Here is a 112307-nt window from a genome sequence, read left to right as displayed (position 1 = left end):
TCGGCCTGCTTGGGCACATAGACCTTGCCCTCCTTCAGCCGCTGGATCAGATCGTCGGGCGTGAGATCGATCAGCTCGATCGCGTCGGCGCGATCGAAGATCGAATCGGGCACGGTCTCGCGAACCCGGACATGGGTGATCTGGGCGACGACGTCGTTGAGGCTCTCGATGTGCTGGATGTTGACGGCGGTGTAGACGTCGATGCCGTGGGAGAGCAGCTCCTCGACGTCCATGTAGCGCTTGGGATGGCGGCTGCCGGCCGCATTGGTGTGGGCGAGCTCGTCGACCAGCGCGATTCTTGGCCGCCGCGCGATGACGGCATCGAGGTCCATCTCCTCGACGATCTGGCCGCGGTAGTCCAGCCTCTTGCGCGGGACCACTTCGAGGCCGCGCACCAGCGCCTCGGTCTCCGCCCGCCCATGAGTCTCGACGAACCCGACTACGACATCGACGCCCGCCTTGCGCTTGGCATGGGCGCTTTGCAGCATCTCGTAGGTCTTGCCGACGCCGGGGGCGGCGCCGACGAAGATCTTCAGCTTGCCGCTCGCGCTCTCCTCCCGCCGCGCTGCTTCGAGCAGTGCCTCGGGAGAGGGACGTTGTTCGGAATCGCGGCGCTCTCGGACCATGTTGCCAATATAGTCATCCTGATGCCGTGAGCCTAGACGGCTACTTGGCGGCCTTGCCGTCGAGCGCGAGGTTCAGCGCCAGAACGTTGACCCTGGGCTCGCCGAGCACGCCGAGCAGGCGGCCTTCCGTGTGGGCGGTCACGAGCTGCCTGACCTGATCCTCCGGCAGATTCCGCGCCTTGGCCACGCGCGGCACCTGAAATTGCGCCGCCTCCGGCGAAATATTCGGATCGAGGCCGCTCGCCGACGTCGTCACGAGGTCGACCGGGACCGCTTGGCTCGGATTCTCGGCCTTGAGCTTGTCCACATCCTCTTTCAGCCGGTCGGCCAGCGCCTTGCTGGTCGGGCCAAGATTGGAGCCGCCCGAGTTGGCGGCGTTGTAGGGTGCCGAGACCGTCTTGGTCGAATCATTCGGGTCCGGCGCCAACGTCGCCGAGGGGCGGCCGTGGAAATATTTGTCGTCCTTGAATTCCTGCCCGATCAGGGCGGAGCCGATCACCTTGCCGTCCTTCTCGATCAGGCTGCCTTGCGCCTGCGTCGGGAAGATCGCGCCGGCAATGGCCGTCATCGCCAGCGGATAGGCCAGGCCCGTGATGGCGGTGAGCACCAGCAAGAGGACGATGGCTGGGCGGATTTCTCTGAGCATGTGCTTTCTCCAATTTCTTCCGTCATTGCGAGGAGCGAAGCGACGAAGCAATCCAGACTGTCAACCGCGGAGGCATTTCTGGATTGCTTCGCTTCGCTCGCAATGACGAACTCAAGCCAAGTGCAAGGCGGTCACGACGAGGTCGATCGCCTTGATGCCGATGAAGGGAATGACGATGCCGCCGAGCCCGTAGATCAGGAGGTTACGCCGGAGCAGTGCGCCGGCACCGACGGCGCGGTAGGCGACGCCCTTCAGCGCCAGCGGAATCAGCGCGATGATGATCAGCGCATTGAAGATGATCGCGGACAGGATGGCGCTCTGCGGGCTCGACAGGTTCATGACGTTGAGCACGCCGAGCTGCGGGTAGAACGCCAGGAACAGCGCCGGGATGATCGCGAAATACTTCGCGACGTCGTTGGCGATCGAGAACGTCGTCAGCGCGCCGCGCGTCATCAGGAGCTGCTTGCCGATCTCGACCACCTCGATCAGCTTGGTCGGGTTGGAGTCGAGGTCTACCATGTTGCCGGCCTCGCGAGCGGCCTGGGTGCCGGTGTTCATGGCGACGCCGACGTCGGCCTGGGCGAGCGCCGGCGCGTCGTTGGTGCCGTCGCCGCACATCGCCACCAGCTTGCCCTTGGCCTGCTCGTCGCGGATCAGCTTGAGCTTGTCCTCGGGCGTTGCCTGCGCCAGGAAGTCATCGACGCCAGCCTCGGCCGCGATGGCCGCCGCCGTCATCGGGTTGTCGCCGGTGATCATGATGGTGCGGATACCCATGCGACGCAGTTCGGCAAAGCGTTCGCGAATGCCGCCCTTGACGATGTCCTTGAGCTGGACGATCCCGAGCAGCTTGCCATCCCTGGCGACGGCCAGCGGCGTGCCGCCGGACTTCGACACGTCGTCGGCAATGGCCTGGATCTCGCGGCCGAGATCGGAAAGCGCGGCAGGCTGCGTCGCCCTCGCCGTGTTGCCGGAAGCGACCGCAGTCGGAGCGCCGCCGCCGACATAATTCAGCATGGCGTCGACCGCGCCCTTGCGCACCGACGAGCCGCCGGCATCGACGCCGCTCATGCGGGTCTGCGCCGTGAACGGAACGAAGGTGGCGCCGAGCTCGGCCATGTCGCGGCCGCGGATGCCGTACTTCTCCTTCGCCAGCACGACGATGGAGCGGCCTTCCGGGGTCTCGTCGGCGAGGGAGGCGAGCTGGGCGGCGTCCGCCAGCTCCTGCTCGGTGACACCGCGCACGGGACGGAATGCGGTCGCCTGCCGGTTGCCGAGCGTGATGGTGCCGGTCTTGTCCAGCAGCAGCGTGTCGACGTCGCCGGCGGCCTCGACCGCGCGGCCCGACATCGCCAGCACGTTGAAGCGCACCAGGCGGTCCATGCCGGCGATGCCGATCGCCGAGAGCAGCGCACCGATCGTGGTCGGGATCAACGTCACGAACAGCGCTACAAGCACGATCACCGAGATCGAGCCGCCGGCATAGGCGGCATAGCTCGGGATCGTCACGGTGGCGAACACGAAGATGATGGTGAGGCCGGCGAGCAGGATGTTGAGCGCGATCTCGTTCGGCGTCTTCGCCCGCTCGGCGCCCTCGACCAGCTTGATCATGCGGTCGATGAAGGTCGAGCCCTGAGCTGCCGTGATGCGCACGCGGATCCAGTCCGACAGTACCTGCGTGCCGCCGGTCACCGCCGAACGGTCGCCGCCGGATTCGCGGATCACTGGCGCGGACTCGCCGGTGATGGCGGCCTCGTTGACGGAGGCAACGCCCTCGATGACTTCGCCGTCCGAGGGGATCGTGTCGCCCGCCTCGACCAGAACGAGGTCGCCGACCTTCAGGCTGGTGCCGGGCACGAGCTTGTAATCGCGGCCCGCGCCGCTCAGGAGCTTGGCCTGGCTCTCGGTGCGGGTCTTGCGCAGCGTCTCGGCCTGCGCCTTGCCGCGGCCTTCGGCCACCGCTTCGGCAAGGTTGGCGAACAGCACGGTGAACCACAGCCACAGAATGATCTGGAAAGTGAAGCCGAGATTCTCGCCGCCGGTGACGAGGTCGCGGAGGAAGATCACGGTGGTGAGCGCGGCCACGATCTCGACGACGAACATCACGGGGTTCTTGATCATGGCGCGCGGATCGAGCTTGGCGAAGGCCGCGCCGATCGCCGGCATCACGATCCTGGTATCCAGCATCGCCGACACCGGCATGCGCTTGTTGGGTTTATGGACGGGTTCCATGGCGGTCACTCCGAAAGAGCTGGATCAGAACAGGTTGCCGGCGTTCATCGCCAAATGCTCGACGATGGGACCGAGCGCGAGCGCCGGGAAGAAGGTCAGGCCGCCCATGATCAGGATGACGCCGACGACGAGGCCGACGAACAGGCCGCCGGTGGTCGGGAACGTGCCCATCGACGGCGGGATCGACTTCTTGGCCGCAAGCGAGCCCGCGATCGCCATGGCCGGGACGATCATGAAGAAGCGGCCGACGAACATCGCGCTGGCGAGCGTGAGATTGTAGAAGAAGGTGTTGCCGGTGAGGCCCGCGAAGGCCGAGCCGTTGTTGGCCGCCCCCGAGGTGAAGGCGTACAGCACTTCGGTGAAGCCGTGCGGTCCGGCATTCGCCATCGAGGCGACCGCCGCCGGATAGACCACGGCGACGGCGGTCCAGCCGAGAATCATCAGCGGCAGGACGAGAATGGCCAGCATCGCCATCTTGACCTCACGCGCCTCGATCTTCTTGCCGACATATTCCGGGGTGCGGCCCACCATGAGCCCTGCGACGAAGATCGCGAGGATGACGAACAGCAGCATGCCGTACATGCCGGCGCCGACGCCGCCGACGATGATCTCGCCGAGCTGCATGTTGATCAACGGGATCATGCCCCCGAGCGCGGTGAAGCTGTCATGCATGGCGTTGACGGCGCCGCAGGAGGCGGCCGTGGTGATCACGGCGAACAGCGAGGATGCGACGATGCCGAAGCGAACCTCCTTGCCTTCCATGTTGCCGCCGCTCAGGCCGAGCGCCTGCATGGTCGAGGTGCCGTTGGCTTCGGCCCAATAGCAGACGCCAACGCCTGCAACGAACAGAACGCCCATCACGGCGAGGATCGCCCAGCCCTGGCGCTGGTTGCCGACCATGCGGCCGAACACGTTGGTGAGGGCCGCGCCGAGCGCGAAGATCGACAGCATCTGCACGAAGTTCGACAGCGCGGTCGGGTTCTCGAAGGGGTGCGAGGCATTGGCGTTGAAGAAGCCGCCGCCGTTGGTGCCGAGCATCTTGATCGCGACCTGCGAGGCGACCGGGCCGACCGCGATGGTCTGCTTGGCGCCTTCGAGCGTGGTCGCCTCGACATAGGCCCCGAGCGTCTGCGGCATGCCCTGCGACACCAGGAACAGCGCGTAGACGACGCAGATCGGCAGCAGGATATAAAGGGTGCAACGTGTCACATCGACCCAGAAATTGCCGACGGTGCGCATCGAGGCGCGGGCAAAGCCACGGATCAGGGCAACGGCCAGCACGATGCCGGTTGCCGCCGACAGAAAATTCTGGTGCGTGAGCCCGACCATCTGGGTCAGGTAGGACAGCGTGCTCTCACCGCCGTAGTTCTGCCAGTTGGTGTTGGTGATGAAGGAGATCGCGGTGTTGAACGACAGGTCTTCCGCGACCGCCGACATGTCGGCCGGATTGAAGGGCAGCATGGACTGGAGCCGCATCAGGCCGTAGATGATGAGGAAGCCGCCGACATGAAACAACAGCATGGCGACCGTGTAGGTCATCCAGTGCTGCTCGCGCTTCTCATCGACACCGGAGATCCAGTAGATGCCGGCCTCGACCGGGCGCAGCACGGGCGACAGGAAGGTGCGCTCGCCGTTGAACACGCGCGTCATGTACCAGCCGAGTGGCTTGGTCAGCGCGACGATGATGGCGCAGTAAAGAATGATCTGGAACCAACCGATCACGGTCATAGCATCAACCCTTCAGGCTTTGGGTCCGGCGCAACAGCGGCAGGAGCAGCGCAAGCAGAGCCGCGACGAGCGCAGCGTCGGCCAGCAGCAATTGGACGAGCAGCAGCATGGGTCAGAACCGCTCGGGCCGCAGCAGCGCATAGGTGAGATAGACCAGGAGGCCGAACGAGACGGCGCCGGCAAGCGCGTAGTCGAAGATCATGATCCGCTCCTCAAAGCCGTTCGCAGGCGTAGGTGTAACCGATCGCGAGCGCGAAGAGGCCGAAGCCCAGCGCCAGCATGAGAATGTCCATCATGGGAAATCTCCTCGTTGCGCTCTGTCTTTAACGCAACCATGTCTCTGATTCCGGCAGGCAGCTTGCGATGGATCAACCACGGGACATGTCCCGCGGCGCCCGCCTGGAACTCTGCACTGAGGTGCCACTCGGGACATAGGTTTTCGAGATGAGGGCTATGGCAGAGTTATAGGAATCTCATAAAGGGCCGGCCCGTCCCGGCGCAGGGCTATCGCGACTGAGAGCGTTCCCGCGGCCATCCTTCGAGACGCCCGCTTGAGGCGGGCTCCTCAGGATGAGGGCGGCGTGCGCGGCCGCAGTTTCAACGGGCGCTGAAGCCGATGAGCCTCATCCTGAGGAGGCGCGTCAGCGCCGCCTCGAAGGACGAAGCGTACGCGCCGAAAGCCCCGCCCGTTTATGAAATCTCTATATCTCCCGCTTCCTTGTCATCTCGTTTTCAAATGCCGTTCCCGCCATCTTGGAGAGGCCGGCCGACTGACCGACGCCACCTCCAGGAGGCCTGACATGACCGCTGCTCTCCGACGCTTTGATCCGCCATCACTCGGCGATCGCCTGCGCAATGCGCCGGCGATGACGCGACCGTTGATGATCGAGATCATCGAAACGGCCTGCCGGCGCGTCCCCTCGCTCGGCCGGGACCGCCGCACCGAACGTCTCATGCGCCTGATCGACGCCGAGGCATGGGCCGACGCGGCGCTGGCGCTGATGGAGCTGGAGCTGCCGATGTGGCAGGTCCGCCGCATCGCCTACGATGACGGCGAGTGGCATTGCGCGCTGTCGCGCGAGCGCGAGCTGCCGGACTGGCTGGATGCCGCGGTCGAGGCCCGCCATGCCGACCTCGCACTCGCCCTGTTATCGGCATTCCTCGACGTGCGGGCGCTGGCTACGGATGTGTCGCGACCGAGCGTTCCTTCCGTTCGTCCCGTCCCGGCTCCGCTCTATGAGCCGGTCGTCTGCGACAATTTCGCCTAGACGCGCCCGACGGATCGACGCCATGCCGCAAGCTCCGGACATGCCGCGCATGCTGAACCCGGCGCGCGTGATCGCGCGATTCGCCGTCCGCCTCGTGCTGCTCATGGGCTTTGCCGCATTCGGCAGCGTCGGCTTCGGCCGGAGCCTTGCCGTCCTGCTCTGGATATCGATCGTCCTGTGCGCACTCGCCAGCCTCGTCAGGCGGGAGCCGCTGTTCGGCGCTGGGCTCAATCATTGGGACGAGGCTGTCGCGTTCGGCGCGCTGTTCGCGCTGGTCCACGTCGTCATTGATCCGGCCTGAACGGCACAGTTCCGGCTTTATGATCTTCCTATGAGATCGCGGCTCACCCGCCCTCGAAATCATATTCGCGACTGAGGATATTGAGCACACCGGCGAGGATCTCGTCCGAAGCCGGCGTCGTTCAGAAGGAATAATCCCGTGAAACTCGTCGAACCTCCCTCGTGCAGCTCGCCCTCGACCGTCGTCTTCATCGGCCGCAATCGCCGCGGACAATGGGTCGCCCAGGAGCAGAGCGGCCTCTATGGCGGCCTGTTCGTCAGCCGCGCCCAGGCGATCAAATATGCGCTGTTCGAGAACGGACAGCATCCGGAAACCATCGTCGAGCTGCCGCGCGAGATCGAGCTCGACATGAGCAAGCGCCCCGGCACCGTCGTCTCGCAGCGCGCCGCCTGAGCCGGCGCCGACAGGGGAAAACCATGCTCATCCCTCCCGCCGCCTGGTTCACCGGATTCATTCCGGACCTGCCGACCCCGTTCGACGCGGCAGATGCCATCGATCTCGAGGCTTTCGCCGCACTGTGCGAACGACAGGTCGCGGCGGGCGCTCCCGCCATCCTGGTCTGCGAGACGGCCGGCGAGGCACCGACGCTCTCGCCGGCCGAGCAGGAGCTCGTCATCCGCACCGCGGTCGATGTCGCGCGTGGCCGCGTGCGGATCATCGCCGGCGCGGTCTCAAACGCAACCAGCCGCGCCATCGAGCTGGCGCGGCGCGCGGAAGCGGCCGGCGCCGATGCCGTCATGTCGGTCGTGCCCGCCTACAACAAGCCGATGCAGGAGGGCATGCTGGCACATTTCCGGGCGGTTGCCGGCGCGATCGGCCTTCCCGTGATCCTGCACGACGTTCCCTCCCGCACGCTGCGCCCGCTCGCCGACGAGACGCTTTTGCGTCTGGTCGAGTCCCGCCAGTTCGTCGGCCTGCGCGACGGGAGCGGTGACATCACCCGTCCGATGCGGCTGTCCCGCAACTTGCCGGCAAGCTTTCGCTTTCTCTCCGGCGACGACACCACCGCGTTCGGCTTGATCGCGGACGGCGGCGACGGCGTGATCTCGGAGGTCGCCAACATCGCGCCGGATCTCTGCCGGACGATCTTCTCGCATGTCCGGCAGGGCCGGCTGCAATCGGCCCGTTATCTGCACAAGCGCCTGATCCCGCTCATCGCCTGCCTGTCCAGGGAGAGTCCGGCCGCGCTCAAATACGCCCTCAGCGTTCTCGGCCTGACGGCGGCCGCCACAAGGCTGCCGATCGTGCCGCTGGACGCAGCCGCGCAGAGAAGCGTGGTGCGCGCATTCGCTGCGATCGCCGATGAGGAATTGATTGACAGTGTCGGAGCCTGACGCGCCGGGGCCGTCCGGCTATTGCATGCGGAGCCGGGTCGACGAATCTCACAGGCTGCTCCACGCCTGGGAGCTGGCGCTGCTCCGCTTCGCCGTGACGCGGGATGAAGCCGACAGGCTCAACGTCGCCGCACTCGCCTCTGAGCTCGATCGCCTCAGGGGGCGCTCGGCCGGCGAGGAAACGTTCCACTTCTTCAGGCGAACCAGCGCGCAGCTCTGCGCGGCCATCAGCGGCCAGCTACAGAACGCGGCGGACATTCTGGCCGGCTTCTGCAAGCAGATCGAGGCGCCGCGGCTGCGCCACGCCTTTGCTGCCGCGGCGGGGATCGCGCATTCGGATCCCCCACCGTCGCGGGCCGCCCGGCCGAGGCGGACGCCCGATCTCTTCAGAGGGCTGCCGGCGCGAGGATCGGCATCCCTATGACATTCCTATGCGGGCATGCCGGCGCTCATCTCGCAATCTTACGCGGCGATCGACATCATGAACGACAGATTGGCGCGGGCCGTCTCGCCGCACCAGGAATGAGGACTCCAAAATGTCGATCCTGACACATGACCTTGGCCGGCCTCTCGCTGAACGCCCGGTGCGCATCTCCGATGCGCGCAAGGCCCAGCTCAAGCGTATCGCGCTCCAGGCGCTCGGCCTGCTCGCGATGGGCAGCGTGCTCACCGCGCTGATCGCGCTGAGAACCGCAATCCATATCTGGCATCTCCCGGCCTGACCGACGCGGGCAGACGTCATGACCTTGCAGATGTGTGAGGAGGCCGCCATGGCCGCGATCGCCCTTCAAGCCGCACACCGCATGCCGAAGTCGCGAAGGGCGACGGCTGAAATCGGCGCGGCGGCGAGACTCAAGCCGCTCGACCCTGACGTCGTCAGTGCCGCCATTCCCGCTTTCTTCATCGGACGCAACCGGGCCCGGCTCTGGGTCGCCCGCGAGTCGAGGGGGCGCGCCGGTGGGCTCTTTCTGTTCAGGAGTTCCGCGATCGAGTTCGCGCGACGGCAGAGCGCACCGGTACGATGCGCGCTGGTGTTTCCGACCCGAACCTTCGAGCTCGATGTCGCGAACCAGGGCAATCCGCTGGTCGCGCTGGCAGCACGATGGCTGGACGGGCTGAAGCGGCGTCTGGGAAGCCGTGTGAGATAACGGACATGGTCGAACTCAAGATCGTCATCCTGATCGCATTGATGGGCGCGTTGCTGCTCGGCATACGCGTCAGCGCGAGCCCAGCCTCTGACGGCTAGCCCGCCGCAGCGCGGCGTGAGGCCGGCTGTCCCGCGGAAAAAGCCCGTCCGATCTGGCGCAGTTTCACGGAACCGTGTAGAGCGATTTCATGAGCACTGGCAAAGTCAACGTCGTCGCCCACCCCCTGGTCCAGCACAAGCTCTCCCTGATGCGGGAGAAGGACCGCTCGACCAAGAGCTTTCGCGAGATCCTGAACGAGATCGGGATGCTGCTCGGCTACGAGGTGACGCGCGACCTGCCGCTGGAGCTGGTCGAGATCGAGACGCCGATTGCGGCCATGCAGGCCCCGAAGATCGCCGGCAAGAAGCTCACGCTGGCGCCGATCCTGCGCGCCGGCGTCGGCTTCCTCGACGGCATGCTGGCGCTGATGCCCTCGGCGCGCATCGCCCATATCGGGCTCTACCGCGACCCCGAAACGTTGCAGGCCGTGGAATATTACTTCAAGGCGCCGCAGGACCTGTCCGACCGCACCGTGATCCTGATGGACCCGATGCTGGCGACCGGCAATTCCGCCTGCGCCGGCGCCACCCTGCTCAAGGCGCGCGGCGCCCGGGACATCCGCTTCGTCTGCCTGCTGGCCGCCCCCGAGGGCATCGCCCAGTTCCAGAGCGAGCACCCCGACGTGCCGATCTGGACTGCCGCGATCGACGAGCGGCTCAACGACCACGGCTACATCGTGCCGGGCCTCGGCGATGCCGGCGACCGGATGTTCGGCACCAAGTAGACAGGTTGGCGCGACCGGGTTAGTCCGATGGCCATGAGTGCCAACGATTTTTCGCTGCAATCGCTGCTCCGGACCGAGACCGCCGCCGACCCTGCCCTGGTATTCGACGGCACGGCCGTCTCGCGCGCGGAATTCTCGCTAAAGGTCGAGCAGACCGCCGCCTGGCTTGCCGCGCAAGGCATCGGCAAAGGCGACGTCGTCGCGGTCTGGCTGGTCAACCGGGTTGAATGGCTGACGCTGCTGTTCGCCGCCGCACGGCTCGGTGCGGTCGTCGCCGCGGTCAATACGCGCTACCGCAGCGCGGACGTCGCGCACCTGCTCAAGCTGTCAGGCGCGAAGCTCATGGTGGTCGAGGCGGCATTCCGCGCCATCGATTTTGCCGCCATCCTCGCCGATGTCGCCGGGGCCGAGGTGCCCGCGCTGCAACGGCTTGCCGTGGTCGGCGCGAACGCGATCCCGGCACGCTGGCCCTGCGTGCGGTTCGATGCGTTCGAGACGCCTTACCCGCCAGCTCTGCCGTCCCAGGATGACGTCGACCTGCCCGTGCTGCTCTACACGACGTCGGGCACGACCAAGGGGCCGAAGCTGGTCGCGCATTCGCAAGCGACGCTGGCGACGCATGCCGCCTCCGTCGCCGACGCGCTCCAGCTCGATTCCCACCGTCATTCGCTGCTGGCCATGCTGCCGTTCTGCGGCACCTTCGGCATGACGAGCCTGCTCGGTTTCATCGCGAGCGGAGCGACCATTCATGTGCTCGATGCCTTCGACGCAGCGTCGGCGCTGCAGATCCTCAGCACGCGACGGATCACGCATTCCTTCGGCTCGGACGAGATGTTCCGGCGCATCCTCGCCATCACCGATGCGCCGCGCCCGTTTCCGCATCTCGAAATCTGCGGCTTCGCCGCGTTCCAGCCCGGCTGGCGCGAGCTGGCCGCGGAGGCCGAAGCGCGCGGCCTGAAGCTGTTCGGCCTCTACGGTTCGAGCGAGGTGCAGGCGCTGTTCTCGATCGGCCGCCCCAGTGATGCCTTCGCCGATCGGATCGAGGGTGGCGGCTGGCCGATGTCGCCGGAGGCGAAAGTCCGCGTGCGCGATGTCGAGACCGGAGAACTTGCGGCCAGCGGCGTCTCCGGCGAGATCGAGATCAGCGCGCCCTCGCGCTTCCTCGGCTATTTCAACAACCCGGAGGCGACGGCCGAGGCGATCACCGCCGACGGCTTCTTCCGCACCGGCGACATCGGCCGGCTGCGCGGCGACGGCTCCTTCGTCTACGAGACCCGCGCCGGCGATGCGATGCGGCTCGGCGGCTTCCTGGTCGCGCCCGGCGAGATCGAGGACGAGCTCAAATCCTGCACAGGTGTCGCCGACGCCCAGGTCGTCGCGGTCGATCTCAAGGGCCAGGCGCGCTGCGTCGCCTTCGTGATCCCGACAACGGAGCCGCCGATGCAGGAGACGCTGATCGCGCGTCTGCGCGAGCGGCTCGCCGGCTACAAGGTGCCGGCGCGGATCTATGTCGTGGACGCCTTCCCCGTCACCGACAGTGCCAACGGCGTGAAGATCCAGCGCGCCAGGCTTCGCGCCATGGCGATGGAGCGGATCGCCGCCGAATAGACCCGTTCAGTGCGACTTGTTCAGTACGATTTGGCGAGCCCCAGCACCTTTTCCGCGATGAAGCTGAGCGCGAGCTGCGGGCTGACCGGCGCGATGCGCGGGATCAGCACCTCGCGCAAATAGCGCTCGACGTGGAATTCCTTGGCGTAGCCGAAGCCGCCATGGGTCATCACCGCCTGCTCGCAGGCCGAGAAGCCCGCTTCCCCCGCAAGATACTTTGCCGCATTGGCCGCGGCGCCGCAGGGCATGCCCTTGTCGTATTGCCAGGCCGCCGACATCACCATCAACCAGGCCGCCTCGAGCTCGACCCAGTTCACCGCAAGCGGATGCTGAATGCCCTGGTTCTTGCCGATCGGGCGGTTGAACACGATTCGCGTCTTGGCGTATTCGGTCGCGCGCGACAGCGCGAGCTTGCCGAGGCCGACGGCTTCCGCCGCAATCAGGATGCGCTCCGGGTTCATGCCTTCGAGGATGTACTCGAAGCCTTTGCCCTCCTCGCCGATGCGGTCCTCCATCGGGATCTCGAAGTCCTCGAAGAACAGCTCGTTGGAATCGACGATCTTGCGGCCCATCTTCTCGATCTCGTGGACCTTGATTTTGTTGCGGTCGAAATCGGTGTAGAACAGGCTGAGCCCGTGGGTCGGCGAGCGTACCTCCTCCAGCGGCGTGGTGCGCGCCAGCAGCAGGATCTTGTGCGCGACCTGCGCGGTCGAGATCCACACCTTCTGGCCGTTGACGATGTAGCGGTCGTTCTTGGCGACCGCGCGGGTCTTGAGCTGGGTGGTGTTGAGGCCGGTGTTCGGCTCGGTGACGGCGAAGCACGCCTTCTCGCGGCCCTCGACCATCGGCGGCAGCATGCGCCTGCGCTGCTCCTCGGTCCCGAACACGACGACGGGGTTGAGCCCGAACACGTTGATATGCACCGCCGAGGCACCGGACATGCCGGCGCCCGACTCGGCGATGGTGCGCATCATGATCGCGGCTTCCGTGATGCCGAGGCCGGAGCCGCCATATTCCTCGGGCACGCAGATGCCGAGCCAGCCGGCATCCGCCAAGGCCTTGTGGAAGTCGTGCGGGAAGCCGCCGTCGTGGTCCTTCTTCAGCCAATAGGCGTCGGGAAAGCCTTCGCAGATCTTGGCGATGGCGTCGCGAATGGCTTCCTGCTGATCGGTGAGCGCGAAATCCATGGTCTTGATCTCCCTTCGCCAAGCGTTCTTTAGCTCGAAAAACCACAGGCAGATACGTGAATTTGCCTGCGAAGTGTGCCAACCATGCATGGCGTCATGCGGCGCGACGTGACGCGCGCGCCGTTATTTCGTGAGGAGGAAACCGCGATGGCCGGACTTTATTTCGAGGATTTTTCCGTGGGCCAGGAGTTCAGGCATCCCTTGACCCGGACCGTCACGGAGATGGACAACACCCTATTCAGCCTGCTGACGCTCAATCCGCAGCCGCTGCACATCGACGCGCATTTCGCCGAGAAGACCGAGTTCGGCCAACGCATTTTCAACAGCCTTTACACGCTCGGCATCATGATCGGCATGACGGTCTATGATACGACCCTGGGCACCACCGTCGCCAATCTCGGCATGACCGACGTCACCTTTCCAAAGCCGGTCTTCCATGGCGACACCTTGCGGGCCACGACAAAGGTGCTCTCTGTGCGGGACTCCAGATCGCGGCCCAAGGCCGGCATCGTCGAGTTCGAGCACCACGCGCTCAACCAGAACGACGAGATCGTCGGCAAATGCCGCCGCATGGCGATGATGCACAAGAGGCCGGTCTGATGCGTTCGATGCTGTTCGTGCCGGGGGATTCCCCGCGTAAATTCGAGAAGGCGAGCGAAGGCAAGGCCGACGCGCTGATCATCGATCTCGAGGATTCCGTCGTCACCGAGAAGAAGGCGGAGGCGCGTGAGCTGACGCTCTCGATGCTGAAGGGCCGCCCCGGCCCGCATCAGCTCTACGTCCGCGTCAACGCGCTCGACACCGGCACGACGCTGGCCGATCTCGCCGCGATCATGCCGGGCAGGCCCGACGGCATCGTGCTACCGAAATCGCAAGGCGGCGACGACGTGCGTCAGGTCGCGACCTGGCTCGAAGCTTTGGAAGCCGCCTCCGGCATCGCGATCGGCGCGACCCGCATCGTCTGCGTCGCGACGGAGACCGCCGGCTCGATCTTCGGACTCGGCAGCTACAAGGGCTGCTCCCCTCGCCTCGCCGGGTTGATGTGGGGCGCGGAAGACCTGTCGGCTTCGCTCGGTGCTACCGAGAAGGCGAGCGGCGGCGTGTTCCACAGCCCCTATCGCCTCGCGCGCGATCTCTGCCTGATGGCGGCGGCCGCCGCCGAGGTCGCCCCGATCGATACCGTTTACACCGACATCGACAATCTCGCCGGCCTCGAGCAGGAGACGCGCGCCGCGCGCCGCGACGGTTTTTCGGCCAAGGCCCTGATCCACCCCAAGCATGTCGACATCGTCAACGCGGCCTTCGCGCCGACGGAGGCCGAGCGCGGCTGGGCGGAGAAGGTGATCGCGGCGTTCGCGAGCAATCCCAATTCCGGCACGCTGCGGCTCGACGGTCAGATGATCGACAAGCCGCACCTTCGCGCGGCGATGAAGATTCTCGGCGAAGCCTCGAGCGGGACGCAAGCCGCGTCAGCTAAAGCGAAATGAGATTCAATGCTGCAAGGAGGAGGTGCGCTCCCTCTCCCGCTTGCGGGAGAGGTGACCGGCCCGCGGCAGTCGATTCAAACCAAAACCATCGCGCTATAGACTGCAGCCCGAAGCTGCCGGCCTCAGTCGAACCCCTGAACGGGCGGTGCCGGGGAATACGCCGGCGCGGCAGGGGCGGCTTGAACCGGCGGAGCCTGGACCGGCGGAGCCGGATTGCCGGCAGCTCTCATCTGGCCGTTGGCGGCCATCGCCTCGCGCGTGCGCGGCGGGCTGCCGGTCGCGGCGGCGCGACGCGGCGGCGGCCGGTGCCGTGCCGAGTGCGAGCCTCTCAGGCCCCAGGAACGCGCGATCGACGGTCCGGCCGTGTAGCCGATCAAGGCGCCGGCGACTGCACCGACCGGCCCCAGCACCACCGCACCCGAGACCGCGCCGAGCGCCGCATCGCCCGCGCGCTCCTGCGCGAGCGCGCCCGCGGGCACGCAGACGAGCATTGCGACAGCAGTGATCAGTGCCTTGGTCATCGGAGCGCCTCCCTTGGCGACAGATCACTCCTGCTCAAATATGGCCACACGAGGTTCGCTTGCCGGCCAACAAAAGGCAATCGCGCGGACATCTTGACACCGCTCATCCGCTGAATATTTTTTTCGCCGAGAAGAGACCTTCTCATCCTCGAAAAAACCAAAGGATCTAACGCGACCGTCTGGAGAGACGACGATGCTCGATGAGAATCTGGCCCGCATTCGTGCGCACCGCAACAACATCCACCGCTACCGGCGCCTGCTGAAGACCAGGCTGTCGCAGCTGGAGCGCCAGTTCATCGAGAGACGCCTCGCCGAAGAGCGATCGGCGCTCGATGGCCTGACCGCAGCGACCTTCCCCGTCGGATTCCGTGCCCCCGAAGTGTCTGCTGGCGCATTGGGGATGGCGCAATGAACAGCCAGCGCGACCTGCTCATCCGCGGCAGCGAGAAGGTCATCGGCCATTACGAGCTGCTTCTCGCCAGCGCCAAGAGCGAGCATGAGCGCGAGCTCTATCGCCAGCGCATCGAACGCGAGCGGCGGCTGATCCGGGACCTGCAAGGCGAATGGGATCACCGCGCGGCCTGAGTTGGGAGGTCACGCGCGCCGACACCCCAGGGCAATCGCATTGAGATGTGGCTCCGGGCACCGACTATCTCGACAACGTCATGGCCGGGCTTGTCCCGGCCATCCACGCCTTTCCACGCAGCACAAAGAACGTGGATGCCCGGGACAAGCCCGGGCATGACGACCTCTGCAAAATTCAAATACGATAGCCCCGCCATCACAGGACGAACCGCTTCCGCGGTTCGTCCCCGCATCCGTTTCAGCGCACGAGGCGATTGGGGCCTGCGAGCGCGCTGCTCGGCGCGGCTGCGGGCGCCACGCGCACCGTGGCGGTGAACGGCGCACCGTTGCGCAGCAGCGTGAGCTTCACGTCCTCGCCGATCCGTGCCAGGCCGATCGTGTTGCGGAGCTGGGCGGCAGTGCGGATCGGGCGGTCGTCGGCGCCGGTGACGATGTCGCCCTTGCGCAGGCCCGCCTTCTCTGCGGGCGAATCCGACGCGATCTCGGCGATGACGGCGCCCTGGTTCAATCCCTTGTTGACCGACGGATGCAGGTCCTTCAGCGAAATGCCGATGCGGCCGCGCTCGACGCGACCGCTCACGATGATCTGCTCCATCACCTTGCGCGCCATGTTGACCGGGATGGCAAAGCCGATGCCGACATTGCCGCCCGCCGGCGAGATGATCGCCGAGTTGATGCCGACGAGCTCGCCGCGCAGGCTGACCAGCGCGCCGCCGGAATTGCCGGGATTGATCGCCGCGTCGGTCTGGATGAAATCCTCATAACCCTGCTTGCCGAGCCCGGTGCGGCCCAGCGCGCTGACGAGCCCCGAGGTCACGGTCTGGCCGAGGCCGAAGGGATTGCCGATCGCGAGCACGAAGTCGCCGACATCGAGCCCATCGCTATCGCCGAAGGCAAGCGCCTTGAGCCCGACCGGGTTCTGGACCTGGAGCACCGCGACGTCCGTGGGCGGATCGCGGCCGATGACCTTGGCCGAGAACTGCCGGCCGTCCTTGGTGGTGATCTGAACGGCGGAGGTGCCCTCGACCACGTGATTGTTGGTCAGCACATAGCCGCGCTGGGCGTCGACGATGACCCCGGAGCCGGTCGCATTGACCTCCTTCTCGATCTGCCGGGGAACGTCGAAGAATTCGCGAAACAGCGGATCGCGATAGAGCGGGTTGTCCTCGCGCACGCGGCCGTGCACGGAGATGTTGACCACCGCGGGCGTCACCTGGCGCACCAGCGGCGCCAGGGTCGGCAGCGGGCCGCCCGTCTTCGGATCCGGAATCTGGCCGGCGGCAGGCTGCGACGCCGTCAGCGCCAGCATCAGCAAGGCCAGGAACAGCAGACGCACAGCATTCATCATCGTCACCCTGCCGCGTTGTGTTGGGGGATAGTCGAAACCTCGGTGCTTCAGCCTTCGTCGCCTGATGCGACGATCCAGCCGTGCAGAGCCAGAAGCGGGACGGTCCAGGCTGCCGTCGCCTGGCCGAGCAGCACGAGGGCGAGGACGGCCGGCGTGACCATCATGCCGCCTGCCCTTCGGCGGCGGCCCATGGCCGCCGCAACCGCATCGGCACGCCGCCGCCCCGCGGCGGGTCGTCATTGTCGTTGTCACCGTCGAGCTTGCGCAAGGCGGCCAGAATGTCGGCGAGCCGGACCGTGTGGCTCATGCCGGGAATCTCGCGCAAGGCGGGATGGGATTCGACCGCGTACATGTCCGATGCCCAGGACGACAGGATGATGCGCTTCTCGGGCGACGAGAGCTCCTCGGCATTCAGGACGTCGGCAGGCGAGTCGTAGTGGGCGGCAGGATGAAACAGCGGATTGAGAGTGCCGGAACTTCTGTTGACGTTGGTCATCGGTTAAGTCTCCCACATGCTCCTTTCCAGGGGGACGGCTCGTTGGCGATGAGACGGCGGCGCCAATCGCCGCCGTCCCGCTTGATGTTAATGCGTATTGATCGCGATGCGCTTGACGCCTTCGCGCGCCTTCTCCGATTTCGGCAGCGACACGGTCAGGACGCCGTTCTTGAACGACGCCTCGGCCTTGTCCTCCTCGACACCCTCCAGCGGAATCTGCCGTTCGAAGGCGCCGTAATAGCGCTCGGTGAAGAACCTGCCTTCGCCGCCGCGCTCGGCTTTCTTCTCGCCACGGACGGTGAGGACGCCATTGGCGATCTCGACCTGAACGTCCTTCTCGGTCAGGCCGGGGAGCTCGGCCGAAACGGCCAGCGTCTTGTCGGTCTCGCTGAGCTCGACCTTCGGCCAGCCGAAGCGGCCTTCCATCAGCGGCGACAGGCCGGTCGCCCCGAAGCCGCGGAAGACATCGTCGAACAGACGGTTCATCTCGCGGTGAAGCGTCAGGAACGGATCGAAAGTGTCGCGCGTCGGCGCAAGCTCCTGGTTTTTCGACCAGGGAATGAGATCACGAAAAGCCATGGTACCCTCCTTCATGCATCGGAAAGCGCGGCCCGCGCACGCGCGCGCCGCGTTCCGTTAACCGCTTCGATCGAGCGCTCAGGCTGCTTTCTTCTGCTCGATCTGCGATGCCGCAGGAGCGCCGCCCGCGATCGGAATGCGGCGCGGCTTCATGGCTTCCGGAACCTCGCGGACGAGGTCGATGATCAGGAGCCCGTCCTGGAACGAGGCCTGCTTCACCTGGACGTAATCGGCGAGGTTGAACACGCGCCGGAACGGACGCGCGGCGATGCCTTGATACAAATATTCCCGCGCGGCCGTCTCGGGCTTCCTGCCCTCGATGGTGAGCGCGTTCTGTTCGGCCGTCACGGTGATGTCGCTGGCGCCGAAGCCTGCCACCGCAAGGCTGATCCGGTAATGGTCTTCGCCGGAGCGCTCGATGTTGTAGGGCGGATAATTGTCCTCGGTCGCCTGGCGCAGCGTACTGTCGACGAGGTCGGCCAGGTGGTCGAAGCCGATGGTGGAACGCCACAGGGGCGCGAAGTCGAAACTGGTCCTCATAACCAAGTCCTCCAAAGAGCAAGATGGATACGAAGGAGCGCAAGGCGGGGATTTCAGACGGGTCTGAAACGACCTGCCCGGCGCCCGTGCCGGGCCCGATTTGGCACCCGGCACACCGCTCTCGCGGCGAAAAACGACTTAGAAGGCCGGAAACCGGTTTCAAGGGGCCGGCCCAAAAAATTTTTCGAGCCGCCAGGCCCCCGGCCCGCCGGGCTGATCCTCAGGATCTCAGCGCTCCCCGTGCCGTCTCCGGCGCCAGCAGCGTCGCGATGATCGTAATGACCGACAGCGCGACGATGTAGACCGACACCGCCCAGTACGAGCCGGCCCATGCCAGTAGCGCAGCCGCGATCAGCGGCGAGAAGCCGCCGCTGAGCGCTGCCGCGACGTTGGCGCCGAGCGAGGCGCCGCTGTAGCGCACCTGGGTGCGAAACAGCTCCGGCATGAACGCGGCCTTCGGCCCGAACAGCAGCGCATGGGTGAGCGTCATTGTGACGACGAGCGCGAGCGTGATCAGCGCCGGCTCCCTGGTGTCGAGGAACCAGAACAGCGGAAACGCCAGCGCCACCGAGAAGACGCCGCCGGCCAGATACAGCGCCTTGCGTCCGAAGATGTCGGACAGCCAGCCGGCCAGCGGCAGCGTCGCAAACTCGACGATCGCGGCATAGACCACGGCATCCAGGATCACCTGCCGGGGCAGGCCGAGCCTGGTTGTCGCGTAAACCACCGTGAACACGGTGAGGAGATAAGCGAGCCCGACCTCCGACACCGTGATGCCGATCGCCAGCAGAAAGCTGCGCCAGTCGCGGCGCAGCACTTCGAGGGCCGGCTGCGCCAGCACCTCCTTGCGCTCGACGATCTCCTTGAAGTGAGGTGTCTCCGCCAGCTTGAGCCGCACGAGGAAGCCGACGCCGACCAGCAGAATGCTGATCAGGAACGGCACGCGCCAGCCCCAGCTGAGGAAGTCCGCCTCGGGCAGCTTCGTCATCAGGGCGAAAATGCCGGTGGAGGCGGCGACGCCGACGGGAAAGCCGACCTGCACCAGGCTGCCGTAGAAGCCGCGGCGATTGCCGGCGTGCTCGATCACCATCACGACCGCGCCGCTCCACTCGCCCCCGAGCCCGATGCCCTGAACGAAACGCAGGATCACGAGGAGGATCGGCGCCCAGACGCCGATCTGATCGTAGGTCGGCAGGCACCCGATCAGGAAGGTGCCGAGCCCCATCGCGATCATGGTCGCAACCAGCATGGTCTTGCGGCCGAGCCGGTCGCCGTAATGCCCGATCATGGCGCCGCCGATCGGCCGCGCGACGAAGCCGACCGCATAGGTCGAGAATGCCGCGAGCGTGCCGACGACGGGATCGAAGCTCGGGAAGAACAGCTTGTTGAAGACCAGCGCCGCCGCCGTGCCGTAGATCAGGAAATCGTACCACTCGATCGCGGTGCCAAGCGCACTCGCCCATACCACATGCGCCGTCGTCGATCTCTCCGCGGAAGCGGAGACCCCCGTTGCTGCCGTCATGCCCTGCCCCAAAGGATTCCGGACGGCATCATGGCCAAACGTTGTGGTGGTTGCAATCTGTGGAGGTGTTGTCTCTCACAGGATAACGGGCGCGGGATTTTGTGCGCAGGTGCGCAACACCCGTCATTGCGAGGAGCCCTTGCGACGAAGCAATCCAGACCGCCTCCGCGGAAAGACTCTGGATTGCTTCGCTTCGCTCGCAATGACGGGTGTTGAGGCAGGAGCGCTCCTTACGCGGCATCACCCGGCCATCGTGGAACCGGCCCGACAGCCGTTGTTCGCCATTGACAAACTAATTTGCTATTATCTAATTTACCTCCATAACAACCCTGCCGCGCCAAGCGGCCAAGAAGAGAGGAAACGACGATGAGAGGGCTTCTGGCCTGCGCCGCGCTCGCGGCCATGACTTCGGCTGCCATGACCACAGGTGCCAGCGCGCAAGTGTCCGACGACGCGGTGCGGATCGGCGTGCTGACGGATCTGTCGAGCTGGGGCCGCGACAACTCTGGGCCGGGCTCGGTCGAGGCCGCCAAGATGGCCGTGGAGGAATTCGGGCCGACCGTGCTCGGCAAGCCGATCGAGATCATCAGCGCCGACCACCAGATGAAGACCGATGTCGGCGTGCAGATCGTCCGCGGCTGGTTCGACAACAGCAAGGTCGACGCTGTCGTCGACATTCCCAATTCCGGCATCGCCATCGCCGTGCACAACATGGTGCGCGAGCGCGGCAAGGTTGCCCTGCTCTCCGGCCCCGGCGCGAGCTCGCTGACCGACGAGCTGTGCAGCCCGAACACCGTGCATTTCACCTACGACACCTATGCGCTCTCCAAGGTGACGGCCTCCGCCGTGATCAAGGAAGGCGGCAAGTCCTGGTACTTCATCACGGCCGATTATGCTTTCGGCCAACAGCTCGAGAAGGATGCCACGCGTTTCATCAACGAGATGGGCGGCAAGGTGCTCGGCGGCGTCAAACATCCAACCAACACCGCCGATTTCTCCTCCTTCGCGCTGCAGGCGCAGAGCTCGAAATCCGACGTGGTCGCCTTCGCCAATGCCGGCCAGGACACCGACAACGCCATCAAGCAATCCGGCGAATTCGGCCTGGTCCAGGGCGGCCAGAAGCTGGTCGGCCTCTTGATGTTCGACACCGACGTGCACGCCATCGGCCTGAAGGCCGCGCAGGGCACCTATATGACCACGGCGTCCTACTGGGCCATGGACGAGGCCACCCGCGCCTGGTCGAAGAAGTTCTACGAGCGCACCAAGGTGATGCCGACCATGATCCAGACCGGGGTCTACGGCGCGGTGCTGCATTATCTCAAGGCGATCAAGGCCGCCGGCACCGACGATTCCGCCAAGGTGATGGCCAAGATGCGCGAGCTGCCGATCGAGGATACATTCGTCCATGGCGGCAAGTTGCGCGAGGACGGTCGTGTCATCCGCGATATGTATCTCGCCAAGGTGAAGACCCCCGAGCAGTCCAAGGAGCCGTGGGATTATCTGGACATCGTCAAGACCGTGAAGGGCGAGGACGCCTTCCGTCCGGTCTCCGAGTCCAAATGTCCGCTCCTGAAGAAGTGAGGCCCGATATGGCTGGCAACGAGCATGGCGCCACGGAGACCTACGAGTGCGACGTGCTTGTGGCCGGATCGGGTTGCTCCGGCATGTCGGCCGCGATCACCGCGCGTTATCGCGGGCTCAACGTGCTGATCGTCGAGAAGGAGCCGCGCTTCGGCGGCACCACGGCCCGCTCCGGCGGCTGGCTCTGGATCCCCGGCACCTCGCTGGCGAAAGCCTACGGCATCGAAGAGACGCCGGAGCAGGCCCGCACGTATTTGCGGCACGAGGCCGGCAACAATTACGACGCAGCACGCGTCGATGCCTTTCTGAGCGCCGGCCCTGAAGCTGTCGATTTCTTCACCACCAAGACCGCGCTGCGCTTCGACATGCCGCTGGTGTTTCCCGATTACCACGCCGAAGCGCCCGGCGGCGCCCAGGGCGGCCGCTCCATGGTGACGCGCCCGTTCGACGGCCGCGAGCTCGGCGATCTCATCAAATCGCTCGGCATGCCGCTGCCCGAGCTCACCGTGTTCGGCATGATGTTAGGCTCCGGCAAGGAGATCATCCACTTCATGCGCGTGACGAAGTCGCTGACCTCGGCGGTCTATGTCGCCAAGCGCCTGTCGCGGCATCTCATGGATGTGCTGCGCCATGGCCGCGGCATGACGCTCACCAATGGCAATGCCCTCGCCGGGCGCCTGGCAAAGTCCGCGCTCGACCTGAAGATTCCGATGTGGCTGTCCTCGCCGGTGCGGGAGCTGACGGTCGAGAACGGCACCGTGACCGGCGCCATCGTCTCGCGCGAGGGACGCGAGGTGCGCGTTCGTGCACGGCAGGGCGTCGTGCTCGCCTGCGGCGGCTTTCCGCATGACGTCGAGCGGCGCAAGCAGATGTTCCCGCACGCTCCGACCGGCGTTGAGCATTATTCGCCAGGGCCAACCGGCAACACCGGCGACGGCCTGCGCCTTGCGGAAGGCGCCGGCGGCCGTATCGAGGATCGCCTGCCGAACGCGGCGGCCTGGGTGCCGGTGTCGTTGACCACGCGCAAGGACGGCTCCAAAGGCGTGATGCCGCACTTCATCGACCGCGCCAAGCCCGGCGTGATCGCGGTGATGCGCGACGGCAGGCGTTTTGCCAATGAAGGCAATTCCTATCACGACTTCGTCCAGGCCATGATCAAGGCGGCCAAGCCCGGCGAGGAGATCGCCGCTTTCCTGGTCTGCGACCACAAGACGTTGCGGACATACGGCCTCGGATGCGTGCCGCCCTTCCCGATGCCGCTGGGTCGGCATTTGAAGACCGGCTATCTCATGCGCGGCGACACGCTGGAAGCGCTGGCGGCGAAAGCCGGCATTGACGCCAAGGCGTTCGTCGAGACGGTCAGGCAGTTCAACGTGACGGCGCCGCTGGGACAGGATGCCGCCTTCGGCAAGGGCTCGAAGGCCTATAACCGCTACCAGGGCGATGCGCTGCACGGCCCGAACCCCTGTGTCGCACCGATCGAGAACGGGCCGTTCTACGCCATCAAGATGGTGATCGGCGATCTCGGCACCTATGCCGGCATCGTCACCGACGCGAATGCGCGGGCGCTCGATGCCGAGGGCCGGGTGATTCCAGGCCTCTATGCCGCCGGCAACGACATGGCGAGCATCATGGGCGGCAACTATCCCGGCGCCGGCATCACGCTTGGGCCGGCGCTGACCTTCGGCTACATTGCCGGCCGACATCTTGCCGACAGCGCCGCCAAGCGCGACGCGGCTTAATCACGCCAGGAGGCGCATGAAGAGAGAGAGCCGCGGCATCCAGTCGATCGAGGTCGGCGGAGAATTGCTTCGCGCGCTCGCAAAGAGCGGCGAACCGATGATGCTGCGCGATCTCGCCCGCGAGGCCGGCATGTCGCCGGCCAAGGCGCATCCCTATCTCGCCAGCTTCTCCCGCATCGGGCTGATCGAGCAGGACGAGAGCACCGGCCGCTACGAGATCGGCGCGCTGGCGCTGGAGCTCGGCCTGATCAGCCTGCGCCGCCTCTCCGGCGTGCGCATCGCGCGTCCGAAGATCGCGGGCCTCGCGAGCCAGATCGGCCACGCCGTCTCGCTCGCGGTCTGGGGCACGCACGGGCCGACCGTGGTGCAGCTCGAAGAGCCGGCCCAGCCCGTGCACATCGTGATGCGCGTCGGCTCGGTGATGGCGCTGCTGGAGACCGCGACCGGCCGCGCCTTCGCGGCGTTCCTGCCGGAGAAGACGATCAGCGCCGCGCTCGACAGCGGCCTCGACCGCCATGGCGTCGGCTACAATCCGAAGCGCGCCGTGAAGGGGGCCAAGGTCGCCGAGATGCTGACCGAGGTGCGCAAGCACGGCCTCGCCCGTGCGCTCGGCGATCCCCTCCCCGGCGTCAACGCGTTCTCCGCGCCGGTGTTCGATCATTCCGGCCACGTCGCGCTGGTCATCACCGCGATGGGCCCGGAAGGCACCTTTGATGCCCGCTGGGACAGCCCGATCGCGCACGCGCTGCGCGACTGTGCGGGGGGCATCTCCAAGCGGCTGGGCCACGGGATAACGGTTGCGGCGGAGTGACCGCCCCCTACGTCTCCCTCACCGGCACCGTGTAGTTCAGGACCAACCGGCCGCCATCCGGATAGATCGTCTGCCCGGTGATGTAGGACGCATCGTCGCTGGCAAGGAACGCAACGACGGACGCCACCTCGCTCGGCTCGCCGCCGCGGCCCGCCGGCGTGCGTGACAGCACGGTCTTGCGGGCGTCTTCCGAGGTGTAGATCGACGAGGCCACCATGTCGGTCAGGATCGTGCCCGGCCCGACCGCGACGACGCGGATGTTGTGCGGGGCGAGCGCGACGGCGGCGACGGAGGTCAGCTGCTTCATGCCGCCCTTCGACATCGCGTAGGTCGCAAGCGAAGGGATCGCCAGCAGCGCGTTCACCGAGGACATGTTGATGACGACCCCGCCGCCGCCTTGCGCGATCATTTGCCTCGCCGCCGCCTGCACGCCGAAGAACGCGCCCTTCAGATTGATGCCGATGATCTCGTCGAATTCCTCTTCGGTGATGTCGAGGATGTCGCGGTTGCGGGCGACGCCGGCATTGTTGACCATGATGTCGAGCCCGCCGAACTCCTTCACGGCGGTCGCGACCAGCTGATCCACGTCCGCGCGCTTGGCGACGTTGCCCACGATCGTGCGCAGCGCATCCGGCCGGGCGAGCTCGGCGGCCGTCGCAGCGAGGCCCTCGGCATCGACATCCGAGATGACGACCTTAACGCCGTCGTCCAAAAATCTCTTCGCGCAGGCCTTGCCGATGCCGCGCGCCGCGCCGGTGATGGCCGCGACCTTGCCGGATAGTTTCATGGGTTCACTCCTGCAACTTGTGACGATCTCACGGACGCGTTCACGCAAAGACGCGCGGGCGCAAGCCCGCGTGAAACCAGGTGATCATGGAATAGATGTCGTAGACCGGCAGCCCGACCTCGGCCTGAAGCGCTGCGGCATAAGGCGGCATGTTGGTGCATTCGAGCACGATGGCGCCGACATCCGGATGCCTGGCGACGAGCTCCTTGCCTGCCTCGACCACGTCGCGCTCGGCTTGCGCGACGTCCATGTCGTCCTTCTCGGCCTTGATCAGGACGCGGAAGAACTCCTTGCCGTTCTCGGTGCCGACCAGCGGCGTGTCGAGCGGCACGCCGGCCCCTTCGAGATGGGCCGGCGTCAGGGTCGAGCCCGACACCGTGACGAGGCCGACGCGCTTGCCCGGCGGCAGGGTCGCCTGCACCCACGGCACCTGCATCAGCGAAGAGGTCGCGACGGGAACGCCCACCGCCGCCGCGATCTCCTTCTGGAACAGCGAGAGGAAGCCGCAATTGGTGGTGATGGCCTCCGCTCCGAGCCGCACCAAATCCTTGGCCGCATCGATGAAATCGGGCAACAGGCCGGCCGCGCCCTTCAGCACCACCTTCTCCGGCGAGGCGCCGCTCACCACGCGATAGAGCACCGGGAATGGCCAGGTCGTGCCGTTGCCCATGTCGCCGGGAATGCGGGGAAAGCGCGCTTCCAGCATCAGGATGCCGAGCGGCGCGCCGTAGATGGCCTTGCCGCCACGGGCGATGCGGGAGGAGTTGCCAGGATTGGTCATTGTGCGCTCTCAGAGGAAACGATCGGGCGCGAACGGCGCGAGTGGAATCTCCGGCGCCTTGCCGCTCACGAGCTGGGCGACGAGACGACCGGTGCGGGCCGAGCCGACCAGGCCGACATGGCCGTGGCCGAAAGCATAGACGATATCGCGCGAGGCGCGCGAATAGCCGATGCAGGGCCGTCCGTCCGGCATGCTCGGGCGATGGCCGAACCACGTCTTGACCCGCGAGGCCGGAATGTCCTTCGGCAATTTCGGGAACATGCTGACGAGGTGGTTGCGCAGGATCTCGGCGCGCTTCCAGTTCGGCGCGGCCTCGAGGCCGGCGATCTCGACCGTGCCGGCGGCACGCAGGCCCTTGTTAGTCCAGTTCACCACCATCTTGGCGTCGGAGGCCATCATCGAGCTGCGCGGACCTGCTTCCGGATTCTCGATCACGACATGATAGCCGCGCTCGGTCTCGAGCGGGAGGGGATCGCCGACCGATGCGGTGAGCTGTTTCGAGCGGGCACCGGCCGCGACCACCGCTGCATCGCAAGCGATCTCGCCCGTTTCGGTGACAACAGCGACGAGCTTGCCGCCCTCGACCTTCAACCCGGTCGCCTTGGCGCGCACGTGCTTGGCGCCGCTCGCAATCGCATGATTGGCGAGGGCTGCAACATACGCGCCGGGATCGCGGCAGCGCCCGGCCTCTTCCACCACCACGCCAAAGGTGTAGCGCGGATGCAGATCCGGCTCGCGCTGACGCATCTCGTCGGCATTGAGCTCCATCCATTCGACGCCGACCTTCCTGCGCAGGCGCCAGCCGAGATCATCGTCGAAATTGCCGCGCGAGGTGAACACGTGCATCACGCCGTTGCGCTCGATCAATTCAGGGACGCCGGCTTCTTCCGCGAGCTTCCTGTGCAGCAGCGGCGCGTCCTTTAACAGATCGCGCAGCGCGAACGCCGTGGTCTCGACCCGCGCCGCGGTCCAGCCCGAGAGCAGATATCTGATCAGCCAGGGCAGCGCCTTCGGCAAGTAAGACCAGCGGATCGCGAGCGGGCCGAGCGGGTCGATCAGATAGCCCGGCACCTTCCTCCAGACGCCCGGCTCCGCCGGTGGAATCACCGAATGCGACGACAGCCAGCCGGCATTGCCGTAGCTCGCCGCCTGTTCGCCGCCGGGCTCGCCCGGATCGATCAGCGTGACGCGGTGCCCCTCGCGCAGCGCCTCGATGGCGCTGATCACGCCGACCGCGCCGGCTCCGATGATGGCGACGTGGCGGCCGTCAGGCATCGCTTTAAGCCTTCACTGCGGGCGTAAAGTCCTTGCCGACCGAGATCGCCCTGGGATCGATGATGCAGTGGAGGATCGACGGCTTGCCCGAGGCGAGCGCGCGCTCGAACGCAGGTGCGAACTCTTCGGTCCGCTCGACGCGCTCGCCATGGCCGCCGAACGCCTTGGCATACATCGCAAAGTCCGGGTTCTTGAGCTGGGTGCCGACGACGCGGCCGGGATAGTCGCGCTCCTGGTGCATGCGGATGGTGCCGTATTGCGCATTGTCGATGATGATGACGATCAGCGGCGCGTCATATTGCACGGCGGTTGCGAATTCCTGGCCGTTCATCAGGAAGCAGCCGTCGCCCGCAAACGCGACCACGACGCGATCCGGATATTGCCGCTTGGCCAGCACACCCGCCGGCACGCCATAGCCCATCGAGCCCGAGGTCGGCGCGAGCTGGGCGGCGAAGCTGTGGAAGCGGTGATGGCGATGAATCCAGCCGGCATAATTGCCGGCGCCGTTGCAGACGATCGCGTCCTTCGGCAGGCGGTCGCGCAGCCAGGTCATCACCTCGCCGTACTGGAACCTGCCCGGCAGCTCGCGCGCCTTCCCGGTCCAGGCCAGATAATCGGCGTGCGCCTTGGCGGCCTCGCCCTTCCACGCCACCGTGCCTGACGGCTTCAGCGTCTCGACGGCGGCAGCGAAGGCGGCCGGCGTCGCCTGGATCGCCAGATCAGGCTGATAGATGCGGCCGAGCTCCTCGGAGCCCGGATGCACATGGATCAGCTTCTGCTTCGGATTGGGAATGTCGAGCAGCGTATAGGACGAGGACGGCATCTCCGACATGCGGCCGCCGATCAGCAGGAGGACGTCGGCATTGTCGATGCGCGCCTTCAGGCCCGGGCTCGGCCCGATGCCGAGGTCGCCGGCATAATGCGAATGGTCGGCGTCGATCAGCGAGGCCCGGCGGAACGAGGTCGCGACCGGCAGGTCGAACCGCTCGGCGAACCGCGCGATGCTCTTGGTCGCCTCGTCGGTCCAGCGCGAGCCGCCGAGAATGACGAGTGGCGCCTTGGCCCCGGCCAGCATGGCGCCGAGCCTCTCGATATCGGCCGGCGCCGGCCAGCTCACGGCGGGCTCGACCCTCATGGCGTCCGCCACCGCCGCGGTCTCGGTCAGCATGTTCTCCGGCAGCGCGATCACCACGGGACCGGGCCGGCCCTGCATGGCGACGCGGAAGGCGCGCGCCACCAGCTCCGGAATGCGGTCGGGACGATCGATCTCGACCGCCCATTTCGCCATCGAGCCGAACACCGCCTTGTAGTCGAGCTCCTGGAACGCCTCGCGCTCGCGCATGCCGGTATCGACCTGGCCGACGAACAGGATCATCGGCGTCGAATCCTGCATCGCGATGTGGACGCCGTGGCTGGCATTGGTCGCACCCGGGCCCCGGGTGACGAAGCAGATGCCGGGCCGGCCCGTGAGCTTGCCATAGGCCTCCGCCATCATCGCCGCCGCCTTCGGCGCGGCAGATCACGACGTCGATCGGGCTGTCATGCAGTGCATCGAGCGCCGCCAGATAGCTCTCACCCGGCACGCAGGTGACGCGCTCGACGCCCTGGGCGACGAGCTGATCGATCAGGATCTGGCCCCCGGTGCGGGTGTTGCGAATGGTCATGTCGGCTCCCTCGAAGCTCTGGCGATGCGCACTTGTTCGGGAACTGGCCTAAGACAGGCCGAGAGCGTGCGCAAGGTCGAAAGGCTTCTCGCAGCCTGCGCAGGGGTCATGCCCGTCCCTGCCGTTTGCACTACAGGCCTTGCCGCGGCCAAGATGGCGAGCTTCGCGTTCTTCGTCTACGATCCGGCCCGAACAATTCGTCTGGAGCACCGGAATGCAAACCATCGGCCTGATCGGAGGCATGAGCTGGGAGAGCACCGCGCTTTACTACAAGCTCATCAACGAGCGGGTCCGCGACCGCATCGGCAAGCTGCATTCGGCCCCGCTTCTGATGTACTCCTACGATTTCGAGGAGATCAAGCAGATGCAATATGCCGGCCGCTGGCAGGAGGCGGCGGCGAGTCTCGCTGAGGTCGCGCGGCTGCTCGAAAGCGCCGGCGCGCGGGCGATCGTGCTGTGCACGAACACGATGCATAAATTGGCGCCCGAGATCATATCGAGCGTGAGCGTTCCGTTCATCCACATCGGCGATGCGACGGCCGAGCGGATCCGGGCCAAGGGATATCGGCGGGTCGGATTGCTCGGCACCAAGTTCACGATGGAGGAGGACTTCTACATCGACCGATTGCGCGCGCACGGTCTCGACGTCTTGGTTCCTCCCGCGGACGAGCGCGCCGAGGTGAACCGCATCATCTACGACGAGCTGTGCCTCGGGAACGTCGCCGCACCCTCGCGCCGCCGCTACCAGGAAGTGATGGCGGCCCTCGTCGCCGACGGCGCCGAGTGCATCATCCTCGGCTGCACCGAGATCACCATGTTGGTCGGCCCGGACGACACGTCTGTCGAGACGTTCGACACGACCGCAATTCACGCGGAAACGGCCGCCGATTTCGCGATCGGGTGATTTGATCTCCTGGGGACGTGGGCTGTCCTCACCCGCTCCGCTTCTGTCGCGCGCTCGCCAGCAGCACCAGCATGAATGAGGCCGCCGTCATCAAGGTCGAGATCGCGGCGATGGTCGGATCGATCTCGTCCCGCAGCGCGGTGAACATGCGCTTGGTCAGCGGCTGGTACTGGCCGCCGGAGATGAACAGCGCGACGATGGTCTCGTCCATCGCCGAGATGAAGGCGAAGATGCCCCCGGCGACCACGCTGGACTTGATCTGCGGCAGCGTCACCGCGAAGAAGCTGCGCAGGCGGTTCATGCCGAGGCTGCGCGCCACCATCTCCTGCGCGGGATCGAAGCTCTGCAGGCCCGCGAGCACCGAAATCACGACATAGGGCAGGCCCAGCATCACGTTCGCCAGCACGAGGCCGGGCATGGTCGCAACCAGACCGACCTTGGCATAGACGAAGAAGATGCCGACGGCGGTGATGATGATCGGCACCACCAGCGGCAGCAGCAGCGCCATGTGGATTAGCCGCATGATCCGCAGCTTCGACTGGCTGATGGCATAGGCAGCAGCCACCCCGAACGGGGTCGCGATCACGACGGTGAGGAGCGCGACCGTCAGCGTCACCCGTGTCGCCTGCATCCAGGCGGGATTTGAGAAATATTGCTGGTACCAGCGCAGCGAGAAGGACGGCGGCGGGAAGGTCAGGAAGCGCGCGCTGGAGAACGAGATCGGCGCGATGATCAGAACGGGGAGGATCAGATAGATCAGCACCAGCGCGCTGATCACGTAGAGGGCGATCCGTGCGGGCGAGGCGCGCATCATTTCTGCCCCAGCACGCGGTCGAGCGAGATGAAGCGGCTGACGACGAAGAAGATCGCGAGCACGCATAGGAGCAGCACCACGGCGACCGCGCTCGCGGCGCCGAACTGGTTGTAGAGCTCGACATTGCGGCTTACCAGCATCGATACCATCACCGTGCGCCCGCCACCGAGCAGCTCCGGCGTGATGTAGAAGCCGAGGCAGAGCACGAACACCATGGTGCAGCCCGCGAGCACGCCCGGCAGCGACAGCGGCAGGAACACGCGCATGAAGGTCAGCGAGGGACTCGCGCCCAGGCTGGCGCCGGCCTGCATCAGATCGTTCGGAATCTTCTGCATGGTGGCGTAGAGCGGCAGCACCATGAACGGCAGCAGGATGTGCACGGTGGCAACCACCGTGCCGAACGTGTTGTGGACCAGCGCGAGCGGCTCGCTGATGACGTCGAGATAGCGCAGGAACTGGTTGATCACGCCGGTGCGCTGCAGCAGCGCCAGCCAGGCATAGGCGCGCACCAGCACGCTGGTCCAGAACGGCAGCACCACGAGCGAGAGGATGAGGATGCTCCACCCCTTCGGCACCGAATTGGCGAGATAGGCCACGGGATAGCCGAGCAGCAGCGCGATTGCCGTGACCGCGAGGCTGATCTCGAAGGTCAGCGCAAAGCTGCGCCAGTAAACGTCTTCGGTGAAGACGCGGCGATAGTTCTCCAGCGTGAAGCCGTCATGATAGATCGACTGCCAGGCGAGCCAACCGACCGGCAGCACGATCAAGGCAAGGATCACCAGCAGCGCCGGCGACACCAATGCCAGCATCAGGCCGTGCTCGCGGCGCTGATGCTTTTGGGAGGGATCTGGCACTGAGGTCGTCAACGCTGCCTCGCTCACTTCTGCATGAAGGACGCCCAGCGCTTCTCGGCGGCCTCTCCGGCCGGCGAGGACCACCAGGCGTAGGACATCAGCGCTTGCTTGGCCGCATTGGCCGGCTCGCTCGGCAACTGCGCCGCGCGCTCGGGCTTGATCACGCCCGTCTCGAACGCCTTCGGATTGCCCGGGCCGTAATCGATATGGAGCGGCAGGTTGGCCTGGTGCACGGGGTCAACGGCCTGGTTGAGGAACTTCACCGCGGTCTCGAGATTCGGCGCGCCCTTCAGGATGCAGAGCGAGGTGCTCTGCAAGATGCCCTGATTGTAGGTGAAGGCGACCTTCGCGCCTTCCTTGGCGACCGCGCTGACGCGGCCGTTCCAGGCCATCTCCATGTCGACCTCGCCGTCATTGAGCAGCTGCGCCGACTGCGCGCCCGAGGTCCACCACACCGTGATGTGCGGCTTGATCTCTTCCAGCTTCTTGAAGGCGCGGTCGACGTCGAGCGGGTAGAGCTTGTCGGGCGCGACGCCGTCGGCCATCAGCGCGGCCTCGAGCGTCGCGAACGGGTGGTTGCGCAGAGCGCGGCGGCCGGGGAATTTCTTGACGTCCCAGAAATCGGCCCAGCTGTTCGGCGCGTCCTTCGGGAAGGTCTTCTGGCTGTAGGACAGTACGCTGGAATAGAACTCGTAGGACACCGAATAGGGGCTGCGATAGGCCTCCGGCATCGCCGCGCCGTTTGGAATCTTCGAGAAGTCGAGCTTCTCGATCAGCCCCTGCTCGCCGCCGCGCAGGCAGTTGCCGGTCGGGGTGTCGACGACGTCCCAGATCGGCTTGCCGCTGCCGACTTGCGTCTTGATCGCGGGCCACGCGTCGGGAATGGAGTCCTGGTTGATGGTGATGCCGAGCTTCTTGGCGGAGGGATCGAGGATCGCCACCGTCTGCGCCTGCTGATAGGCGCCGCCCTGCGAGACGAATGTGATCTGCTCGGCGGCATCAGCCGCACTGGTCAATCCGATCGCGCCCAGCAGCGCGCAGCCCAATCCAAATTTCTGTGTCATCGTCATCCTCACCTCCTCCAAATGATCCTACTTGCCGATCGCATCGAGAAACTGGTACCAGCCAGCGACCATGCGCACGGCGGGCTCACGCAGCGGATAGAATGGAATCGCCTTCATGCGCCGCGCGTCGAGCAGGCCGACGTCGGGCGTCTCGCCGCGCACCAAGGCGGCGAGATAACGGCCCATCAGGCTCGACATCGCAACGCCGGCGCCGTTGTAGCCGACCGAAAACAGCGTGCGATCGTCGAGCCGGCCGATATGCGGCACCGAGTCCAGCGTCATCGCGACGAGGCCCGACCATTTGTATGCGAGCGGGACATCGGCGAGATCGGGGAAGATGCCGACCATCGCCTTGCACAAGGCATCGAACGCGGCTTGCGAATCCTGCTTGCCGAAGGCGCCGCGACCGCCGAAGAGGACGCGGTTGTCGACCATGCGGAACCAGCGCATCATGCGCTTGGTCTCGGTGTAGGTGCGCCCCGTCGGCATCAGCTTTCCCGCGAGATTGCCGGGGAGCCGCTCGGTTGCGACCATCGCGCTGCGGAACGGAATCAGCGTGCGCTGCAGATGCGCGGTGGCGCCGGTCAGGTCGGAATAGCTGTTGGTGGCGATGATCGCCTGCTTGGCGCGCACCTCGCCTTGCGGTGTCTCGGCAACGATGCCGTCCTTCTCGCGCCGAAGCTTGACGACCGGCGACTGCTGGAAGATGGGGACGCCGCGGCGCACCACGCCGTCGGCAAGGCCGCGCAGATAGTTCAGCGGATGGATGCCGCCCGAGCCGGGATTGAGCACGCCGCCGACGAAGATGTCGGAGCCGGTCTCCTCGCGGACGCCGTTCTTGTCGAGGATGCGGACCGCGGCGGAGCCCATCTCGCGCGTCATCCAGTTCGCTTCGTCGATCGCGGCCTTGAGCGTCGTCTCATTGTGCGCGGCCTTGACCTGGCCGGTGCGCACAAGGTTTGCGCTGGTGATGCCGAATTCGGAGACGAGCTCCTCGACCATGTCGGTCGATTCATGCGCGATCTCGTACATGCGCCGCGCCATGGCGCGGCCGTGCACAGCGTCGATCTCGCGGAACGACAGGCGGAATTTCGCGGTGATCACGCCTCCATTGCGCCCGCTCGCACCCCAGCCCGGACGGTTGGCCTCGAGCACGACGGGGCTGAGCCCGCTCGTGGCAATGTGGTGCGCGGCGGAGAGGCCCGTGTAGCCGGCGCCGATGATCACCACATCGGCTTGGCTCTCGCCCGACAGCACGGGATAGTCGCGCGCCGGCTCCGCCGTGGCTTCCCACAGCGAATTGACCGAAGGCAGCGCGCTAAAGTCCCGTGTCATGCCACAGCTCTCCGTTACGCCGCCGGCCCGATCGCGGCGTCCGCGAGCGCCTTCAGCGTCGGGAAATGGAAGTCCGGCTTGGTCAGCGTCTCCACCGCCGGCGTGCCACCGAAGCCGGCGATGCCCTGGCGGCGCTCGATCCAGCAAACCTTGTAGCCGAGCTTCCGCGCGATCCCGATGTCGTGATACTGGCTCTGCGCGACGTGCAGGATGTCGGATTGCTTGTAGCCGAACGCCGACTGGCGGCCCTTGTTGTAAGCGAAGAACTCCGGATTCGGCTTGGCCACGCCGGTGTCGTCGGCACACACCGTGTCGTCGAAGGGATCGCCGAGCGCGTGGGCGTAGCAGGACAGCGCGACGCGGTCCGCATTGGTCATCGCCACCAGGCGGAATTTCGTGCGCAGCCGCTTGAGCGCCTCGACGGAATCGGAGAACGGCCCCCAGCGCAGCACCGACAGCTGGAACACGTCGCAGGCCGCATCGTCGGCGGGCAGCCCAAGTTCCGTGGCGAGGTGGCGGTAGACGTGGAACATCGCCTCGCTGGAGCGCTCATAGTGCCTGTCGCGGCCGCGCTTGTAGGGCTCGAAGATCTGCTCGTCGCTGAGCTCGGCGGGCGTCTTGCCCGAGATCTTGCGCACCGCGTTGAGCACGCCGGTCTCGAAATCGATCAGGGTGCCGACGACGTCGAAGGTGAGGACCTTGAAATTGCTGAACGCGGCTTGGGTCGACATGTTCTTCTTCTCTCAGGTTGCAACAAGACTTCAGTCCACCCTGGGCACGACGATGGTGTCCTCGGGATGGAGGGTGACGGTGAGGCTGCCGCCGAGCGGCGGAATGCGGTGATAGGCCTGGTGGTAGCTCGGCTGACGCAGGCTGAGCGCGATGCCGCCTTCGAGCGCGAGAAAAATGCGCAGGCTCTCGCCCTGATAGACGATGTCGGTGACGGTCCCGGTCAGGCGGTTGCAGGCGGCATCCTGCGCGCCGTCGTCGATCAAGAGCTTCTCGCTGTGCACGGCCAGCATCAGGGCATCGCCATCGGGAATGGCGCGCGCGCTGCGCAGCAAGGCGTTGCCGAGCGCGACGCTGGAAGCATCGACGCGGCGGACCGGCAGCATCGTCGCTTCGCCGATGAAGCTGGCGACGAAGGAATCGGCGGGATGATCGTGCAGCCGCGCCGGCTCGTCGATCTGGATCAACCGGCCGTCCTTCATGACCGCGACGCGGTCGCTCATGGTCAGCGCCTCGCGCTGGTCATGGGTGACATAGATGATGGTCGCGCCGATGCGCCTGTGCAGCGCCCGCAGCTCGATCTGCATGGATTCGCGCAGCTGCTTGTCGAGCGCGGAGAGCGGCTCGTCCATCAGGATCAGGCGCGGCTCGAAGATCATGGCGCGCGCGAGCGCCACGCGCTGGCGCTGGCCGCCGGAGAGCTGCGCGATGCCGCGCTCTTCATAGCCGGCAAGGCCGACCATGCTGAGCGCTGCGCGCACCTTGTCCGGCCAGGAAGATTTCGGCAGGCGGCGCGCACGCAGTGGAAAGGCGACGTTCTCGCCGACGCTCATGTGCGGGAACAGCGCGTAGTTCTGGAAGACAACGCCGATATCGCGCTTGTGCGGCGGCATCCAGGTGACGTCGCGGCCGCCGAACAGAATCGTGCCTGAGGTCGGCAGGATGAAGCCGCCGAGAATGCCGAGCAACGTGGTCTTGCCGGAACCGGAAGGGCCGAGCAGCGAGACGAATTCACCGGCGCCGACGTTGAGCGAAACGTTATCGAGGGCGCGAACGGCGCCATAGGCCTTGCTGGCGGACCTGATCTCGACGCTTTCCGCTCGCTTGTCCAACGATCGTCCTCGCGATGTCCCTGCGCTGGCGTGCCTCACTGCGCGCCATAAGCCTGCTTTATAGACAGGGCTTTGGAGCACTCACGATCGAAGCGTGCGCCGCACCAAATCTTCTCTCGAAGGGCCTGTCTTTAAGCTGTCATGCTCATGACATCAGACTTGCCAAAACTCGGCAATTGCCAAATTCTCACCGCGCTCATAACATGACGTTATGCCCGAGCTTCGCCGCATGCTGCCGTCCGGTAACGCCCTGTTCGTCTTCGACGCAGCCGCGCGCAATGGCAGCTTCACGGCGGCGGCCGCCGAATTGAACGTAACGCAGCCGGCGGTGAGCCGGATGCTCGGTCAGTTCGAGGAGCATCTCGGCGTCCGCCTGTTCGATCGCAAGGCGGGCCGTGCGGTGCTCACCGAGGAAGGCGAGCTGCTGTATCGCCGCGTGCTCGAAGGCTTTCGCAGCATCGAAAGCGGGCTCGTCGAGATCGAGCGGCGCCGCAAGGGCACCGAGACGGTGACGCTGTCGGTCTCCTCCGCCTTCACCACGCACTGGCTGATGCCGCGCATCGACAAGCTGCAGAAGCAGTTTCCGCAAGTGGATCTGCGCTTCCAGCTGATCTCCGGCGCGCTGCGCGGGCCGGTGGAGAATGTCGATCTCGGCATGCGCTTCCGTGACCGCGACGAGCCGCCCTCCGGCGGCACGCTGGTGATGAAGGAAGTGATGCTGCCGATGTGCAGCCCTACCTATCTCGGCGAGACCGATCCCACTGAAGGCAACACCATCATTCGCCTCGCCGAAACGCCGGGCGACTGGGCCGCGGATTACGCATCGCTTCTCACCGGCCGCCGCGGCGCGGCGAAGGCGCTGAGCTTCACCGACTATGCCGTCGTGGTGCAGGCCGCCCTGCTCGGTCAGGGCATTGCGCTCGGCTGGCTGACGGTTGCCTCGCACTGGCTGCTCACCGGCGCGCTGGTGCCGGCCTCCGACACGCTCACCACGACGCGCCGCATCTGCGAATTCCTGCCGCCGCGCAACCGGATCATGCGTCCCATCGCCGCCGAGATCCGCGACTGGATCATCGCGCAGATGAAAAGCGAGATCGCCGCGATCGACCGGCTTTATCCGAAGCTCGGCGCGATGGCGGCGTGCTACTAGGCAGGCGGTGTTGGGGTGACGCTCCTCTCTCTCCACGTCATTGGATGGAGTTGTGGCCTCTACCGATGCTCGATCGCCCGGATCGCACCGCGGAGCTCTGCGAGGCCGCGCAGGCGGCCGATGGCGGTGTAGCCGGGATTGGTGCGCTTGGTGGCGGCGAGATCGTCGAGCATGCGGTGGCCGTGATCGGGGCGGAACACGATTCGCTTCTCGGGCGAACGCTGCGCGTTCTCCTTGAGCAGCGCCTTGAGCACCGCGATCATGTCGACGTCGCCGTCGAGATGGTCAGACTCGTAGAACGACAGCCCGTCGGCCTCGCGCTTGGTGGCGCGCAGATGGGCGAACGCGATGCGCGGGCCGAAGCGCTCGGCCATTTCTGGCAGATTGTTCTCCGCACGCACGCCGAGCGAGCCGGTGCAGAAGCAGATGCCGTTCGCCTTCGACGGCACCGCATCGAACAGCGCCTGATAATCGTCGGCGCTGGAGGCAATGCGCGGCAGGCCGAATAGCGGCCGCGGCGGATCGTCCGGGTGCAGCGTCAGCGAGACGCCGAGCTGCTCGGCGACCGGCGCGACGCGCGCGAGAAATTCCGCAAGGTGCTGCCGCAGGATTTTTGGCGTGATGTCGCGATAGGCCTCCAGCCGATCGCTGAATTGCGGGATGGTCATCGGCTCGGTGGTCGAGCCTGGCAGCGCGCTGGCAATCACCATAACGAGATAGTCGATATCCGCCTGGCTCATCTGCTCGAACAGCTTTTTCGCGCGCGCCTGCTGCTCGGGGCTATACTCCTGAGCAGCGGCCGGGCGCTTGAGGATGTGCAGCTCGAACGCGGCAAAGCGGTCCTGGTCGAAGCGCATGGCACGGGCGCCGTTCGGCAGCTCCCATTCCAGATCGGTGCGGCACCAGTCCACCACGGGCATGAAGTTATAGCAGATGATTTTGATGCCAGACGCGGCAACCGCCTCCAGGCTCGCGATCCACGCCTCGATCGACTTGGTCGCTTTTCCGCCGAGCCGCTTGACGTCGTCGGGGATCGGAATCGATTCCACCACCGACCAGGTCAGCTGCGAGCGGCCGGGCTGGCCGTTCTCGATGAAATTCTTGCGCTCCTCGACCCCCTTGTGCGTCCAGGCTTCCCCGATCGGCACCTGATGCAGCGCCGAGACGATCTGGCTCGCCCCGGCCTGCCTGACGTCATCGAGCGAGACGGGATCATCCGGCCCGTACCAGCGCCATCCCTCCAGCATCATGGGTCTCTCCCAAAGCGTTTTCGAGCGAAGTGGGTACCGGTTCGCGTGAAGAAAACGCGTCAAAACAAAAGTCAATTCGCGGTCAGCACGACCTTGACGCTCTGCGAGCGGTCGAGCGCCAGCCGCAGCGCGTCGGGTGCGGTGGAGAGCGGCCGCTCGGCGGTGACCAGCGACAGCACATCCACGCTGCCGTTGCCGATCAGTTCCACCGCAGTCATGAATTCGAAGCCGAAGCGGAACGAGCCGCGCAGGTCGATCTCCTTCGCCATCACCGCATTCGACGGCGTCGGGATCTGGCCGCCCGGCAGATTACCGATCTGCACCACGACACCGCCCCGCCTGACGATGCCGATCGCGCTGGCTAGGCCCGCGGCGGTGCCCGAGACCTCGAAGGCGACGTCGTAGGGACGCGAGCCAGCCTGTGCCTTCAGCCCCTCGTCACCGCCCGACACGTTCTCGACGTGGGAAGCGCCGAGCTTGGTCGCAAAGGCCAGAGGCGCCGGGGCGATGTCGGCGACGGTGACGTCAGCCATGCCGGCGCGATGCGCCGCGAGCATGGTCAAGAGCCCGATCGGGCCGGCGCCAAAGATGATGCCGCGCCTGCCCTCGATCTTGCCGGCGCGCGCCACCGCGTGCAGGCAGACCGCGAGCGGCTCGGCCAGCGCCGCGGCCTGGTAGGAGACGTGGTCCGGGATCTTCACGCACTGCGCCGGGACCGCATCGAAGTAATTGGCGAAGCCGCCCTGCATGTGCGGCGTCTTCGAGGCCGAGCCCATGAAATAGATGTTCTCGCACAGGTTCGGCCGCCCCTCGCGGCAGGCGACGCAATGGCCGCACCAGCGCGACGGGTTGACGGCGACGCGGTCGCCGACCTTCAGGTTCGCAGCCGCGCCGGAGATCTCGACGACCTCGCCGGAGATCTCATGGCCCAGCACCAGCGGCGACTTCACCACGAAGTCGCCGGTCCGGGCATGACGGAAATAGTGCATGTCCGAGCCGCAGATGCCGCCGGCACCGAAGCGGACGCGGACCATGCCGTCAGCGAGCTTGTCGAGCGGATGCTCGATCATGCGCAGATCTTCGGGGCCGAACAGGGTTGCGGCGAGAGCAGTCGAGGTCATTTGGAGAGTCCCATATATTTTGGCAGCCAGAGGGTCAGGTCGGGAATGAAGGTGATTGCGATCAGCGCCAGCATCAGCGGCACCAGCCAGGGCAGGATCGCCACCGTCGTGCGCTCGACGGAGAGCTTTGCCACGCGGGCGAGCACGAACAGCACCATGCCGAGCGGCGGATGCAGCAGGCCGATCATCAGGTTCAGCGTCATGATCAGGCCGAAATGAATGGGGTCGATGCCGAGCTTGAGCACGATCGGCAGCAGGATCGGCACCAGGATCGTGATCGCCGCCGTGGTGTCGATGAAGCATCCGACGAACAGGATCAGCACGTTGGCGAGCGCCAGGAACACCCATTTGTTCTGGGTGATGCTGAGCATCCAGTCCGAGAGCATCTGCGCCGCCTGCGACACCGTGAGCAGCCAGGCAAAGATCGAGGCCGCCGTGACGATGAACAGCACCGAGGCCGTGGTCTCGATGGTGTCGAAGGTGGCCTTGGCAACGGTCTGGAACGTCATGGTCCGATAGCGCACGAGGCCGAGGAACAGCGACCAGATCACCGCGGCGACCGCAGCTTCCGTCGGCGTGAACCAGCCCAGCGTCATGCCACCGATCAGGATCACCGGCGCCATCAGCGCCATCACCGCCGAGAAGTCGAAATACCAGTCGATCAGGAGCAGCGTGCCGAGGCCGATGACGACGGCCATGTTGACCGAGAGGCCGGCGAGCACCATCAGCCATATCGCCATCGGAAACGACAGCACGACCAGGATCTCGAGCCCGGCCGAGCCGAGCTGCGGCCAGGAGAATGGGGTGTCGCTGCCCCATTTGTTCTTGTGCGCGAAATAGCTGACGGTCACCATCATGAACAGCGTCAGCACGACGCCGGGAATGACGCCGCCGAGGAACAGCGCGCCGATCGAGACGTTCGCCATCATGCCGTAGATCACGAACGGCAGCGACGGCGGAATGATCGGCCCGAGCGTCGCCGAGGCCGCGGTGACGCCGACCGAGAACTCGGTGGAATAGCCGTGGTCCTTCATCGCCTTGATCTCGATGGTGCCGAGACCGGCGGCATCCGCGATCGCGGTGCCGGACATGCCGGAGAAGATCACCGAGCCGATGATGTTGACATGGCCGAGGCCGCCGCGCATCCACCCCACCAGCGCAACGGCGAATTTGTAGATGCGCCCGGTCACGCCGGCGATGTTCATGAGATTGCCGGCCAGGATGAAGAACGGCACGGCGAGCAAAGGAAAACTCTCGACGCCGGCGATCATGCGCTGCGCCAGCGTGACGTCGGGCGTCACGCCGCTGACCAGGATGTAGAGCAGCGACGACACGGCCATGGCGACCGCCACGGGAACGCCGAGCAGCATGAGGACGAGAAAGCCTCCGAGCAACAGCAGCATGGTCCTATCCTTCCGATCCGTCGTAGGCACCGGGACGTTCGAGGACCGAATAGCCCTGCCGCCAGTTCTGGAGCGCCACCTGTACGGAGCGTGCGAACATCAGCACGAAGCCGAGCAGCACGGCGTAATAGACGTAGTCCTTGGGAAGATTGATCGTGGTCATCTGCTCGTCGCCGATGATCTGGATGTAGACCCAGACCAGCTTGATGGCGTAGCCGAAGAAGGCGATCCGGATCAGATCGATCGCCGTCGACAGCACGCGCCCTACGGCTTGCGGCAGATAGCGATAGACGAGGTCGACCTGGATGTGCCGCGACAGCCGCACGCACATCGACGAACCGATGAAGACCACGCCGATCAGGCAATAGGTCGCGATCTCCTCGGTCCAGGCGTAGCTGTCGTTGAGCACGTAACGGGTGAAGAACTGCAGGAAGACGGCGAGCGCCATCACCCAGAAGATCGCCAGCGCCACCCAGTCCTCGAAGGCGTAGACGCCGAGATCGACCTTCGGCGTCGCCTCCTCCTCGAAGGTGTGCGCGATCTCGTCCGCGGTGATCTGCCGGTGGATTTCGGCGGTGGACATGGGCACCTCTCGAACCTCTCTCACGTCGTTCCGGGGCGACGCGTCAGCGTCGAACCCGGAACCTCGAGATCCCGGGCTCGGTCCTACGGACCGCCCCGGGATGACGACTACGTCGTCATTTCACCGCCTGGATCTTCTCCCAGTCGGCCTTGCGGTAGCCGAACGTCTCGAACGCGACGTTCTTCAGCACGGTGTCACGGAACTCGTTCTTGTCGACCTCGGTCACGGTCAGGCCCTTGTCCCTGAAGAAGGCGACCAGCTTGGCCTCGTTCTGCTTGATCTCTCCCGTGGCCTTGGCAGCCGCCTCCTGCGCCACGTCGGTGAAGATCTTCTTGTCCTCGTCGCTGAGCTTCTTCCACAGCGCGCCGGCGATCACGGTGTTGAGGTGGTCGACGATGTGGCCGGTCAGCACGATGTGCTTCTGCACCTCGTAGAACTTCTTGGCCTCGATCGTGGTCAGCGGATTTTCCTGCGCCTCGACGGTGCCGTTCTGGAGCGCGAGATAGACCTCGGCGAACGCGATCGGCGCGGTGTTGGCGCCGCAGGCCCGGGGCATCGCGAGATAGGCCGGAACGTCGGGCACGCGGATCTTCAGGCCTTTCATGTCCGCGCAGGTCTTGATCGGCTTGTTCGACGAAGTCTGGCGCACGCCATAATACGTCACCGCGGCGATGTGGTGGCCGCTCTTGTCCTCATAGCCCTTGGCGAGCTCCTTGAAGATATCGCTCTTGGTGTAGGCAAGCAGATGGTCGGCATCGCGGAAGGTGTAGGGATAATAGGTCACGCCGATCGGCGCGAAGCTCTTGGCGGCGAAGCTCGAGCCGGAGATGATGATGTCGACCGAACCGAGCGAGAGGCCCTGGTTGATGTCGGTTTCCTTGCCGAGCTGCGAGGCGGGATAGACCTCGATCGCATAGCGGCCGTTGGTGCGCTTATTGATCTCCTGCGCGGCCCAGACCGACGCGGTGTGGAACGGCTCCGAGGGCTCGTAGACATGGGCCCATTTGAGCTTGGTCTGCGCCATGCTGGCGCTGGTGGCCGCCAACAGCGCGGCGGCGGAGATCACTGCTGCAATCGTCATCTTCTTCAACATCGACTTTTCCTCCATCGTTCAAGTCTGCTTCTTGTCCGCCCGCCCCGGCATGGATGCGGGCCGCCCAATCTCATAGCCGCCGCGCGCCGCCGCTCTTGGCCTGTTTCTTCGACGGTCGTTTTGATTTCGCCGGCTGAACCCCTGATGGCGCCGCCTGCTTCCGTGCAGCCGGTGCCCCTGCTGATGCCTCGGCGCCAAAATTCTGTGCAAAGCGCTCCTGCGAATGCGCGAGGTGATCGCGCATGGCGTCATGGGCCGTCAGCGGCCGGCGCGCAGCGATGGCGTCGCGCACGGCCCGGTGCTCGTCGAGCGCGGTTCGCCACGTGGTGGGGTTCTCGAAATAATGCGCCAGCTGCGCGAAATAGGGATTGAGGCGCTGGTCGAACAACTCGCCGACGACCCGCACCAGCACGGCATTGCCGAGACATCCTGCGACGGCGATATGGAAGGCGCGGTCATGAACCATCGAGGCTTCGCCAGGATGATCGACATTCTCCATCGCGACGAGCGCGGCGTCGATGCGGTCGATGTCATCTTTGGTCGCCACGCGCGCGGCTTGCTCTGCGATGGCGCTTTCGAGGAATTCGCGGGCACGCAGCAGCTCGAACGGGCCTTCTATGACCGCTGATGGCGCCGGCGCGGCCACGGCGGCGGGCTCGATCACATAGATGCCGGATCCGACGCGGATGCGCAGCCGTCCTTCGACTTCGAGCGCGATCAACGCTTCGCGCACCGTCGGCCGCGACACCTTGAGCTGCTCGGCGAGGTCGCGCTCGGTCGGCAAGCGGCTGCCGACCGCGTACTCGCCGCTGTCGATCAGGCTTCGCAATTGATCGGCGACCTGGCGATAGAGCCGTCTCGCCTCCACAGCTTCCAGCGGCACGCTGGTCCTCCCGAAAGGGTCTCGCGCGGTCGTCCAGACCCGCGGCCCGCCAATTTTGGAAAATTGGTCTTACCAATTGACCGGAGCATTGACCTGATACGGAGGCCATGTCAAGCAGCGGCGAAGCAAAGGGGAGACGTCCATGCGCCAGAGCTCGATGCGCCTTGGTCGCGCCAATCTCGACCGGCTGGCACCTGCCATCCGCCGTCCGGCCTATGACCGATCGCGCGTCACGCCCGGCATCGTGCATCTCGGCCTCGGGGCGTTTCATCGCGCGCATCAGGCCGTCGTGATCGACGATTGCCTTGCTGGCGGCAGCATGTCCTGGGGCATCGTCGGCGCGAGCCTGCGCAGCCCGGACACGCGCGACGCCCTCGCCCCGCAGGACCATCTCTACACAATGGCCGTCCGCGCCGCCGAAGGGACCGAGCATCGCGTGATCGGCGCCCTGCTCGACAGCGTGGTGGCGCGCGAGAAGCCGGCAGGACTGGTCGAGCGGATGGCCGATCCCGCCATCCGCATCGTCTCGCTCACGGTCACCGAGAAGGGCTATTGCCACACGCCGCAGACCGGCGATCTCGACGAGCGCCATCCCGACATCGTGCATGATCTGAACAATTTCGACGCGCCGCGCTCGGCGCCGGGTTTCATCGTCGCCGCGCTGGCGCGGCGGCGGGCGCAGGGTCTTTCGCCCTTCACCGTGCTGTGCTGCGACAACCTTGCCGCCAACGGCCACACCGTGCAGCGGATCGTGACCCAGTTCGCCGCGCTGCGCTCAAAGGACCTCGGCAAGTGGATCGCCGATGCGGTCGCTTTCCCCTCGACCATGGTCGACCGCATCGTGCCGGAGACGACGGATCGCGACCGTGATGCGGTCGCATCAGCGCTCGGCATGCGCGACGCCTGGCCTGTCATGACCGAGCCGTTCACGCAATGGGTGGTCGAGGACCGCTTCACCGCCGGCCGGCCGGACCTTGCCGCAGCTGGTGTCGAGCTCGTCACTGACGTCAAGCCGTTCGAGCTGATGAAGCTGCGGCTGCTCAACGCCAGCCATTCCGCACTGGCCTATCTCGGCTATCTCTCCGGCTATGAGACCATCGCCGACACCATGCAGGATCCGCATTTTTCGCACCTTGCCGCGCAGGTCATGGAAGAGGCCGCGGTGACGCTGACCATGCCGGCGGGCACGGATCTCGCCGCCTACCGCGCCTCGCTGCTCAAGCGCTTCGCCAATCCGGCGCTGCACCACCGCACCTGGCAGATCGCGATGGACGGCTCGCAAAAGCTGCCGCAGCGGCTGCTCGGCGCGATGCAGGATCGTCTTGCGAAGGGCCTGCCGATCGCAACGCATGCGCTCGCGGTGGCCGGCTGGATGCGCTACGTCAGCGGCGTCGACGAACAGGGACGGCCGATCGACGTGCGCGACCCGCTCGCCGGCGAGTTCGCCGCGCTGGCGCGCGAGGCGGGGCCCGTTGCCGAGCGCCTCGCGCCAGCACTGCTCGGGGTGGCGAAGGTGTTCGGGCCGATCGGCGCCGAGCCGCGCCTGCGCGAGGCCGTCACCGCGGCGCTCGGCCGCCTCTATGCCGACGGCGCGCAGCGTGCCGTGGCAACGCACGTTTCGGCGTGACCACGACGCGGGCAGCATCATGAATGCTGCACTGCGGCCAAAGTCGACGGAAGTCGCGCTTGATTTTTGCCTGTCCTTGCCCCACCCGAGAGCAATGGGAAACGACACCAAGGTTATCGCCGCCAACGCGGCCTTTTACGCGGCGTTCTCGACCGGCGACTTCGCCGGCATGGAACGGATGTGGGCGGACGACGACGGCATCTCCTGCATCCATCCCGGCTGGCCGGCCATCATCGGCCGCGCCACCGTGATCGGAAGCTGGCGCGACATCCTGCAGAACCCGCAGCGGCCGCAGATCGTCTGCGCCGAGCCGCAGGCGATCGTCGACGGCGACAGCGCCCGCGTGCTCTGTATCGAGATCGTCGACGGCACCGCGCTGGCCGCGGCGAACCATTTTCGCCGCGTCGGCGACGACTGGCGCCTGGTGCATCACCAATCCAGCCCGATCGCGCAGATTGTCGAGCAGGTCGAGGACGATAGAGCCAGTCACCGCGTCCACTGAGCACGGCGATCACGGGCGCGTGATCTACTGTGCATGGGGTTGTTTTTCAGCTTTTGCTTGGCGGTCCGAAAGTTCCGACAGATCGTCGAGCACGACATGCGCGCCGGTGAAGTCGTCGTCGGCGAAAAACATGCTGCGGGTGATCAGAACCGGGATGCCGCCGCGCGAGGCCGCGATCAGGCCGTTGGCGGAATCCTCGATCGCAACGCAGTCGGAGGCCTCGAGCTTCAGCCGCACCAGGATCTCGAGATAGACGTCCGGCGCCGGCTTCTTGTGCCTGACGTCGTCGCCGGCGACGATTGCGTCGAAATCCGCAGCCCAGGATTTGCCCAACGCCCGCGACAGCAGCGCATCGATATTGCCGTGCGATGTTGTGGTCGCAATCGCAAGCCGCTGGCCCCTCGCCTTCGCGGCCCCGAGCAAATCCGTCACGCCCGGCCGTAAGGGGCAGCGGCCGGTCGCGACCAATTCGGCATAATGCACGGTCTTGATGCGGTGGAGTTCTGCGATATCCGTGTCCGACAAGGGCGGAGCGGTCACCAGCCTCTCGTGATAGGCGCGCATGCGTTCCTTGCCGCCCGTCACCCGCAGCAGGTCCTTGTAGACGGCGCGGTCCCACTGCCAGTCGAGACCGAGGCGGGCGAAGGCAAGGTTGAAGGCCTGCCGGTGCAGCTCCTCCGTTTCGGCCAGGGTGCCGTCGACGTCGAAGACCAGCGCGGCGGCGCGCCGGATCAAAAGGGCGGCATCCGCTGGCGACTGCACCAACGCTTCGGCCTGCATGCTCGATGCCTCCTGTCCCAGGTGAACATCGCCCGAAGCGACAGACGAGTAAAATCGCAATATCTTTTGCCGGACCCAAAAATCTCTTATGAGCCAAAGGCGCAACGGCGCGAACGGGAACTTTCGACCCTGCACAGGAGACGCATGCGGCTCTTCATCCTCGGCCTCGGCTACAGCGCCCGGCATTTCGTCCGTCAGCACGGCGGCAGCTTCTCGCATGTCGCCGGCACCGTGCGCGATCCCGCGCAGCGGAACGATCTCGCCGGCCTCGAGGTGCATGCGTTTTCCGGCAGCCGCCCCTCGCCCGAGACGGTTGAACGGGTTCGCGACGCCGACGTCCTCCTGGTGTCGATCCCGCCCGGCAACAGCGGTGATCCCGCGCTCGCAGCCTTCGCGGACGTGCTGGCAGGGCGGCAGCCCAAGGTCGTCTATCTCTCGACCATCGGGGTGTACGGCGATCACGCAGGCAGCTGGGTCGACGAGAGCACGCCGCCGCAGGCCATCCTCGACCGCACGCGGATGCGGATCGCCGCGGAGCAGGCCTGGACGGATGCGACCGGCGGCGATGCCGCGATCCTCCGGCTTGCGGGCATCTACGGTCCCGGCCGCAACGCTCTGGCGACGCTGCGCGCGGGAACGGCGAGGCGCATCATCAAACCGGGACAGGTCTTCAACCGCATCCACGTCGACGATATCGCGAGCGCGATCATGGCCGCCCTTCATCACCAGGGCGGAGGCACCTGGAACATCTGCGACGACGAGCCGGCGCCGCCGCAGGACGTGATCGCCTATGCCGCGCAGCTGATGGGCGTGGCGCCGCCGCCCGAAGAAGCATTCGCCACCGCCGAGATGTCGGCGATGGCGCGTAGCTTCTATGCCAGCAGCGCCCGCGTCTCCAATGCGAAGTTGAAACGCGAGCTCGGCGTGACGCTGGCCTGCCCTACCTATCGGCATGGCCTCGACGCGTTGTGGCTCGCAGGCGAAGGGCGCTAGGGTTCCTACACTCCGATGCCGCCCAGACATGCCGCGCCCGCGCTTGACTTCCTGCCGGCGGGATCGTGATCTAGCCTGCGAGCGAGCCACCGCACAACGAGCTCGCCTCTTGGCAGGATGCAATGAACAAGACGATCGCCATGATCGCTGCGACAGTTGCCGTCGTCACGCTCGGCGCCGCGCAGGCCGCGCCGCTGCCCGAAGCCAATCCGGACGATGTCGGATTTTCCAAACAAGGCCTTGCGCGCCTCGATGATTTCTTCGCACGCGAGATCGCGGCCAAGCGCGTGCCCGGCGCAGTGGTCGCCATCGCCCGCGACGGCAAGCTCGTCCAATACAAGGCCTATGGCCTGCTCGATCCGGCCAAGGGTACGCCGATGCCGGTCGACGCGATCTTCGCGCTGGCCTCGATGACCAAGCCGATGGCCGCGGTCGCCGGCCTGACACTGATGGAGCAGGGACGGCTGCCGCTCCAGGCCAAGCTGTCCGATTACTATCCGGGCTTCGCCGACATGAAGGTCGGCGTGCCCCAGGCCGACGGCTCCCTCAAGCTCGAGCCGCAGGCCTCTCCGATCTTCATCCACGATCTCTACCGGCATACGTCGGGGTTGATGTATGGCGGCCGCCCGGACTCATCGAGCCCGGTGGCGCGGCAGTATCCTGATGGCACTGCGCCGGCGATCGAAGGCGACACCCAGGCCTTCATCGATCGCATCACCAAGCTGCCGCTGGCGCAGCAGCCCTCGACCGCGTTCGAATACGGCTTCTCGATCGACGTGCTCGGCGCGGTCGTCGAGAAGGTGAGCGAGCAGAAGCTCGGCGACTATCTCACGGCCAATGTCTGGCAGCCGCTCGGCATGAAGGATGCGACCTTCCATCCGACCGAGGCGCAGCGCCCGCGCCTCGCCCGCCCCTTCCCGACCGATCCGCTGACGGGCAAGCCGCAGGCCATCAAGCTCCTGGACACCCCGACCAAGTTCGATTGCGGCGGCGCCTGCTCATTCGCGACGGTCGGCGACTACATCCGCTTCGGACAGATGCTGCTCAACGGCGGCGAGCTCGACGGGCAGCGCATCCTCGGTCCGAAGACCGTCCGTCACATGACGGCGAACCATCTCGGCCCCGAGATCAAGAACAACGTCGCCAATGTCGAGCCGCATCGCGGCGGCTTCGGCTTCGGCCTTTCGGTGGCGGTCCGGACCAGCGAAGGATTATCGTCCGTCCCCGGCAATCCCGGCGAGTTCACCTGGAACGGCGCCTACGGGACGCAGTTCTTCTGCGATCCCAAGGAGCGTCTCGTCGTCGTCGTGGGGACGGCGGCACCGGGTGAGCTCAGGAAGTATTACCGCGAGCAGGTCCAGGACATCGTCTACGGCGCGATGACGAAGTGAGATCGTCATGTCCTGAAAGGATAGGGCGGCCGCTTGGGCCGCCCTCTTGATTCACTGTCAGCTCAACACGCCGTATTTCTTGAACCAGGCCTCTGCCTGCTTCCAGGCATCTTCCGCAGCGTCCTTGCGGTAGCTGCCGCGATAGTCGGCATGGAAACCGTGCGGCGCTTCGGGGTAAATCTTGAACTCGGCCGTCTTCTTGCTCTGCTCGAGCGCGGCCTTCATCTGCTCGACCTGGGCGACGGGGATGCCGGTATCGGCGCCGCCATAGAGGCCGAGCACCGGCGCCTTCATCTCGGGCGCGAGCTGCAGCGGGCTCTTCGGCCACAGCGGGTTGGCAGGATCGACCAGGGTCCCGTAGAAGGCAACGCCCGCCTTGAGCGCACCGCTGTGAGCGGCATATTCCCAGACCATGCGGCCACCCCGGCAGAAGCCGATGATGCCGAGCCTCGTCGTGTCGCCGCCTTGCGATCCTGCCCAGGCGACGGTCGCGTCCAGATCCGACAACAGCTCCGCGTCCGGCTTCGCATTCACCACCGGCAGCAGCTCCTTGATATCCGTGACCTTGGTCAGGTCGATGCCCTTGCGGAAATAATAATCGGGCGCCACCGCGAACGCGCCGAGCTTGGCGAGGCGCCGCGTCACGTCCCGGATGTATTCGTGCAGGCCGAAGATTTCCATCGCCACGATGATCACCGGCGCCTTGGCGTTGCCGGCCGGGCGGGCGAAATAAGCGGGCATGTCCTCGGAGCCGACCTTGATCTTGGCATCGCCGGCCTGGAGGCCGCTTGTATCCGTCGTGACGATGTCGGCCCGGACCGGACCCGCCGCGAGCGTGTAGCCAGCGGCGACAGCCGCGGTGGCGCTCATGAATCCGCGGCGCGAGAGCGGGGCGACTTTCGTCAGCCCAACGACGTCGGATGTCATGGTGGTTTCAAAGCTCATCGATCTTCCCATTCCTGATTCCCATGCTGGTGCCCCCTCGGAGCGCCGCATTCGCCGATAATTGCCGGAGAAACGCAAGTCACCAGCCTGCGAGGATACGGCTCACCCCTTCATCCATCCGTTAGTCCGCCCGCCGGAGCTTGGATCGTGTGCCGGACTTAACCGTCTGTCCCCACTGCATCGCAACATCCATTAACCGAAAAGAATGGTTCTTTCCCTGCCCGCCAAGCCTTTTGGCGCTGCAGAGAATGCGCCTGTGCGCGCACCCGACGTGCCCTGCCGCAACAAATAGCAATCGCAGTGACGATGGTGACACATCATGTTGCTGGGCACCGTGCGGCATTCACGTGCGAACCGCCGTCATTTGATTGAAATTTTCAGAGGATCTCGGCCGCGCGATTTACCCGGTCTTTCTTTGTGACACCCTAGTTCCACGGCCGGAAGTTCCATCTTCGGAAACGCAGACGCTTCTTCCCGCGACGCGCGATGCTCGCCCGCAACGGACGACGGAGCGCAAATGGGTTTCGTTCTCGTCCGCCAAGATTGCGCTACCCAAGGCCCAATTGAACAAACGTTTATCCGATCTGGAACTGAAATGAATTTGGCTCGTGAATCGATTGAACTGCTGGAGCAGGCCGCACGCATCCTATGGTTCGAAGGCACCAAGCACGGTTTGCGCGACCGCGAATGGATGGCGTTGCGCTTCCTCTCCCGCGCCAACCGGTTTTCCCGAACCCCCTCGGCGCTGGCGAGCTACGTCGGCACCACGCGCGGCACCGCCTCGTTCATCATCGGCGAGCTCGAGCGGCTCGGTTATCTCGAGCGGAAGCGCTCGGCCACGGACAAGCGGTCGGTGACCTTGAGCGTAACCCTGCAGGGCAAGAAGTTTCTGGTGCGCGATCCCGTCAACGTCCTCATCGAAGCGATTGCCGTTCTGGACGACGAGGTCAAAATCCGCTTCCGCGACACGTTCCGGCACGTGCTTGACCACTCCGATGCCGCCGAGCAGCGGCACCACACCGACGTCTGCAAGCGATGCATCTTCCTGCGGGAGGATCGCGCCAGCGCCGACAGCAAGACGACGGCCGAGTTCAGCTGCCGCCTGTTTCGCGCACCGATCGCCGAGGCGGAGGTCGATCTGCTGTGCACCAGCTTCGAGCATCACCGCCAATAAAGCGGCTCGATCAGGGCGTCGCCTTGCGCGATGAATAGATGACGCCGCCGCTGGCCTCCACCACCAGACGCCCGTTCTCGTTCCTGATCTCTTCGATGCGGCCAAGGCCGGGCACCTGCTGTCCCAGCACGGCTTCGATGACGCCGTTCGGGCCTTGCAGGATCGCGATCCCCTCATAGGCCTGGCGGACCGCCCAGCCCTTGATCGCCTTGCGTGGCGCCGATGCACGCTCGGGTGCAGGCACCGATCCCGTGAACTCGGGCGCGGCGACCGCCGCAATCATTGGCCCTTGCGCTGACACCGGCTGCGTTTGCACCGGCGCTGGAGCCTGGGCTTGGGCTTGGGCTTGGGCTTGGACCTGCACCTGAGCGAGCTTGTCGAGCTTCACGGTGGAGGACGAGCTCACCCGCTCGATCCGGTCGAGATTCTCGGCGAACCTGCCGAAGCGATCGTTCGTGACCTTGCTGGATTGATCGACCGCGGTGCGCAAGCCGTCGAGATTTTCGGACACGCCCGACACTTGCTTGCGCAGTTGCGCGACGGTCTCCCGCAGATTCCTGATCTCCGCATTGGCCGCAGCGTTGTTCGGCGCGGGCTGGGTGGTGAGATAGGCGATCACGCCGGTGCAGGCGCAGACCACCAGCATGGCAGCGATCGCCAGAGTCGCGAGCGGCACGACCCATGTCGGACGGGGTGGCGGCGGCTTCGCCACGATCACGGCTGGCTTGATCGCGACCGGCGCGGGCTTCGGGATCGCCATCTTGTCGAGGCGGGCCTTGGCACGGATGCGCTTCAAGCCATCGAGTGCCTCCTTTGCGAGAGCCTCGTCGCTGGCCGCGGCCGATACACGCTTTGCGCTCGCGGCAGGCTTGGTCGTTCGCGCCGCGTTGTCCATTGCATCGCTCGCCTCTGGCGCCGGCTTCGCAGCCGCGGAAGCATCCGCGGTCACGTTGGGACGAGCTTGTCCATCGGACAACATATGAAAATGCTCCGTTCGGTTTCGGTCTGTCGAACGACGACGTTATTTGCCGAAGCTTGCCTGAAACGTGCGGGTCGAAAGTCCTTCATCGCGCGTTAAATGCGACGTCGCATGATTCGATCGCGTCATACACGTGGCGATAGTGCGACTCGAAAGACACACACACGCCAAGATTTCACCAAGTTGGAGTCGTGGCGCAGACGTGAGTCGAACTGCCGCATGTGGAAAAACGGATTCCAGAGTCAATCCGGGGTTGAAAACCCATCAATGTGCGTACTCCGGACCACCACCCGAAATGGCTGTAATTGTACGGGGATGCGGAACTATACAACCGCTATGGTGCAAAACTAGTTCGGCATCAAAATCAACTGATGCGTTCGGATGTATCAAGAAACAACCCGAAACAAATCAACAGCATCAAGTGCGTGTAGCAATCGCTTTCTTCCGCCCGCTTGATCGGGAATCGGCAATCGCTACGGTTCTACTCAAGTGATTCTCGCCAGTTGGCGAGGAGATCGACACGGTTCAGCAGTGTTCGGACGCGATGAGCAACTTGGCGCAACTGTTCTAGGTCGTTTCTCAATCTGCTCCGCGAGGTGATCCGTAAGACACCCGCCGAGCCTCACGCAGTAAGCGTCTCAGTATCGAGTTGAAGTAACAGGCCTGCGAACGCAGGCACTGAACGCGTAGGGCTGCCCGCGAATAGCGAAACCACAACAACGGTTCGCGGGATGGAATGTCGTCAAACAGCATCGTTGCCGAACCGGGGCATCACAACAACCAACCGGCCGCAACAAGTGCGAAACAGGGGCGAAAGACTGATGTATATTATCGTTGATGATCGTGAGAGCGTCGCGAACAGCTATGTCGGAGGGCTCGTTCGCGAAGGCGTATCGTCGATCGGCTTCTCCTCCGGAGAATTCTGGGACTGGCTGCAATCTGCGAGCGAGTCCGATCTGGCGGCAGTGGACGCTTTTCTCCTCGGGGATTGCGATGCCCGCGGAAGCCTGCCGCGGGCGATGCGCAAGCGCTCCTCGGCTCCCATCATCGCCATGAGCGGCCAGAAGATGCTCAAGAACACGCTGGAGCTGTTCGAATCGGGCGTGGACGACGTCGTGCACGTGCCGATCCACCTGCGCGAGATCCTCGCCCGAACGGCCGCGATCGCGCGCCGCCGGGTGGGCGAGCTGCCGAGGCCCTGCGAGAGCAGGATCCAGGTCTTCTTCAACGGCCGTGATCCCGAAATCGCGGGCCACGCCCTCACCCTGCCCCGCCGCGAACTGCGCATTCTCGAATATATGGTGGCCAACCACGGCAAGTGGATCACCAAGACGCAGATCTTCAACGCGGTCTACGGCATCTTCGAGTCCGCCTTCGACGAGAGCGTGATCGAGAGCCACATCAGCAAGCTGCGCAAGAAGCTCCGCGACCGCCTCGGCTTCGACGCTATCGTGGCAAGGCGTTACGTCGGCTACCGCCTCAACATCCCGGCAGGCGAAACTCTCGACGAGCCGGCGCAGGAGCTCGAGGACGTCGGCATCCTCCTGAACAGGACGCAGGCCGCCCCCGCGGCATACTCGGCCGGCAACTGACGCGGCAGGCATCGCCACGAAACCGGCAACGGCCTCTGCGAAGCACCTTCGCGGAGGCCGTTGCGCTTAAGGCGGGGAGCTGAGCGCACGCCTCATCCCTTCGAGACGGCGCTGACGCGCCTCCTCAGGATGAGGCTCATCGGCCCCGGTGCGCACTGGATTGAAGCCGCGCATTCGTCCTCTTCCTGAGAAGCCGCGTCGCGGCGTCTCGAAGGATGGCCGCAGCACAGAACTACGGCTTCTGCTGGAATTCCTCCTTGGAGACGTAGTTGAAGTCCTCGACCAGGACATCCTGGACGATGTCACCCTGCATCCGTTGGTTGACGCGCTGCTTGATGGCCGTCGTCAGGATGGTGAGGTCGTAACGGGCGAGCTTCCTGAAGTCGAGACGATCGTCGGCGTAGATCCTGCGGAAGGCCTCGTCGACGACGAACGGCTCCGGCGGAACGTTCAGCTGGTGCATGGTCCGCGCCTCCATGGTGTAAACGAAGCGCGCGACGATGTAGCCCTGGACATTGCCGTTCTCGACCATCGGCACGCTCAGCGCCCGGGTCTTGTGATATTGCAGCCCTTCGAGATATTCGTCCTTCGCCGGCAGCAGGCTGCCCTTCTCCTTCCAATAGGCGACGGCATAGCTCGTGCCCGCGGTGAGGATGCATACCCAGAGCCCGGCCAGCACCAGCCTGATCATTTTCCGTCCTGCGCTGTGCGACCGGTATAGGTGCCGTCGGACTCGGCGTCCTTGACCGCCTTGACGATGATGCTCGCGACCTCGCGGACCGCGTCGTAGTGCATTTCCAGAATGGACCGATTCCGCTCGAGCCTCTCGCGCAGCCGCTGAATCTCCTCGGTGATCTCGACCTCGCCGCCGAGGTGCATCCGCGCCCGCATCAGCCGGACGAACTCGAGCATGCTCCGGCTCTTCCGCGCGCTGAAATCGTCGAAATCGACCTTCTGGCCGGTCGCGAGCGCGGTCGTCTCCTCCTCGACGATAGCAGCGAGCCGGCGGATTGCGGCCAGCAGACCCCGCATCTCGTCCGATCTCGCCGTGTCCGCGGCGTCGACCATCGCCGCGCCGCCCCCGATCGGCAGCAGCGCGGGCAGCAGCGCATCGCTGGCTGCGGCTTCCGTCGTCATCACCTCGGTGTCCGCGACCGCCTGGTCCATCGCCACGGCCGCCGCGCCTTCTTGTGCCTGCATTGGAAATTCACCTCTCAACTTCTGTTACCCGTTCGCGGATCATGATCCGGCCTTCCCCGCAGCGTCCGGTCCGGCCGGATGCGCGGCGGCGAGCTGCCGGGCGATGCCGACGCCGTTGCCCTTTGCCAGCTGGCTGCCGAGCTGCTCTGCAAGCATCGACTTCCAGACGCCGCCGGCCGTGCCCTTGCCGAAGACCTCCTCCGACTCCTTCGGCAACATCGTCTCGACGAAGGTCTGGAGGATGAAGGCTTCGAACTTGCGGTAAACCTCACCGGATGCCGGCGCCTTGATCACCTGCACCGGTGCGCCACTTACGGCACCCGACTGCGCGACTTTCGCGGCTTGATCGGCAGCCGCCGCTTTGGCCTTGCCGGCTTCCGCCTCCATCGTGACGGCGAAATCGGCGTGCGACGATTTCAGCGCGTCGAGCTTCGCGGTCGCAGCGCGCTGCGTCGCGGGGTCAGCGGCTTCGAGGACGTCGAGGACAAGGTCGGGCGTTGCTGTCACGATCATGTCTTGTTCCGGTTGGCTGACTGTGGCGTCCAGGCGTGCACGGTAAGGCTCGTTCCCGTCATGTCCTCGAGCGAGCGCTTCTCGGCATCGCGCAGCTTGTCTGCGAGCGCGGCCCTGGCGGCCTCCTCGAGCTGTTTCATGCGGCGGGTCTCGCGGCGTACCTGGTCGAGCTGCTGCGCGGCCTGCGCCTGCAACGCACGGGCGCCGACACTCGTCCGGTTGAGACGCCGCGCGATCGATTCGTTCGACGATCCCGCCGGCGGCTTTCCATCGTTGAGGGCTCCGACCAGCCATTCCTGCTCGTCCTGCAGGCTGCGCTCCTGCTGCCGCAACTGCGCGAGCTGCCATTCCGAGAGCCGGAGCTGCAGCCTCACCAGCGAGACCATCCGGCCGAGCTTGTCCGCGCGCGACGTCATGACCCGCTCACTCCGCGAGCCACGACGAGACGCCCAGCATGAACTGCGTCAGCAGCTCGTCGCTGGTGAGGTAGAGCAGCAGGAAGCCGCCGAACAGCACGAAGGGCACAGAGATGAAATAGACCGGAATCGCCGGCGTCAGCTTGTTGATCAGGCCGACCGCCAGGTTGACGATGACCGAATAGACGATGAAGGGGCTCGAGATCCGCAGCGTCAGCACGAACGCTTCCGAAAGGCGGCCGACGAGCAGGTCGAGCGCGACGCTGCCGCCCAGCCTGCTGCCGGGCTTCCAGACCTCATAGGAGTTCATCAGCCCGCGCAGCACCTGCCAGTGCTGGTCGGTCATGAAGAAAAGCGTGGTGACGGCCGCCATGATCAGCGGCACCAGCGCGGGCGCCGGATCGGTGTCGGCGATCGGCGTGCCCGGGATGTTGCTCAGCCCGATTGCGCTCGCCATCATGGTCGCCATGGTCTGGAGAGCGAGGAAGAACACGCGCCCGCCGAGCCCGATGACGCTGCCGATCACGAGCTCGGAGCAGATCAGGAGCGCGAGCGTCAACGGAGCCGCGTTGTCCGTGAGCGGCTTCAGGACGGCGATCAGGATCGGCGTCAGCGCAAAGGTCGTGACCAGCGCGACGAACAGGCGCACCTGGGGCGGAACGTTGACGCTGGAATAGCCGGGCACCAGCATCAGGCAGGCGCCGATGCGGCAAAATACGATGAACGTGACCAGCACGCTGTCGGCGAGCCCTGAGATCACGATATGGCTCCCAGCGCCCTGATCTCGGCGCTACGCGCGACCTCGACATGCGACAGGATCGGCAATGTCGGGAACACCCGCTCCAGGATCATCCGGACATAGGGGCGCGCTTCCGGCGTCACCGCCAGCACCACGCTGGTGCCGCTCTCGGTGAATTTCCGGATCGTAGCGCTAGCTTCGGTCGCGAACTGCTCGATCAGGCGCGGATGGGCGTCGAACTCGACGACGTCGCCCTTGGCATCGCGCTTCAAGCTCTGGTGGAAAGCGAGATCCCAGCGGTTGCCGAGCCTGATAACGTTGAGCACGCCATTGTCGGAGAGATCGCCGCAGATCTGCTGGGCAAGCCTCGTCCGCACGTGCTCCGCCACCTGCTCGGAGCGCCGCACATGGGGCGCGATCTCGGCGATCGCCTCGAGGATCAGGTGAAGGTTGCGGATCGACACACGTTCGGCCAGCAGGATCTTCAGGATCGCCAGCAGGCCCGAATAGGAGATCTGCGACGGGCAGATATCCTCGACCAAGCGCTTGTATTCGGGATCGAGCCGGTCGAGCAGGGCACGCATGTCCTTGTAGGACAGCAGCTGGGCGAGGTTGGCCCTGATCACTTCGCTCAAATGCGTGAGCAGCACCGACAGATTGTCGACCGGCTTGCAGCCCTGCCGCTTGACTTCGTCGGTGAAGGCTTCCGTCACCCACAGCGCCTTCATGCCGAACGCAGGCTCGATCACCTCGTCGCCCGGCACGTCGGGCTTGCCGTCCTTGTCGACCAGCACCAGCACCTCGCCGAGCCTGAGCTCGCCATGGGCAACGCGCGTGTCGTGAATCCTTATCTGGTAGCTCTTGGGGTCGATCGACAGATTGTCGGTGAGCTTGATCTCGGGAATGACGAAGCCGTACTGCTTGGCGAATTTCTTGCGGATCTTGGCCACGCGGTGGGCAAGCTCGTTGCGCGAGCCCAGGAGATGGACCGAAAGGTGGCCGCCGAGCGCGAGCTCGATCTCGGCGGTCTTGAGCTGCTCCTTGACGGATTCCTTGGCCTCGGCCTGGGCGCGCTCGTCGGCCTTGCGGGCATCCTCCTTCTGCTTCAGCGCGGCCTGCCGCTTCGGCAGCGAATAGCCGACGAAGGCCATGACGCCACCAAGCAGCACGAACGGCGCCATCGGCAGCCCCGGCATCAAAGCGAGCACGAACATCATCAGCGCGGCGGCCGACACCGCGCGCGGATAGCCGCCGAGCTGCCGCAGCACCGCCTGCTCCGCCGAGCCCGTGGTGCCACCCTTGGAGACCAGGAGACCCGCCGACAGCGACACGATCAGCGCCGGCATCTGCGACACCAGACCATCGCCGACGGAGAGCTTGGTGTAGACGTCGGCGGCGCGGGACAGGGTCAATCCGTGGTGGGTGACGCCGATGACGATGCCGCCGAAGATGTTGATCGCGGTGATGATGAGGCCGGCGATGGCATCGCCCCGGACGAATTTCGAGGCGCCGTCCATGGCGCCGAAGAACGCGCTCTCCTCTTCGAGCTCCCGGCGCCGGCGCTGGGCCTCCTTGTCGTCGATCAAGCCGGCGGACAAATCGGCGTCGATCGCCATCTGCTTGCCGGGGATGGCGTCCAAGGTGAAACGGGCGCCGACTTCGGCGATACGCGTCGCGCCCTTGGTGATCACGACGAAATTCACCGTCACCAGGATCGCGAAGATGATGAGGCCGATGACGAAGTCGCCACCCATCACGAACTGCGAGAAGCCGGCGACGACGTGGCCGGCGGCATGTTCGCCCTCCCCGCCGCGCGACAGGATCAGGCGCGTCGTCGCGATGTTCAGCGCAAGGCGCAGGATCGTCGCGATCAGCAGCACGGTCGGGAAAGCCGAGAAGTCGAGCGGCCGTTGAATCCACAGCGCCACCATCAGGATCAGGGCCGACAGCGCGATCGAGAAGGCGAGGCCGAGGTCGATCAGGATCGGAGGAATCGGCAGGAACAGGATCGTGAGCATGGTCACGATGCCGGCGGCGAAGAAGGCGTCCGTTCCGAGGCGGCGCTGATCGGGCGGGCTAGCAGCTAACGTATCGGCCATGGGTCACCGGCAGAGGGGTCCGGTTCGCAATCTGCCGCGCAAAGCTTACGCGGGGATGGTGCCGGGCCGTCCGGATCAGAAGCCGCGCTCGATCCTGGAATAGACCATCTCGGTGAAGGTCGACAGATGCGCGCCGATGAAGGAGCCGGAGACGGCAACGACCAGGAGAATCACGATGATCTTCGGAACGAAGGTCAGCGTCACCTCCTGGATCTGGGTCAGAGCCTGGATCAGCGCGATGACGGTGCCGACCAGCATGGCGGCGCCGACCGCGGGTCCGGAGGCGACGATGATAGTCCAGATCGCGGCCTGGACGATGTCGAGGGCGTCCCGCTCGTTCATGACTGGCTGATCGTCAGTCCGGGGCCCACCGCGACCTTGGTGCCGTCCGCGAGAGTGGCGATGGAGCCGTCGCTGTTGATGGAGACCGAGACGACCTTGCCGCTGAAGGTGGCACCGGTCGAATCGGTGAAGCTGACCGTCTTGCCGATCAAGCCGTTGGCCTGCGACAAGGACTGCGACGACAGCAGTGCGTCCAGCTTCGAATTGGTCTGCATCGCCTGCTCCACTGTCGAGAGCTGGGCGAACTGGCTCATATACTCCGCGGTGTCCATCGGATTGGTCGGATCCTGGTTCTTCATCTGGGCGATGAGGAGCTGAAGAAACGTGTTGTAGTCGACGCTGTTGCTCGACGTCGTCGTGGTGGTGTCGGTCGCGTTGGACCTGCCGGTCGTGTCGGTCGCGCTGGTGACGTTCATGTGTCTCTCCGCTGTCAGGCAGCCTCGACGGGTGAAATGGGGGCGGCGCCGGCGAGGATCGCCTGCTCCACCGGGAACAGGGCGCGGATCCGCTTGAGCGCCTCGAAATAGCGGCTCGCCCCGACCAGCTCGTCGACAGCGCCAAGCCCGTCGAGCATCTCGCGGTTCTCGCAAACGGCACGCAGGGCGGCGTGATGCTGGGCGTAGAGCGCCGCAGCGTCGCGAACGTCGGTCGGGTTCATCAGCATGAGCTGGACCATGAAATAGAGCTGTCGCAGCGCCGTGGTGGCGTCGGACGCCTGCATGACCTGCCCTTCGAGCAGGAACATCACGTCGTTGACGAGCTCGACGGAGACCTTGCGGTCGACGCGCAGCACCGCGCCGTTGATGTAGATCCGTTCGCCCGCACGCAAGGAGATCTTCATTGAAGCGCGTCTCGGATCAGGCGGTTGATCTCGATGAGTTGCTTCACGTCGTTCGACCGCTGCTCGCGAAGACGATCGGCTTCCTTGACCACCCACAGACCGATCGAGATGATGTCGGCGCGCAGCTTTTCGGGAAGTCCGTTGTCGGGGTGCGCAAGATCCTCGATGAAGATCGTCCACAGCCGCCGCACATAGAGCAGGCTCTCGACCAGATCCTCGATACTAAAAGGCCCCTTCTGGAGCCGATCGAGCCGGTCGATGCCGAGGCTGAGCGCCTGCCGCTCGCGGCTGCGCGCCTCATAGCCACTATCGTCAGCGACTGCTTCATAGGCTTCAAACGTCATCAGGAACACTCTTGGCAGGAGACCGAACAGCCGGACAAAGGTTGCGAGCCCCGACTCAGAGATAATTGATGAGGCTGATCTTCTGGAGCTGCGAGGTGAGCGCCAGCGCCGTCTGGATCTGAGTCCGCAGGGTTTCGACCCGAACCGAGGCTTCGGTCGGGTCGACCGCTTCCATCCCGACGATCTGATTGTTCAGGATGTCCTGCTGCGTCTTGAGCTTGGCGGTCGCGGTGGTGACCCGCTGCTGGACCGTGCCGACGCTGCCGCCGAGCGCCGCGAGATCGTTGATGGCGTTGCCGACCAGCCCGATGGCCTTGTCCACCACGACCTGGAACGTCTCCTGGCTCAGGTTCACATTGCCGAGATCGGCCATCATGGTGTAGGCCTCGGCGAGCCTGCGGAAGCCGATCTCGTTGGCGCTCACCGACGTTTCCGCGATCTCGGTCGTGGAGATGCGGCTTTGCATGGTCTGGTCGGTGGCTGACGACCAGTTGGTGTTCCAGGCCGGGCTCGCAAACTCGGCATCGAAGGTGGTGTCGAGGAAGGTCTTCATCTGGGCCGGCGTGATCGTCGCCACGGCGGGCGAGGATTGCGGGAAGCCGAAGGCCGCGAGAAAATCCGCATCGACCCGGTTCTTGCTGGCCGAGCCCGCGGTGTAGGGCGTGATCGGCGCGTTCTGCGTGTTGATGCCTGAGAACAACGATGAGCCGTTGTAGGAGACATTCAACGCGCCGATCAGGTCCTGGAGATTGGAGGCTGCAGGCGGCAGGATGACTCGCCCGCCGCCATCGGTGCTGCGGGCCGCGATCAGGTCCTTGAGGAAGTCGGTGGCGGTCTTGTTGAGTTGCGTGATCCGGTTCTGCGTCACGTCCAGGCGTCCCGCGACGAGACCGTTGGTGTCGACCAGCTGGTCGGCGAAGCTGAAGTCCGCCCGCAGCGTGAGGTTGCTTCCCGTCGTAGCACCAAGCTCGAGGCCGATATCGTAGAAGCGGCCAGTGGTCGCCTCCGTCGTTGCCTTGCTCAGCGCCGCCTGATTGTTCGTGATCGAGAACCTCAAGGAGGAGGACAGCATCAAGGTCGAGACGTAGTTCGCGCTCATCATGGCTCAGTTCCCCACGGCAGCCAGCAGGCTCTGCAGCATTTCATCGACGGTCGAAATGATCTTTGACGAAGCCGAATAGGTGCGCTCGACCTGGAGCATCAACGCCATCTCGTCGTCCATGTTGACGCCGTTGACGTTCGACAACGCGGTGATGCTGCGGTTGAGCAGCGTGTTCTGGTACTCGGAGTTGGCGTCGGCGGTCTTGCGCTGGTTCTCGATCCAGCTCGTCGACGACGATGCGAAGTCGATCAGGCTACCGCTCGGCTTGCCTTGCGTCGTTGGATCGAACGGCTGCGCGGCATCCATGCCACCGATCAGCTGCTGCAGCCGGGTCGAGTAGCCGCCGTTGCCGGCGGTGTTGTATTGGTAGGCGGGATTGCCGCTGATCGCGCCGTCGCGCAGCAAATTCGGGTTGCCGCCCAGGGTCGGATCGACCGATGCGGCGACCGAGATCGTGCCGGCGAGGCCCACCGAGACGGTCGCGCTCGCCGGCATGGCCGGTGCGCCCGGATAGGTGAAAAGGCCGGGAACGTCGGGCAGCGCCGCGGCGGTCTGATCGCTTTCCCTGAACGTGTTGATCAGGCCCCGCGCGATTTCATCGAGCTGGCTCTGATAGGTGACGGCGTCCTGGTCGCGCAGCTGGGCCAGCCCTGCGAGCTTGCCCGACTTCAGCGGCATCACCGAATTGGTCCCGGTCACCGGGACGCCGTCGATGTAGACGGCGTTGCCCGTGGTGCCTGCGGTGTAGACATTCGTCGGCGCAAAGCTCACCGTCCGCGCGGTCTTGTCGAACAGCACGACGCCGCTGTCGGCGTAGAGCGCCGCGTCGCCGTTGGGGCGGATCGACATGGTGACGCCGACCTCCTGCGACAGCTGCGAGACGATGCTGTCGCGCTGGTCGAGGTAGTCGGTGATGTCGTCGCCGGAGATCGTGCCCTTCACGATCGCGGTGTTCACGGTCTCGAACCGGGAGAGCAGCTGATTGATGTTCTGGACCGATGTCTTCATGTCGGCATCGGCGCTTTCGCGGACCGACTGCACCGTCTCCGTCGCCTGGTTGAGCGCGATCGCCATGTCCTTGGCCGACGCGACGGCCGCCTGCGCCAGCGTGGTGTTGTCCGGGGCGTTGGCATATTTCTGCAACGCCTGCTTCAGGGCGTTGAGCTGAGCCGTCGGCGACTGGTCGAGCTCCGGATCGTCCACCGTCGCGGCGGCGATCTTCTGGAGACCGTCATAGATCGCGGTCTGCTTGGCGGACGACGAGGTCGCAATCAGGACGTTGTCGTAGAGGCCCGAGCTGGCGGCACGCTGAATCGCCGCGACATAGACGCCGGCGCCGGGCAGATTGTCCAGCACGGTGAGCTTGCGCGAATAGCCGGCGGCGCCGGCACCGGCGATGTTGCGCGAGATGGTCGAGGACTGGACGCTCGACGCCATGAGCGAGGAGCGGGCCGAGTTGAGAGCGGCGGTAAGCGACATGGCGTGCTCTTGCTCGAAACGAGTGCTGGAGAATTCAACGCTTCAGGTTGACGACGACGTCCAGCAGGTCCGATCCGGTCTGGAACGATTTCGAGTTCGCCGTGAAGCCGCGCTGGGCCTCGATCATGCCGGTGAGTTCGTCCGCAAGGTCGACGTTGGAGTCCTCCAGGGCGCTGGACTGGACTGTGCCGAGCCCACCCGTGCCGGCATTTCCGACCTGCGCGTTGCCGGAATTCATATTGGTCGAATAGACGTTGCCGGGCTCGGGCGTCAGATTGTCGGGGCTCGCGACGTCGGCAAGCATGATGGTGTAGAGCGTCAGCTGCTGCCCGTTCTTGAGGATCGCCGTCACATGGCCGGCATCGTCGATATCGACCTTGTCGATGGCCGAGGGAACGCTGCCATTGACGGTAGCCTTGAAGCTGAAATCGGTACCGACCTGGGTCAAGTTCGACAGGTCAAAGGTCATCGCCGCACCTCCGGGAACGGTGAAGGCGAGACCGGTCGGGCTCGCCGCGGCGAGCGCGCCCCTGCCGGCCGCCGTGGTGTCGAAGGTGAAAGTCGTGGCGGCGCCGAGCGAGGTGCCCGTCGCGGCGTCGTAGACCCCGATCTGCCAGGTATCCGAGCCGGCAGCCGTCGCCGTGTGGGACATATAGACGTCGAGCGTAACGGCCTGGCCGATATTGTTGTAGGCCACGATCGAGCTCTTCGATGAATACGACGCCGGGCCGGGCGGACCAGCAATGACAGCCGCCTTCGGATCCAAATTGCCGGTCGTGAGCGTGCCCGCCGTCGACGGCACCGGCACCTGCGAAACCTGGGCGATGTTGACGATCTCCATGCCGGATAGGCTGTTCTGCGAGAAGTTGGTCACGTTGCCGGGCTGGCCCAGAAGATAAAAGCCGGCCGCGTTGACCAGATTGCCCTGGCTGTCGGGCACGAACGAGCCGGCCCGCGTCAGATATTGCTGCGTGTTGTTGGCGTTCGACACCACGAAGAAGCCATTGCCCTGGACGCGGAGATCCGTGGTCGACGTGGTGTACTGCGTATTGCCGCCGTCGCTGATGGCATAGCGAACCTTGGTCTCGACCGCGCCGGAATCGTAATTGCCAGAGCCGCTCTTCAGGATCAGCGAGGAGAATTCCGTCGAAGCCCGCTTGTAGCCGGTCGTGTTGACGTTGGCGATGTTGTCCGAGACCGTCGACAGCTTGTTGGACTGCGCGTTCATCCCGGAAACGCCGGTGCGCATAACGCCATACAGGCTCATGAATGGGGCTCCTTTGGTAGGTTGCAGCTACAATGGGGGTTCTTGCTTGCGCGGGGCTGATGATTGGGCGCGATGCACAACTTGTCGTGGTCCGGTCAGCTCTGCTTCAGCCCGTCCTGGGCTGACAGAAGGAGCGTGCTTTGTCCGTCCACGCGCCGAAGCCGCTCGAGACGAGATGAGCGACGATGTGACAGACATAGCGCTTCTGCGCCGGCTGGTTGTTGGGACCTGCATTGTAGCGGGCGACCGCCATGGTCCAGCTGCCTTCGCGCTGCTTCAACTCCTTCAGGAAGCGCGCGGCGTATTCGACGTTCCCCGCGGGATCGAACATCGCCCGGACCGAAGCGAACTTTTCGCCGTGATAATAATGGTTGATCTGCATGCAGCCGAGATCGATCAGCTTGATGCCTTTGCTGCGCATCGCCTCGAAATTCGCGATTGCGTCGTTCATGTCCTTGGCGAACACGGTCTGGCCGTCGGCACCGAGGGCATAGGGATGAAGCGCCCCGCGCCGGCCGGTCTCCGTGAGCCCGACAGCATAGAGAATGCCGAGCGGAATCCCGTGCTGCCGGGCCGCGCGCGCCATCTCGCGCTCGCAGGGGCGCGCAGTTTCGGCGGCGGCTTCCGCAGCGCCCGCACTAAAGATAGACAGGGCCGCGACGATGATGCGGCGCCACATCCTGCTCATGACGCGTCTCCTGGTTGAACTGCCGCTCCTCGCGGGACTGCTTCGCGCCGCCGTCGGATTGCCCCGACGACGAGCCGGCCCCGCCGAACGCGCCTTGCGACTGCGGCGAGGATTGTTGCTGGCCCGAGAGCTGGGACTGCGACTGGCCGGAGCCGCTCTGGAATCCGTCCAGCGCGCCGTGCTGCACCGGGGCGACGTCCGCGACGTAGCCCGCCGACTGCATGAGATCGCGGATCTGGTCGCGCTGCTGGTCGAGCATCTGGCTCGTGTCCTTGCGCTCGGCCGCGAGCTGGACGGACACTTCGGTGCCGACGAGACGCAGGCGCACGGTGACGTTGCCGAGTGCGGGCGGTTCGAGATTGACGGTCAGGATCTTCAGTGGCTGATCCGGTGCGTTGGTCTGGGATGCTGCGAGATCGGGTGCCGCGGACGCAGCCGGTGCCGAGGGCTCCTTCAACTCGGCGACGACCGCATTGGCGACCTGCTGCGGGGCGTTGAACTGAGCCGGCGGCAGATGGGTTTCCTGCTGGACCACGGTCACCTTGGTCGTCTCGGGCAGCGCCGCGCGCGCCGAAGCCTTGGCAGCACGCTCGACATCGGCCGTGACGGCCTCGAAGCCGGGTGATGCTGGCCTTGCGCTCGAAGCCTCCGTACCTTGCATCAGCTCCGGCTGCGACGCGGCCATCGCTTGCGAAGTCGCAGCCTGCGAGCGTGCGGCGGTCGGGGCAAGTCCGGATGGGACGGTATCGGCGGTTGGCGCCTTCATCACGCCCGGAGCCTCGTGCTTCGCCGAGGTTGACCGCTCGTCGCGCGCGGGCGCGTCCTTGTCGGCGGAGGGCAATTGCATCTGCGGCTTGACGGCAGGCGCGGCAGCGATCTCCTGGCCGACCATCACAGCGATGCCGGATTGATCCTGGCGATCTGTCCCGGTGACATGATCGACCGGACGTTGTTTCTCCGCCAGCCCGTCGGACTTGGTCTCGGAAGCCTCGTCCATGGACTTTGGATCGGCGGTGGCCGCGACGGGTTCGCGCAGCGTCGCCTGCGTCGGCTTCTCCTGCTCGGTCGGATGGATCGGACGCGTGCGCGGCGTTCCGGTCTTCGCGGCCGCTTCGCTGCCGTCTTCGCTCAGTGCCTGCTTGGCGAGATTCGAGACGGTATGGAGCAGATCGTTGAAGGACGAACTCGCCTGCGGTTTCATCCCGGCGCCCTTTGCCGCGCGCGCCCCGCGCATGTTGAGACTCTCGGCGAGGCCGGAGAAGAGCTGTCCGGAGGTTCCACTGAGCTTGGTCAAGGACGGCGGTCCTTCGTCAGGAGTTCGAGCTCGCCGAGCTGCTTCTGCGCGCGTGCAAGCGTCGCGGTCGATGACGCCAGATCAAGTCGCGCCGGCGTTGCCGGGGGCTTGTCCGCTACGGATCCGCCCGCGAACGGCTTGCGGACGTCGAGCGCGAGCTGCACCGTGGCATTGAGAAGGGGGACGTCGCGCTCGGGCAGCTTCGACCGGTCGAGCGCCTTCAGTTCGGCGAGACCGCCGTCATATTCGTCCGTAAGCACGCGCGAGGCGCCGCGGAAGAAGTGGGCGCGCTCGCGCTCCGCCGATGCATCCGCGCTGAGGGTCAATGCCCGCTCGCCGGCCAACCGGGTCACCGTCAGCCTTCCGCGCACCATCGCGGCGCGGGCGATTACGAGATACAGCTTGACGCGGCTGGCGAGATCGATCTGCTCCAGCAGGGCTGAGATCCGCGCAAAGCGGCGCTCGTCGAGTGCGAGGCTCGATTGCGTCAGCCCCGCGGAGAAGCGCTGCCAGAAATCGCCGGCATAGATCGAGTTGCGGTAATGGCGGACATAGGCCAGCGTCAGGAACTCGAACTTCTCGAAATCCTCCGCCTGCCCCACCAGCAGGATCTCGCGCCGCAGCGCCGCTTCCTCGACCAGCGTGCCGGGTAGCAGCAGGCGCGCATCGTCCAGGCGCTCGATCGCGAGCGACGCCCCGGCGCGCGCGAACAGCGCGCCCTGAACCAGCGCGACCTGTCCGCCCAGTCCAGAGGGAATGGTCCGCGGCTTGATCTCCTTAAGCAGCTCCCGCGCCTCCTCCTGACGACCCTCGACATAGGCGAGCGCACCGTTGAACAGCCGCTCGTCAACGTTCATCTTGTCGCGCGGCAGCTTGCGAACGATTTGCGGCGCACCGCCGCTGAGCAGGTAGATGACGGCGGCCTGGCCGTTCTGCGGATTGCTCCACACCGCGGGATCGGCAGCGAGAAATTTCTCGCCGATGTGCCGGATCAAGGAGATATGATTGCCATGTGCTGCGGTGTTGCCGCGGGCGATGCCGTCCTGCACCGCTTGCAACGCGCGGACGAGCTCATAGGGTTCGCTGCCCTGGGGCGCAGGCTGGGCAAGCACATTTGCCGCCGTGAACGGCAGCAGCAGCAAGGCGGCGCGGCACAGCAGCCTGATCAAGGGCGCTTCTCCCGGATCAGGATCTCGATCCGGCGGTTCTGTGCGGCCGCCGGGTCGTTCGGAAGCTTCGGCCGCCGATCGGCGTAACCTTCGATATGCTCGATCCGCCGCGCATCCACGCCGGAGCGGACCAGCATGTAATAGGCCATCTGCGCACGAGCGGTCGACAGCCGCCAATTGTCGTAAGTTTCCGACCGGTACGGCCGATTGTCGGTATGGCCGCGGACGATGATCATGCCCTGGCGCTTCATCAGCAGCGGCCCGATCTTGTCGATCACGCGGATCAGCTCGGGCCGCGGCTCCGCCGAGCCGACCGCGAACATGCCGAAGCTCGCATCGTCGGTCAGGCTGACCAGGAGCCCTTCCTCGACCTGACGCACCTCGGCCGCCGGCCCCGCCCCCGCCTTGATGTCCGACAGCGCCTCCGCGATCGCGGACTGAAGCTGCTTGAGGGTCGGCTGCTGCGTTGGCGCCGTGTCGCGCGCTTCCGACTCCTTCGCCGTATCGTTGGGACGCGCCTGCGGGCCGGCGCTCGCCTGAACGCCGGCTTGGGCGCTGCCCTCGCGCGCTGACTGCGTCGGTGCGGCGCCCGGCGGCAGCAGGGGCGACGGGCTCGCGAAGGAGCTCTCCGGGCTCGGAGCCACGCTGCCGCCGGCATCATCCGTCCTGCTCCGGCGCGCCAGCAGCTCGCCCGGATTCGTTCCAGCTGCGCCGTCTCGCGCGGAAGCATTCGGCTTCGGCTCGTTCTCGATGAAGCGATCGGCGTCCTTGGACGCCTGCGGCGCCAGCTTCCAATAGCCGGGATCGAAGGGATCGCGATAGGCATCACCCCCCTTGAGGCCGTCCTCTTCGGCGGAGGTCAGAGCGCCGGCGCGCCGCTGGCCCGTGGACTGGTTCGCGCTGTTGGCGATCTCGGCGAGCGTCGCGTAGGGGTCGCGAAACAGGACCTTCTCCTCGAAAGAGGCCGGCTTCTCGGCCGTCGGAGAATCGCCGCGACGTTCCTCGTTCGGCCCGGCCGGCTGGCGCTTGCCGTCCTGGCCTTCGAACGACGACGGCTCCTTGTTGGCGAGATCCTTGAGACCCTTTGGGGCAGGTGCGTTCTCGGCGAGCTTGATCGGGTTGAAGTAACTCGCGACGACCTGCTTCTGATCCTGGTTGAGCGCGTTGAGCAGCCACATGACGAGGAAGAACGCCATCATCGCGGTCATGAAGTCCGCATAGGCGATCTTCCAGACGCCGCCATGATGCGCCTCCTCGGCGAAAGCGCTACGGCGGCGGACGATCACGATCTCATGCTTGACCTCCTCCATGGCGGACTACCGGCGCGCTTCCTTGAGGCGTTCACTCCAGGCGGAGATCTGCGTCTCGATCACGGTCTGGTCGGCCACGACGCGCACCTCGAGCGTCTCGGCAGCCTCGTATGCGATGCCCGTCCGCCGGGATGCCTCGAGCTCCGTCTTCACGAGGTCCAGCAGCTCGCTCGGGCCGGTGACCTTGAAGGCCGGCGCCGACGAGCTGCCGGTCAGCGCCGCGATCTGCTCGACCAGCGATCCGATCGCCCTGTCGCGCACCGCATCGGTGAGGAACGGCAGCAGGATCCGGGCTACGGAGCTTGCAATGTTGGTCTCGATCTCGCGGCAGGCCGCCTCGAAGCCGCTGACGATCGCGACCGCCTGCTGGTCGGACCATTTGGCCCGCTCTTCGCCGAGCCGGATCGCGCTGCGGACGCGCTCCTCGGCCAATTTGGCGTCGCCTTCCGCGACACCCGCGGCATGGCCGCGGCGATAGGCATCGTCCAGGAGATTGGCCGACGGCGCTTCCGGCGCGGGCGCCGGAGACGGCGCTTGAAGCTGCGTGTTGGCCTGCGGCTGCGATTGAGGCTGCGGATCGCGCCTCGCCTCCTTCGGCCTGGTCAGCACGTCCTGGATTTTCGGAGGCGGCGGCGGCGGCGACTTGATCCGGCCATTCGCATCGAACTGCGTCAGGAGCTTTCCGATTGCCGCGTTCATGCCGCCTCCTCGCGTCGCATCCAGTCCTTAAGGATCGCCGCCGCCTGCATCTGATCGAGCCGCACGATCTGCTCGAGGCGCTTCTGCGGCGTTCGCTGCATCTTGCCTTCGAGGTCTTCGACGAGGTTGAGCTCGGCTTCGTCGCCGTCGGGTAGCGCAAGGGCCGCCGAGGCTTCGAGCTGGGCGGCCTCGGCCGCCGCCTGCTCCTGCTCGGCGCGATGGGTCAGAATGCCGTTGACCGCCGGCCGCAGCCCGAACCAGACCAGCATCGACGCCACGGCCAGGATCGTGATCGCGTTGATGACGCTGCCGAGCTGCTTGTTGATCATCTCGACGAAGCTGATCGGCGGCACCGGCGCGAGCTCACGCGAGCCCTCGATGAAATCGACCGCCGTCACCTGGATCTGATCGCCGCGCGCCTTGTCCAATCCGCCCGCGGTCGCCGCGAGCTGGCTGATCTCGGCGAGCTTGCTGTCGATGATGGCCTGGTTGCTCTTGTCGCCGAGATCGGCGACCAGCCGCGCGCGGTTCACCAGGACCGCGATGAACAGCTTCTTGACCGAATAGCCGTCGCTGACCGTCGTCGTGGTCTTGGACGAGACCTCGAAATTGGTGACGTCCTCGCGGCGGGTCTTGTCCTCGCTGGAGTTCTTGCCGCCGCCCGCATTGACCTGCTGGTCGGGCAGATTCTGCTGCACCGTGGTCGGGGACGAGCGGTCGGCGTTCTGCGAGGATTCCTTCTCGCGTACGGCCCGCACCGAGCGCTCGGCGCGGTTCTCGGGATCGTAGACCGTCTCGTTGATCTGCCGCTTGTCGGTGGACAGCTGCGGAGCGACGCTGACCTCGAAATTGTCGAGGCCGAGATACGGCGTCAGCGCCTTGCGGATGCTCTCCTGCACCATGCCGCTGACCGTCTTCTGCAGGCTCGCCATCTTGGTCGGCGCGGCGCTGGCCTCGTCCTCTTCGGCGAGCAGCATCGAGCCGTCGGCGTCGAGCACCGTCACCTTGTCGCGGCTCATGCCGGGAATGGCGGCGGCGACGAGATGCCGGATCGACTGCGCCGTGCGCGCCTCGATCGCGCCGTCGGTACGCAGCACCACCGATGCCGAAGGCGGCTGCTGCGTCGCGCGGAACGAGCCGCGCACCGGCATCACGATATGCACGCGCGCCGCCTTCACGCCTTTCATCAGCTGGACGGTGCGGGCAATCTCGCCTTCGAGCGCGCGCAGCTTGGTGACCTCCTGCATGAACGAGGTCAGCCCGAGCGAGCCGATCTTGTCGAACAGCTCGTAGCCGGAATTGGCGCTGGTCGGCAGCCCCTTCTCGGCCAGCAGCATCCGTGCCTGCATGGTCTGGCTCGGACGCACCGAGACCGCATCGCCGGCGGAATTGACGTCGAAGGTGATGTTCTGCTCGCGCAGCGCCGCGCCGATGCGCGTCACGTCTTCGCGGCTGAGGCCGGTGTAGAGCGTCTCAAACTCGGGGCGGCTGAGATAATACGCGCCGCCGACGACAGTGACGAGAACCGCAAAGCCGATCAGTCCCAAGGCCATCAGGCGTCGCGGCCCAAGCTCCAGCAGATTGTTGAGCAGTTGCTGTACCTGCGCACGACTGAGCATATGACCTCGTACCAATGCGAATGGTGACGACACTCAGCTGCCAACCTTGTCTGAAGGTTGCGCGAAGCGCGAATGTTCGGGTTCGCGGGCGAGGCGTTGCAATTTTACAAGGCCGGGCGATGCAATCGGTTTGGCAGCCGCGAGCGAGCGCTCGGGCGCAGGGCAGCCCGACCGGCTGCGGCGTGTCGCAAGAAGTCTGACGAAGGTTCGATTGCCGGCACGTCGCGCGTCGGCGCCCACCATCACGGCGGGGACCGTGCTCCCTGAAGGAGCACGGTCGTTTTCGAAAGCGCCGCTTAGCCGCGGAACAGCGACAGGATGCTCTGGCTGTTCTGGTTGGCGATCGAGAGCGCCTGAACGCCGAGCTGCTGCTGGGTTTGCAGAGCCTGCAGGCGGGTCGATTCCGCGTTCATGTCGGCGTCGACGAGCTGACCGACACCGCGATCCACGGAGTCCATCAGGGTCTTGACGAATTCCGAGTTGGTCGAGATGCGGTTCTTGACCGCGCCGAGATCGGCAGCGGCCGAGGCCACCGAGTTGATCGCCGCTGTGACCTGCGCGATGTAGCCATCGAGCGTGGTCTGGTCGGCCGCCGAGTCGGTCAGTGCCGAGATGCTGATCGTGTCGACCGAGGCGCTGCCGGCCACGGTGTCCAGGATACCGGTCTGCGTCGTCGAGTAGAGCGTGTAGTTGGCGGTCGTCACCGTAATCGAGCCGATGGTGGGCGTACCACCGACGCGGGAGTAGGACGACACGAGGTTGAAGCTCGTCGGGGTGGTACCCGTCGTCGTGCTCAGCCAGTTGATGCCGTTGAAGGTGGCCGAATTGGCCTTGAGCTTCATGTCCTGCTGGATCTGGGTGATGTCGGCCTGGATCTTGGTACGATCGATACCGGCGGTCTTGGCTTCGACCAGCAGCGCCTGGAGCTTGGTCAGGCCGGACTCCTTGTCGCCGATCACCGAGGTCAGAGCGGTATATTCGGTATCGACGGTCGCAGCCGACAGGCCGAGCGAGTCGGAGACCGCGGACAGCGCGGCGTTGTCGGAGCGCATCGAAGTCGCAATCGACCAATAGGCAGCGTTGTCGGAAGCGGTGGACACGCGCTGACCGGTGGAGATCCGGTTCTGCGTGGTGGCGAGTTGCGTGCTGACAGACCGCAAGGTCTGGAGCGCGGTCATGGCGGAGGAGTTGGTGAGAAGACTAGAACCCATTTTGATGTCCCTTTGAAGATTGAATCGAGCTTGGGGGACATACCGGGCTTGCACCGGTACGACAGGGCGGCGTCATGCCTTTGGGCGTGCCGCAAACGCGGGTTCAGGGCCCAATCTGTCGTAGCGGTGAGGTTAGCGAGCGAAGCTTGTGCGGGGCTTGTGGCCCTGTGTTCCGGCCGCAACAGCCGGCCGGACTCGGGCGCACGTAGCCATGCCCAAGCGAAAGGGCCGCGCTTCGCGAGAAGCACGGCCCCTGCTCCGATGACGTGCGTATTAGCGGAACAGCGACAGGATGCTCTGGCTGTTGTTGTTGGCGATCGAGAGCGCCTGCACGCCGAGCTGCTGCTGGACCTGAAGCGCGGCAAGGCGGGTGGATTCCGCATTCATGTCGGCGTCGACGAGCTGGCCGACACCGCGATCAACCGAGTCCATCAGCGACTTCACGAAGTTGGTGTTGGTCGAGATACGGTTCTTGACCGCACCGAGATCGGCGGCGGCCGAGGCCACCGAGTTGATCGCAGAGGTGACCTGCGCGATGTAGCCATCGAGCGTGGTCTGGTCGGCCGCCGAGTCGGTCAGCGCGGAGATGTTGATCGTGTCGACCGAGGCGCTGCCGGCCACGGTGTCCAGAATGCCGGTCTGCGTGGTGGAGTAGAGCGTGTAGTTGGCCGTCGTCACCGTGATCGAGCCGATGGTGGGCGTGCCGCCGACGCGCGAGTAGGACGACACCAGGCTGAAGCTCGTCGGGGTGGTACCCGTCGTGGTGCTCAGCCAGTTGATGCCGTTGAAGGTCGCCGAGTTGGCCTTCAGCTTCATGTCCTGCTGGATCTGGGTGATGTCGGCCTGGATCTTGGTGCGGTCGATACCTGCAGTCTTGGACTGGACCAGCAGCGCCTGGAGCTTGGTCAGACCCGAATCCTTGTCGCCGATCACCGAGGTGAGAGCGGTATATTCGGTGTCGACGGTCGCGGCCGACAGGCCGAGCGAGTCGGAGACGGCGGAGAGCGCGGCGTTGTCGGAGCGCATCGAGGTGGCGATCGACCAATAGGCCGCGTTGTCCGAAGCCGTGGCCACGCGCTGGCCGGTCGAGATCCGGTTCTGCGTGGTGGAGAGTTGCGAACCCACAGACCGCAGGGTCTGGAGTGCGGTCATGGCAGTCGAGTTCGTAAGCAGGCTTGACATTGCGAATGTCCCTTTATGTACGCGTTACATTTTCACGAGGGGACATACCGGGCTTTCACCGGTACGGAAGGGCGGCATCATGCCTTTGGACTGATGTGGGTGGGTCCAACCCGCCGTACGGTGTTGCTAGCACGCCGAATCTTGCTTCCGGATTAAGACGCGCTTGAATTCCACAATGAAATCATATGGTTAAAATAACGCTCGGCTAACCATATCCGGCGCGTTTCGCTTAACCATAACCGGCCGGCGCTCGCCGCTCTCACGAGAACGAGCGGACCAGTCCGGAGGCCAGCAGATTCCAGCCGTCGATCAGCACGAAGAACAGCATCTTGAACGGCAGCGCGAGGATCGTCGGCGGCATCATCATCATGCCCATCGACATGGTCAGCGTCGCCACGATCATGTCGATCACCAGGAACGGCAGGATGATGAGGAATCCGATCTCGAACGAGCGCCGGAGCTCGGAGATCATGAAGGCCGGAATGATGACGCGCAGATCGACCCGCTTGTCGTCGAACTTCCTGCGGAAGCTTTCAGCGGCGAGCGCTTCGAAGGTCTGGAGATCCTTGTCGCGGACATGGGCCAGCATGAACTCGCGGAACGGATCGGTGATCTTCAGATAGGCTTCCTCCTCCGAGATCTCGTTCTTCATCAGCGGTTGGACGCCGGTCTCCCAGGCCCGGTCGAAGGTCGGCGCCATGACGTAGAAGGTCATGAACAGCGCGAGACTGATCAGCACCAGGTTCGCAGGCGTGGTCTGGAGGCCGAGACCGGCCCGCAGGAACGACAACGCCACCGCAAATCGCGTGAAGCTCGTCACCATGATGAGCAGCCCCGGCGCCACCGATAGCACGGTGATCAGCGCCATCAGCTGGATGATACGGCCGCTGGTCGAGCCGTTTCCGGGCGGCAGCAGGGAATTCAGGTCCAGAATCTGGGCCAGCGCCGCTTCGGGCAGCACGACCAGAACCAGCGCGAGCAGCAGGACTTTCACCCTCACTGGATCACCAGCGTCTCGATGATCAATTCGCGGACCTTGCCCGACGAGCGGATATTGGCGCGCTCGGTCAGGTCGTCGCGCAGATGCTGGAGCCCGCGCGATCCCTCGAACTGCGCCACCGTCGCCGACCGCAGATAGGTCACGATGTCCTCGCTGATATGGGCGGCCAGAATGCCGGCATCCTCGTCGCTCATGCTGTCGGTCACCATCGAGGCTTCAATGCGCGCCCAATTGTTGGCCGGCGCGGCGAGATTGGTCACGATCGGCGACAACTTCCTGAGCCGCGCGCTGCCGGCGTAGCTCGACGCCATCGGCGCCGGCGTGGCGCTCTTCTTGGCGTCGGCAACGCGCTCGGCGGTCGCGATCAGATGCAGACCGGCAATCGCGCCCGCGCCGATCGCGATCAGGGTCAGCACGACGATGGCGGCGATCAGGCGCATGGCGTCCCCTGGCATCGCAAAGCGCCCCTGCCGGCGCCGGTCTCAGAACGGTGCCACGGCGTCATAGATCCGGTGTCCCCATCCAGGCTGCTGCACGTCCGACAGATTTCCGCGGCCGCCATAGGACACGCGCGCCTCGGCGATCTTGTCGTAGGAGATGGTGTTGGCTCGCGAGATATCGCGCGGACGCACGATGCCTCCGACGTTGAGCACGCGCATCTCCGTGTTGACGCGAAACTCCTGCGAGCCGCTGATCATCATGTTGCCGTTCGGCAGCACGTCGGTGACGATGGCCGCGATCGACAGCTTGATGTCTTCGGTGCGGTCGATCTGGCCGTTACCCTTGATCTGGGTGTTGGTGCTGAGATTGGCGTTGGCCGAACCCGTGTCGGCCCATCCGGCCACGTCCATCAGCCAGTCGAGCCCGAACTTGACCTGCGAGTCGCGCGAGCGGCCGGTCTTGTTGTCGAGCTTGGCCTTGTCCTGCATCGAGATGATCACCGTCACGACGTCGCCGGTGCGGCGGGCGCGGGGATCGCGGTAGAGATCGGTGCCATCGTCCCAGGTGGAGCGGTAGCTGACGGGCGTGCGCATGCGCGGCGTCACCGGGATCGGATCGGCCTGCATCCGCAGGCCGCTGCCGACAGGCGACATCTGCGGACCGGTCAGGACTTCGGCCGGATGGTAGCACCCGGCCAGGAGCACCGATGCCGCGACAAGGGAGAGGATCGGCCTGTTCATCTATTTGCTCTTTCCGTCGTCCACGCGACGCATGCCGCCGAGCAGGTCGGCGAGGTGCGCCGCGCGTGCCGTGTCCATCTCGTTGAAGATCGCGCTCGAGCTGCGCGGGCTGAGCTTGGCGAGCACGGCGGCGGCGGTCTCGTCGGCCATGCCGGCGATCTGCGTCGCCGCAGCTTCGGGCTTCATGCGCGAATAGATCTCGACGACGCTGGCTTCGGCCTTCTTCAGGAAGTCGTCGCGCAGCGCCATCCACTTCTCGTATTCGGCGCGCTTGGCCTCGACTTCGGCGATGCGCTCGCGCAGCAGGCTCTCCGCCCTCTCGAGCTCCTTGAGCTGCCAGGCCAGCCTGGCGTCGACGGCGGGATCGGCGACGTTGCTGCAGAACAGGGCGATTTCGTTGTCGGGAGCCGGCGCAGCCTGCGGCGGTGCAGGCTTCGGCGGCGCCGTGACGCTGCCGGGCTTGGCCGGACGGGCCGGCGCGGGCGCAGGCGTCGGCGCTTCCGGCACCGCACCGGTGACGACCGCGCCCGAATCCTCGGCCGCCCATGCCGTGGCGCGGACCGCAGTATTGTCGCCAGGTGTCGCGGTGGCCGGCGGCTGCGGCTTCTGCGGCCCGCCCGCGCGGGCGCGGGCGAAGGAGAGCAGGTTGAGCGGTTTCGACGGCTTGGCCTCGTCCAGGGCGAGCACCGGCGAGGCGCTCGCGAGCATTGTTGCCGCGGCCAGCAGGAGGAGTTTGGCTTTGTGATCCAACTTCAGCATCGGGCCGCGTGCGATTCTCGCTTCAGACCTGAGCATTGAGCGACCAAGCTTGCACGACGCTTGCGCATCATTGCACGATGACGTCGGCCTGGAGTGCGCCTGCCGTCTTGATCGCCTGGAGGATCGCGATGATCCCCGATGGCTTCAGGCCGATCTGGTTCAGCCCGCGCACCAGGCGCTGGAGATCGACCCCGCTCAGGATCGCCACCTGCGATCCCGCCTCGTTGGCTTCGACGACCGTCTGCGGGACGACCACCGTCTGTCCCCGCGAGAACGGCGCCGGCTGCGACACCACCGGCATCTCCGTGACGCGAACCGTCAGATTGCCGTGGGTGACGGCAACGGTCGATATCCGCACGTCGCGCCCGATCACGACCGTGCCAGTGCGCTCGTTGATCACGACCCGCGCCGGCGTGTCCGGCTCGACCACCAACTCGCCGATCTCGGCGAGGAAGCGGACGGGGCCGACATGCCGCGGCTTCGACAGCACGATGGTGCGGTAGTCGCGCTCGAAGGCGATCTGCGCGCGGTAGCGACCGCCGGCGTAGCGGTTGACGGCGTCGAGGATGCGCGTTGCGGTGACGAAATCGGGGTTCTTCAGCTGAAGCACCAGGAACTCCATCTCGTGGAGGCTTCCCTGCACTTCGCGCTCGACCAGTGCACCGTTCGGGATGCGTCCGGCCGTCGGCGTGCCCTGGCTGACGTTCTGCGCCTGGCCTCCGACGCTGTAGCCGGCGACCGTGATCGCGCCCTGCGCCACCGCATAGACGGCGCCGTCCGCCGCGCGCAGCGACGTCATCACCAGCGTGCCACCGAGCAGCGACGTCGCATCGCCGAGCGAGGACACGGTGACGTCCATGCGCTCACCGGGCCCGATCGAAGGCGGCAGGTCCGCCGTCACCATCACCGCTGCGACGTTGCGCGTGCGCAGCGTGGTCGGCCGCGGGGGATTGTTGGTGCTCGTGGTCTCGTTCCTGACATTGATGCCCATGTTCTCGAGCATCGACTGCAGCGACTGTTCGGTGAACGGAGCGTTGCGCAGCGTGTCGCCGGTGCCGTTGAGGCCGATGACGAGGCCGTAGCCGACGATCTGATTCTCGCGCAGACCCTTGATGTCCGCGATGTCCTTGATGCGGACGGCGGCCTGGGCGCTGGCGGCCGACACCAGCAACATGAGCGCAAGCAGGAGCCTGATCATGATCCGTCCATGACCTTGACGGTGCCGTCCGGCTGGACGACGCCCCTGATGATCACGCCGGTGTCCGTATTGCGCACGGGGATCAGCGCGCCGGCTGAACCCGATTGCATCGCCGAGCCGTAAGTGACGATGGACAGGCCGCTGTCCTCGACCACGACCTTGACCATGGCGCCGCGCGCGACGGACCAGGGGTCCTCCACCGCATTGGTCGGAATAGGCTGGCCCGGCAACAGCGCGCGCCGCGCCATGCGACCGACCAGGACCTGACGTCCCTCGATGAACATGGCAACGCCGAGCAGGCTCGGCGCGAAGGCGCGCTCGGTGATCATCTCCTCGCGGATCATCTCGCCGGCGCGGATCGAGACGGCCGGCACCGGAAGCCGCTTCTCCTCGGCCGCGGCGACCCGCGCCGCGACGAGAACCAGCAGCACGGCGGCCAACCCGCGCACAATCAGGCCCACCCTGTTCAACATCGAGACACCGGAACTAGCGCATCCCCTTCGAGACCGTCTGGGCCATTTCGTCCGAGGCCTGGATGACCTTGGCATTCATTTCGTAGGCACGCTGTGCCGAGATCAATTCGGTGATTTCCTTGACCGGGTCGACGTTCGAGGCTTCCAGCCATTTCTGGTTGATCTTGCCGTAGCCGGCATCGCCCGGCAGACCGACGACCGGCGTGCCGGATGCCGTGGTCTCCTTGTAGAGATTGCTGCCCAGCGGCTCGAGACCGGCTTCGTTGGCGAAGTTGGCGAGGTTGAGCTGGCCGATCTGCCTCGGATTCACTTCCGTGTCGAGCTTGGCAAACACCTGGCCGGTCTGGTTGACCGTCACCTCGACCGTCCCCTGCGGGATGGTGATCGCGGGATCCAGCAGGTAGCCGTCGATCGTGACGAGCTGAGCGTTGGCGTTGACGTTGAACGAGCCCGCACGGGTGTATTGCACCTCGTTGTTCGGGCCGAGCACCTGAAACCAGCCGCGGCCGTTGATCGCGAGATCATAGGGATTGCCGGTCTGCGTCAGCGCGCCCTGGATGTGCAGCTTGCGGATCGCCGCCGACTTGACGCCGAGGCCGAGATTGGCGCCCTCCGGAATCGGCGAGGAACCGTTGGTGTTCGCCACGCCCTGCATGCGGTCCATCTGGTAGAACAGATCTGTGAACTCCGCGCGCGCCCGCTTGTAGGAGGTCGAGTTGATGTTGGCGATGTTGTTCGCGATGACTTCGATGTTGGTCTGCTGGGCGTTCATGCCCGTGGCCGCAATGGCGAGCGATTTCACTTACTTCATTCCTTCAGGTCAGATCGACATCCGAACGACTTCTTGATAGGCTTGCACGACCTTGTCGCGAACCGCGACCGCCGTCTGCAGAGCCTGCTCGGCCGACATCAGCGCCTCCACGACGCGGCGCGTCGACTCCTTGCCCTGCATTGCCGAGATCGATGCCGCCTCGCCCGCCTTCAGCGTCCCGATCGCATCGGACGTCACCTGCTTCATCACCGATTCGAAGCCGAGATCGTCGCCGGCCTGGACCGAATTTATTGCGGCGGGCGAGACGGCCTGCGTCTCGCTTGCGCGGCTCGCCGCTTGCCCTGCGGAAATCGCGGTGGATGAAATCGCCTCAAGCATGGTCAGCTCCTCAAGAGATCGATGGTCATGCCGAGCATGGATCTCACCTGTTTCACGACCTGGAGATTGGCCTCATAGGAACGGTTGACCTCCCGCATGTCGGCCATCTCGATCATCATGTTCACGTTCGGCAGCTTGACGTAGCCGGCCTTGTCGGCGGCGGGATGTCCCGGATCGTACTCCACGCGGTAGGGCGTGGTGTCGACCCCGATCTCCTTGACCTTCGCGAGCTGCGCGCCCGAGGCGCGGTCCATCGCGGCATCGAAGGTGATGGTCTTGCGCTGATACGGATCGGCGCCGGCGACGCGCCCGGTCGAGGTGGCGTTCGCGAGGTTCTCCGAGACGATGCGCATGCGCGTCGACTGCGCTTCGAGCCCGGAGCTTGCGACCGTCAGCGAGGCGCTCAATGAGTCCAGCATGTCAATTCACCTCAGGCCTTTGCACTCGACAGCACCATGCGGTGAAACGACCGCACGATCGCCGCGTTCATCGAATAGTCGCGGTTGATGTCGCTGCCCTTGATCATTTCCTGCTCGAGGCTGACGGAGTTGCCGGAGTGAACCACTTCCCAGCTGTCCTTCTTCGCGGTCGCCCGCGTGTCGGTCTCGGCTGCGGCCAGTTGCATGTGCGAGGGCGACGTCGTCGCGAGCCTCACCGGCACGCCGTCGAGCACCTTGTTGAACGGCTCGACGTCGCGCGCCCGGAAGCCCGGCGTGTTGGCGTTGGCGACGTTGGTGGCGATGGTCGACTGACGCAGCTCGAGATAGCGCGCCTGCGACGATGCGAGTTCGAAGAGATAAAGCGGTCCCACGACGGCCCCATTCTGATCCGTTCGGAACGAGCCTAAGGCGTTAAGCTTTCGTCAAGCTGTTGCGCGAAGCCCCATCCGCGGAATTCTATCGGACGTTCTCGGGCCGCGGCGCTTGCTTCGATTGGAGGAAGTAGATGATCTCGGCGACGGGCCGGAAGAACTCCGCCGGAATCACCTGATCGACCTGAACCGCCTCGTAGAGCGCGCGCGCCAGCGCCTTGTTTTCGATGACGGGGATTCGGTTCTGCTCGGCAATCTCGCGGATCTTCAGCGCGATCACGTCCATGCCCTTGGCCACGACGAGCGGCGCGGCGTTCTCCTCGCGCTTGTAGCGCAGCGCGATCGCGAAGTGCGTCGGATTGGCAATCACCAGCGTCGCACGTGAGGCCGAGGCGATCATGCGCTGGCGCGAACGGTCGCGCGCCAGCGAGCGCAGGCGCGCCTTGATCAGGGGATCGCCCTCCGCCTGCTTGTGCTCGTCCTTGATCTCCTGCTTGGTCATGCGCAGCTCGCGCCGCCAGTGGAAGCGCGCCCAGGCGAGATCGATCGCCACCAGCACGATGGTCGCGATGCAGATCGCCGAGACGATTCGCATCGCGATGCTGAGAATCATCTCCGGCAGCGCGACCGGATCGGTGTACATGGCCTCCAAGGCCCTCGCTTCGGAGGCGCGCAGCACGAAGGCGACGACGCAGCTCACCGCGCCGAGCTTGAACAGCGACTTGGCGAACTCGATCAAGCCCTGCGTTCCGAACAACCGTTTCCAGCCGCTGACGGGAGAGATCCGCGACAAGTCCGGCTTGATGCGCTCGAGCACCAGGCGCGGCGCGTTCTGCAGCAGCGAGGCGGCGAGCCCGAACACCACCAGGATGACGACCAGCGGGACCAGAAACCGCAGCGCCTGCAGGCCGACGACGGTGAGCAGGTTCTGCGCGTCCGCACCGTTGGAGAGCGGGAAGCCCTCGGGATCGTCGAGCAGGCTCTTCAGCGTCGGCGTCAATTGCTGCACGCCCTGGCCGATCAGGAACGCCTGGATCACCATCAGTGCGGCCATCGAGGCGAAGATGGAGGCCTCCCGAGAGACCGGAATCTTGCCCTGTTCGAGCGCATCGCGGACTTTCTTCTCGGTCGGCTCTTCTGTCTTGCTCTCCTGATCGGATGTTTCTGCCATGCCCGTTCAGCGGTCAGCGGAAGACCAGCTCATCCTCCTGCTCGGGGTTGAGCTCGATTTCGCCCTTCTCCGCCAGCTCGAGCGCAAGATCGGTGATCACGCGTCGTGCCTCCAGCACGTCGCGCTGGTTGGATGGCTCACCGATGGCGAGCTCGTGCTCGACGACACGGCGGACGCGCGAGGCCACCGAGGACAGGATCAGCTCGCGGAAATGCTTGTCGGTGCCCTTCAGCGCCACGACGATGCGATCGGTCGGCACCTGGTCGAAGATCATGGTGCGCGCCTTCGGCGTCAGGTTGACGACGTCGTCGAAGGTGAACAGCAGCTCCTTCAGCACTTCGGCCGACTTCGGCCGCTTCTCCGACAGGCTCTTCAGCATGTCCTCGATGTGGCCGCGTTCCATCTTGTTGATGATGTCGGCGACGCGGGCGTAGGTGTCGGCGCCGAGGTTGCGGGCGAAATTCAGCGTCAGGTCCTCGTGCAGGGTCTTCTCGATGATCCGCATCGCGTCGTCGACGATCGGCTTGAGACTCAGAACGCGCCGCATCAGCTCGTTGCGCAGGCTCGAGGGCAGCTGGCTCATGACCTTGGCGGCGCAGGCCGGCTTGACCTTGGACAGGATCAGCGCCGCCGTCTGCGGATGCTCCTTGGACAGGTAGCTCGCCAGCGAGTTTTCCGACACCGACGAGACGCGGTCCCACACCGACCGGCTCGAATTGCCGAGCAGATCGGACATGATCTGCGAGACCTGGTCGGCCGGCAGCACGTCGCCGAGCACGGCCTCCAGACCGCCGAGCGTGCCGAGGATGTTCGCACCCATCGAGAACTGTTGGGCGAACTCCTCGACGATTCCCTCGAGCTCCTGCGCGGTGATCGGCCGCAGCTCCGCCGCCGCCTTGGTGACGATGCGGATCTCCTGCGGCTCGAACTGCTGCAGCACGCTCGCCGCCGCCTGCCGGCCCATCGCCAGCAGGAGCGCGGCGACCTTTTCCGTGCCGCCCAGCGTGGTAACGCCTCGCTGCTTGACGGGAGCGATGCCGACCGGTGCCGCCATGGTCAGGTATCACCCTGCCCCAGCGGCCCCACGATCTCCGTGAGCGAGACGCCGAAGCGGGAATTGTCCTCTTCGACGACGACCACCTCGCCGCGGGCGACGATGCGGCCGTTGACGACGACGTCGACGGGCTCACCGACCCGATGATCGAGCGGAACCACCGCGCCGCGTCCGAGCTTCATCAAGTTCGCCACCGGGATGGTCGCCGATCCAAGCACCACCTGCATGGTGACGGGAATGCGCAAGATGGCGTCGACGTTGGCGAACTTTCCCGTCTCCTCGGCGGTGCGCTGGGCGATCTCGGCCAGGCGTTCCAGCGGTGAAGTCTCGGTCTCGGCCGATGCAGGTGCGGACTCATAGTCGTAGGATTGCGCCATTTGGTATCGCCTCTTGGTATTTCCGCTGCCGGAGCGCCGCGGCGTTCCGGCCGTATTGTTCTGCCGGTGCCGGCTTTCAGTGCTTGTTCAGGTCGGCGGTCGCCGTCGTCGCCGCGTGTACGAGCCCGTCACGTGCGTCGAGCGCTGCGATCGCCTCGTGGGCCTGATCGATCTTCGTGCTCAGCACGTTGGCGAGGCGCCCGAGATTCGCCGTGGAATCGTGCGCCGCAGTGATGACCGTGTCGAAGGCACCCGCGGTCTCGTGCATGATCGTGGAGAATTCGCCCTGATAGCTGCGTAGCCGCGCCAGCTCGCGGTGCATCCTGGTCACCCGCATGCTGGTGAAGGCGAGCGCAACCAGCAGCACCATGTCAACGAGATAGGATATCATCGACGAACTCCCGCTTCTGATCGACGGGATCTGCCACCTGCATGGCGTAATAGCCATCGAGCTGGCCGATCTGACACCAGAACAACACCTGATTGTTGCTTTCGAGACGGGCCAGCGTGCGCGGCGTGGCCTCGAGCTCGAGCACCTGCCCGACCTCGAACTTCACGACGTCGCCGAGCGTCACCATCTTCTCGTCGAGCACCGCGCTCAGCGTCACCTCGGTGCGGTGGACCTCGCTCTCCATCTGCTCGCGCCAGCGCGGGTCGGCGGCGCGACCATCGCTGACGACGACGTGAGCGAGCTTCTGGCGCAGCGGATTGAGCGCGGAGTGCGGAATGATGAGGAACATCTGGCCGCCGCGGTAGAGCGCCTGCAGCATGATGTTCGCGCAGATCGACATGTTGCCGCTCCGCCCGATCGCGAGCGAGGCCATCGCCGTCTCCACCCGCTCGACGCGAAAGGCGACGTTCGACGTGCCGGCGAAGGCGGATTGCAACGCCTTGGCGAATCGCTCGAACAGCGCCTGGACCAGGCGAAGCTCGATGTTCGAGAACGCGCGCTCGACGTCGAGCGGCGGCTCGGCGCCGTCGGAGCCGAACATCGCCTCGACCATCGTGAACACGAAATCACGGTCCAGCATGATGATGACGCGGGAGTCCCACTGCTCGGCATAGAGCACCGCCGCGACAGCGTTGGCCTCGTAGTCCTTGATGATATCGCCGACACGATCGTTGGAGATGCCGTTGACCGAGAAATAGCAGGGAGTCCCGGCCATCGGCTGCAGGCTGTCGGTGCACGATGCCGCCATGCGATCGAAGATCACATTGAGCATCGGCATACGCTCGATCGATATGCCGGCGGCGTCCAGCAGGTAGTTCGGCAGCTGCTTGCGCTGATCGATTTCGGCGTCTTCCATCATGCGCGCGCCGCCTTGGGCTCAGCGTCGGCAACGACGGCCTTGGGACCCGCGATCGTCTCGTTCTCGACGACGTCGATGGAAGGACGCTCGCTGCTCGCGATCATCTTGCGGCCGTGCTCGACCGCGATCTGCGGCATGGCACCGTTCATGAACGCCAGCAGCGTCTGCTTGACGATGATGTAGGGCCGGCACTTCTTCTCGCGTGTCATCTTGATCTTGATCGCGAAAGGCGAAAGCACGCCATAGGACAGGAAGATGCCGGCGAAGGTGCCTACCAGGGCAGCGCCGATAAAGCCGCCAAGCAGCTTCGGCGATTGGTCGAGCGCGCCCATCGCCTTGATGACGCCGAGCACGGCCGCGACGATGCCAAGCGCCGGCAGCGCCTCCGAGACCGTCACCAGCGCATGGTAAGGCGCCAGCTTGCTCTTGACGATGGTGTGGATCTCCTCGTCCATCAGCGCCTCGATCTCGTGGGTGCGCGCATTGCCCATGATGATGAGGCGGACATAGTCGCAGATGAACTGGAGCAGCGAGGGATCTCCGAGCACGCTGGGGAACGCCTTGAAGATTTCGGAGGAGGCGGGATCGTCGATATGCGCCTCGACTTCGTTGCGCCCCTTGCCACGCAGCTCGCGCATCAGAGCGTGGAGCGCGCCGAGCAGGTCGAGGTAGTAGCGCTGGCCGGGCACCGCGCCGGTGATGGCCTGCATGCAGGCGACGCCCGTGTCCACCACCGTCTTCCATGGATTGGCCACGATGAAGGTGCCGGCCGCGGTTCCCATGATGATCACGAACTCCCACGGCTGCATGAGCACGCCGAGGTGGCCGCCCATGGCGGCAAAGCCGCCGAGCAGCGCCGCTACCGTGATGAAAACCCCCACGAAACTGCCCAACGCGCCGCTCCATCGCCGATCCCACCGGGAATACCTAGTCCGCGACGCTTGCGCGAAGCTGGCTTCGAGGTCGCCAGCCCCGCGCAAGCAATCGGCGGCAGCTTGAAGCGGCGTCGAAATGGCGCCAGAGGGGCGCATGTCATGCTATCCACCATCGCGGACTACACCAGGTTGACCAGGGACATGGGCAAGTCGCTGACGCAGGTCGCGAAGCAGCCGGATGTCAGCCGCGAGACCGACTACTTCCTCAGCCATATCGGCAAGGTGAAGACCATCGACGATTTCCTGAAGGACTATCGTCTCTATTCCTATGCGATGAAGGCCTACGGCCTCAGTGACATGACCTATGCCAAGGCGTTCATGCGCAAGGTGCTGACCGAGGGCGTCGCAAGCAAGGACGCCTTCGCCAACAAGCTGACCGACACCCGCTACCGGCAATTCGCAACCGCCTTCAACTTCGCCGCACTCGGCGACAAGGCGACCCAGACCGCCGCGGCCACGACCGGAACGGCGACCCAATACGTCACGCAGACGATGGAGGAGAAGGCCGGCGATCAGAATGAAGGCCTGCGTTTGGCGCTGTATTTCACCCGCAAGGCGTCCACGATTACGACCGCCTACCAGATCCTCGCCGACAAGGCGCTGACGCAGGTGGTGCAGACCGCGCTCGGCCTGCCGTCGACAATCAGCGCGGCCAACATCGACGCCCAGGCCAAGATGATCGCGGACAAGATCAAGCTCACCGACTTCCAGGATCCGGCCAAGGTCACCAGGTTCGTGCAGCGCTTTGCGGCGATGTGGGATGCGACCCAGGCCCGGAACGACAGCTCGACCAATCCCGCGCTGGTCCTGATCGCCGGCGCCGCGACGTCGGGCAGCATGGATACCAACGTGCTCACCACGCTTCAGAACATCAAGTTCAACAGGTAAGTCATGCAATCGGCTCTCTATGTGGGATTGTCGGCGCAGGTCGCCCTCGAGAAGCGCCTCCAGACGATCGCCAACAACGTCGCCAACGTCAACACGGCTGCCTTCCGCACCGACGTGGTGAAGTTCGAGACCGTGCTGTCCAAGGCCGGTCCGACGCCCGTGGCGTTCTCCTCGCCCGGCGACAACATCATCTCGCGCGAGATGGGCAACATCACCGAGAGCGGCAACCCGCTCGACGTCGCCGTGGTCGGCCAGGGCTGGCTCGCCTTCGCCGGTCCGAACGGCACGGTCTACACGCGCGACGGCCGGCTCCAGATCGCCGCCAACGGCGATCTTCAGACCGTGAGCGGCTTTCCGATCGTGGATTCCGGCGGCGCGCAGATCACGCTCGACCCGAACGGCGGACCGATCTCGATCGCGCGCAGCGGTGCGATCATGCAGGACAACAACGAGATCGGCACCATCGGCCTGTTCAGCATTCCGGCCGACGCCAATCTCGAACGCTACGGTAATTCCGGCGTGACGCCCGACCGTCCCGCGACCGCCATCGCGGACTTCTCCCGGGACGGATTCAAGCAGGGCTATGTCGAAGGCTCCGGCGCCAATCCGATGCTGGAGCTGACGCGGCTGATCTCGGCCTCGCGCGCCTTCGACGGCACCAACTCCATGATCGAGGGCACCGAGAGCTCGCTGCAGAACGCGATCCGGACGCTCGGCGAACCCGGCAAGTAGATTGCGCGCCACGCGCGCAGGATGAGGTTGGACGGTTTCCTTGAACGCTCTTCGGCAACTCGAGTGGGCGCTGCTGGAGCTTCAGCAGAGCACTCCCTTGGCAAGCGTCAGCGGCGCGATCTCCGAGATCGCGCCGACGCATTTCCGCGTCTCCGGCCTGTCGCGCTTCGTCAGGCTCGGCGAGCTCATCGGCGTCGATTGCGGCGGCAAGCGCCAGATCGGCGAGGTGGTGCGGATCGACAGCGACGGCATCATTGCCAAGCCGTTCGACCGGCAGTTCGCAGGCGGGCTTGGCTCGGTCGCCTCGCGCATGCCGCCGCTGTCCTTCGCGCCCGATCCGAGCTGGAAGGGCCGCGTCATCAACGCCCTCGGCGCGCCGCTCGACGGACAGGGGCCGCTCATGCAAGGGTCGCAGGCGGTCTCGGCGGAGACGGAGGCGCCGTCGGCCATGAAGCGCGCACGCGTGCACAAGCCGCTGCGCACCGGCGTGCGCGTCATCGACCTGTTCGCGCCGATCTGCGCCGGCCAGCGCGTCGGCATCTTTGCCGGATCGGGCGTCGGCAAATCGACGCTGCTCGCGATGCTCGCCCGCAGCCAGGGCTTCGACACCGTCGTGCTGGCCCTGGTCGGCGAGCGCGGCCGCGAGGTGCGCGAGTTCATCGAGGACGTGCTCGGCAACGACCGTCATCGCGCCGTCACAATCGTGTCGACGGGCGACGAAAGCCCGATGATGCGGCGATTGGCGCCGAAGACGGCGATGGCGGTCGCCGAATATTTCCGCGACCGCGGCGAATCGGTCCTGCTGATGGTGGATTCGATCACCCGTTTTGCCCACGCCGCCCGCGAGGTCGCGCTCGCCGCCGGCGAGCCCGCGGTGGCGCGCGGCTACGCGCCGACGGTTTTCACCGATCTGCCGCGCCTGCTCGAGCGTGCCGGCCCGGGCGAAGAGGGATCCGGCACCATCACCGGGATCTTCTCCGTGCTGGTCGACGGCGACGATCACAACGAGCCGATCGCCGATACCATCCGCAGCACGCTCGATGGGCACATCGTGCTCTCGAGGCACATCGCCGACCAGGCGCGCTATCCGGCCGTCGACGTTCTGGCCTCGGTCTCCCGCCTCGCCCACAACGTCTGGGACCCCGAGGAGCGCGAATTGGTGAGCAAGCTGCGCGCCATGATCGCGAAATACGAGGACACGCGCGACCTTCGCCTGATGGGCGGCTATCAGCCGGGACGTGATTCGGGCCTCGACCAGGCGGTCGAGATGGTTCCGCGAATCTACAACGCGATGCGACAGGGCGCGTCGGCTCCGCCGAGCGCCGATCCGTTCCGCGAGCTTCGGGACATGCTCAAGGGCGACTGACGGGTGGGTGAGGCGCCTGCCGTCCGCCCTTCCCGTGGTTTTCGACAAGAGATTGCGCATGTCGCTACGCTTCCAGCGCATGCGCGTGCACACCCGTCACCGATTTTCCTCTTTAGCGGATTCGCCGTTCGGGTGTGCACGAGCCGGCAAGCGCGGTGCAAGCGATCAAGGGGTCGATTCTGCAAGCACGGCGGAAACAACCGCCACGTGTAATTCCAACGAGTTCCCTCGACAATTCCGCGGCAGAACGCACAAGTTGTGGATGACGTGCCGTCAAACGTCATCGTGATGCACAAGCTTCGATCAGTTTGCATCAACGCAAGACAACAACGTGCGTGCAATCAAACTCTCACAATATCGAGTGCATATTACTCGCCGTGCCATGTATTGCGTTCACCATCATGTGTCCCGAACATCGAGATTGCCCTTGAACGTTACATTCGCCTGCAACGACATCCAGCCTGTGAGAGGGTCTCTACTTGATTTTGTTGAGAAGCTCATCCATCGTTTTGGTTGAGTATAAGAAACGTCTGCTTGTAACTTGAACTTCTGGGGGCTTCGGTTGAGCTACTCCGATCCACCGTTTGCCGGCGACGGCAATCCGAGCTCCCGCGCGACGACGACCCTGTCGGCATGCCATCAGCGATACGGCTTCTCGCTGCGGACGATGCGACGCTCATCGGCCCAGCTCGGGCGCGTCGCGATCCGCGCCATCGTGCGAGAGTTCGACAGGGCATGCTCGTCTGACACTCAGGGCGCAAAGCGGCTTCGGAACGCCGCAGACGAAGTTCCGGGGACGAGGTAGATTCATGCCATTGGCGCGGGAAGCCGTCGAGCTGCTGGTTCAGGCGGCGCGGGCTTGGTATTTCGAGGGCAATCAGCATGGATTGCGCGATCGGGAATGGATGGCGCTGCGCTTTCTCGGGCGCGCCAACAGATTTTCGCGCACGCCCTCCGCACTGGCCGGCTTCATCGGCGCAACACGCGCGACGGCGTCGCAGATCGTGAAGACTCTGGAGAGCAAGTCGTTCCTGGTGCGCAAGCCGTCGCACGAGGACAAGCGTTCCGTCGTCCTGCACGTCACGCCGCAGGGCGAGAAATGCCTGAGCCAGCACGACCCGATCAATCACGTGGTGAACGCGGTCACGTCGCTCGGGACCGAGGAGTGCATCAGGCTGCGCGACTCTCTCCGCGAGATCCTCAATCACCTCGATGCGGCCCATCAGCGGCTCGAAGCGAGCATCTGCCGGGACTGCATGTTTCTCGCAGAGCGCGGCCCGGCTACCTCCAAGGGACGTGGAAACGCCGAATTCATGTGCCGGCTCTATCGTGCTCCGATCTCGCTCGAGGAGACCGAGCTGCTTTGCACCAGCTTCGAGCGCACGCGTGACCGCCCCAAGATCGAGCAGCATCTCGACCGCGACCGCATGGCGAGCCAGGGCTGAGGCCGCCAGGAAGCGGCGCTCCATCAATATCGTCGTTGCGAGCGAAGCGAAGCAATCCAGCGTCTCTCCGCGGTGGGATTCTGGATTGCTTCGCCGCGCTCGCAATGACGGAATATGAGGTCGCGTCGTCATTCACATCTCAACCCACTTGTAGGACGGGTAGAGCGAAGCCTAACCCATCACGCATCCTCCTCGCCGAGGCATGATGGGTTTCGCAAGTGCTCTACCCATCCTACGGCCTTGCGGACACGCCTTCCCGATCTCGCGGCTGATTTCGCCCGAGCTTTGCCTGGTCACTCCACCCTCTGAAAGCCAAGAGGGCACAGGGAAGGCCGGGTGCTGACATCGCACCCGCTGTCTGCTGCGCACAATGCACACGCAGGAAAACCGCACAGCAGCATACAGGTGGTGCCGATCACTCGGCCTTCCCTGCGCGATGGTCGGACGGCTTATACCGCGCTCTCCCGGGAGCCGAACTTTCCTTCTGGCCTCCCTCACCCCGCGAATTTGAATGATGCAGTCTGCCCGGTTGGGCTCGCTCGCACCTCCGCGACAGGCTTGACCGTAGCAACGACGGCCAGGACCACACGGTTTTGCCGTACGCACGGCCCGCCATTTCGCCGCAGTATTCCCGGCCCTGTCGACGGAGCCGGAAACTTACAAACGAGACGAAGCCTAGCAGCGCCGTCGTCCGCACGCGGCCGCGAGCTCACAGGGACTACCCGCCCTGCCCGCACCTTCCATGCCGACGCTGCCGCGTCCACCGCAAGCCCGGCTCGCGACAATGACGACCGCATGATCGCCCCTCAAGACTGAGCCGGGATGGGCGAGACATACGTCATTTCCGAATTTCGGTAAAGCGGAATATTTTTGCGCAACCGGGTTGACGGCAGGGCGAAACAGGCACGATCGCGCAGCTGAAAGGGCAACCCGGCACAGCGCGAAGCCTCTGGCAGGGCGGCGCCGGGGCCGTCACGGCCTTGTATGCATTATCCCAGTTGCCATACCCCCGCGGTTCGCTTTACATGCCGCCAACCCGCCCCGCAGACCACGGCCGGGGCCGAAAATCACACAATTTCCAAGGGGACGGAGCATGGCGCGCAACATATTGATTCTTGGGGCTTCTTACGGCTCCCTGCTGGGCACGAAGCTGCTGATGGCCGGGCACAACGTGACCCTGGTCTGCCGGGCCAAGACCGCGGAGCTGATCAACCGCGACGGTACCGAGGTGCGCATCAAGCTGCGCGACGAGGCGGTGCACCGGGCGATCTTCTCCCGCAACCTCCCCGGCAAGCTCGATGCGGTGACGCCGGCCAATGTCGACCTTTCCCGCTACGACCTGGTCGGCCTCGCGATGCAGGAGCCGCAATACACCAACCACACGGTGCGCGTCCTCATGGTCAAGATCGCCGCGGCGAAGCTGCCGTGCCTGTCGATCATGAACATGCCGCCGCTGCCCTATCTGAAGCGGATTCCGGCGCTGGCCGACATGGATCTCGAGGAGGCCTACACCAATGCGCAGGTGTGGGAGCGGTTCGAGCCCGGGCTGGTGACGCTGTGCTCGCCCGATCCGCAGGCGTTCCGTCCGCCGGAAGAAGCCGCCAACGTGCTGCATGTCGGCCTGCCCACCAACTTCAAGGCGTCGGTCTTCGCCGACGAGAAGCACAACAAGCTGCTGCGCGAGCTGGAGGCCGACATCGACGCGGTGACGCTCGACGGCCACGACGTGCCGGTGAAGCTGAAAGTGTTCGATTCCCTGTTCGTCCCGCTGGCAAAATGGTCGATGCTGCTGACCGGCAACTACCGCTGCATTACGCCAAGCGAACCGCAATCGATCCGCGACGCCGTGCACGGCGATCTCAAGCGTTCGCAGACGATCTACGAGCACGTCGATGCGATCGCCCGCCGCCTCGGCGCCGATCCGCAGGACCAGGTGCCGTTCGCGAAATATGCCAAGGCCGCGGAGAGCCTGCTCAAGCCGTCATCGGCGGCGCGCGCGGTCGCCAGCGGCGCGCCCTTCATCGAGCGCGTCGACCTCTTGGTGAAGCTGATCTCGCATCAACTCGGCGTGCCCAACGCCGAGATCGACCGCACCGTCGACACCGTGGACCAGAAGCTGAACGAGAAGATCGTGCAGGGCGGCTCCGGCGCGCAGTAGCGCGGCGCGCCCCCAACACCGGCACTCAGGCAATCAGGAACGATTGCAGCCAGATCAAGCCGGTCACGGCGACCAGCGTGACCGCGCCGGTGCGCGTGACGAGGTCAGGGCGGCCGAGGCGACGGGCGCCGCGTCCGAGTGTTGCGCCCAGAATGATCCAGGCTGCGCCGGCGGTGAGAATCTGAAGCGCGACCACGCCGAGCCACGGCAGCAGTTCGAGCGGCCCGGCCCCAAGCGGCAGCAGCAGGAACGCGAAGACCAGTGCTTTCGGGTTGAGCAGCGTCGTCAGCAGCACCTGGCCGAACGTCACGGCAGCGCCGTCGCGCAGCTCGCGCGTGTTGACGCGCCAGAGCATGACCGCAAGGCACAGGATGTAGATCGTCACGGCGACGCGGAGCAGCAGCGCCGCAATCGGGATGTCGCTGATGACCGGCCCGAGCGCCAGCCGCAGCACCGCGATCGCCAGCAGATAACCGCCCAGCTCCGCCGCGAGCAGATGAAGGGAGCGCGAGACTCCGGATCCGGCCCCCGATGTCGCGAGCAGGGTGTTGGTCGGCCCCGGTACCGCCAGCAGGAAATAGGTTGCCGTGAAGAAGGTCAGAAAGGTCATACAGCCGGATAGCAGGTCTCGGGCCCGCCGATCTTGATCTGCGTCATTCCCTCTCCCCGAGCCGATGCCGCTCCGGCACCGGGTTCCTGCCGCTCACGGCGAATACTTCCGGTTTTGGCGCGGGCAACACCGCCTGATTCGCGCTGGAGCACTCGACGCGCCGCGGCTGGATTGATAAGCCGCTGTCCGCGAATGATGGGACTTTGAGTCGGGGACATGACGGTTGCGATCGAGATGGGGCAGACCACGGCGGGCGCCGCGGCCGCCATGGACCTCGAGGAACTGCTCGCCACCCGTCTCCTGGTGCAGGGCAATTCGGGCTCCGGCAAGTCGCATCTCTTGCGGCGGCTGCTGGAGCAGAGCGCGCCTTGGGTGCAGCAAGCCATCATCGATCCCGAGGGCGACTTCGTCACGCTGGCCGAGCGCTTCGGCCATCTGGTGATCGAGGCCGAGGATCACACCGAGCGCGGCCTTCAGGTCGCGGGCGAGCGCGCGCGGCTGCATCGCGTCTCCACGGTGCTCAATCTCGAAGGGCTCGACGCCGAGAACCAGATGCGGCGTGCGGCGGCCTTCCTCGGCGGGATGTTCGACGTCGACCGCGATCATTGGTACCCGATGCTCGTCGTCGTCGACGAAGCGCAGTTGTTTGCGCCGGCGGTGGCGGGCGAAGTCTCGGACGAAGCACGAAAACTCTCGCTCGGCGCCATGACCAATCTGATGTGCCGCGGCCGCAAGCGCGGGCTTGCCGGCATCATCGCGACGCAACGTTTGGCCAAGCTCGCCAAGAACGTCGCGGCGGAAGCCTCCAACTTCCTGATGGGGCGCACCTTCCTCGACATCGACATGGCGCGCGCGGCCGACCTGCTCGGCATGGAGCGGCGGCAGGCCGAAGCCTTCCGCGATCTCGAGCGCGGCCAGTTCATGGCGCTGGGACCTGCGCTCTCGCGTCGTCCATTGCGCCTCAACATCGGCCCGACCGAGACCTCACCGCGCAATTCGACGCCGCGGCTGATGCCGCTGCCGGAGGCGACGCTCGAAGATGCCCGCGCGGTCATCCTCGCCGCTCCGCCGCCCGATGCCAGCCGACCGCAGCGACGGCCGGCGCCGGATCTGCTCGAGCAGCTTCGCGCGGCGAAGGCCGCAGCGGTGCCGGAGATTCGGCCAGAAGCGATCGAGGCTCCGATCAGCGCCGAAGAGCTCGCCGAGCGGCGCGAGCGCGTGGATCGCACGCTGCGTGCCGTGATGGCCGAGCCCGATGCCGGCTTCCGCGCCATCGGCGTGCTCTACCAGGAATTCGTGGTCCGCTGCCGCATCGAGGGCCTGGGGGCGGCGGTGCCCGATCTCAACGAATTCCGGCGCATGCTGACGCATGCGCGCGCTGGCCTCGGTGCCGACATCGCCGATGACGATGCCTGGCAGGACGTCGCGTTGCGCGCTTCCATTTTGCCCGACGACATGCAGGGCGTGTTCATGATGATCGCGCGCGCGGCGAAGGAAGGTTGGCCCTGTCCCGGCGACGCCGCCATCGCACGGGCTTACGGCTCGCACTCGTTGCGAAGGGCGCAGCGGCTGCTCGGCTACATGGAGGAGCAGGGTCTGATCGTCGTCCAGCTCGACGGCGGCGGGCGCCGGATCGTGACGCTGGTGGAGCTCGCCTGGGCGACCGCGCCGGGCGATCCCAACGGAGATGATCAGCCAGCGGAGCACGTCGCGAGCGCGGCGTCGGCGTGATTGGTATTACGAACGAGATGCGCTCCCTCTCCCGCTTGCGGGAGAGGGTTGGGGAGAGGGTCTCTCCGCAATGGGACAGCCCCCAAGAGGACAGAGCCCTCACCCGCGCCTTCGGCGCGACCTCTCCCGCAAGCGGGAGAGGTTGAGACGTCTACGCCGCCTCGGAGCCGCCGAGATAGGCGTCGCGGATGCGCGGGTCGTCCTTCAAGGCGCGCGCGGGGCCCGACAGCACGATCTTGCCGGTCTGCAGCACATAGGCCTCGTGCGCGATCTCGAGCGCGAGGCTGGCGTTCTGCTCGACCATGAAGACCGAGACGCGCTCCTGGTTGATGGTGCGGATCAGCTCCAGCACGCGGTCGACGTAAAGCGGTGACAGCCCCATGGTCGGCTCGTCCATCACGATCATGCGCGGACGGCTCATCAGCGCGCGCGCCATCGCCACCATCTGCTGCTCGCCGCCGGAGAGCGAGCCGGCGCGCTGCGACAGCCGCTGGCCGAGCTTCGGGAACAGCGTCAGCATCCTGTCGAGATCCTGCGCAATGGCGTCGCGGTCGTTGCGCACGAAAGCGCCCATCAGGATGTTCTCGCGCACGCTCATGTCGGCGAACAGCCGCCGCGCCTCCGGCACCGAGGCGATGCCGCGGCGGACGATCTGCGGCGTGGAAAGCCCGATCAGCGAGGCGCCGTCGAACCTCACTTCGCCCGAGCGCGGCTTCACCAACCCCAGGATGATCTTCATCGTGGTCGACTTGCCGCTGGCGTTGCCGCCGAGCAGGCAGACGATGTGGCCGCGCGCGACATTGATCGACAGGTCGAAATGCACCTGGGCCTGGCCGTAGAAGGTGTTGACATCAGACAAAGCCAGCAGTGCTTCGGGAGCAGAGTTCGTCATGCCGCGCTCTCCTGCTCCGCCGTCCGTGATAGCCCGTGGCCGAGATACGCCTCGATCACCTTGGGATCGGTCCGCACCTGTTCGCCCGGCCCTTCCGCGATCTTCTTGCCCTCGTCCATGACGATGACGCGGTCGGACAGGCGCATCACCATCTCAAGCTTGTGCTCGATCAGCAGGATGGTCAGCCCTTCGGCTTTCAGTTCGGCGACGAGCCCCTGCATCTCCGCGGTCTCGGTCGGGTTCATGCCGGCGGTGGGCTCGTCGAGCAGCAGCAGCCGCGGCTTCAGCGCGAGGGCGCGGGCGATCTCGATGCGGCGGCGGTTGGCATAAGACAGACTATAGGCGGGCTGGTCGATGCGCGGCAGCAGCCGTTCGCCGAAACGGGCGAGGATGGCCTTCACCTCCTCGCGCAGCCGTTCTTCCTCGGCCTTGACGCTCGAGGGACGCAGCAGGGCCAGGCCCAATTCCAGCAGCGGACCGATCACCGGCACGGCCGGCTTCACGGCGCGCAGCCGCGTGTGCGCGCCGATCAGGACATTGTCCATGACGCTGAGATTGCCGAACACGCGGCCGAGCTGGAAGGTGCGCGCGATGCCTTCGGCCGCGAGCAGCTCCGGGGACAGGCCGGTGATGTCCTGCCCTTCGAAGCGGACGGTGCCGGCATCGGGCCGGTCGAGCCCGGTCACGAGATTGAACAGCGTCGTCTTGCCGGCGCCGTTCGGGCCGATGATGCTGACCAGTTCGCCCTTGGCGAGGTCGAGGTCGATGGCGTCGACCGCGGTGAGGCCGCCGAAACGGCGCGTCAAGCCGCGCAGGGACAGCATGGAGTGGAGCTGCTTCTGCATCAGACCGTCCCCAACAGGCCCTGCGGCCTGAACCGCACCAGCAGCAAGAGAACGATGCCGTAGATCAGGATGCGATACTCCGCCGCGATCCGGAACATCTCGGGCAGGCCGACCAGCGCCACCGACCCGACGATGGCGCCGACGACGTTGCCGAGGCCGCCGAGGATGACGACGGTGAGCGCGAGGATGGATTGCTGCGTGTTGAAGGTCTCATGGTTGATGTAGGAGTAGAGATGCGCGGCGATGCCGCCGCTGATGCCGGCGGCGAAGCCGCCGAAGATGAAGGCGAGCGACTTGTAGCGGTTCAGGCTGAGACCATAGGCCCGCGCGGCGATGTCGTCGTCGCGAATGGCGCGAAAGCTGCGGCCGAGATGCGAGCCGAGCAGGCGGCCCTGGAGCAGCGCCAGCACGACCATGACCGCGAAGCTGAACCAATATATCGACGTCGGGCTGATCAGATCATAGCCGAACAGAGCCAGCGGTGGGATGCCGGAGATGCCGATCGGGCCGCGCGTCACGCTCTCCCAGTTCAGGATCACCAGCGCCACGATCTCGCCGATCGCGAGCGTCGCGATCGACACGTAGTGCCCGCGCAGGCGGAAGGACGGCGAGATCAGGAGCGTGCCGAGCGCGGCGCTCATCAGGCCACCGCCGATGACGGCAAGTCCGGCAGGGACGGCCAGCATCAGCGACAGCAATGCGGAGGTGTAGGCGCCGATCGCGAGCAGCGCCGCATGGCCGAGCGAGACCTGGCCCATCGTGCCCGCAACCAGCGTCAGGCTGAGCCCGAGCATGCCGAGCAGCCAGGCATTGACCAGGGTCTGGAGCACGTAGAAGGACACCGGGAACAGCGGCAGCACCGCAAAGCCGGCAACGGCGGCCAACAGCGCCCAGCGGGGAATATTCACCGGGCGGCTCGGCGCGATGAACGTGCCGGTGAGCGGCTCGGGCGGCGCCTGCCGTGCGCTGACGAACAGCCCGTTCGGCCGCAGCACGAGCACGACGACGAGCAGCAGGAACGCGAACAAATTGCGGTAGCTGGTGCCGAGCACGGCGACGCCGTAGCTCTCGACGAGGCCCAGCAGCAGGCTGCCGATCACCGCGCCCGGCACGTTGCCGGCGCCGCCGACGACTTCCGCGACGACGCCCTTGAGCGTCGCCTGAAGGCTCATCGCCGTATCGATCTGGTTGTAGTACATGCCGACCAGCATGCCGGAGACGCCGCCCAGCGCCGCCGCGATACCGAACACGGCTTGATTGACCCGGTTGACGTCGACGCCCATCTGCATGGCGGCGTCGCGGTCCTGCGCGGTGGCACGCACGGCCCAGCCGAGCTTGGTGTAACGCAGGAACACGAACAGCAGCAGCGCACTGGTGAGGCCGACGCCGGCAATGAGCAGATCAAGCGGCCCGATCGTCCCGCCACCGACCTGGAAACGGACATCGGGCAACTGGCTCGGCAGCGCGCGCGGATTGGGCGAGAAGATCAGCATCACCAGCTGGTCGAGCACGAAGCTGATGCCGATGGTCGCGAGCAGCGGCGCGATCCGCACCGAGTTCTGCAGCGGCCGCAGACCGAACCGCTCGATGATCAGACCGACGACCGCGGCGGCCACGGCGACCACGATGATGGTGAGAGGCAGCGGCGTGTGCAGCTGCACCACCGCGATCCAGCCGATATAGGCGCCGACCAGATAGATCGAGCCTTGCGCGAAGTTGATCAGCCGGCTGACGCCGAAGATCAACGCGAGCCCGACTGCAACGAGCGCGTAGACATTGCCGACGATCAGCCCGTTGATGGTGTGGTCGAGCCAGGAGGACACGCAGCATTCCTAATCAGGGAGAAAGCGGCCGGAGCGATCGCATCGGCCATCACATCAGGTCGGCTTGCCGTCCCACAGCGCGAACTGGCCCTTGCGCACCACGAGCTCGGCATTCATCGCGCCTTTGACCCGGCGGCTCTCGACGTCGAACGTCGCCTGACCGAAGATGACGCTGGAGACGTCCTTCACCTTGGCGAAGGCATCGCGGATGGCGCGGCGGTCGGTGCCGCCGATCTTCACCACGGCAGCGGCCATGTTCATCGCGTCATAGGAATAGGCATTGAAGGCGTCGGGCTCCTGCCCGTTGTACTTGGCCTTGAAGCCGTCGATGAACTTCCTCACCTCGGGCCGCGGATCTTGCGGGAAATAGCGCGTGCCGAGATGGACGTCCTCGACCGCCTCGCCCCCGAGCTCGATGAATTTCGGCGAGTACACCGAGCTGGCCGCGCAGATCGTCTGCTTCAGGCCGACCTGGCGCGCCTGGCGCGCGATCAGCGCGCCGTCGGAATAATAGGAGATCAGGATCAGCCCATCCGGGCTGGCGTCGCGCACGCGCACCAGAGTCGAGCGGAAGTCGCGTTCCTCGGCGATGTAGCCCTCGGTGATCGCGACCTCGGCGCCGTATTCCTTGGCCGCCTTGACGAAATGATCGCGGCTGGTGCGGCCCCAATCGGTGTTGAGGTGCAGCACCGCAAGCTTCTTCAGGCCGAGCCGCCTGACGGCGTAGGAGGCCAGCAGCGGCTGCTCGTCGGCCTGGCTCACCGACGTGCTCCACATGAAGTCGCCGCCCTTGGTGAAGTCGGGGTGCGAATTGGTGAAGCCGAACTGCACGAGGCCGCCGCGCTGATAGATCGGGGAGGCCGCCATCGAGGCGGGGCTCGAGAAATCGCCGAGCTCCATGACGATGCGGGGATCGGAGACGAATTTCTGGGCGATCGCCACCGACTGGCGCGGATCGCTCTGGCTGTCCTCGAACTGGTAGGCGAGCTTGCGGCCGTTGATGCCGCCGGCGGCGTGAATCTCGTCGAGCGCGAGATCAAAGCCCTGCTTCCACTGCGCGCCATATTGCGCGTTCGGTCCCGTGAGGGGGCCGCTGACCCCGAGCAGGATCGGCTCGGCGGATTGCGCCAGCGCGGCGCGCGAGAAGGCCGTGCCAGCCATCATGGCGGCGAGCGAGCCTTTGACCAGGGTACGGCGATCGATGTTGCTCATTCACGGCTCCATCCATTCAATGTTGATACAGCAGCAATTCTCGTGCCGGTGAGATTGCCTATTTCGAGGGCTCGCCGAGCGACAGCATCAGCCGGTTCGCCCAGTTGAAGAACGAGGCGCCGTTGATGACGTCGACGATCTCGGCGTCGTCGAGACCGGCGCGGCGCAGCTCGGCGATATTGTCGGGCCCGAATGCGATCGGCGTCGCGGCCAGCGCCACCGAGGCGTTGACCACCGCATTCCAGCGCTCGCCGAGATCGGCCTTGATGCCCTCGTCGAGCAGGCGCTGCACGTCGTCGCGGCGCTTGGAATAGGTGCTGGCGAAGCGCGCATGCACGGAGGCGCAATAGATGCAGCCGTTGGTGCGAGAGGTGGCCGCCGCCGCGAGCTCGCGCTCGGCGCGCGGCAGGCCGTCGGCAACGTTGTAGAAGATGTCCTTGTCGGTCTTGGTGCGGGCTTCCAGCACTTCGGGATCGCGCACCAGGAGGCGAAAATAGTCCGACTTGGCGCGGGCGCGGTCGACGAGGCCGGCATAGTGCCGCTCGGTCAGCTCGGCCTCGGGCAGCGGGTCGATCCACGAGACCCAGCCGAGCTCGTCCTGGGTGAAGACGACGGGCGGATTGACGGTGCTCATGATCGGGCCTCCTTACGCGCTTGCCGCGGCGAGCGTGCGCAAGCCGCTGACGACGCGCACCTGGAACGACAGGAATGCAACGAGCTGGGACAACGTGACGATGCCGGTGGCCGACCAGCCGGCAGCCAGCAGCGCCTTCATGTCGGCGGACGCGGCATCGCGCGGGTGGAAGACAAGGAGATGCGCGTGCTCCAATGCTGCGACCAGCCTGGGACCGAGGACAGGCTTGCGCTCCGCGCTGACGCGATAGATCAGCCCGGCCTTGTTCTCGATCGACAGCGGACCGGCCGGATAGGCGCCATATGGACCCGAGGTCTTGCCGCGTTCGATCTCGGCGTTGATCGCGTCAAGCAGCGGCGCGCCTTCCACAGTCGCGGTGAGCTTATCGCGATAGAAGGCGGCGACGGGGGACTCGCCATGGAGCCCGGTCACGAAGGCCGCGACCGCGGCGCGTTCGGCCAGCGAAAAATCACCGGCGTCGACCGGCTCGAACAAAGCGAGATAGCTCTTCTGCGCATTCTCGCGCGCCTGCAGGCGGCGCGCGCGGATGGCGTCGAGCGTGGAGCCGGGCTCGATGCCGGCGAGCGTGTCGATGATGTCTGTTGTTCCCATCATTCAGCCTCGTGCAACGCGATTCTGTTCGTTCCAGCTAGCCTGCGAAGGCAACGTCTTTGGCGGCCGTCCGGGCCCAGCCCAGCGCTGGGGCGACCTTGTCGGCGACGAGCTCGATCGAGCGCAGGACGTGAGGATGCGGCGCATCGACCGAATGTACCTGGAAGACCAGATCGGTCACCCGTTCCAGCGTGGCGTCGGTGCGAAGCGAGGCGATGACATGGTCGGCATCGCCGACATGGGTGTCGAACGCGGTGATCATCTCCTCCAGCGTCTCGCCCGGGGGAAGGTGTCCGCCCTTCATGAATTGCGGCAGCGCGCGGCGCAGCCCGATGTCGGCGAGCCGCAGCGCCTCGCGGTGGTCGTCGGCGACGAAGACGCTGCGCGAGGCCATGATGCGCGGCTCGCAGCCCGGCGGCAGCGCGGCGAGATAGGCGTCGATGATCGGGTTCTGGATCTCGGCGAGCGTCGCGTTCGGCGCATCCTTGGCCCGTGGCTGCGTGCGCGAGAGCAGGAGGCCGTCGCCGGCCTTGCCGGCGCGGGCGCCGCCGACGACGGAGAATGTCGCCTGCCAGATGCGCTTGTCCAGTTGCGGCCGCTGCGGATAGAGCGTGTCGCCGCCGTCGAGCGGCTTGCCGGTCAGGGCCTTGCGGACGATGTCCAGATTGTGGCTGAAAATCTCGTTGCGCCGGGCGCTGTCGAGGCCGAAGGCGGCGAAGGCCGACGGATTTCCGCCGGTGCCGACGCCGAGCTCGAAGCGGCCGTTGCAGAGGAGATCGAGCACCGCGGCATCCTCCGCCACCCGCACCGCGTTCTCCAGCGGCAGGGTGACGATGCCGGTGCCGAGGCGGATGCGCGAGGTCTGCGCGGCGACATAGCCGAGGAAGGTGAAGGGCGACGGCAGCCCGCCCTCGCGCTCATGGAAATGATGCTGCGCGATCCATGCCGAATCGAGCCCGGCCTTCTCGGCACGCACGATCTGCTCGGCGGCGAAGCGATAGCGGTCCGCCGCCGGCGCCTCGTCGAGCAGCCGCGTGAAGAAGCCCAGGCGTTTCAGGTTGGCAAAGCGTTTCATGCGATCCCTGTCGGGCGAGGATGGACCCCGATGATGTCGGTTGCCGCAGCTCCAGACAAGCGGGCATTACGCAGGGCACATACGCAAGATTCCTGCGCAAGGCTGGTCGCAAGACTGCCCGCCGGATCGCCCTGATGTGGACTCTGGGCGGGCAGATTGCCTACCAGCTCGGCAGCACCGCGCCCTTGAACTTGGCCAGGACGAACTCCTTGACCTCAGGCGTGTGATAGCTGTCCACGAGGATCTTGACCCAAGGCTTGTCCTTGTCGGCGCTGCGCACCGCGATCAGGTTGACATAGGGCCCCTTCGGGTCCTCACGCAGGATCGGATCCTTGACCGGATCGAGGCCCGCCTGGGTTGCGTAGTTGGTGTTGATCGCGGCGGCGTCGACATCGTCGAGCGCGCGCGGCGCCTGCGCCGCATCGACCTCGATGAACTTCAGTTTCTTGGGATTGTCGGTGATGTCGAGCACGGTCGGCTTGAAGCCGGTGCCGTCCTTCAGCTTGATCACGCCCTTGTCGCGCAGCAGCAGCAGCACGCGGCCGCCATTGGTCGGATCGTTCGGGATCGAGACCTTGCCGCCCGCGGGGATGTCGCCGAAGGCCTTGTGCTTCTTCGAATAGACGCCGATCGGGAAGTTCACGGTCAGGCCGACGGATTCGATCTTGTAGCCACGGTCGGCCTTCTGGTTGTCCAGGTAAGGCTGGTTCTGGAACGAATTGGCCTGGATCTCGCCGGCATCGAGCGCGGCGTTCGGCACCACGTAATCGGAGAACTCGAGCAGCTGGATGTCGAGGCCCTGCTTGGCGGCGATCGGCTTCACGGCTTCGAGGATCTGCGCATGCGGCCCCGGCGTCACGCCGATCTTGATGGTCTCGGCCGCGGCTGCGGCGGACCATGCGGCCAGCACGGCGGAGAGAATCAGGGGAAGGCGAAACGACATCTTGGTCTCCATGGAAACTACGACAACGGAACCGTATTCCCTTTTCTGCGCTGCGAAATCAATGAAATGGAAATCCATATTGGCCTGATGTTGGGGCCGGCCTTTCTCCTCCAGGCCGCAAACGGGAAACGAATGCAGAGTGCGACAAAGTGCACGCGCGGGCAGATTCTGGTAGCGGGCCCACGCCCTTCTCTTTGACTCCACCACGCCCGACGTGCTGAGTTAGCGCGCACTGAGCCGGTGGCGACGAGGTGGGGTCATCCATGAACGAGAACGAAATCCGCAATCTGGTCGCGGAGGTGAAGCAAGGCACGCTGTCGCGGCGCTCGTTCATCCGGACGATGGCCGCGGTCGGAATCGCAGCGCCGATCGCCAGCCAGATCCTGGTCTGGCACGACGTCGCGATGGCTGACGCCACGCTGCCGTACAAGCCGGCCAAGGCCGGCGGCGGCGGCACGCTCAAGATGCTGCTCTGGCAGGCGCCCACCCTGCTCAATCCGCATTTCGCGCTCGGCACGAAGGACCAGATCGCCTCGCGCATCTTCTTCGAACCGCTCGCCGGCTGGGACAAGGAGGGCAACCTGATCCCCTGCCTCGCCGCCGAGGCTCCGACCAAGGCGAACGGCGGCCTTGCGGCCGACGGCATGAGCGTGATCTGGAAGCTGAAGCGCGGCGTGACCTGGCATGACGGCAAGCCCTTCACCGCCGACGACGTCGTCTTCACCTGGCAATATGCCGCGGATCTCGCCACCGCGGCTTACACGACGGGCTCCTACAAGGACATCAAGGTCGAGAAGATCGACGACCACACCGTCAAGGTGATCTTCCGGGCGCCGACGCCGTTCTGGGCCGATCCGTTCGTCGGCTCGGTCGGAATGATCCTGCCGAAGCATCATTTCGGCGAGTATGTCGGGGCCAAGTCGCGCGAGGCGCCGGGCAATCTGAAGCCGGTCGGCACCGGCCCGTACAAATTCGTCGAGTTCAAGCCGGGCGACATGATCCGCGCCGAGCGCAATCCGGACTATCACATCAAGAACCAGCCGCATTTCGATATGGTCGAGATCAAGGGCGGCGGTGATGCGGTGTCTGCGGCGCGCGCCGTGCTGCAGACCGGCGAATACGACTTTGCCTGGAACATGCAGGTGGAGGAGGAGGTTCTCAAGCGCATGGAAGCGGGCGGCAAGGGCAAGCTCGAGATCACGCCGTCCGGCAATGTCGAGTTCATCATCCTCAACACGACGGACCCCTGGACCGAGGTCGACGGCGAGCGCTCGAGCGTCAAGACCAAGCATCCGACGCTGTCCGATCCCGCCGTTCGCCGCGCCATCAATCTTCTGATCGACCGCGACTCGATCCAGAAGTTCATCTACGGACGCGCCGCCATCGCGACCGCGAGCTTCGTCAACGCGCCCAAGCAGTTCAAGTCGCCGAAGCTGAAATACGAATTCAGCATCGACAAGGCCAACAAGATCCTTGACGAGGCCGGCTGGAAGAAAGGCGCGGACGGCATCCGCGAGAAGGACGGCAAGAAGCTCAAATACGTGTTCCAGACCTCGACCAACGCGCCGCGCCAGAAGACGCAGGCCATCATCAAGCAAGCCTGCGAGAAGGCCGGCATCGACATCGAGATCAAGGCGGTCACCGCCTCCGTGTTCTTCTCGTCCGACGTCGGCAATCCCGACACCTACTCGAAATTCTACGCCGACATGGAGATGTACAACACGACGCAGCCGCAGCCCGATCCGGAGCGCCTCTTGAACCAGTGCGTGTCGTGGGAGATCGCCACCAAGGACAACAAATGGCTCGGCCGCAACAATTCGCGCTATTCCGATCCCGAAGCCGACAAGGCCTACAAGGCCGCGCAGAACGAGCTCGATCCGGTCAAGCGAGCCGCGCTGCTGATGAAGGTCGACGAGATCTTCTGCGAGGCCAACGTGTTCCTGCCGCTGCTCTCGCGCCACGTCGTCAACGCCGGCGCCAACAATCTGATGATCGACATCTCCGGCTGGGACACCATCACGTGGAACCTGGCGGCGTGGTATCGGACCTGAAGAGCCCGTGAGCGCGCTGATGGTTGCAGCGCAGCGCGGGCGTCAGAGCGTGACACCGAATCCTTTCCACTGTGTGCTCCAGATCACAGCGGAATCGCGCAACCTCGCCTACAACGATCGGGCATGGCCGCAAACAAGGTAACGGCGGTACGCACGATGCTGGGAAGACGATCAACAGCTACGGACTTTGCGAAGCCGTCAGGGTGAAGAACCCGGCGGCTTTTTCGTTTTGCCGGTTCGGTAGGATGGGTCAAGCGAAGCGAAACTCATCAATATGTTTCGAACGCGGACGCATGATGGGTTTCGCAAGGGCTCTACCCATCCTACGCTCTGGCTACGAAGCACCGCCACCCTTCTTCTCCTCGCGCTCTTGCTCGATCTGCCGTTCGGCTTCGAGCCAGAACTCCAGCTCGCGATTGCTCGGCCGTCCCGCCTGCTCCCAGAGCTCATAGGCCCGTGCGCGCACCTTGCCGCGGCCCATCATGCGGCGGAGCTTTCGTTTCAGCTCCTCGGCGAAGCTCCTGAAGCGCTGCCCGGTGGTTTCATCCCTGACGAGCGAGGCCGCTCGCGTTGCGAGTTCGATCTGGTGCTCTAGCTTCTTCTGCTCGTCCACCGCTGAAACTGCCGTGGGAAAGGATTCTTGTCGGAGCCTTGCGGACATTAAATTCCCTTCCCCGACGGTCCGTTCCCCGAAGGTACGCCGCTTCGGAAATCACCAAGGTCACACCATCGATCCAGCCGAAGCAGCCGGCGCCGCTAGTGCCACGTCGTGTCGGCTTCGACGATCACCACCCTGATTTCAGGGTCCTCGGTCGTGTTGCAGCTGCAGGGCATGCCCTCGCCGCAGCGGCAGCCCCCGAGCTTTTCGCTCCAGACCCGGAGCGGATGGTTTTCGCAGACCCATCCGAGACCCTGGCAGAACGGGCAGGCCTTGTCGGTCACAGCGTATCCGGCGTCCGCAGCGTGCTCGACGCGTCCTCGTTGCGCAGCTCCTGCTCCGCCGCGTGCCAAAACTCCTCCTCGCGGCCTTCGGGCTTGCCCGCCTGCTCCCATAATTGGTGCGCGCGTTCTCTGATCTCTTGCTCGGTCGGTTCGGACAATTGCACCTCCTGATTGGAAGCACGGCCCCACCCTGGGGGGTATGGGGGGCTTGGAGGCGGGGCCGTGCAGACCAGCGATCGGCGGCGATGCTGGCCCGCGGAGTCAAGTTTCGACCAGGTGCAAGAGTTCCTGCGTGTCTGCCCGTGCAGAATGGCCGGGCTTGTCCCGGGCATCCGCACCTTTCCCACGGACATTGCGTCGATGTCCGATGCGCGCGGGCAATCACGTCATGCGAACCCAGACGCCGTTGCCCGCGGATGACTTCACCGCGGCATCGATGAACTTCACCCCTGCGAGGCCATCCTCGACCGTCGGGAAGACGACGTCGGGATGCGGCTTTTCACCGGCCGCTGCCGCGCGGATGGCGCGCGCCGCCTCGGCATAGATCGTCGCGAAACCTTCGAGGTAGCCCTCCGGGTGCCCGGATGGGATGCGGGTGACCCGGCCCGCCTCGCCCGTTGCGCCAGCCCCGCCGCGGGTCAGGAGCTGTTTCGGCCGGCCGTAGGGCGTGAACCAGAGATGGTTCGGATGCTCCTGCGCCCATTCGAGGCCGCCCTTGCTGCCGTAGACGCGCAGCGTGAGCCCGTTCTCATTGCCGACGGCGACCTGGCTCGCCCACAGCAGGCCCCTGGCGCCGCCCTTCCACTTGAGCAGGATCTGGACGTCATCGTCGAGCCGCCGCCCCTCGACGAAGGTCGACAATTGCGCGAGCAGCTCGTCGAGCTCGAGCCCGCTGACGAAGCAGGCCAGATTGTAGGCATGGGTGCCGATGTCGCCGATGCAGCCGCCGGCGCCGGACCGGGACGGGTCGGTGCGCCACGTCGCCTGCTTCTGGCCGGTGGCTTCCAATGGCTCGGTCAGCCAATCCTGCAGATACTCGGCCTTGACGAGACGGATCTCGCCGAGATCGCCGTTCGCGACCATGGCGCGCGCCTGCCGGACCATGGGATAGCCGGTGTAATTGTGGGTGACGACGAAGACCCTGCCGGTCTTCCCAACCAGCGCCACCAGTTCCTCGGCCTCGGCAAGTGTCGTCGTCAGCGGCTTGTCGCAGATGACATGGATGCCGGCTTCGAGGAAGGCTTTCGCGACAGGGCTGTGCAGGTGGTTGGGCGTCACGATCGAGACCGCCTCGATGCCATCCGCCCGCGCCGCTTCAGCCCGCGCCATCTCCTCGAAAGAGCCATAGGCCCGGTCCTCAGTGATACCGAGCTCCCTTGCGGAAGCTTTGGCGCGTACCGGATCCGACGCGAGCGCGCCGGCGACCAGCTTGAACTGGTCGTCGATGCGCGCGGCAATGCGGTGGACGGCGCCAATGAAGGCGCCCTGGCCACCGCCGACCATGCCGAGCCGGATCCGACGATGGCCGCCGGTTTCGTTGCTTGCTTCGATCGCCATGTTGCACCCTCTCGTCAGGAGATGCCGAGCATCTTGCGATTGGCAGCCGCGTCCGTGCCGCTGCCTGCGAAATCGTCGAAGGCCTTCTCCGTCACGCGGATGATGTGGTTTCGGATGAACTCGGCGCCTTCGGCTGCGCCTTGCTCAGGGTGCTTCAGGGCGCACTCCCACTCGAGCACCGCCCAGCTGCCGTAATCATATTGCGTCAGCTTGGAGAAGATGGCGCCGAAATCGACCTGACCATCGCCGAGCGAGCGGAAGCGGCCAGCGCGGTCGACCCAGCTCTGGAACCCGCCATAGACGCCCTGGCGGCCGGTCGGATTGAATTCGGCATCCTTGACGTGAAACGCCTTGATGCGCTGGTGGTAGATATCGATGTAGTCGAGATAGTCGAGCTGTTGCAGCACGAAGTGCGAGGGATCGTAGAGCAGGTTCGCGCGCGGATGATTGTTCACCCGTTCGAGGAACATCTCGTAGGTGACGCCGTCGTGGAGATCCTCACCGGGGTGGATCTCGTAGGCGAGATCGACGCCGTGCTCGTCGGCATGATCGAGGATCGGCCGCCAGCGCCTGGCGAGCTCGTCGAAGGCGGTCTCGATCAGACCGGCGGGACGCTGCGGCCACGGATAGACATAGGGCCAGGCAAGCGCGCCGGAGAACGTCGCCTGGGCACTGAGCCCGAGCCGCCGGGACGCCCGGATGGCGCGCTTGACCTGATCGACGGCCCATTCGGTGCGGGCCTTGGCGTTGCCACGCACCTCCGGCGCGGCAAAGCCGTCGAAGGCCGCATCATAGGCCGGGTGAACGGCGACGAGCTGGCCCTGCAGATGGGTCGAAAGCTCGGTGATGGACAGGCCGTGGCGCGCCGCAATGCCCTTCACCTCGTCGGCATAGGTCTGGGACTCCGAGGCCTTGTTGAGGTCGAACAGCCGCCCATCCCAACTCGGAATCTGGATCCCCTTGTAGCCAAGCGAGGCCGCCCATCCGCACATCGCATCGAGCGAATTGAACGGCGCCGCGTCGCCGGCGAACTGAGCGAGAAATATCGCAGGCCCTTTGATCATCTTCATCGCGTGCTTCCTTCCCTTGGACGTTTTTTTGGCGCATGCCGCTAGGGCGGGAGCGCACAATTTGGTGCGAGGATGCCGGCCATCAAGGGAGAGAGCAATACCGGTCTACGCGACGGGGCTATCGCATCTGGGAGTTTTTCCCTGCGGCCATCCTTCGAGACGCCCGCCGCGCGACAGCCAAAGCCTTACGCCTCATTTCCCGGCGACGAAGTAAAAATCCTGCCGGCCCGAGACCGATCCATAGCTGAACGGCTTTTGCGCACGATTGGTCGCCTCCATGACGTCGTCACGCACGACGTCGAACAGCCGGCGCACCTCGAGACCGGGCTTGCGCATGTTGTTGACGAACGCCGTGGCGAACGGGCTGTTCCTGCCCTCTCCGTCGAGCGCCATCTCTCCGTCCTTGGCGGCATACACCACCAGCGTGCCCGCCTCGGGCTCGATCGCCGCCAGGCCACGCCTCACCGAACGCGACGCCAGCGTCATGGTGCGCTTCATCTGGTTGGCGAAGGGATTGTCGCGGCAGGCATCGAGGACGATGAGGCGCAGCCGCTTGGCGCGTTCCGCCGCGTTCAACACCTGGTCCAGCGCCACGGCTTCGAAGCTGACGTCGCGGTCGGAGGCGATCTTCGCGTCGATCGGGATCAGATAGTTGACGCCGCCGACCTCCATGCCGTGACCGGCGTAATAGACCATCGCCCAGTCGGCGATTTCCGCCTGCCTTGCAAAGTCGCGCAGCGCCGCGGTCAACGCATCCTTGCGCAGATCGGTCAGCAGCGTGACGGACTCGAATCCGGTGAGCTTGAGCGTTTCGGCGACGAGCGCCGCATCGCGCGCCGGATTGGCGAGCGCCGCGACATTCTCATAAGCGGAGTTTCCGACCACGAGCGCGATGCGCCTGTCATTCCTGCTTGACGGTCCCGGCAGCGCGATGACCGAATTGGTGGTGGCGGGAATGGTCTTGATGGACGTATCGTCCAGCGCGGCAAGGCGTTCGCGCGCCTTGTCCATCGCCCATTTCGCGCTGTCGTACTTCTGCGGGGCAGCCAGAGCTGCGTTGAAGTCGGCGCGGGCCTTTGCGACCTCGCCCAGCTTCTCGAACACCATTCCGCGGTTCACCAGCGCGCTCTGATGTTGCGGATCGTTACGCAGCGACTCATTGAAATCGGCGAGGGCTTGATCGTACCTGCCCTGAAGGAGATAGATGTCGCCGCGGTTGTTGTAGGCCAGCGTCGTCCTCGGCAAAAGCCGGATCGCCTCGCTGAAATCGGCCAGGGCACGCTCGGATTGGCCGGTGTCCCGATAGGACAGTCCGCGATTGTTGAACGCATAACCATAGGTCGGGTCAATGCGGATGACCTCGGAGTATTCGGCGATCGCCCGGGTATGGTCGCCCTTGCCGGCATAGAGCCGCCCCCGATTGAAGTAGGCGAACTTGAACCTCGGATTGATGCGGATCGCTGCGTTGTAATCCGAAAGCGCGCGCTCGGAATCACCCGCAGCGGCATAGGCCATGCCGCGGTCGTTCAAGGCGTTCAGATTGTTTGCATCGAGCCGAATCGACTGGGTCAGGTCGGCGATGGCCCGATCCACCTCGTTCCGGCGAAGCAGGGCGGCGCCGCGATGCTGCCAGGCAAGCGCGTATTTCGGATCGATGCGGATGGCCTCGCTGAAATCGGAGATTGCGCGATCGTAGTCGCCCTTGTCGCCATATTCGGCCCCCCGATTGTCGAACGCCACGGCGTCGCGCCCGCCGCTCTTTGCGATCAGCCGCGAGCACGCGGCGATGCGGTCTTCATGACCGCGCTGCACGCAGATGGTCCGGTCATCCGCGGCCGCAGGATCAGCGGCTGCCAGGGAAGTGACAAAAAACAAACTGAAAACCAGTGCAATCCGATTCCGCATGGTCGCCGCCCTGCTTCCGAGCGGGCAATATAGACAGAGAAAGGCGGCCATACCTGTGATGGTGATCACAGAACCGGTCGCTTGCTTCCCGAGCAAACCTTCGAGGACCGGCGCGACGGCAGGTCAAATCAGTATTCAAGCATAAGTCGGCGTGAGCGGTCGAGGTTCTCGTCCTTGTCTCCAGGATGATCCGCCACGGACATGGCGCCCGCGCCGAGGGAGTGAAGGGCAGCGTCGTGGGACCTGACAGCGCTTCGCATCACAGACACGCCTTCGCAGCCTCGCGGCTGATTTCGCCCGAGCTTTGCCAGATGTTTCGCCCCTCTGAAAGCCAAGAGGGCGCAGGGAAGGCCGGGTGCTGACATCGCACCCGCGGTCTGCTGCGCAAATTGCACACGCAGAAGAACCGCACAGCAGCATACAGGTGGTGCCGATCACTCGGCCTTCCCTGCGCGATGGTCGGACGGCTTATGCCGCGCTCTCCCGGGAGCCGAGTTCCTTCTGGCCTCCCTCGCGCTCGCGGAATTCACCGGCCTTCGCGCCGGTTGACGCGAATGCCGCCTCCGCAAGAGCTTGACCGTAGCAACGACGGCCAGGACCACACGGTTTTGCCGTACGCACGGCCCGCCATTTCGCCGCAGTATTCCCGGGCACCGTCGACAGCGCCGGAAACTTGCAAGACGAGACGAGACCTAGCAGCGCCGTTCGTCCGCGCGCGGCCACGAGCTCACCGGGGACTACCCTCCCTGCCCGCACCTTTCGCGCCCGACGCTGCCGCGTCCACCGCAAGCCCGGCTCGCGATCAAGACGACGACGCGATCGCCCCTCAGGATGAGCCGGGATGGGCGACACATACGATAAATCAGAAATTCGGTAAAGCGGAATATTTTTGTGAGGAGGGGTTGACTGGGTGCGAAGCAGGCGGCACTTCGCCGTGAACTGCCCATCGGGGTTGGCGGTTTTCTAGTTGATTGTTTGCTTCTTTGCACCCACCGAGTGTACACGTACAAACATAGTGGATATCAGAAGTGCTTCACTGTGCTACGTAGGCTATCCTTTGGAGCTTGTAATGCCCAAAAGCAATGAGGCGGCGAAAGACCTTTGGAGCCAAATATTCGCTAGCCGCGCGAAAGCAGCGCACGCGACTCTACTAGACCCCGAGACCGATCACTCAGAGGAGGAGGCTAAGCTTACACGAGGTCTACAAGACGCTGGCTGGTCCGATGAGCACATTCGACAAGCAATTGAACGCCAAAAATCTGTTGAAAGCTCTGCTCCAATAACGAGTCCGGGCGTAAACCCATTTGTGGAGGCCCATCTAGCTCGACTTTGCGATGACGTCGAGGCCGCGATGGATCGGCTAAAGCTCGACTCGCACGCCAAGGTCGCCCGAGGGGTTGAACCAAGAGCCTGGGCTTACGCAGCGAAGGTAAACGTCATTCTGACGGACCAGAGCATCATTACCGTTAGCGCATTCCTCTTTAGATTTTGCGGACTCATTGCAAGAGCGTTCACGCGGACCCTGATGCTCGATCCCCACTGCTGGGATAAGAAGGAATTTGATCAGCGATTTGTCGTGAGGCGCTTGCGCGATGAGCGCGAGCTTTTGCTGTACTGGATGCGCATTTATTTCTCGTTCGCGACCGTCGGCACACATGCGCTTGTTCCGTTCAAACCCGCACGCCCTCATGAGCTTTTCCTATTTGAACAAATCGCCCGGGCGATGGAACTGTTCGTGATCGCACACGAATATGGCCACCACCATCATAGCCACGGCAAGCAATTGGACGCTGCCCCGCATGCCGAGGAGTTCGAAGCGGATCAATTTGCGCTTCGCATCTGCTATGAAATTGAGCGTTATCCGGTCTTCTTCACCAATCCCTATCTTTCGTCCGGCGCTGGCGCAGTCGTTATGCTGATGGCGCTGGAGACCTTGCATCAAATTGAAGACTTGATTGGAGTGAAACGAACTGGCACGGTTGATACGCATCCAAACATCGCCGCACGCATCGCAAGATTTAATAGCGTGGCAGTGTTGAAACCTGCTGAATACGAGAACCTCAACAGCTTTCGAACGGCGGCAGGACGCGTGATGCGAGTTGTGAATTCCCTTCTGTTACCTCCGTTGAAGGCTCTGCCTTCGGACACATTTCGCGAACTTCACAAGTTTGAAATTCCTCGAGATTAGCTCGCCAGGTCGTACGATGGTTGGAGCGAAGCCCGTCAAGCTCCAATGGGCTTCGCAGGGGCTCAGCCGATAGTACATAGTGCGTCCGCTCAGGCCTCGTCGGGCCACCTAGCACGAACCGCCGGCAGCAACTTGTCGGTCAAACTTCGGCGACCATGGCAAATGATCTTATCAGCTTTTCCTGCCAGTTGAGTTTCGTAAAATGCGACGCCCAGCAGGTAAAAGTTGATCGGCTCGATCTCGCCCTCATGCCTCTCGGGAAAGTAGACACGGAAGCATCCACCTCCACTCATTCCGCCGTAAGAGTGGGGAGTTTTGAAATCCGCATCCGGTTCAGGCGTGAGCTCTAAGCGGTCAAAACCTTCGCGCCCGTCGTCGATAGTCCTCGCACGCCCCACATTTCCAAGCGACCGCTGGACGATGAGTTTTCGATCATGCCGCATGTTTATCTTCTGCCCCATAGCCTCAACGCCCCCTACGACGACATCGACGACTTTGCTGCCTTCTGGGGCCCCAGTTCGTATCCGCTGTTCATCCCTTTCGAAACTAAGGAACGTGCCATGCAGCTCGATTGACGTGGCCTTGCCCCTTCTGATGCGGATGAAAGCGAGGTCTGGCCCATACTCATCTTCGTCGCGGTTTTCGAAGGTGACCGCGTCCATGAGACCTACTTCCTCCCATATGGAGTGCATCTCAGTATTGCGCGGCGGATATAGATAGATACCAACTATCGTAAGTTCGCGAACTACTTGCCACACGTGCGCCGCGGTCAAGATGCCATATGTGTTTCCGATCTTTAAAAGTGTGCCGGAACCGCGAAGCTCTACTCGGTCGGGAGGGAACAACTCCAGGAATCCCATAGAGTAACGGGACAGATTTAGTTGCACTGACGCCTCCCATCTCCTCAGCAACCCACCATTATTCAGGCCGCCTTTGGTCTCACTCTCCCGAGTCGTTGGCTGTGGTAGGACGCTAGGACGTGTGGAGCGAAGCGAAGCCCGTCCTGGGCATTCAAATTGCGTCGACTACAAAGTCTGGATAGCGTGCACGATAAGGCCTGAACGTAAAATGCCGATCCCGCGCGTCCTCGGCGGCGGCTAAATCCGAGAACCAAATCGTGTCGTCGTCCCCTTCGAGCCACTCGTAGTTACTGCCAGTGAAAATCATCACACAATATCGATCTGTACTGACCTGATAGTGAATTCCGCGACGACCATCCACGTTGAAGCAATGACCGCGCATGTACCTAATGATCTCTGGTATCTTTGGAGGGCGAGGCCCACGTGGGACGAGATTGATCCACCCCGAATGCTTGCGGTCATTGACAAGATTGGGAAACTTCCTGATCCAGCTCGTCTCGCGCTCGAAGCGCACTGCATGATCGCACCACTCTAGCCGAACGTGGTGAACCGGAAATCCGTCCCTCCATTCCCTGACCAGCCATCGCCTAAGGAGGGTGTTCTGGATCCAAGCATCACGCCGGTGCTGCTGATACCTTATTTCGCGTGGATACGTCGTCTCGCCGATATAGCGGACTGCCCCGTCACGACATGAATATAATCCGTAGATCTCGGCCATGATGAGCAGAGATCGTAATACAACTTTAGCGTCCAATCACGAGGAAGCGCAGCCATAGAATCCTACGAAACAGCTTCCAAGAACTCAAAAAGCGTCGGGTACGTAGCGATTTATTGCAGCATCTGTCCAGCCCGGACACCTAGGTAACAGATCGTACCTGAGACATGGGTGACAACCTCGTGCCGAACGGGTTGTCGAGGGGTTGCAAGGTCTTTTGCTCCA

Annotated in this window: 115 protein-coding genes and 1 pseudogene (1 of these 116 running past the window's edge); 32 read left to right on the top strand and 84 right to left on the bottom strand. The window is 65.1% G+C overall.

Features of this window, described 5'->3' with window-relative positions:
• The 5 genes from AC24YW_RS29745 to AC24YW_RS29725 all read right to left on the bottom strand — a co-directional run.
• Positions 1-626, bottom strand: the start of a protein-coding gene (locus AC24YW_RS29745) for a DUF4118 domain-containing protein (RefSeq protein WP_487486048.1). 2098 nt of this gene lie to the left of the window's left edge; 626 of the gene's 2724 nt are visible here — the first part of the coding sequence; its start codon is at positions 624-626; the stop codon falls past the left edge of the window.
• A gap of 40 nt (positions 627-666) precedes the next feature.
• Complete coding sequence (locus tag AC24YW_RS29740; RefSeq protein WP_487486047.1) at positions 667-1272, bottom strand: K(+)-transporting ATPase subunit C; 606 nt, start codon at positions 1270-1272, stop codon at positions 667-669.
• 111 nt (positions 1273-1383) lie between these two features.
• Positions 1384-3501, bottom strand: coding sequence for a potassium-transporting ATPase subunit KdpB (kdpB, locus tag AC24YW_RS29735; RefSeq protein ID WP_487486046.1), 2118 nt, complete (start codon positions 3499-3501; stop codon positions 1384-1386).
• Positions 3502-3525: 24 nt separating this feature from the next.
• Positions 3526-5229 (bottom strand): potassium-transporting ATPase subunit KdpA, encoded by a 1704-nt coding sequence (kdpA, locus tag AC24YW_RS29730; RefSeq protein WP_487486045.1) that lies wholly within the window; start codon positions 5227-5229, stop codon positions 3526-3528.
• Positions 5230-5341: 112 nt separating this feature from the next.
• A complete protein-coding gene (locus AC24YW_RS29725) occupies positions 5342-5431 on the bottom strand; it encodes a K(+)-transporting ATPase subunit F (RefSeq protein ID WP_018641117.1) in 90 nt (29 codons plus the stop codon).
• 598 nt (positions 5432-6029) lie between these two features.
• Between AC24YW_RS29725 and AC24YW_RS29720 the strand changes: the two genes are divergently transcribed.
• From AC24YW_RS29720 to AC24YW_RS29680, 9 genes are all read left to right on the top strand, one after another.
• The gene (locus AC24YW_RS29720; RefSeq protein WP_487486044.1) at positions 6030-6497 is read left to right on the top strand and encodes a hypothetical protein; all 468 of its coding nucleotides are present in this window, start codon (positions 6030-6032) and stop codon (positions 6495-6497) included.
• A 22-nt stretch (positions 6498-6519) separates the two neighbouring features.
• The gene (locus tag AC24YW_RS29715; protein ID WP_487486043.1) at positions 6520-6798 is read left to right on the top strand and encodes a hypothetical protein; all 279 of its coding nucleotides are present in this window, start codon (positions 6520-6522) and stop codon (positions 6796-6798) included.
• A gap of 138 nt (positions 6799-6936) precedes the next feature.
• On the top strand, positions 6937-7191 hold the full coding sequence (locus AC24YW_RS29710; RefSeq protein WP_487486042.1) for a hypothetical protein: 255 nt from the start codon (positions 6937-6939) through the stop codon (positions 7189-7191).
• A 23-nt stretch (positions 7192-7214) separates the two neighbouring features.
• On the top strand, positions 7215-8132 hold the full coding sequence (dapA, locus tag AC24YW_RS29705; protein ID WP_487486041.1) for a 4-hydroxy-tetrahydrodipicolinate synthase: 918 nt from the start codon (positions 7215-7217) through the stop codon (positions 8130-8132).
• Positions 8119-8556: a hypothetical protein gene (locus AC24YW_RS29700; protein ID WP_487486040.1), complete on the top strand. Its 438-nt coding sequence runs from the start codon at positions 8119-8121 to the stop codon at positions 8554-8556. The genes dapA and AC24YW_RS29700 overlap by 14 nt, the downstream gene beginning before the upstream one ends.
• Positions 8557-8668: 112 nt before the next feature.
• On the top strand, positions 8669-8854 hold the full coding sequence (locus tag AC24YW_RS29695) for a hypothetical protein (RefSeq protein ID WP_487486039.1): 186 nt from the start codon (positions 8669-8671) through the stop codon (positions 8852-8854).
• A gap of 48 nt (positions 8855-8902) precedes the next feature.
• A complete protein-coding gene (locus AC24YW_RS29690) occupies positions 8903-9280 on the top strand; it encodes a hypothetical protein (protein ID WP_487486038.1) in 378 nt (125 codons plus the stop codon).
• 187 nt (positions 9281-9467) lie between these two features.
• Positions 9468-10103 (top strand): uracil phosphoribosyltransferase, encoded by a 636-nt coding sequence (gene upp, locus AC24YW_RS29685; protein WP_487486037.1) that lies wholly within the window; start codon positions 9468-9470, stop codon positions 10101-10103.
• A 33-nt stretch (positions 10104-10136) separates the two neighbouring features.
• Positions 10137-11711, top strand: a complete 1575-nt coding sequence (locus AC24YW_RS29680; RefSeq protein ID WP_487486229.1) for an AMP-binding protein — start codon at positions 10137-10139, stop codon at positions 11709-11711.
• Positions 11712-11731: 20 nt separating this feature from the next.
• Here the strand turns inward: AC24YW_RS29680 and AC24YW_RS29675 are convergent, their stop codons facing one another.
• Positions 11732-12898 (bottom strand): acyl-CoA dehydrogenase family protein, encoded by a 1167-nt coding sequence (locus AC24YW_RS29675; protein ID WP_487486036.1) that lies wholly within the window; start codon positions 12896-12898, stop codon positions 11732-11734.
• Between the two features lie 147 nt (positions 12899-13045).
• Here AC24YW_RS29675 and AC24YW_RS29670 point away from each other — a divergent pair, with 147 nt between their 5' ends.
• Together AC24YW_RS29670 and AC24YW_RS29665 are read left to right on the top strand one after the other, a co-directional pair.
• A complete protein-coding gene (locus AC24YW_RS29670; RefSeq protein WP_487486035.1) occupies positions 13046-13498 on the top strand; it encodes a MaoC family dehydratase in 453 nt (150 codons plus the stop codon).
• A complete protein-coding gene (locus AC24YW_RS29665) occupies positions 13498-14385 on the top strand; it encodes an HpcH/HpaI aldolase/citrate lyase family protein (protein WP_487486034.1) in 888 nt (295 codons plus the stop codon). Before AC24YW_RS29670 ends, AC24YW_RS29665 begins: the two co-directional genes overlap by 1 nt.
• Before the next feature lie 122 nt (positions 14386-14507).
• Here AC24YW_RS29665 and AC24YW_RS29660 read toward each other — a convergent pair whose 3' ends face one another.
• On the bottom strand, positions 14508-14906 hold the full coding sequence (locus AC24YW_RS29660) for a hypothetical protein (protein WP_487486033.1): 399 nt from the start codon (positions 14904-14906) through the stop codon (positions 14508-14510).
• A gap of 193 nt (positions 14907-15099) precedes the next feature.
• Here AC24YW_RS29660 and AC24YW_RS29655 point away from each other — a divergent pair, with 193 nt between their 5' ends.
• Both AC24YW_RS29655 and AC24YW_RS29650 read left to right on the top strand, forming a co-directional pair.
• A complete protein-coding gene (locus AC24YW_RS29655; protein ID WP_487486032.1) occupies positions 15100-15318 on the top strand; it encodes a hypothetical protein in 219 nt (72 codons plus the stop codon).
• Complete coding sequence (locus AC24YW_RS29650; protein ID WP_172786903.1) at positions 15315-15491, top strand: hypothetical protein; 177 nt, start codon at positions 15315-15317, stop codon at positions 15489-15491. The genes AC24YW_RS29655 and AC24YW_RS29650 overlap by 4 nt, the downstream gene beginning before the upstream one ends.
• A gap of 238 nt (positions 15492-15729) precedes the next feature.
• Here AC24YW_RS29650 and AC24YW_RS29645 read toward each other — a convergent pair whose 3' ends face one another.
• The 5 genes from AC24YW_RS29645 to AC24YW_RS29625 all read right to left on the bottom strand — a co-directional run bounded on the left by AC24YW_RS29645 (position 15730) and on the right by AC24YW_RS29625 (position 19976).
• Complete coding sequence (locus AC24YW_RS29645; protein WP_487486031.1) at positions 15730-16836, bottom strand: trypsin-like peptidase domain-containing protein; 1107 nt, start codon at positions 16834-16836, stop codon at positions 15730-15732.
• Positions 16837-16999: 163 nt separating this feature from the next.
• A complete protein-coding gene (locus AC24YW_RS29640) occupies positions 17000-17335 on the bottom strand; it encodes a hypothetical protein (protein ID WP_487486030.1) in 336 nt (111 codons plus the stop codon).
• 87 nt (positions 17336-17422) lie between these two features.
• Positions 17423-17914 carry an Hsp20/alpha crystallin family protein gene (locus AC24YW_RS29635; RefSeq protein WP_487486029.1) on the bottom strand — a complete coding sequence of 164 codons (492 nt, stop codon included), beginning with the start codon at positions 17912-17914 and terminating at the stop codon, positions 17423-17425.
• A 78-nt stretch (positions 17915-17992) separates the two neighbouring features.
• Positions 17993-18454: an Hsp20 family protein gene (locus tag AC24YW_RS29630; RefSeq protein WP_028181167.1), complete on the bottom strand. Its 462-nt coding sequence runs from the start codon at positions 18452-18454 to the stop codon at positions 17993-17995.
• A 220-nt stretch (positions 18455-18674) separates the two neighbouring features.
• Positions 18675-19976 carry an MFS transporter gene (locus AC24YW_RS29625; RefSeq protein ID WP_487486028.1) on the bottom strand — a complete coding sequence of 434 codons (1302 nt, stop codon included), beginning with the start codon at positions 19974-19976 and terminating at the stop codon, positions 18675-18677.
• Between the two features lie 366 nt (positions 19977-20342).
• Here AC24YW_RS29625 and AC24YW_RS29620 point away from each other — a divergent pair, with 366 nt between their 5' ends.
• From AC24YW_RS29620 to AC24YW_RS29610, 3 genes are read left to right on the top strand one after another with little or no spacing between them, the layout of a single operon-like run.
• On the top strand, positions 20343-21557 hold the full coding sequence (locus AC24YW_RS29620) for an ABC transporter substrate-binding protein (protein WP_487486027.1): 1215 nt from the start codon (positions 20343-20345) through the stop codon (positions 21555-21557).
• 8 nt (positions 21558-21565) lie between these two features.
• Positions 21566-23299, top strand: a complete 1734-nt coding sequence (locus tag AC24YW_RS29615; RefSeq protein ID WP_487486026.1) for an FAD-dependent oxidoreductase — start codon at positions 21566-21568, stop codon at positions 23297-23299.
• A 16-nt stretch (positions 23300-23315) separates the two neighbouring features.
• The gene (locus AC24YW_RS29610; RefSeq protein ID WP_487486025.1) at positions 23316-24110 is read left to right on the top strand and encodes an IclR family transcriptional regulator; all 795 of its coding nucleotides are present in this window, start codon (positions 23316-23318) and stop codon (positions 24108-24110) included.
• A gap of 7 nt (positions 24111-24117) precedes the next feature.
• Here AC24YW_RS29610 and AC24YW_RS29605 read toward each other — a convergent pair whose 3' ends face one another.
• From AC24YW_RS29605 to AC24YW_RS29590, 4 genes and pseudogenes are all read right to left on the bottom strand, one after another.
• Positions 24118-24897: an SDR family NAD(P)-dependent oxidoreductase gene (locus tag AC24YW_RS29605; RefSeq protein ID WP_487486024.1), complete on the bottom strand. Its 780-nt coding sequence runs from the start codon at positions 24895-24897 to the stop codon at positions 24118-24120.
• Between the two features lie 40 nt (positions 24898-24937).
• Positions 24938-25678, bottom strand: a complete 741-nt coding sequence (locus AC24YW_RS29600; RefSeq protein ID WP_487486023.1) for an aspartate/glutamate racemase family protein — start codon at positions 25676-25678, stop codon at positions 24938-24940.
• Positions 25679-25687: 9 nt separating this feature from the next.
• Positions 25688-26953, bottom strand: coding sequence for an NAD(P)/FAD-dependent oxidoreductase (locus tag AC24YW_RS29595; protein ID WP_487486022.1), 1266 nt, complete (start codon positions 26951-26953; stop codon positions 25688-25690).
• A gap of 4 nt (positions 26954-26957) precedes the next feature.
• Positions 26958-28617: pseudogene (locus tag AC24YW_RS29590) on the bottom strand (thiamine pyrophosphate-binding protein).
• Between the two features lie 214 nt (positions 28618-28831).
• On the opposite strand from AC24YW_RS29590, the gene AC24YW_RS29585 reads away from it, so the two are divergent.
• Complete coding sequence (locus AC24YW_RS29585) at positions 28832-29521, top strand: aspartate/glutamate racemase family protein (RefSeq protein ID WP_487486021.1); 690 nt, start codon at positions 28832-28834, stop codon at positions 29519-29521.
• Between the two features lie 28 nt (positions 29522-29549).
• Here AC24YW_RS29585 and AC24YW_RS29580 read toward each other — a convergent pair whose 3' ends face one another.
• The 6 genes from AC24YW_RS29580 to AC24YW_RS29555 form a co-directional block, all read right to left on the bottom strand.
• Entirely contained in the window at positions 29550-30335 is a 786-nt protein-coding gene (locus AC24YW_RS29580) for an ABC transporter permease (RefSeq protein WP_487486020.1), read from the bottom strand.
• On the bottom strand, positions 30332-31144 hold the full coding sequence (locus AC24YW_RS29575) for an ABC transporter permease (protein WP_487486228.1): 813 nt from the start codon (positions 31142-31144) through the stop codon (positions 30332-30334). The genes AC24YW_RS29580 and AC24YW_RS29575 overlap by 4 nt, the downstream gene beginning before the upstream one ends.
• A gap of 68 nt (positions 31145-31212) precedes the next feature.
• Entirely contained in the window at positions 31213-32259 is a 1047-nt protein-coding gene (locus AC24YW_RS29570) for an ABC transporter substrate-binding protein (RefSeq protein ID WP_487486019.1), read from the bottom strand.
• Between the two features lie 21 nt (positions 32260-32280).
• A complete protein-coding gene (locus AC24YW_RS29565) occupies positions 32281-33588 on the bottom strand; it encodes an NAD(P)/FAD-dependent oxidoreductase (protein WP_487486018.1) in 1308 nt (435 codons plus the stop codon).
• A 14-nt stretch (positions 33589-33602) separates the two neighbouring features.
• Entirely contained in the window at positions 33603-34319 is a 717-nt protein-coding gene (locus AC24YW_RS29560; protein ID WP_487486017.1) for an HAD family hydrolase, read from the bottom strand.
• A 30-nt stretch (positions 34320-34349) separates the two neighbouring features.
• Positions 34350-35429 carry an ABC transporter ATP-binding protein gene (locus AC24YW_RS29555; protein ID WP_487486016.1) on the bottom strand — a complete coding sequence of 360 codons (1080 nt, stop codon included), beginning with the start codon at positions 35427-35429 and terminating at the stop codon, positions 34350-34352.
• A gap of 211 nt (positions 35430-35640) precedes the next feature.
• Here AC24YW_RS29555 and AC24YW_RS29550 point away from each other — a divergent pair, with 211 nt between their 5' ends.
• Complete coding sequence (locus AC24YW_RS29550; protein WP_487486015.1) at positions 35641-36579, top strand: LysR family transcriptional regulator; 939 nt, start codon at positions 35641-35643, stop codon at positions 36577-36579.
• A gap of 59 nt (positions 36580-36638) precedes the next feature.
• Here AC24YW_RS29550 and uxuA read toward each other — a convergent pair whose 3' ends face one another.
• From uxuA to AC24YW_RS29520, 6 genes are all read right to left on the bottom strand, one after another.
• A complete protein-coding gene (gene uxuA, locus AC24YW_RS29545) occupies positions 36639-37826 on the bottom strand; it encodes a mannonate dehydratase (protein WP_487486227.1) in 1188 nt (395 codons plus the stop codon).
• Between the two features lie 74 nt (positions 37827-37900).
• Positions 37901-38950, bottom strand: coding sequence for an L-idonate 5-dehydrogenase (locus AC24YW_RS29540; protein ID WP_487486014.1), 1050 nt, complete (start codon positions 38948-38950; stop codon positions 37901-37903).
• Positions 38947-40353 carry a TRAP transporter large permease gene (locus tag AC24YW_RS29535; protein ID WP_487486013.1) on the bottom strand — a complete coding sequence of 469 codons (1407 nt, stop codon included), beginning with the start codon at positions 40351-40353 and terminating at the stop codon, positions 38947-38949. Before AC24YW_RS29535 ends, AC24YW_RS29540 begins: the two co-directional genes overlap by 4 nt.
• Before the next feature lie 4 nt (positions 40354-40357).
• Positions 40358-40936: a TRAP transporter small permease gene (locus AC24YW_RS29530; protein ID WP_487486012.1), complete on the bottom strand. Its 579-nt coding sequence runs from the start codon at positions 40934-40936 to the stop codon at positions 40358-40360.
• 115 nt (positions 40937-41051) lie between these two features.
• Entirely contained in the window at positions 41052-42029 is a 978-nt protein-coding gene (locus AC24YW_RS29525) for a sialic acid TRAP transporter substrate-binding protein SiaP (protein ID WP_487486011.1), read from the bottom strand.
• A 70-nt stretch (positions 42030-42099) separates the two neighbouring features.
• Positions 42100-42912, bottom strand: a complete 813-nt coding sequence (locus AC24YW_RS29520; RefSeq protein WP_487486010.1) for a FadR/GntR family transcriptional regulator — start codon at positions 42910-42912, stop codon at positions 42100-42102.
• Positions 42913-43054: 142 nt separating this feature from the next.
• On the opposite strand from AC24YW_RS29520, the gene AC24YW_RS29515 reads away from it, so the two are divergent.
• Both AC24YW_RS29515 and AC24YW_RS29510 read left to right on the top strand, forming a co-directional pair.
• Entirely contained in the window at positions 43055-44539 is a 1485-nt protein-coding gene (locus tag AC24YW_RS29515) for a mannitol dehydrogenase family protein (RefSeq protein WP_487486009.1), read from the top strand.
• A 94-nt stretch (positions 44540-44633) separates the two neighbouring features.
• Positions 44634-45041 (top strand): nuclear transport factor 2 family protein, encoded by a 408-nt coding sequence (locus tag AC24YW_RS29510; protein WP_487486008.1) that lies wholly within the window; start codon positions 44634-44636, stop codon positions 45039-45041.
• Positions 45042-45065: 24 nt separating this feature from the next.
• On the opposite strand, the gene AC24YW_RS29505 is transcribed toward AC24YW_RS29510, so the two are convergent.
• On the bottom strand, positions 45066-45821 hold the full coding sequence (locus tag AC24YW_RS29505) for an HAD family hydrolase (protein WP_487486226.1): 756 nt from the start codon (positions 45819-45821) through the stop codon (positions 45066-45068).
• 144 nt (positions 45822-45965) lie between these two features.
• On the opposite strand from AC24YW_RS29505, the gene AC24YW_RS29500 reads away from it, so the two are divergent.
• Positions 45966-46814 (top strand): SDR family oxidoreductase, encoded by an 849-nt coding sequence (locus AC24YW_RS29500; protein ID WP_487486007.1) that lies wholly within the window; start codon positions 45966-45968, stop codon positions 46812-46814.
• A 122-nt stretch (positions 46815-46936) separates the two neighbouring features.
• Positions 46937-48205 carry a serine hydrolase domain-containing protein gene (locus AC24YW_RS29495; RefSeq protein ID WP_487486006.1) on the top strand — a complete coding sequence of 423 codons (1269 nt, stop codon included), beginning with the start codon at positions 46937-46939 and terminating at the stop codon, positions 48203-48205.
• A gap of 57 nt (positions 48206-48262) precedes the next feature.
• Here the strand turns inward: AC24YW_RS29495 and AC24YW_RS29490 are convergent, their stop codons facing one another.
• On the bottom strand, positions 48263-49150 hold the full coding sequence (locus AC24YW_RS29490) for a dienelactone hydrolase family protein (RefSeq protein ID WP_487486005.1): 888 nt from the start codon (positions 49148-49150) through the stop codon (positions 48263-48265).
• 595 nt (positions 49151-49745) lie between these two features.
• On the opposite strand from AC24YW_RS29490, the gene AC24YW_RS29485 reads away from it, so the two are divergent.
• Positions 49746-50324: a MarR family winged helix-turn-helix transcriptional regulator gene (locus AC24YW_RS29485; RefSeq protein ID WP_487486225.1), complete on the top strand. Its 579-nt coding sequence runs from the start codon at positions 49746-49748 to the stop codon at positions 50322-50324.
• 10 nt (positions 50325-50334) lie between these two features.
• On the opposite strand, the gene AC24YW_RS29480 is transcribed toward AC24YW_RS29485, so the two are convergent.
• Positions 50335-51303, bottom strand: a complete 969-nt coding sequence (locus AC24YW_RS29480; protein WP_487486004.1) for a hypothetical protein — start codon at positions 51301-51303, stop codon at positions 50335-50337.
• A gap of 821 nt (positions 51304-52124) precedes the next feature.
• On the opposite strand from AC24YW_RS29480, the gene AC24YW_RS29475 reads away from it, so the two are divergent.
• On the top strand, positions 52125-52895 hold the full coding sequence (locus AC24YW_RS29475; protein ID WP_487486003.1) for a response regulator transcription factor: 771 nt from the start codon (positions 52125-52127) through the stop codon (positions 52893-52895).
• A 232-nt stretch (positions 52896-53127) separates the two neighbouring features.
• On the opposite strand, the gene AC24YW_RS29470 is transcribed toward AC24YW_RS29475, so the two are convergent.
• The 37 genes from AC24YW_RS29470 to motA all read right to left on the bottom strand — a co-directional run bounded on the left by AC24YW_RS29470 (position 53128) and on the right by motA (position 83786).
• The gene (locus AC24YW_RS29470) at positions 53128-53586 is read right to left on the bottom strand and encodes a hypothetical protein (RefSeq protein WP_487486002.1); all 459 of its coding nucleotides are present in this window, start codon (positions 53584-53586) and stop codon (positions 53128-53130) included.
• A complete protein-coding gene (locus AC24YW_RS29465) occupies positions 53583-54095 on the bottom strand; it encodes a flagellar biosynthesis protein FlgN (RefSeq protein ID WP_487486001.1) in 513 nt (170 codons plus the stop codon). Before AC24YW_RS29465 ends, AC24YW_RS29470 begins: the two co-directional genes overlap by 4 nt.
• Positions 54096-54134: 39 nt before the next feature.
• Positions 54135-54608 (bottom strand): rod-binding protein, encoded by a 474-nt coding sequence (locus AC24YW_RS29460; protein ID WP_487486000.1) that lies wholly within the window; start codon positions 54606-54608, stop codon positions 54135-54137.
• Positions 54605-55024 (bottom strand): hypothetical protein, encoded by a 420-nt coding sequence (locus AC24YW_RS29455; protein ID WP_487485999.1) that lies wholly within the window; start codon positions 55022-55024, stop codon positions 54605-54607. The genes AC24YW_RS29460 and AC24YW_RS29455 overlap by 4 nt, the downstream gene beginning before the upstream one ends.
• 7 nt (positions 55025-55031) lie before the next feature.
• Positions 55032-55784, bottom strand: coding sequence for a flagellar biosynthesis protein FliR (gene fliR, locus AC24YW_RS29450; RefSeq protein WP_487485998.1), 753 nt, complete (start codon positions 55782-55784; stop codon positions 55032-55034).
• Complete coding sequence (flhA, locus tag AC24YW_RS29445; RefSeq protein WP_487485997.1) at positions 55781-57862, bottom strand: flagellar biosynthesis protein FlhA; 2082 nt, start codon at positions 57860-57862, stop codon at positions 55781-55783. Before flhA ends, fliR begins: the two co-directional genes overlap by 4 nt.
• A gap of 75 nt (positions 57863-57937) precedes the next feature.
• Positions 57938-58204 carry a flagellar biosynthesis protein FliQ gene (gene fliQ, locus AC24YW_RS29440; RefSeq protein ID WP_025034323.1) on the bottom strand — a complete coding sequence of 89 codons (267 nt, stop codon included), beginning with the start codon at positions 58202-58204 and terminating at the stop codon, positions 57938-57940.
• Positions 58201-58620 (bottom strand): flagellar hook assembly protein FlgD, encoded by a 420-nt coding sequence (gene flgD, locus AC24YW_RS29435; protein WP_487485996.1) that lies wholly within the window; start codon positions 58618-58620, stop codon positions 58201-58203. The genes fliQ and flgD overlap by 4 nt, the downstream gene beginning before the upstream one ends.
• A 14-nt stretch (positions 58621-58634) precedes the next feature.
• Positions 58635-59045 (bottom strand): flagellar biosynthesis repressor FlbT, encoded by a 411-nt coding sequence (gene flbT, locus AC24YW_RS29430; RefSeq protein WP_487485995.1) that lies wholly within the window; start codon positions 59043-59045, stop codon positions 58635-58637.
• Positions 59042-59389: a flagellar biosynthesis regulator FlaF gene (gene flaF / locus AC24YW_RS29425; RefSeq protein ID WP_487485994.1), complete on the bottom strand. Its 348-nt coding sequence runs from the start codon at positions 59387-59389 to the stop codon at positions 59042-59044. Before flaF ends, flbT begins: the two co-directional genes overlap by 4 nt.
• A gap of 55 nt (positions 59390-59444) precedes the next feature.
• Positions 59445-60491: a flagellar hook-associated family protein gene (locus tag AC24YW_RS29420; RefSeq protein ID WP_487485993.1), complete on the bottom strand. Its 1047-nt coding sequence runs from the start codon at positions 60489-60491 to the stop codon at positions 59445-59447.
• A gap of 3 nt (positions 60492-60494) precedes the next feature.
• Positions 60495-61970: a flagellar hook-associated protein FlgK gene (gene flgK / locus AC24YW_RS29415; RefSeq protein ID WP_487485992.1), complete on the bottom strand. Its 1476-nt coding sequence runs from the start codon at positions 61968-61970 to the stop codon at positions 60495-60497.
• A 34-nt stretch (positions 61971-62004) separates the two neighbouring features.
• On the bottom strand, positions 62005-63237 hold the full coding sequence (locus tag AC24YW_RS29410; RefSeq protein WP_487485991.1) for a flagellar hook protein FlgE: 1233 nt from the start codon (positions 63235-63237) through the stop codon (positions 62005-62007).
• 106 nt (positions 63238-63343) lie between these two features.
• Positions 63344-63925 carry a transglycosylase SLT domain-containing protein gene (locus tag AC24YW_RS29405; protein WP_487485990.1) on the bottom strand — a complete coding sequence of 194 codons (582 nt, stop codon included), beginning with the start codon at positions 63923-63925 and terminating at the stop codon, positions 63344-63346.
• On the bottom strand, positions 63876-65219 hold the full coding sequence (fliK, locus tag AC24YW_RS29400) for a flagellar hook-length control protein FliK (protein ID WP_487485989.1): 1344 nt from the start codon (positions 65217-65219) through the stop codon (positions 63876-63878). The genes AC24YW_RS29405 and fliK overlap by 50 nt, the downstream gene beginning before the upstream one ends.
• Positions 65216-66388 carry a chemotaxis protein gene (locus AC24YW_RS29395; protein WP_487485988.1) on the bottom strand — a complete coding sequence of 391 codons (1173 nt, stop codon included), beginning with the start codon at positions 66386-66388 and terminating at the stop codon, positions 65216-65218. Before AC24YW_RS29395 ends, fliK begins: the two co-directional genes overlap by 4 nt.
• The gene (locus tag AC24YW_RS29390) at positions 66385-67698 is read right to left on the bottom strand and encodes a MotB family protein (RefSeq protein WP_487485987.1); all 1314 of its coding nucleotides are present in this window, start codon (positions 67696-67698) and stop codon (positions 66385-66387) included. The genes AC24YW_RS29395 and AC24YW_RS29390 overlap by 4 nt, the downstream gene beginning before the upstream one ends.
• Before the next feature lie 6 nt (positions 67699-67704).
• The gene (locus AC24YW_RS29385) at positions 67705-68397 is read right to left on the bottom strand and encodes a hypothetical protein (RefSeq protein ID WP_487485986.1); all 693 of its coding nucleotides are present in this window, start codon (positions 68395-68397) and stop codon (positions 67705-67707) included.
• On the bottom strand, positions 68394-70016 hold the full coding sequence (fliF, locus tag AC24YW_RS29380) for a flagellar basal-body MS-ring/collar protein FliF (protein WP_487485985.1): 1623 nt from the start codon (positions 70014-70016) through the stop codon (positions 68394-68396). The genes AC24YW_RS29385 and fliF overlap by 4 nt, the downstream gene beginning before the upstream one ends.
• Positions 70017-70312: 296 nt before the next feature.
• On the bottom strand, positions 70313-71227 hold the full coding sequence (locus AC24YW_RS29375) for a flagellin N-terminal helical domain-containing protein (protein WP_487485984.1): 915 nt from the start codon (positions 71225-71227) through the stop codon (positions 70313-70315).
• A gap of 273 nt (positions 71228-71500) precedes the next feature.
• Positions 71501-72409, bottom strand: a complete 909-nt coding sequence (locus tag AC24YW_RS29370; RefSeq protein ID WP_487485983.1) for a flagellin N-terminal helical domain-containing protein — start codon at positions 72407-72409, stop codon at positions 71501-71503.
• A 259-nt stretch (positions 72410-72668) separates the two neighbouring features.
• On the bottom strand, positions 72669-73409 hold the full coding sequence (gene fliP, locus AC24YW_RS29365) for a flagellar type III secretion system pore protein FliP (protein ID WP_487485982.1): 741 nt from the start codon (positions 73407-73409) through the stop codon (positions 72669-72671).
• Positions 73406-73849, bottom strand: coding sequence for a flagellar basal body-associated FliL family protein (locus AC24YW_RS29360; protein WP_487485981.1), 444 nt, complete (start codon positions 73847-73849; stop codon positions 73406-73408). Before AC24YW_RS29360 ends, fliP begins: the two co-directional genes overlap by 4 nt.
• A 42-nt stretch (positions 73850-73891) precedes the next feature.
• A complete protein-coding gene (flgH, locus tag AC24YW_RS29355) occupies positions 73892-74590 on the bottom strand; it encodes a flagellar basal body L-ring protein FlgH (RefSeq protein WP_487485980.1) in 699 nt (232 codons plus the stop codon).
• Complete coding sequence (locus AC24YW_RS29350) at positions 74591-75349, bottom strand: MotE family protein (protein WP_487485979.1); 759 nt, start codon at positions 75347-75349, stop codon at positions 74591-74593.
• Positions 75350-75416: 67 nt separating this feature from the next.
• Positions 75417-76547, bottom strand: coding sequence for a flagellar basal body P-ring protein FlgI (flgI, locus tag AC24YW_RS29345; RefSeq protein WP_487485978.1), 1131 nt, complete (start codon positions 76545-76547; stop codon positions 75417-75419).
• Positions 76544-77020, bottom strand: a complete 477-nt coding sequence (gene flgA, locus AC24YW_RS29340; protein ID WP_487485977.1) for a flagellar basal body P-ring formation chaperone FlgA — start codon at positions 77018-77020, stop codon at positions 76544-76546. The genes flgI and flgA overlap by 4 nt, the downstream gene beginning before the upstream one ends.
• 13 nt (positions 77021-77033) lie before the next feature.
• Positions 77034-77822, bottom strand: a complete 789-nt coding sequence (gene flgG, locus AC24YW_RS29335; RefSeq protein WP_036006992.1) for a flagellar basal-body rod protein FlgG — start codon at positions 77820-77822, stop codon at positions 77034-77036.
• Positions 77823-77840: 18 nt separating this feature from the next.
• Positions 77841-78170: a flagellar hook-basal body complex protein FliE gene (fliE, locus tag AC24YW_RS29330; RefSeq protein WP_487485976.1), complete on the bottom strand. Its 330-nt coding sequence runs from the start codon at positions 78168-78170 to the stop codon at positions 77841-77843.
• A gap of 2 nt (positions 78171-78172) precedes the next feature.
• Entirely contained in the window at positions 78173-78589 is a 417-nt protein-coding gene (gene flgC / locus AC24YW_RS29325) for a flagellar basal body rod protein FlgC (RefSeq protein ID WP_487485975.1), read from the bottom strand.
• Between the two features lie 11 nt (positions 78590-78600).
• On the bottom strand, positions 78601-78981 hold the full coding sequence (flgB, locus tag AC24YW_RS29320) for a flagellar basal body rod protein FlgB (protein ID WP_487485974.1): 381 nt from the start codon (positions 78979-78981) through the stop codon (positions 78601-78603).
• Positions 78982-79066: 85 nt separating this feature from the next.
• The gene (gene flhB, locus AC24YW_RS29315) at positions 79067-80152 is read right to left on the bottom strand and encodes a flagellar biosynthesis protein FlhB (RefSeq protein WP_487485973.1); all 1086 of its coding nucleotides are present in this window, start codon (positions 80150-80152) and stop codon (positions 79067-79069) included.
• 13 nt (positions 80153-80165) lie between these two features.
• Positions 80166-81206 (bottom strand): flagellar motor switch protein FliG, encoded by a 1041-nt coding sequence (locus AC24YW_RS29310; RefSeq protein ID WP_157281925.1) that lies wholly within the window; start codon positions 81204-81206, stop codon positions 80166-80168.
• Between the two features lie 2 nt (positions 81207-81208).
• Positions 81209-81583 carry a flagellar motor switch protein FliN gene (gene fliN / locus AC24YW_RS29305; RefSeq protein ID WP_487485972.1) on the bottom strand — a complete coding sequence of 125 codons (375 nt, stop codon included), beginning with the start codon at positions 81581-81583 and terminating at the stop codon, positions 81209-81211.
• A gap of 76 nt (positions 81584-81659) precedes the next feature.
• A complete protein-coding gene (locus tag AC24YW_RS29300) occupies positions 81660-81974 on the bottom strand; it encodes a hypothetical protein (protein ID WP_487485971.1) in 315 nt (104 codons plus the stop codon).
• Positions 81955-82893: a flagellar motor switch protein FliM gene (locus tag AC24YW_RS29295; protein WP_487485970.1), complete on the bottom strand. Its 939-nt coding sequence runs from the start codon at positions 82891-82893 to the stop codon at positions 81955-81957. The genes AC24YW_RS29300 and AC24YW_RS29295 overlap by 20 nt, the downstream gene beginning before the upstream one ends.
• Complete coding sequence (gene motA / locus AC24YW_RS29290; protein ID WP_487485969.1) at positions 82890-83786, bottom strand: flagellar motor stator protein MotA; 897 nt, start codon at positions 83784-83786, stop codon at positions 82890-82892. The genes AC24YW_RS29295 and motA overlap by 4 nt, the downstream gene beginning before the upstream one ends.
• A 141-nt stretch (positions 83787-83927) precedes the next feature.
• On the opposite strand from motA, the gene AC24YW_RS29285 reads away from it, so the two are divergent.
• The 5 genes from AC24YW_RS29285 to AC24YW_RS29265 all read left to right on the top strand — a co-directional run bounded on the left by AC24YW_RS29285 (position 83928) and on the right by AC24YW_RS29265 (position 90417).
• A complete protein-coding gene (locus AC24YW_RS29285) occupies positions 83928-84716 on the top strand; it encodes a DUF1217 domain-containing protein (protein ID WP_487485968.1) in 789 nt (262 codons plus the stop codon).
• A gap of 3 nt (positions 84717-84719) precedes the next feature.
• On the top strand, positions 84720-85448 hold the full coding sequence (flgF, locus tag AC24YW_RS29280) for a flagellar basal-body rod protein FlgF (RefSeq protein ID WP_487485967.1): 729 nt from the start codon (positions 84720-84722) through the stop codon (positions 85446-85448).
• Between the two features lie 40 nt (positions 85449-85488).
• Positions 85489-86814: a flagellar protein export ATPase FliI gene (fliI, locus tag AC24YW_RS29275; protein ID WP_487485966.1), complete on the top strand. Its 1326-nt coding sequence runs from the start codon at positions 85489-85491 to the stop codon at positions 86812-86814.
• 809 nt (positions 86815-87623) lie between these two features.
• A complete protein-coding gene (locus AC24YW_RS29270) occupies positions 87624-88259 on the top strand; it encodes a MarR family winged helix-turn-helix transcriptional regulator (protein ID WP_487485965.1) in 636 nt (211 codons plus the stop codon).
• A gap of 1093 nt (positions 88260-89352) precedes the next feature.
• Positions 89353-90417, top strand: a complete 1065-nt coding sequence (locus tag AC24YW_RS29265) for a ketopantoate reductase family protein (protein ID WP_487485964.1) — start codon at positions 89353-89355, stop codon at positions 90415-90417.
• Between the two features lie 25 nt (positions 90418-90442).
• Here the strand turns inward: AC24YW_RS29265 and AC24YW_RS29260 are convergent, their stop codons facing one another.
• Positions 90443-91027 carry a LysE family translocator gene (locus tag AC24YW_RS29260; RefSeq protein ID WP_487485963.1) on the bottom strand — a complete coding sequence of 195 codons (585 nt, stop codon included), beginning with the start codon at positions 91025-91027 and terminating at the stop codon, positions 90443-90445.
• Between the two features lie 216 nt (positions 91028-91243).
• On the opposite strand from AC24YW_RS29260, the gene AC24YW_RS29255 reads away from it, so the two are divergent.
• A complete protein-coding gene (locus AC24YW_RS29255) occupies positions 91244-92758 on the top strand; it encodes a helicase HerA domain-containing protein (RefSeq protein ID WP_487485962.1) in 1515 nt (504 codons plus the stop codon).
• Positions 92759-92909: 151 nt separating this feature from the next.
• Here the strand turns inward: AC24YW_RS29255 and AC24YW_RS29250 are convergent, their stop codons facing one another.
• The 8 genes from AC24YW_RS29250 to AC24YW_RS29215 form a co-directional block, all read right to left on the bottom strand.
• Positions 92910-93650: an ABC transporter ATP-binding protein gene (locus AC24YW_RS29250; RefSeq protein WP_487485961.1), complete on the bottom strand. Its 741-nt coding sequence runs from the start codon at positions 93648-93650 to the stop codon at positions 92910-92912.
• On the bottom strand, positions 93647-94495 hold the full coding sequence (locus tag AC24YW_RS29245) for an ABC transporter ATP-binding protein (protein WP_487485960.1): 849 nt from the start codon (positions 94493-94495) through the stop codon (positions 93647-93649). Before AC24YW_RS29245 ends, AC24YW_RS29250 begins: the two co-directional genes overlap by 4 nt.
• Positions 94495-96318 carry an ABC transporter permease gene (locus tag AC24YW_RS29240; RefSeq protein ID WP_487485959.1) on the bottom strand — a complete coding sequence of 608 codons (1824 nt, stop codon included), beginning with the start codon at positions 96316-96318 and terminating at the stop codon, positions 94495-94497. Before AC24YW_RS29240 ends, AC24YW_RS29245 begins: the two co-directional genes overlap by 1 nt.
• Before the next feature lie 54 nt (positions 96319-96372).
• Entirely contained in the window at positions 96373-97530 is a 1158-nt protein-coding gene (locus tag AC24YW_RS29235; RefSeq protein WP_036027466.1) for an ABC transporter substrate-binding protein, read from the bottom strand.
• Positions 97531-97588: 58 nt separating this feature from the next.
• On the bottom strand, positions 97589-98164 hold the full coding sequence (locus AC24YW_RS29230; protein ID WP_487485958.1) for an alkylhydroperoxidase domain protein: 576 nt from the start codon (positions 98162-98164) through the stop codon (positions 97589-97591).
• A gap of 12 nt (positions 98165-98176) precedes the next feature.
• Positions 98177-98776, bottom strand: coding sequence for a CMD domain protein (locus AC24YW_RS29225; RefSeq protein WP_487486224.1), 600 nt, complete (start codon positions 98774-98776; stop codon positions 98177-98179).
• A 37-nt stretch (positions 98777-98813) separates the two neighbouring features.
• A complete protein-coding gene (locus AC24YW_RS29220) occupies positions 98814-99851 on the bottom strand; it encodes a putative FMN-dependent luciferase-like monooxygenase (RefSeq protein WP_487485957.1) in 1038 nt (345 codons plus the stop codon).
• A 160-nt stretch (positions 99852-100011) separates the two neighbouring features.
• Complete coding sequence (locus tag AC24YW_RS29215) at positions 100012-100806, bottom strand: MetQ/NlpA family ABC transporter substrate-binding protein (protein ID WP_487485956.1); 795 nt, start codon at positions 100804-100806, stop codon at positions 100012-100014.
• A 251-nt stretch (positions 100807-101057) separates the two neighbouring features.
• On the opposite strand from AC24YW_RS29215, the gene AC24YW_RS29210 reads away from it, so the two are divergent.
• Positions 101058-102845, top strand: a complete 1788-nt coding sequence (locus AC24YW_RS29210) for a peptide ABC transporter substrate-binding protein (RefSeq protein ID WP_487485955.1) — start codon at positions 101058-101060, stop codon at positions 102843-102845.
• 334 nt (positions 102846-103179) lie between these two features.
• Here AC24YW_RS29210 and AC24YW_RS29205 read toward each other — a convergent pair whose 3' ends face one another.
• The 6 genes from AC24YW_RS29205 to AC24YW_RS29180 all read right to left on the bottom strand — a co-directional run bounded on the left by AC24YW_RS29205 (position 103180) and on the right by AC24YW_RS29180 (position 108226).
• Complete coding sequence (locus tag AC24YW_RS29205; RefSeq protein ID WP_487485954.1) at positions 103180-103458, bottom strand: DUF2934 domain-containing protein; 279 nt, start codon at positions 103456-103458, stop codon at positions 103180-103182.
• 143 nt (positions 103459-103601) lie between these two features.
• Entirely contained in the window at positions 103602-103787 is a 186-nt protein-coding gene (locus AC24YW_RS29200; RefSeq protein ID WP_275512504.1) for a hypothetical protein, read from the bottom strand.
• Entirely contained in the window at positions 103784-103945 is a 162-nt protein-coding gene (locus AC24YW_RS29195) for a DUF2934 domain-containing protein (protein ID WP_487485953.1), read from the bottom strand. The genes AC24YW_RS29200 and AC24YW_RS29195 overlap by 4 nt, the downstream gene beginning before the upstream one ends.
• A 223-nt stretch (positions 103946-104168) precedes the next feature.
• The gene (locus AC24YW_RS29190; protein WP_487485952.1) at positions 104169-105344 is read right to left on the bottom strand and encodes a Gfo/Idh/MocA family protein; all 1176 of its coding nucleotides are present in this window, start codon (positions 105342-105344) and stop codon (positions 104169-104171) included.
• 14 nt (positions 105345-105358) lie between these two features.
• Positions 105359-106414, bottom strand: coding sequence for a sugar phosphate isomerase/epimerase family protein (locus tag AC24YW_RS29185; protein WP_487485951.1), 1056 nt, complete (start codon positions 106412-106414; stop codon positions 105359-105361).
• 192 nt (positions 106415-106606) lie between these two features.
• Positions 106607-108226, bottom strand: coding sequence for a tetratricopeptide repeat protein (locus AC24YW_RS29180; protein ID WP_487485950.1), 1620 nt, complete (start codon positions 108224-108226; stop codon positions 106607-106609).
• Between the two features lie 1162 nt (positions 108227-109388).
• On the opposite strand from AC24YW_RS29180, the gene AC24YW_RS29175 reads away from it, so the two are divergent.
• Positions 109389-110507, top strand: coding sequence for a phage exclusion protein Lit family protein (locus tag AC24YW_RS29175; protein WP_487485949.1), 1119 nt, complete (start codon positions 109389-109391; stop codon positions 110505-110507).
• A gap of 89 nt (positions 110508-110596) precedes the next feature.
• Here AC24YW_RS29175 and AC24YW_RS29170 read toward each other — a convergent pair whose 3' ends face one another.
• On the bottom strand, positions 110597-111169 hold the full coding sequence (locus AC24YW_RS29170; RefSeq protein WP_487485948.1) for a hypothetical protein: 573 nt from the start codon (positions 111167-111169) through the stop codon (positions 110597-110599).
• Positions 111170-112307 lie beyond the last annotated feature (1138 nt).

This window comes from Bradyrhizobium sp. USDA3516 (assembly GCF_057651995.1).
Note: the sequence above shows the minus strand (reverse complement) of the source record. Positions and strands in the feature narration are given on the sequence as shown.

Bases quoted from the DNA above. Each gene is read 5' to 3' on its own strand.
- AC24YW_RS29295 (WP_487485970.1), bottom strand. From the start codon at position 82,893: ATGATGGAAGACGCCGAAATCGATCAGCGCAAGCAGCTGCCGAACTAC.
- AC24YW_RS29600 (WP_487486023.1), bottom strand. From the start codon at position 25,678: ATGACCAATCCTGGCAACTCCTCCCGCATCGCCCGTGGCGGCAAGGCC.
- AC24YW_RS29640 (WP_487486030.1), bottom strand. From the start codon at position 17,335: ATGACCAACGTCAACAGAAGTTCCGGCACTCTCAATCCGCTGTTTCAT.
- AC24YW_RS29285 (WP_487485968.1), top strand. From the start codon at position 83,928: ATGCTATCCACCATCGCGGACTACACCAGGTTGACCAGGGACATGGGC.
- dapA (WP_487486041.1), top strand. From the start codon at position 7,215: ATGCTCATCCCTCCCGCCGCCTGGTTCACCGGATTCATTCCGGACCTG.
- AC24YW_RS29725 (WP_018641117.1), bottom strand. From the start codon at position 5,431: ATGATCTTCGACTACGCGCTTGCCGGCGCCGTCTCGTTCGGCCTCCTG.
- AC24YW_RS29530 (WP_487486012.1), bottom strand. From the start codon at position 40,936: ATGTCCACCGCCGAAATCCACCGGCAGATCACCGCGGACGAGATCGCG.
- AC24YW_RS29580 (WP_487486020.1), bottom strand. From the start codon at position 30,335: ATGATGCGCGCCTCGCCCGCACGGATCGCCCTCTACGTGATCAGCGCG.
- AC24YW_RS29185 (WP_487485951.1), bottom strand. From the start codon at position 106,414: ATGAAGATGATCAAAGGGCCTGCGATATTTCTCGCTCAGTTCGCCGGC.
- AC24YW_RS29630 (WP_028181167.1), bottom strand. From the start codon at position 18,454: ATGAGGACCAGTTTCGACTTCGCGCCCCTGTGGCGTTCCACCATCGGC.
- flaF (WP_487485994.1), bottom strand. From the start codon at position 59,389: ATGACGTTTGAAGCCTATGAAGCAGTCGCTGACGATAGTGGCTATGAG.
- AC24YW_RS29350 (WP_487485979.1), bottom strand. From the start codon at position 75,349: ATGCTGAAGTTGGATCACAAAGCCAAACTCCTCCTGCTGGCCGCGGCA.
- AC24YW_RS29270 (WP_487485965.1), top strand. From the start codon at position 87,624: ATGCCATTGGCGCGGGAAGCCGTCGAGCTGCTGGTTCAGGCGGCGCGG.
- AC24YW_RS29410 (WP_487485991.1), bottom strand. From the start codon at position 63,237: ATGAGCCTGTATGGCGTTATGCGCACCGGCGTTTCCGGGATGAACGCG.
- AC24YW_RS29480 (WP_487486004.1), bottom strand. From the start codon at position 51,303: ATGTTGTCCGATGGACAAGCTCGTCCCAACGTGACCGCGGATGCTTCC.
- AC24YW_RS29490 (WP_487486005.1), bottom strand. From the start codon at position 49,150: ATGAGCTTTGAAACCACCATGACATCCGACGTCGTTGGGCTGACGAAA.
- AC24YW_RS29660 (WP_487486033.1), bottom strand. From the start codon at position 14,906: ATGACCAAGGCACTGATCACTGCTGTCGCAATGCTCGTCTGCGTGCCC.
- kdpA (WP_487486045.1), bottom strand. From the start codon at position 5,229: ATGACCGTGATCGGTTGGTTCCAGATCATTCTTTACTGCGCCATCATC.
- AC24YW_RS29175 (WP_487485949.1), top strand. From the start codon at position 109,389: ATGCCCAAAAGCAATGAGGCGGCGAAAGACCTTTGGAGCCAAATATTC.
- AC24YW_RS29470 (WP_487486002.1), bottom strand. From the start codon at position 53,586: ATGATCAGGCTGGTGCTGGCCGGGCTCTGGGTATGCATCCTCACCGCG.
- AC24YW_RS29230 (WP_487485958.1), bottom strand. From the start codon at position 98,164: ATGAGCACCGTCAATCCGCCCGTCGTCTTCACCCAGGACGAGCTCGGC.
- flhB (WP_487485973.1), bottom strand. From the start codon at position 80,152: ATGGCAGAAACATCCGATCAGGAGAGCAAGACAGAAGAGCCGACCGAG.
- AC24YW_RS29650 (WP_172786903.1), top strand. From the start codon at position 15,315: ATGAACAGCCAGCGCGACCTGCTCATCCGCGGCAGCGAGAAGGTCATC.
- AC24YW_RS29300 (WP_487485971.1), bottom strand. From the start codon at position 81,974: ATGATATCCTATCTCGTTGACATGGTGCTGCTGGTTGCGCTCGCCTTC.
- AC24YW_RS29740 (WP_487486047.1), bottom strand. From the start codon at position 1,272: ATGCTCAGAGAAATCCGCCCAGCCATCGTCCTCTTGCTGGTGCTCACC.
- AC24YW_RS29535 (WP_487486013.1), bottom strand. From the start codon at position 40,353: ATGCTGCTGTTGCTCGGAGGCTTTCTCGTCCTCATGCTGCTCGGCGTT.
- AC24YW_RS29505 (WP_487486226.1), bottom strand. From the start codon at position 45,821: ATGCAGGCCGAAGCGTTGGTGCAGTCGCCAGCGGATGCCGCCCTTTTG.
- AC24YW_RS29370 (WP_487485983.1), bottom strand. From the start codon at position 72,409: ATGTCAAGCCTGCTTACGAACTCGACTGCCATGACCGCACTCCAGACC.
- AC24YW_RS29645 (WP_487486031.1), bottom strand. From the start codon at position 16,836: ATGAATGCTGTGCGTCTGCTGTTCCTGGCCTTGCTGATGCTGGCGCTG.
- AC24YW_RS29695 (WP_487486039.1), top strand. From the start codon at position 8,669: ATGTCGATCCTGACACATGACCTTGGCCGGCCTCTCGCTGAACGCCCG.
- uxuA (WP_487486227.1), bottom strand. From the start codon at position 37,826: ATGCTGGAGGGATGGCGCTGGTACGGGCCGGATGATCCCGTCTCGCTC.
- AC24YW_RS29675 (WP_487486036.1), bottom strand. From the start codon at position 12,898: ATGGATTTCGCGCTCACCGATCAGCAGGAAGCCATTCGCGACGCCATC.
- AC24YW_RS29540 (WP_487486014.1), bottom strand. From the start codon at position 38,950: ATGACCTCGACTGCTCTCGCCGCAACCCTGTTCGGCCCCGAAGATCTG.
- AC24YW_RS29560 (WP_487486017.1), bottom strand. From the start codon at position 34,319: ATGTCGACCCAAGCCGCGTTCAGCAATTTCAAGGTCCTCACCTTCGAC.
- AC24YW_RS29500 (WP_487486007.1), top strand. From the start codon at position 45,966: ATGCGGCTCTTCATCCTCGGCCTCGGCTACAGCGCCCGGCATTTCGTC.
- AC24YW_RS29360 (WP_487485981.1), bottom strand. From the start codon at position 73,849: ATGCGCCTGATCGCCGCCATCGTCGTGCTGACCCTGATCGCGATCGGC.
- AC24YW_RS29210 (WP_487485955.1), top strand. From the start codon at position 101,058: ATGAACGAGAACGAAATCCGCAATCTGGTCGCGGAGGTGAAGCAAGGC.
- AC24YW_RS29245 (WP_487485960.1), bottom strand. From the start codon at position 94,495: ATGCAGAAGCAGCTCCACTCCATGCTGTCCCTGCGCGGCTTGACGCGC.
- AC24YW_RS29190 (WP_487485952.1), bottom strand. From the start codon at position 105,344: ATGGCGATCGAAGCAAGCAACGAAACCGGCGGCCATCGTCGGATCCGG.
- AC24YW_RS29485 (WP_487486225.1), top strand. From the start codon at position 49,746: ATGAATTTGGCTCGTGAATCGATTGAACTGCTGGAGCAGGCCGCACGC.
- AC24YW_RS29690 (WP_487486038.1), top strand. From the start codon at position 8,903: ATGGCCGCGATCGCCCTTCAAGCCGCACACCGCATGCCGAAGTCGCGA.
- AC24YW_RS29665 (WP_487486034.1), top strand. From the start codon at position 13,498: ATGCGTTCGATGCTGTTCGTGCCGGGGGATTCCCCGCGTAAATTCGAG.
- AC24YW_RS29475 (WP_487486003.1), top strand. From the start codon at position 52,125: ATGTATATTATCGTTGATGATCGTGAGAGCGTCGCGAACAGCTATGTC.
- AC24YW_RS29720 (WP_487486044.1), top strand. From the start codon at position 6,030: ATGACCGCTGCTCTCCGACGCTTTGATCCGCCATCACTCGGCGATCGC.
- AC24YW_RS29390 (WP_487485987.1), bottom strand. From the start codon at position 67,698: ATGGAGGAGGTCAAGCATGAGATCGTGATCGTCCGCCGCCGTAGCGCT.
- AC24YW_RS29515 (WP_487486009.1), top strand. From the start codon at position 43,055: ATGCGCCAGAGCTCGATGCGCCTTGGTCGCGCCAATCTCGACCGGCTG.
- AC24YW_RS29715 (WP_487486043.1), top strand. From the start codon at position 6,520: ATGCCGCAAGCTCCGGACATGCCGCGCATGCTGAACCCGGCGCGCGTG.
- AC24YW_RS29250 (WP_487485961.1), bottom strand. From the start codon at position 93,650: ATGACGAACTCTGCTCCCGAAGCACTGCTGGCTTTGTCTGATGTCAAC.
- AC24YW_RS29585 (WP_487486021.1), top strand. From the start codon at position 28,832: ATGCAAACCATCGGCCTGATCGGAGGCATGAGCTGGGAGAGCACCGCG.
- flgA (WP_487485977.1), bottom strand. From the start codon at position 77,020: ATGTTGAACAGGGTGGGCCTGATTGTGCGCGGGTTGGCCGCCGTGCTG.
- flgF (WP_487485967.1), top strand. From the start codon at position 84,720: ATGCAATCGGCTCTCTATGTGGGATTGTCGGCGCAGGTCGCCCTCGAG.
- AC24YW_RS29635 (WP_487486029.1), bottom strand. From the start codon at position 17,914: ATGGCTTTTCGTGATCTCATTCCCTGGTCGAAAAACCAGGAGCTTGCG.
- flgD (WP_487485996.1), bottom strand. From the start codon at position 58,620: ATGAACGTCACCAGCGCGACCGACACGACCGGCAGGTCCAACGCGACC.
- AC24YW_RS29310 (WP_157281925.1), bottom strand. From the start codon at position 81,206: ATGGCGGCACCGGTCGGCATCGCTCCCGTCAAGCAGCGAGGCGTTACC.
- flgK (WP_487485992.1), bottom strand. From the start codon at position 61,970: ATGTCGCTTACCGCCGCTCTCAACTCGGCCCGCTCCTCGCTCATGGCG.
- kdpB (WP_487486046.1), bottom strand. From the start codon at position 3,501: ATGGAACCCGTCCATAAACCCAACAAGCGCATGCCGGTGTCGGCGATG.
- AC24YW_RS29465 (WP_487486001.1), bottom strand. From the start codon at position 54,095: ATGCAGGCACAAGAAGGCGCGGCGGCCGTGGCGATGGACCAGGCGGTC.
- AC24YW_RS29570 (WP_487486019.1), bottom strand. From the start codon at position 32,259: ATGACGATGACACAGAAATTTGGATTGGGCTGCGCGCTGCTGGGCGCG.
- flhA (WP_487485997.1), bottom strand. From the start codon at position 57,862: ATGGCCGATACGTTAGCTGCTAGCCCGCCCGATCAGCGCCGCCTCGGA.
- flgC (WP_487485975.1), bottom strand. From the start codon at position 78,589: ATGCTGGACTCATTGAGCGCCTCGCTGACGGTCGCAAGCTCCGGGCTC.
- fliN (WP_487485972.1), bottom strand. From the start codon at position 81,583: ATGGCGCAATCCTACGACTATGAGTCCGCACCTGCATCGGCCGAGACC.
- flbT (WP_487485995.1), bottom strand. From the start codon at position 59,045: ATGAAGATCTCCTTGCGTGCGGGCGAACGGATCTACATCAACGGCGCG.
- AC24YW_RS29610 (WP_487486025.1), top strand. From the start codon at position 23,316: ATGAAGAGAGAGAGCCGCGGCATCCAGTCGATCGAGGTCGGCGGAGAA.
- AC24YW_RS29215 (WP_487485956.1), bottom strand. From the start codon at position 100,806: ATGGAGACCAAGATGTCGTTTCGCCTTCCCCTGATTCTCTCCGCCGTG.
- AC24YW_RS29680 (WP_487486229.1), top strand. From the start codon at position 10,137: ATGAGTGCCAACGATTTTTCGCTGCAATCGCTGCTCCGGACCGAGACC.
- AC24YW_RS29220 (WP_487485957.1), bottom strand. From the start codon at position 99,851: ATGAAACGCTTTGCCAACCTGAAACGCCTGGGCTTCTTCACGCGGCTG.
- AC24YW_RS29375 (WP_487485984.1), bottom strand. From the start codon at position 71,227: ATGGGTTCTAGTCTTCTCACCAACTCCTCCGCCATGACCGCGCTCCAG.
- AC24YW_RS29655 (WP_487486032.1), top strand. From the start codon at position 15,100: ATGCTCGATGAGAATCTGGCCCGCATTCGTGCGCACCGCAACAACATC.
- AC24YW_RS29260 (WP_487485963.1), bottom strand. From the start codon at position 91,027: ATGACCTTTCTGACCTTCTTCACGGCAACCTATTTCCTGCTGGCGGTA.
- AC24YW_RS29575 (WP_487486228.1), bottom strand. From the start codon at position 31,144: ATGCTGGCATTGGTGTCGCCGGCGCTGCTGGTGATCCTTGCCTTGATC.
- flgI (WP_487485978.1), bottom strand. From the start codon at position 76,547: ATGATCAGGCTCCTGCTTGCGCTCATGTTGCTGGTGTCGGCCGCCAGC.
- AC24YW_RS29605 (WP_487486024.1), bottom strand. From the start codon at position 24,897: ATGAAACTATCCGGCAAGGTCGCGGCCATCACCGGCGCGGCGCGCGGC.
- AC24YW_RS29265 (WP_487485964.1), top strand. From the start codon at position 89,353: ATGGCGCGCAACATATTGATTCTTGGGGCTTCTTACGGCTCCCTGCTG.
- AC24YW_RS29625 (WP_487486028.1), bottom strand. From the start codon at position 19,976: ATGACGGCAGCAACGGGGGTCTCCGCTTCCGCGGAGAGATCGACGACG.
- AC24YW_RS29495 (WP_487486006.1), top strand. From the start codon at position 46,937: ATGAACAAGACGATCGCCATGATCGCTGCGACAGTTGCCGTCGTCACG.
- AC24YW_RS29420 (WP_487485993.1), bottom strand. From the start codon at position 60,491: ATGATGAGCGCGAACTACGTCTCGACCTTGATGCTGTCCTCCTCCTTG.
- AC24YW_RS29525 (WP_487486011.1), bottom strand. From the start codon at position 42,029: ATGTTGAAGAAGATGACGATTGCAGCAGTGATCTCCGCCGCCGCGCTG.
- AC24YW_RS29455 (WP_487485999.1), bottom strand. From the start codon at position 55,024: ATGACGTCGCGCGCGGACAAGCTCGGCCGGATGGTCTCGCTGGTGAGG.
- upp (WP_487486037.1), top strand. From the start codon at position 9,468: ATGAGCACTGGCAAAGTCAACGTCGTCGCCCACCCCCTGGTCCAGCAC.
- AC24YW_RS29670 (WP_487486035.1), top strand. From the start codon at position 13,046: ATGGCCGGACTTTATTTCGAGGATTTTTCCGTGGGCCAGGAGTTCAGG.
- fliF (WP_487485985.1), bottom strand. From the start codon at position 70,016: ATGCTCAGTCGTGCGCAGGTACAGCAACTGCTCAACAATCTGCTGGAG.
- AC24YW_RS29255 (WP_487485962.1), top strand. From the start codon at position 91,244: ATGACGGTTGCGATCGAGATGGGGCAGACCACGGCGGGCGCCGCGGCC.
- fliE (WP_487485976.1), bottom strand. From the start codon at position 78,170: ATGCTTGAGGCGATTTCATCCACCGCGATTTCCGCAGGGCAAGCGGCG.
- AC24YW_RS29385 (WP_487485986.1), bottom strand. From the start codon at position 68,397: ATGAACGCGGCAATCGGAAAGCTCCTGACGCAGTTCGATGCGAATGGC.
- AC24YW_RS29595 (WP_487486022.1), bottom strand. From the start codon at position 26,953: ATGCCTGACGGCCGCCACGTCGCCATCATCGGAGCCGGCGCGGTCGGC.
- fliQ (WP_025034323.1), bottom strand. From the start codon at position 58,204: ATGAACGAGCGGGACGCCCTCGACATCGTCCAGGCCGCGATCTGGACT.
- AC24YW_RS29235 (WP_036027466.1), bottom strand. From the start codon at position 97,530: ATGAGCAACATCGATCGCCGTACCCTGGTCAAAGGCTCGCTCGCCGCC.
- AC24YW_RS29170 (WP_487485948.1), bottom strand. From the start codon at position 111,169: ATGGACGCGGTCACCTTCGAAAACCGCGACGAAGATGAGTATGGGCCA.
- AC24YW_RS29565 (WP_487486018.1), bottom strand. From the start codon at position 33,588: ATGACACGGGACTTTAGCGCGCTGCCTTCGGTCAATTCGCTGTGGGAA.
- flgH (WP_487485980.1), bottom strand. From the start codon at position 74,590: ATGAACAGGCCGATCCTCTCCCTTGTCGCGGCATCGGTGCTCCTGGCC.
- AC24YW_RS29460 (WP_487486000.1), bottom strand. From the start codon at position 54,608: ATGATCGTGACAGCAACGCCCGACCTTGTCCTCGACGTCCTCGAAGCC.
- AC24YW_RS29620 (WP_487486027.1), top strand. From the start codon at position 20,343: ATGAGAGGGCTTCTGGCCTGCGCCGCGCTCGCGGCCATGACTTCGGCT.
- AC24YW_RS29510 (WP_487486008.1), top strand. From the start codon at position 44,634: ATGGGAAACGACACCAAGGTTATCGCCGCCAACGCGGCCTTTTACGCG.
- AC24YW_RS29615 (WP_487486026.1), top strand. From the start codon at position 21,566: ATGGCTGGCAACGAGCATGGCGCCACGGAGACCTACGAGTGCGACGTG.
- AC24YW_RS29225 (WP_487486224.1), bottom strand. From the start codon at position 98,776: ATGGGAACAACAGACATCATCGACACGCTCGCCGGCATCGAGCCCGGC.
- AC24YW_RS29550 (WP_487486015.1), top strand. From the start codon at position 35,641: ATGCCCGAGCTTCGCCGCATGCTGCCGTCCGGTAACGCCCTGTTCGTC.
- AC24YW_RS29405 (WP_487485990.1), bottom strand. From the start codon at position 63,925: ATGAGCAGGATGTGGCGCCGCATCATCGTCGCGGCCCTGTCTATCTTT.